This window comes from Streptomyces sp. JH34, assembly GCF_029428875.1.
Taxonomy (GTDB): Bacteria; Actinomycetota; Actinomycetes; order Streptomycetales; family Streptomycetaceae; genus Streptomyces.
The window spans coordinates 3932304-4047646 of the sequence record NZ_JAJSOO010000001.1 but is presented as its reverse complement, the minus strand read 5'-3'; the positions used below and the strand labels follow the sequence as shown (position 1 = coordinate 4047646).

The window sequence follows — 115343 nt, the reverse complement described above, 5'->3', positions numbered from 1 at the left end:
GCGGTGAAGGTGGTGCACCGCCAGCACGCGGCGGACCCGGAGTTCAGGGCCCGTTTCCGGCAGGAGGTCGCGGCCGCCCGACGGGTCAGCGGGGCCTTCACGGCGCCGGTCGTGGACGCCGATCCGGAAGCCGCACTGCCCTGGATGGCCACCCTGTACGTGCCCGGCCCGACGCTGTCCGCGCAGGTGAAGCGGAGCGGGCCGATGAGCCCCGCCGAACTGCGCAGGCTCACGGCCGGGCTCGCCGAGGCACTGCGCGACATCCACCGGGCCGGTGTCATCCACCGGGACCTCAAGCCGAGCAACGTGCTGCTCCCCGACTCCGGGCCCAAGGTCATCGACTTCGGGATCTCCCGGCCGTACGACAGTGATCTCCGCACGGAGACGGGCAAGCTGATCGGCTCACCCCCCTACATGGCGCCGGAGCAGTTCCAGCGGCCCCGCGAGGTCGGGCCGGCCGCGGACGTGTTCGCGCTCGGGGCGGTGCTGGTGCACGCGGCCACGGGCCGGGGGCCCTTCGACTCGGACAGCCCGTACCTCGTCGCCTACCAGGTGGTGCACGACGAGGCCGATCTCGCCGGCGTGCCGGCGGATCTCGCGCCTCTGGTAGGGCGTTGCCTGGCCAAGGATCCCGCGGAGCGCCCCACCCCGGACGAGATCATGGCCGCGCTGCACCCCCCGTCGTACGAGGCGGCCGCCTTCATACCCGTCCAGCGCCGGCCGCTCGCCGTGGAGTCCGAGGCCAGGGCTGATGAGGGGGCCGAGGAGGGGGCCACCACCCATGTGCGGGCGACGGACGGCCCGCCCCCGGGACCCGGGACGGCGGAGGGGCCCGACCGGCGGCGGTGGCGCAGGCTCGCGATCGTGGCCACCGCTCTGCTGCTGGTGGCCGGAGGTCTCTGGGCCGCCGCGGCCCGGGGCGGCACAGAGGCGCCGGAGGACGGTGCGCACGAGGACCACGCGACGACCTTCACGCCCTGGCGTACGCCGCTGCCCTCACCGGGCGGCTCCACTCCGGCGTGCGCGCCGGGGCCCGCCGGTTCGGCGGGTTCCGCTCTGTACTGCGTGTCCGCCGGTTTCGGCCTGGCCCGGCTGGACGCCTCGGACGGCCGGGTGGTCTGGTCGCACCGGGACACGTCACCGACCCCGGTGTCCGGGGCCGCGGTGTCCGGCGAGACCGTCTGCGTCGTGGTGGGCGAGGAGTTCCGGGCGTACTCCCCGGGCGAGGGCACGGAGCTGTGGCACACGGACCTCTCCGCCTACTCCGACGCCCCCGTCCCGGCGGGCGGCCTCCTGCTGGCGGTGCGCCGGGACGGGGCACTCGAGGCGCTCGACGCGGCGACCGGTGAATCCCGCTGGCGGCGCACCGTACCGGGGCACGTGAATCCGGGTTACGCGCTGTACGAGGCCGGGACCGGTCTCGCCTACGTGTACGAGAGCTCCGCGCAGGGAGCCACCACGCTGGTCACGGCCGTCGACGCGGGGACCGGCGAGACGGCCTGGCAGCGCGGGCTGGACGGGATCCTCACACCGGCCGGGACGTCGGACGGGCAGCTCCTGCTGACCGCCATGAACGAGCAGTCCCAGACCACCGCCCTGATCCGCTACGACCCGAGGACGCGGAGCGCGACGCGCATCCCGCTGCCTTTGCGGATGAACGCACCGGAGACCGTGGTGGACGGGGACACCGCCCTGCTGCTGGAGCACGGCGGCACGCTGCTCGCCCTCGACGTCCGGACGGGCGCCGGGCCGGCCGAGCTGTGGCGGCTGGAGACGGCGGTCGGCACGGCGTCGGCGCCGGTGCTCGGGGCGGACGGCCGACTGTACTTCTCCGCCACCGACGGGCGGCTGCTCGCCGTCGACACGGGGCGCGGGACGCTGCTCGGCCAGACGCGCCCGCGGCTGAGGGACGGGAAGCTCAGCCACCCTTCCTCGCTGCCGGCCCCCTCCGTCGTGGGCCGGAGCGTCATCGGCACCGCGCCGGACGGTTCCGTCTTCGCCGTGGACGCGGACGACCCCGCCCGCTGGTGAACCCAGGGACGGGGCCGGACAGAAGCCGCTGAGGGTCAGCCGAGCTTCGAGACGTCGCGGACGGCGCCGCGGTCGGCGCTCGTGGCCATCGCGGCGTAGGCGCGCAGGGCGGCGGAGACCTTGCGGTCGCGGTTCTTCGGCGCGTACACGCCGTTCAGCGCCTCGCGGCGGGCGGCGAGGTCCTCGTCGGCGACGAGCAGCTCGATCGAACGGTTCGGGATGTCGATCCGGATCCGGTCGCCGTCCTCCACCAGCGCGATCGTGCCGCCGGACGCCGCCTCGGGCGAGGCGTGCCCGATGGAGAGGCCGGACGTGCCGCCGGAGAACCGGCCGTCGGTCACCAGGGCGCAGGTCTTGCCGAGGCCGCGGCCCTTCAGGAAGGAGGTGGGGTAGAGCATCTCCTGCATGCCGGGGCCGCCCTTGGGTCCCTCGTAGCGGATGACGACGACGTCGCCGTCCTTGATCTCCTTGCGGAGGATCTTGTCGACCGCGTCGTCCTGCGACTCGCAGACGACGGCCGGGCCCTCGAAGGTCCAGATCGACTCGTCGACGCCCGCCGTCTTCACGACACAGCCGTCCACGGCGAGGTTGCCCTTGAGGACCGCGAGACCGCCGTCCTTGGAGTACGCGTGCTCCAGGTCGCGGATGCAGCCGCCCGCGGCGTCCAGGTCCAGGGTGTCCCAGCGCTCGGACTGTGAGAAGGCGGTCGCGCTGCGGACGCAGCCCGGGGCGGCGTGCCAGAGTTCCACGGCCTCGGGGGACGCGGAGCCGCCGCGGACGTCCCACTCCTTCAGCCACTCGGCGAGCGTGTCGGAGTGGACCGAGTGCACGTCCTCGTTGAGCAGCCCGCCGCGGTGCAGCTCACCGAGCAGGGCGGGGATGCCGCCCGCGCGGTGGACGTCCTCCATGTAGTACGTGCCGCCGGGGGCCACGTTGGGGGCGACCTTCGACAGGCACGGGACGCGGCGCGAGACCTCGTTGATGTCGTCGAGGTCGTAGTCGAGCTCGGCCTCCTCGGCCGCCGCCAGCAGGTGGAGGATCGTGTTGGTCGAGCCGCCCATGGCGATGTCCAGCGCCATGGCGTTGTCGAACGCGGCCCGGGTGCCGATGGCGCGCGGCAGGACGGTCTCGTCGTCCTGCTCGTAGTAGCGCTTGGTGATCTCGACGACCGTGCGGCCCGCGTTCTCGTACAGCGCCCTGCGGGCGGTGTGCGTGGCGAGGACGGAGCCGTTGCCGGGGAGGGAGAGGCCGAGGACCTCGGTCAGACAGTTCATCGAGTTGGCCGTGAACATGCCCGAACAGCTGCCGCAGGTGGGGCAGGCGTTCTCCTCGATGCGGAGGATGTCCTCGTCGGAGATGCTCTCGTCGACCGCGTCGCTGATCGCGTTCACCAGGTCGAGCTTGCGGACCGTACCGTCGACGAGGGTGGCCTTGCCGGCCTCCATCGGGCCGCCGGACACGAAGACCGTGGGGATGTTGAGGCGCATCGCGGCCATCAGCATGCCGGGGGTGATCTTGTCGCAGTTGGAGATGCAGATCAGGGCGTCGGCGCAGTGGGCCTCGACCATGTACTCGACGCTGTCCGCGATGAGATCGCGCGACGGGAGGCTGTAGAGCATGCCGTTGTGCCCCATGGCGATGCCGTCGTCCACCGCGATGGTGTTGAACTCGCGGGGCACCGCGCCCGCCGCCTTGATCGCGTCGGAGACGATCCGGCCGACGGGGGCGAGGTGGGTGTGGCCCGGCACGAACTCGGTGAAGGAGTTGGCCACCGCGATGATCGGCTTGCCGATGTCCTCGCCGGCTACGCCGGACGCCCGCATAAGGGCGCGGGCGCCCGCCATGTTGCGGCCGTGGGTGACAGTGCGGGACCTCAGCTGGGGCATCGTCGCTCGCTCCTTCGACAGAAAAGACTGCCTATGAGCGTACGCCTCCGGTGCCAGGATCTGGACATCCTGTCCGGAATGCGGGACGCCGTGCTCACTGGGCGGGCAGGGGGAAGCCCCGCCCGCCCCCGTCCCGTGAGCCGGTCACACCGCCGGAAGCGCCAGCAGCCGGCGGCCGTGGAGCGCGGCCAGCCGCTTGCCGCCGGAGACCACGTACCACGGGTCGATCGCCCCCGTGCCGTCGTTGTAGGTCCAGCGGAGCTTCCCGTCGCGCGCGTCGTAGGCCTGGACGCCGCCGTTCTCGTCGAACTCCGTCGCCCCGTAGAGAGTGTCGCCCACCTTCGCGAACTGCCGCGGGACCGAGACCTCGCGAAGGTCAGGGTTGTGCCACCGCCGCTTGCCGGTGGCGGGATCGACGGCCCACAGGGCGTGGGCGCTGTCCGAGGCGTAGAGCACCCCTTCGAGGACGGCCGGTCCGTTGAACGTGTCGAACTCCTCGGTCTCCAGCGCCCAGCGCTCGGTACCGTCGTCCAGGGCGAACGCGCGCAGGTGCCTGCCGTCGGCGACGAAGACCGCCCCGTCGTGGACGGCGATCCTCTCGAAGTTGGACCTGCTGATCTTCTTCGACCACAGCTGCCGTCCGGTCGTGGTGTCGCGGACGGTCAGGTTCTCCCGGTGGTCGGTGTAGACGAGACGCTCGCCGAGCACCGCGGACGTGAGACCGGACTCCTCGGTACCGGTGTCCCGCTTCTCGTTCCAGAGGGCCTTGCCGGTACGGATGTCGATGGCGGCGATCACGTTGGTCCGGGAGCTGAGGTCCTTCTCCAGGATGCCCGCGATCACGTACACGCGTTCGGCGTCGGCGCCGATGGGCCGGGGCTGGGCGTACCGCCCGCCCAGGCGGCTCCGCCAGGTCTCCTTGCCGGTGGCCGGGTCGAGCCCCACGAGATCGCCGTCGTACTCGCCGCTGGCGAGATAGAGCGTGTCCCCGCCCATGATCAGCCGCGCGCCCGGCTGGGCGGCACCCGGCAGCGACCACAGCTTCTTGCCGGTGGCGATGTCCCGTGCCGTCAGGGGGTCGTCGGCGAGCAGCACCACGTTCCCCACGACGGCGAGCACCTGGTCGCTGCCGAGGGAGCCCACCCCTGTCGCCTCCTGCCACAGGGCGCGCGGAGCGCTCCCGGCCGGAGGAGTCGTGAACGCGTCCCCGTCACCCTTTCCGCCGGCACTGGGCTTCGACTCCCCGGCACCTCCGGAGGCGCCGTCCTCCTCGGGGCCGCACGCCGTCGTCACCGTCCCGGCGATGACGACGCCCAGCCCCGCGCCGGCCAGCCGCAGCAGCCGCCGACGGGACAGGGCGCCGTCCGCCGCGTGCCCGTCCGATGTGCGCACATTCCGAGTCGCCACGGTCCGTCTCCCCCATTTGTCGTTCACCACGTACGTCCGGCTCGCTGATCTCCGACAGCCAACCATCGAAATTCGGCCATGGCCGCAGCTGATACCGATTCGGGACACCGTTGTGCTGTCATCGGCACAGCGGTCACACAGGCAGGACGGCCCCGGTCACCCGTCGGCCAGATACCGCTGGAGCGTGGGGGCCACCATGGCGATGATCTTCTCCGGGTCGGCCGACGCCAGCGGCTCCGCCCGGACGACGTACCGCAGGATCGCGATGCCGATCATGTGTGAGGCCGCGAGTTCCGCGCGGAAGGCCGGATCCGGCACGTCGAGGTCCGCCGCGACGCGCTCCAGCAGCCGGCGCAGCACGAATTCGCGCAGCACCTTCGCCGCCGCGTCGTGCGTGAGCGCGGAACGGAGGATGGCCAGCAGCGGCGCCCGGGACGCCGGGTTCTCCCAGACACCGACGAAGTACCGGGCCAGCCGCTCCCCGACGTCCTCCGACGCGCCGTCCAGGACCGAGGGGAGGAGGAGCGCGGGCTCGAAGGAGACCTCGACGGCCGCGGCGAACACCTCGTCCTTCGTCCCGAAGTAGTGGTGGACCAGGGCCGGGTCCACACCCGCCGCCTTCGCGACACCGCGGATCGACGTCTTGTCGTAGCCGCGTTCGGCGAACTCCGCCCGGGCCGCCTCCAGGATCCGGGTCCGGGCGTCGGGGCCCTCCGCGTGCGCCGTGCGGGAGGGACGGCCCCTGCGCCGGGGGGCCGGCCCGTCGGCGCCGGGAGTCACGGCCGGGGTGCCCGCGCCGACGACGCGAGATGGAGCCGGGTGAAGGCGAGCGCCTCCGCGAGATCGGCCTCGCGTTCGGCCGACGACATGGCGCGGCGGGTGTTGACCTCGATGACCACGTGGCCGTCGAAGCCGGCCCCGGCCAGCCGCTCCAGCAGTTCCGCGCACGGCTGGTCCCCCCGGCCGGGCACCAGGTGCTCGTCCTTGCCGGAGCCCTTGCCGTCGGCGAGGTGGACATGGGCGAGCCGGTCGCCCATCCGGTCCACCATGGCCATGCTGTCGGTGCGCGCGGTCGACGTGTGCGAGAGGTCCACGGTGAAGTGCCGGTAGTCGTCGTTGCTGACGTCCCAGGCAGGGGCGTACGCGAGCATCTCGCGGTCGCGGTAGCGCCACGGATACATGTTCTCCACCGCGAAGCGCACGTCGGTCTCGTCCGCCATGCGCCAGATTCCGGTGACGAAGTCACGGGCGTAGTTGCGCTGCCACCGGAACGGCGGGTGGACGACCACCGTCGAGGCGCCGAGCTTCTCCGCCGCCGCCCTGGCCCGCTGGAGCTTCACCCAGGGGTCCGTCGACCAGACCCGCTGGGTGATCAGCAGACAGGGCGCGTGCACGGCCAGGATCGGCACCTGGTGGTAGTCCGACAGCCGCTTCAGCGCCTCGATGTCCTGGCTTACGGGGTCGGTCCACACCATGACCTCGACGCCGTCGTAACCGAGGCGCGCGGCGATCTCGAAGGCCGTCGCCGTCGACTCCGGATAGACCGAGGCCGTGGACAGGGCGACCTTCGCATCCGGGATGCGCACCACTGGTTCTGCCACGTGGACAGGGTACGGGCAGCGGTGTGCGAGGCCGAGTGGGCCCGGCTGAAAGTGAGAAGGGCCATGAAGGGCGGCGGGTCAGGCCAGGACCGCCGCCTGCTGGGCCGGCAGGTGGTCGAGGCGGCGCAGGATGACTCCCTCGCGCAGCGCCCAGGGGCAGATCTCCAGCTCCTCGACCCCGAACAAATCCATCGCCCCCTCGGCGACCAGTGCCCCGGCCAGCAGCTGGGCGGCGCGCCCCTCGGTGACCCCCGGCAGGCCTCCCCGCTGCGCGACGGTCATCGCGGACAGCTTCGGCACCCACTCCTCCAGCGCCTTGCGGGTGAGGACGCGCTGCACGTAGAGCCCCTCGGCGGAGCGGGCGGCCCCGGTGATCCTGGCGAGCTGCCGGAACGTCTTGGAGGTCCCGACGACGTGGTCGGGCGGCCCCAGCCGGGTGAACTCACCGACCGTACGGGCGATGCCCGCGCGGACATGGCGGCGCAGCGCGCGCACGTCCGTCGGGTCCGGCGGATCGCCCGGGAGCCAGGCGGCGGTGAGGCGGCCGGCGCCGAACGGCAGCGAGACCGCGGCGTCGGGCTCCTCGTCCATGCCGTAGCCCACCTCCAGTGAACCGCCGCCGATGTCCAGGACCAGCAGCTTCCCCGCGGACCAGCCGAACCAGCGGCGGGCGGCCAGGAAGGTCAGCCGCGCCTCCTCCTCGCCGCTGAGGACGGCGAGGGTGACACCGGTCTCGTCGCGCACCCGGGCCAGCACCTCGTCCGCGTTGCCCGCCTCGCGGACCGCGGAGGTGGCGAACGCCAGCACGTCCTCGCAGCCCTTGTCCTCGGCCGCCTGGAGGGCGTCACCGACCGTGGTGACGAGCCGGTCCACGCCCTCGGGGCCGATCGCGCCCTCCGGATCGAGGAGTTCGGCGAGCCGCAATTCCGCCTTGTGCGAGTGGGCGGGCTGCGGGCGGGCGCCGGGGTGCGCGTCGACGACCAGCAGATGCACCGTGTTCGACCCCACGTCGAGGACTCCGAGTCTCATACGGGAACGCTACTGCGGCTTACTCTGGGCAGGTGCCAAAGACGAAAAAGGCGAAGCCGGACAAAGCCACGAAGAAGCAGCCGAAATCGAAGCAGGAGATCCAGCAGCCGAAAGCAGCGGGGCCGGACGGGCCCGACGAGAAGGGGCTCGACTTCGCGCGGGCCTGGGTCGAGTTCCCCGACCCCTCCGACGACGAGCAGGTCTTCCGCTGCGATCTGACCTGGCTGACGTCGAGGTGGAACTGCATCTTCGGCAGCGGCTGCCAGGGCATCCAGGCGGGCCGCGCGGACGACGGCTGCTGCACGCTGGGCGCGCACTTCTCCGACAAGGACGACGAGAAGCGGGTGGCCGGGCACGTGGCGCGGCTCACGCCGGAGATCTGGCAGTTCCACGACGTCGGCACGAAGACCGGCTGGGTCGGTGTCGACGAGGACGGCGAGCGCCAGACGCGGCGCTGGGAGGGCTCCTGCATCTTCCAGAACCGTCCCGGGTTCGCGGGCGGCATGGGCTGCTCGCTTCACATCCTGGCCCTCAAGGAGGGTAAGGAGCCGCTGGAGACCAAGCCCGACGTGTGCTGGCAGCTGCCGGTCCGCCGTACGTACGACTGGATCGAACGGCCCGACGACACGCGCGTGCTGCAGATCTCGATCGGTGAGTACGACCGCCGCGGCTGGGGGCCGGGCGGTCACGACCTGCACTGGTGGTGCACCTCGGCGACATCCGCGCACGGGGCCGGTGACCCGGTCTACGTGTCCTACCGGCCCGAACTCACCGAGCTGATGGGCAAGGAGGCCTACGACCAGCTGGCCGGGCTGTGCGAGCAGCGGCTGGCCTCCCTGCTGCCGATGGCGCCGCACCCGGCGGATCCGGCCTGACCCGAGCCCGGCCCGGGGCGGATCCTCGGTCCGGGGCCTGCCTCCTCGACGGCGGCCCGGTGTACGGCGCACGAACGTTCCGCCGCACACCGGGCCGCCGTCGCCCGTCACCCCGCCGGTCCGGACGGCTCGTCCGGCGGCGTCGAGGGGCCGGACGAGGGGCCGGGCGAGGTGGATCCGTCCGACGGTGACGGCGTCGGGCCGGGCGGGTCCGTGGGTGTCGGCGTCGGGTCCGGCGGACCGGTGGGACCCGTCGGGGTCGGATCGGTCGACGGGGGCGGGGAGGACGGCGTGGGGCTCGGGGATCCGGACGACGGGTCCGGCGAGGGACCCGGGCTCCCGGGACGCGGGGCCGGGGCACCGTGGCCGTTGATCGCGACCGCGGAGCCCGACGGGGCGAGCAGCACGCGGGCGCTCCAAGGGCCCCGCGGCTCGGCCGAGCGGTCCACGAACACGTAGAAGGTGGTGCTCCGGCCGGGGGCGAGGGTGCCGGACGTACGGGTGAGGCGCAGCCAGGGGGCGCCGGTCCGGGCCGACCAGGCGACGGCTTCGTCGCCTGTCGCGGTGAGGGTGATCGTCGTGCGGCCGCCGGACGAGCGTGCCGAGACCCCGATCGAGCCCGCTCCGTCCGGGTCGGCTCCGACACTGACGACCTCGGCCGAGACGTCCGGGCTCCGGGCGCCGTCCGTGAAGCCGCCGTCCCCGTCGGGACGGGCGTTCCCGGCGTTCTCGTAGTGGTCGTACGGATCGGCTCCGGTGCCGGACTCCCCCTCCACGTCGGTCGCGGTGACCGCGGTGTCGCGCCCCTCGCCGGTCAGGGGCGCACCCCGGTAGGCCGCCCACAGGGCGATCACCGGGGCGGCGACGACCGTCGCCACGACCGTCGTCGTCACCACCCTGGCCCGCAGCCGGTCCCGCCGCGCGGCGTGGTCCTTGGGGTCCAGCGGAAAGCCCGTCCGTGCGAAGCGCGGGGCTCCGGTCCGGTTCCGCCGGGCGTGCGCCAGGGCGACGTGCACCGAGGGGCGGGGTGCCTCGACGACCGGCAGCGTCGCCGCCGGGGTGACGGCCGCACCGGGCCAGGGGCCGGAGGCGCCGGCCCGCTCGGCGGCCCGGCGGCAGCGGGGACAGTCGTCGACGTGCCGGACGAGCTCCCGCCGCAGGGCAGCCGAGAGCAGCACCTGGTGGCTGCCGGTGAGCCGGGCGACCGCCGGGCAGTTCCCGGTCTCCACGACGGCGAGGGCGGCGCGGGTGCGCTCCACCTCGCAGGCGGCGCCGGCCAGGAGTTCCCGGGCGCTGCCCAGGTCGAGGCCGAGGACGGCCGCGACGGCGCGCGGGGGCAGACCGTGCCGCACGGCGAGTTCCAGCGCCTCCCTCTGCTCGGGGCTGGTACCCGCGGCCTCGGGCCAGGCCAGCCTGGCGAGTTCGCGTCGGCGCGCTTCGGCCGCCGGGGACTCGCCGGAAGGGCCGGGGGCTGCCTGCTGGGCGCCGTGGGCTGCCGGGGCGCCGACACCGCCGCGCGGCGCGGCGCGGCGCCGGACCGGCCGCCGCCGGTGCGCCTGGCGGCCCCTCCGCTGCTCGGTGAGCGCCCGCAGGCACGCCCACCTGGCCAGGGCGTACAGCCAGGATTTACGTTCCTCCTCTGCCGCGGGGCACCGGCCGTCCTGCCGTTCGGCGATCGCCAGGACGGAGCCGAGCGCCTCGGTGGCGGCCTCGTGGTCGCAGAGCACGGAGAGGCAGTAGGTGAACAGGCCGTCGAGGTACGGCTCGTCACGTGCGGGTGACCGCCGTACCGAAGGGCGGGCCTCGCGACGGTGCGCCCGGTGTGCGCCGGTGGTGTGCGTGGGGGGCTCCAGTCTGCTGCTCGTCACCTTGCGACCGTAGGCAGACGCGGAAGGATCCCTGACAGCGTTTTCCGACATTTAACCCTTACGGGTGACAGCCTCCCTCGAAAGGGGACAGGAGTCCCGGATTCCCCCGGAAGTACCGCATCGGGCACATGTTCGACCCCCGTGCCCACGACCGGCACTGTCGGACCACCCCTATACGGTGACGCCATGGCTGCCCGTACGAAATCCGCGAAGGACCGGCCGTCCTACCGCTGCACCGAATGCGGCTGGACGACCGCCAAATGGCTCGGCCGCTGCCCGGAGTGCCAGGCCTGGGGGACGGTCGAGGAGTTCGGCGGCGCCCCCGCGATCCGCACCACGGCGGCGGGCCGGGTCTCCTCCGCCGCCCTGCCGATCGGCCAGGTGGACAGCCGGCAGGCGACCGCGCGCTCGACCGGGGTCGGCGAGCTGGACCGCGTGCTCGGCGGAGGCCTCGTGCCCGGCGCCGTCGTGCTGCTCGCCGGCGAGCCGGGCGTCGGCAAGTCGACGCTGCTGCTGGACGTGGCCGCCAAGGCGGCGAGCGACGACCACCGCACGCTCTACGTCACGGCCGAGGAGTCCGCCAGCCAGGTGCGGATGCGGGCCGACCGGATCCGGGCGATCAACGACCACCTGTACCTGGCCGCCGAGACAGACCTCTCGGCGGTCCTGGGACACCTGGACGCGGTCAAGCCGTCCCTCCTCGTCCTCGACTCGGTGCAGACCGTGGCCTCCCCGGAGATCGACGGCGCGCCCGGCGGCATGGCACAGGTGCGCGAGGTCGCGGGCGCGCTCATCAGGGCCTCGAAGGAGCGCGGCATGTCGACGCTCCTGGTCGGCCATGTGACCAAGGACGGCGCGATCGCGGGGCCGCGGCTCCTGGAGCACCTCGTCGACGTGGTGCTGTCCTTCGAAGGCGACCGGCACGCCCGCCTCCGGCTGGTGCGCGGCGTGAAGAACAGGTACGGCGCCACCGACGAGGTCGGCTGCTTCGAGCTGCACGACGAGGGCATCACCGGCCTGGCAGACCCCTCCGGGCTCTTCCTCACCCGCCGTGACGAGCCGGTCCCCGGCACCTGTCTGACGGTCACCCTCGAGGGCAAGCGTCCGCTCGTCGCCGAGGTGCAGGCCCTGACGGTCGATTCACAGATCCCCTCGCCCCGGCGCACGACCTCGGGCCTGGAGACCTCCCGGGTCTCGATGATGCTGGCCGTCCTGGAGCAGCGGGGCCGGATCAGCGCGCTCGGCAAGCGGGACATCTACAGCGCGACGGTGGGCGGCGTGAAGCTCACGGAACCGGCCGCGGACCTCGCGATCGCCCTGGCACTGGCCAGTGCGGCCAGCGACACACCGCTCCCGAAGAACCTGGTCGCGATCGGTGAGGTGGGCCTCGCCGGGGAGGTCAGAAGGGTCACGGGGGTCCAGCGCAGGCTCGCGGAGGCGTACCGTCTCGGGTTCAAGCACGCCCTGGTCCCGAGGGACCCGGGGCAGGTCCCGGCCGGCATGAAGGTCACGGAAGTGGCCGACATGGGTGACGCCCTGAGAGTCCTCCCCCGCCGGTCTCGGCCGGACGGACCACAGGACGACGGCGCACGCCGGTAGACTTTGCCCTGGTCTCGCCCGCCCGTACGAACGGTACGAGGGACGCAAGGGCACCGCCGACCTGTGACCGGAGGAGTGCAGTGGCAGCCAACGACCGGGCAGCACCGCCCGGAAAGTCCGGCCAAGGCACGGGCAACGAGGCGCTGATGCGCGCCTCGTTGAGCGCGGTCGCGCCCGGAACGGCCCTCCGCGACGGCCTGGAGCGCATCCTCCGCGGCAACACCGGCGGACTGATCGTCCTCGGCATGGACAAGACCGTCGAATCCATGTGCACCGGCGGATTCGTGCTCGACGTGGAGTTCGCCGCGACGCGCCTGCGCGAACTGTGCAAGCTCGACGGCGCGATGATCCTCGACAAGGACATGACGAAGATCCTCCGGGCCGGCGTGCAGCTGGTCCCGGACGCCTCCATCCCCACCGAGGAGACGGGCACGCGCCACCGCACGGCCGACCGGGTCTCCAAGGCGTGCGGCTTCCCGGTGGTGTCGGTCTCGCAGTCGATGCGCCTGATCGCGCTGTACGTGGACGGGGAGCGGCGGGTCCTGGAGGAGTCCTCCGCGATCCTGTCCCGCGCCAACCAGGCGCTCGCCACCCTGGAGCGCTACAAGCTCAGGCTGGACGAGGTCGCCGGGACGCTCTCCGCCCTGGAGATCGAGGACCTGGTGACGGTCCGGGACGTGACGGCGGTCTCCCAGCGCCTGGAGATGGTGCGCCGGATCGCGACCGAGATCGCCGAGTACGTGGTGGAGCTGGGCACCGACGGCCGTCTCCTGGCCCTCCAGCTGGACGAGTTGATCGCCGGCGTGGAGCCGGAGCGCGAGCTGGTCGTACGCGACTACGTCCCCGAGCCGACGGCGAAGCGGTCCCGCACGGTCACCGAGGCGCTGGCCGAGCTGGACACGCTCACCCACACCGAGCTGCTCGAACTGCCGGTCGTAGCACGGGCGCTGGGGTACAGCGGGTCTCCGGAGACGCTGGACTCCGCGGTCTCCCCGCGCGGCTACCGGCTGCTGGCGAAGGTGCCGCGGCTGCCCGGCGCGATCATCGAGCGGCTGGTGGAGCACTTCGGCGGCCTGCAGAAACTCCTCGCCGCGAGCGTGGACGACCTCCAGGCCGTGGACGGGGTCGGCGAGGCGCGGGCCCGGAGCGTGCGGGAGGGACTCTCGCGGCTGGCGGAGTCCTCGATCCTGGAGCGGTACGTCTAGAACAGTCCCGATCACGTCCTGTCCCGGCCCCGCTCCCCAGGAGCGGGGCCGGTTCCGTGCCCCCTCCGACCCACGCCGCGGGCCACGGCCTCACGCACCCGAGCCCCGCCGGTCCTGACCGGTGGGGCTCGGGCGGGCTTCCGGGAAGCGGTGGGCCTGTTCGTGGAGTCGAGCCACGCCAGGACGACCTGGTTGACGGTCGCCCTGGCCTCCTCCGCCACCTCGGCCACGGCCTTGAGGCGGGCCCGGGTGGCGGCGTGCTCGAAACCGGGGCCCAGGGGCTTGTCGTCACGGACGTACGCGCCGGAGAGCAGCGGGGTGTAGGCGACCTGGGTGAGCGAGGGAGTGGCCCGCACGTAGCTGAGCAGGTCACCGCTGACCCGGCCCTGGTTGCCGTCGGGGGGGGGGTGCCCGCGACCTGCCGTCCCTGCCCCTGCCCCTGCCCCTGCCCCTGCCCCTGCCCCTGCGCGACCTCTACCGCACGCCGACGATCCGTGCCCTGACCGAGGGCGTGTGACGGCGGGCGGTCACGGGCCGCCCTCTCCGGACGGCGAGCAGCGCTGGGAGAGGGCGGCCCGGGGCTCCACCGGACACCCGTGCCCGGTGGGGCCCGCAGCGGTGCGTCAGTCCTTGGCCAGGACGAACGACGCCCGCTGGACGGTCCCGCCCGGGACCTCGGCCTCCAGCAGATACGTCCCCGGGCCCGCCGCCTTGACGGGCGGCGTCGCGCACCGGGGCGCGCTCCCCCTGCGGTCCCACTCCACGGTGTGGACGACCGTCGCACCCGCCGGGACCCTCAGGAAGAAGGCGCCGCTCTTCGGGCAGTCCTCGGAGGACCACACCTGCGCGTCTTCCTCGCCGGCCTCGGTGATCGTGAACACCGCGCTCTTCGGGCCGAAGTCGGCCTTGCAGTCGGCGGCCGAGGTGTTCCTGGCGCTCAGCCGGAACTCCGGCTCGTCACCCGGCGCGTAGCTGATGTCCGTCTTCAGGCTCAACCGGAGGACGGAGGCGGTGCAGTCGGGGAGCGAAGACCCTGCCGGGACCTGCTGGCCGCCACTACCGCCGCCCGTGCCCGCGCTCGCACCCGCCGATGCGGAACCGCCCGCTCCACCGGCGGCCGATCCTGCCGCGCCGCCCGTCCCGGTGGCCCCGCCGTCCCCACCGGATCCCGCGCCACCGCCGGATCCCGAGCCACCCCCGGACTCGGAGTCGCCCGACTCGTCGCGCCCGCCGGGGGGTTGACCGACGACGGGGCCGGAACTCGAAGGGCCCGGGGTGATGGACGGAGCGGGGTCGGAGCCTCCCGGCTTCCCGTCGTCCTTCGCGCCGCCACCGCCGCCACCCGAGGTGACGGCCCACGCGACCAGCGCCGCGAGCAGCGCGATCACCAGCACCGCTACTGCTCTCCTACGCCAGTAGATGCTGGAGGGAAGCGGCCCGACCGGATTGCGCATAGAACCCACGGACCGAACTGTACGAGAGATCACGCCCAACTCCGGCCCCCAACCGCCGCTCTGATCGACAATTCTCCGGATCATCATCACGGAGCCGCGGTTCCCGGGCGCTTCCGTCCGCTTTGCACCGGATCGAAGATCGTCCGACCCGTACGAAGGGACAGAACGGGTGGCTTTATCACCCCGTGAGCCCCGAGCCGGACGCGACACCCCTCGGAGCCGTGCACATCGTGTGGTCTTCCGTGCCAGGATCGAGAGTGCGATGACTGCCACGACTGCGACACAGACGCCCCCCGCCTCCCTCCATACCCCCGTCATCGGGTGGTTCGAGCAGCACGCCCGCGATCTGCCCTGGCGCCGCCCCGAAGCAGGTGCCTGGGGTGTGATGGTGAGCGAGTTCATGCTGCAGCAGACCCCGGTGAACCGGGTCCTCCCGGTCTACGAACAGTGGATGGCCCGCTGGCCGCGCCCCGCGGACCTCGCCGCCGACGCACCCGGGGAAGCCGTCCGCGTCTGGGGCCGGCTCGGCTACCCCCGGCGCGCGCTACGGCTCCACGGAGCGGCGCAGGCAATAACGGAACGGCACGGCGGGGATGTGCCGAGCGAGCACGGCCAGTTGCTCGCACTGCCCGGGATCGGGGAGTACACGGCCGCGGCCGTGGCCTCGTTCGCGTACGGGCAGCGCCACGCCGTGCTGGACACGAACGTCCGCAGGGTGTTCGCCAGGGCCGCCACCGGCATCCAGTACCCGCCGAACGCGACCACCGCGGCCGAGCGCAAGCTCGCCCGTACCCTGCTCCCGGAGGAGGAGGGCCGCGCGGCGAGCTGGGCGGCGGCCACGATGGAGCTCGGCGCGCTCGTGTGCACCGCGAAGAGCGAGGACTGCACGCGGTGCCCGATCGCCGAGCAGTGCGCCTGGCGGCTGGCGGGCAAGCCCGCCCACCAGGGCCCGCCCCGACGTGGCCAGACCTACGCCGGCACGGACCGGCAGGTGCGGGGGCGGTTGCTCGCGGTGCTGCGCGACGCCGTCACCCCGGTGCCGCAGTCCGCGCTGGACGCGGTGTGGGAGGAGCCCGTGCAGCGGGCGCGTGCCCTGGACGGGCTCGTCGCCGACGGCCTGGTCGAACCCCTCGCGAACGGCCGCTACCGGCTTCCCCTGACCTGACCCACGCCCCACGCGCCGGGCGCACGGCTGTCCATCGGCTGTTACACAACCGATGGGCAGCCGTGCGCCCGTGTACGGCTGCTCCGCACACCCTCGTGACAACGCCTCCGTAACGTCACCGGACGTCGGCGACGGGACCACCCGGCCGACGGCGGTACACGGGGATTCACGGGGACGGAGGCGGTTGTCATGGCGCAGAGCGAGGTGCTCGGCTTCGAGGAGTACGTACGGACCCGGCAGGACGCGCTGCTGCGCAGCGCCCGCCGGCTGGTCCCCGATCCCGTGGACGCGCAGGACCTGCTGCAGACCGCGCTGGTCCGCACCTTCGGCCGCTGGGACGGCATCGCCGACAAGTCGCTCGCCGACGCGTATCTGCGTCGCGTCATGATCAACACGCGTACGGAGTGGTGGCGGGCCCGCAAGCTCGACGAGGTACCCACCGAGCAGCTCCCCGACGCGAGCGTCGACGACGGTGCCGAGCAGCGCGCGGACCGCGCCCTGCTCATCGACGTCCTCGGCGTACTGGCTCCGAAGCAGCGCAGCGTCGTCGTGCTGCGACACTGGGAGCAGATGAGCACGGAGGAGACGGCCGCTGCGCTCGGGATGTCCGCCGGCACGGTGAAGAGCACGCTGCACCGTGCCCTCGCACGCCTGCGCCAGGAGCTGGAGGACCGTGCCGCCCGGAGCCGTGAGGCCGAGGACACACCGGCGCGGATCCCCGCGCAGCGGAACAGGCGTCATGACGAGCGGGGGCGGGAGCGGTGCGCGGCCTGACGGGAAGCACGACGAAGGGGCCCGGCCGCAGGAGATCCGGGGCCGGTCCGGCGGCGGGGAGTGCGGCGGCGGCCGGGCTCGCCGCCTTCGGGCTGTTGTGCTCCGGCTGTTCCACCGGAGGAACGGGTACACGGGACGAGGGCCCTGCGAGCACCCAGCAGGTCGCCCGGGCGACGCCGTCGAGCACCGTTCCCGCGGGAACCGCGACGCCCGCCCCGCGGGTGAACGCCGTGAAGCTCGTCATGGGCGACCCGAAGATCAGCCGGCGGTTCAAGGACGACCTGAAGCCGTGCACCGGTGACGAGTACCCGGTCGACACCTCGTACGGCACACTCACCGGCGGCTCGGCAGCCGATGTCGTGGTCAACGTGATGACCTGCGGCGATTCGGTGGGGGTCGGCACGTACGTCTACCAGCGGCACGCCGACGGTTCCTACGGGAACGTCTTCGCCACCGAGGTGCCCGCGGTCTACGGCACCATCGACCGGGGAGACCTGGTGGTGACGACCCAGGTGTACGGGTCGAAGGACTCCGTCACGTATCCCTCCGGCGAGGACGTCGTCACCTACCGGTGGACCGCCGGCCGCTTCGCCGAGACCGACCGGGTTCACAACGACTTCAACCGGGCCGTCGGCGGCGGTGAGGGCGCCCTTCCCGCCGCACCGCAGACGGCGCAGAACTGAGAGCCCCCCGCATGGCCGAGACCCATGTCCTCTTCGTCGAGGACGACGACGTCATCCGTGAGGCCACCCAGCTCGCGCTGGAGCGGGTGGGCTTCACCGTCACCGCGGTACCCGACGGCCTGCAGGGCCTGGAGGCTTTCCGGGCGGACCGTCCCGACATCGCGCTGCTGGACGTGATGGTCCCCGGCCTGGACGGTGTCAGCCTGTGCCGGCGCATCCGCGACGAGTCGACGGTGCCCGTGATCATGCTGTCGGCCCGGGCCGACGCGATCGACGTGGTGCTGGGGCTGGAGGCCGGGGCCGACGACTACGTCACCAAGCCGTTCGACGGGGCGGTGCTCGTCGCCCGCATCCGCGCCGTACTGCGCCGCTTCGGCCATGCCGCCGGTGCGGGGGCCGGCGCCCCCGCACCGGCGGGCGGGGCGCAGGACAAGGCGAGCGGGATGCTGGTCTTCGGCGACGTGGAGATCGACACCGAGGGCATGGAGGTCCGCCGGGAGGGCGCGCACGTGAGTCTGACGCCCACGGAGATGCGCCTGCTGCTGGAGTTCTCGACGGCGCCGGGCACGGTCCTCTCCCGCGACAAGCTCCTGGAGCGGGTCTGGGACTACGGCTGGGGCGGGGACACCCGCGTCGTCGACGTCCATGTGCAGCGGCTGCGTACCAAGATCGGGCAGGACCGGATCGAGACGGTCCGCGGCTTCGGCTACAAGCTGCGCGCATGAGGAGACTGGCCTTGCGGACCGGGGTCCGCTGGAAGATCAGCATCGCGATCGCCGCCGTCGGCGCTCTCATCGCGCTGACGCTGAGCCTCGTCGTGCACAACGCGGCCCGCGTCTCGATGCTCGAGAACGCCCGTGAGGTGCAGCTGGAACGGCTGCTGTTCGCGCAGCGGCTGTACGAGGCGGGGAACACGCAGAAGCCGTCCCCGAAATTCGGCGCCAAGATCAACGACCCGGCCCTGCCGGACAGCCTGCGCGGGCAGACCCGGGAGAACCGGCGCGCCACCCACGTCGACGATTACGGGGACGGGGTTCCCGACGTCTGGGCGGCCGTGCCGCTCGCCAACGGCGACGTCCTGTCGCTGCACACCCGGTTCGCCGACCGCAGCTCCATGATCATGGGCGACCTCGACCGGGCCCTGGTCATCGGCTCGGTCTCGGTCGTCTTCGGCGGCTGCGCACTGGGCGTCCTGATCGGCGGCCAGCTGTCCCGGAGGCTGCGCAAGGCAGCCGCGGCGGCGGGCAAGGTCGCCCAGGGCAACACGGAGGTACGCGTACGGGAGGCCGTCGGCGGGGTCGTGCGGGACGAGACCGACGAACTGGCCCGGGCCGTGGACGCGCTCACGGACGCGTTGAACGAGCGCATCGAGGCGGAGCGCCGGGTGACCGCCGACATCGCCCATGAGCTGCGCACCCCGGTGACCGGGCTGCTCACCGCGGCCGAGCTGCTGCCCCCGGGGCGGCCGACGGAGCTCGTACGGGACCGGGCCCAGGCCATGCGGACCCTGGTCGAGGACGTCCTGGAGGTGGCCAGGCTGGACAGCGCCTCGGAGCGGGCCGAGCTGCAGGAGCTGCCGCTCGGTGAATTCGTCAGCCGGCGCATCCGGCTGCTGGACCCGGAGATCACGGTGCGCGTGCTGCACGAGTCCTGGGTGTCCACCGATCCGCGGCGGCTGGAACGCATCCTGGGCAACCTGCTGGGCAACGCCGCCAAGCACGGCGCCGGCCCGGTCGAGGTCACGGTGGAGGGCCGGGTGGTCCGGGTCCGCGACCACGGGCCCGGCTTCCCCGAGGCGCTGCTGCGGGAAGGGCCGAGCCGGTTCCGTACCGGCAGCAGCGACAGGGCCGGGCGCGGCCACGGTCTCGGCCTGACCATCGCCGCCGGGCAGGCGCGGGTCCTAGGGGCCAGGCTGACCTTCCGCAACGCGGGCCCCGCCGGCGGCACGGGCGGGGCGGTCGCCGTGCTGTGGCTGCCCGAGCACGCGCCGACGAACACCGGAAGCTTCCCGGTGCTGCAGCCGGGAACGGGCTGAGAACCGGGTTCGGCCCCGGGGACATCCCGTCCCCGGGGCCGAACCGTCGGATCCGGGCCGCACCGCGGCCCCGATCCGCTCAGACGGCCTGCGACTCCATCGCCGCGGGCCTGCCCGGCGCCGCGGCGCCGTCCTCGGGTGTCTCCGGCTTCGCCGTGCCGCGCAGCGGGACCTCCTTGACGAACAGCGCCGCCACCAGGGCCACCACCGCCACCGAGCCGCCCACCAGGAACGCGATGTGCGTCCCCGAGGCCACGGCGTACTCGTACGCCTCACGCACGGCGTCGGGCAGTTTCGCCAGGCTGGAGGCGTCCAGCTGCGCGGACTTCCCCGTCACCCCGCCGCCACCGTGCCCCGCCATCTCGTCCTGCACGCGACCGGTGAACAGCGCGCCCATGATCGCGACCCCGAAGGAGCTGCCGAGTGTGCGGAAGAGGGTGGTCGCGGACGAGGCGACGCCCATGTCCTTGAGCTCGACGCTGTTCTGCGCGACGAGCATCGTGATCTGCATCAGGAAGCCCATCCCCGCACCGAGCACAGCCATGTAGACGCCCGAGGTGAAGCGCGTGGTGCCGGTGTCCATGGTGGCGAGGAGGAACAGGCCCGCGACCATGAGGATGCTGCCCAGGATCGGGAAGATCTTGTACTTGCCGGTACTCGTGGTGACCCGGCCCGCCACGAGCGAGACGACCATCATCGAGAGCAGCATCGGCAGGAGCAGCAGTCCGGAGTTGGTGGCGGACGCGCCCTGGACCGTCTGCTGGTAGAGCGGAAGGAAGAGCACCGCTCCGAACATCACGAAGCCGGCCATGAAGCCGACCACCGACATCAGGGTGAAGTTGCGGCTGCGGAAGATGTGCAGCGGCATGATCGGTTCGGCTGCCCTGGTCTCGACTAGGACGAAGCCGACGAGGGAGGCCACGCCGAGCGCGATGAGCTCCATGATCACGGCCGAGCTCCAGGCGTACTCCGAACCGCCCCAGGTGGTGACCAGCACGATCGCGGTGATGCCTACGGTGAGGAGCGCGGCGCCCAGGTAGTCGATCTTCGCCTTCGAGCGCTCCTTGTGGGGCAGGTGCAGCACCACGGTGACCATCGCCAGCGCGACCACGCCCAGCGGGAGGTTGATGTAGAAGCTCCAGCGCCAGCCCAGGTGGTCGGTGATCGCGCCGCCGACCAGCGGTCCGCCGATCATGGCGACCGCCATCACTCCGGCCATCATGCCCTGGTACTTGCCGCGCTCCCGGGGAGGCACGAGGTCACCGAGGATGGCCATGACACCGACCATCAGACCGCCGGCTCCGAGACCCTGGACCGCGCGGAATCCGATCAGCTGGCCCATGTCCTGGGCCATTCCGCTCAGCACCGAGCCGATCAGGAAGACCACGATGGACGTGAGGAAGATGCCCTTGCGTCCGTACAGGTCGCCGAGCTTTCCCCAGATGGGGGTGGAGGCCGCGGTGGCCAGGGTGTAGGCCGTGACCACCCAGGACAGATGCTCCAGGCCGCCCAGGTCGCCGACGATCGTCGGCATCGCGGTGCCGACGATGAGGTTGTCGAGCATGGCCAGCAGCATCGTGATCATCAGGGCGAGCACCACCACCCTGATGCTTCGTGTGCGCGGCTCGGCCGGGCCGGCCGCCGCCTTCTTCGGTTCCGCCATGTCGTCTTCCCCTGATCCCCTGGTGCCCGGTCCACCGACCCGACGCTTACTTGTCGCCCGGCTAGTTGGTTATGCTGAGGAAAGTAGACCCGTAACTAGCCGGGCGTCAAGTAAGTTCTTGGGAGAGTCGCATGGGCAGCACGCCGCAGCCGCGCCGGGGCAACACCCGGCAGCGCATTCAGGACGTCGCCCTGGAACTCTTCGCGGAACAGGGGTACGAGAAGACGTCGCTCCGCGAGATCGCCGAGCGGCTGCAGGTCACCAAGGCGGCGCTCTACTACCACTTCAAGACCAAGGAAGACATCCTCAGCAGCATCTTCGAGGACCTGAACCGGCCGGTCGAGGAGCTCCTGGAATGGGGCAAGGAACAGCCCCGCACGCTGGAGACCAAGAAGGAGATCCTGGTCCGCTACAGCGAGGCGCTCAAGGCGGCCGCGCCGCTCTTCGTCTTCATGCAGGAGAACCAGGCGGCGGTGCGCGAGCTGAGCATCGGCCCCACCATGAAGGAGCGGGCCATCGCCCTGGTCGGCCTGATCAAGGATCCCGACGCCCAGCTGACGGACCAGGTGCGATGCTTCACCGCGCTCTTCGCGATGCACGCCGGAATGATGGCCCTCAGGGACGCCGAAGGCGACCCCGAGGAGAAGCGCAAGGCTGCTCTCGAGGTCGCCTTCGAGCTGGTGACCAAGGCCCATGACCCGGGGCCCACCGCCTGACCCGGCGGCTGCGGGACGCGCGTCAGACGGTGACGTGCACGGACTTCAGGTACGAGACCGGGTCGAGCGCCGAGCCGTAGTTCGGCGAATTCCGGATCTCGAAGTGCAGGTGCGGACCGCTGGAGTTACCGGTGTTGCCGGACTTGGCGATCTCGTCACCCGTCTTCACGCGGTCACCGACGTTGACCTCGATCTTCGACAGGTGCGCGTACTGCGAGTACTTGCCGTTGGCGTGCTTGATCACGATGGCATTGCCGTACGCGGGACCGTCGCCGCCGCCGTTCGGGCCGGCCTTGACGACCCGGCCGGTGTGCGCGGCCTCGACCTTGGTGCCGATCGGGACCGCGAAGTCCTGACCGGAGTGCTTGTGGGCCCAGCGGTCGCCGCCGGTGCCGTAGGTGGCACTCAGCTCGTAGTGGTTGACCGGGGCCTCCCACGAGGCGGCCTTCTTCTTGGCCGCGGCCTTCTTCTTCGCGGCCGCCTTCTTCTTGGCGTCGGCCTTCTCGGCCTTGTCGGCCTTCGCCTGGGCGGCAGCCTTGCTCTGGGCGGTCGCCTGCTGGGCGACGGAGTCGGCGGTGGCCGCGCCGGCGAGGGCCGCGGTGTCCGCGGTGCCCGTCGTGCCGGACGCGAACGCCGCGCCCGCACCGAACACCATCGACGCACCCAGGCCGGCGGCCACGACGGCGCCACTGACGCGGGACATGGACGGGCGGCGGGAGTGCTGGAACGTAACGCGCTTCGACATGCGGGGAGAACCTCCGGGGTGACTGGACCCGATGCTCGACCGGGCTTGCTCCACCTTGGTAACCCGCACCCCCCACAACACTCAAACACCCCATCTACGAACAAAAGCCGTAGTGGAGGGGCCGGGAATTCGCGGTGGGCATGAAGCCCTGGGGCGCCCGACGATCTTCCGGACAATTTTCGCGAAGCGGGTTTAACCGCAGCTCCAATGCCATTCTTCCTGGACATGGGCCCACAAGGGGGTCATATCGTCCCAAACGGCGAAAGTCTCCTCAGGGGCGGGCCGAAGGTCCCTCGACCGGACACGGCTGTTCCTCCTAAGGCACCTAGTAGGCCTCTTGGGGCCTGTGCGCCTTGTCACCGCCGGTGGGTCCGAAGCCTGTCCGTTTCGGGACCTTCGGCCCTGCGGACCGTCCGCGCCCGCGAACAGCCTCCCGACCCACCGGGGTAGGACGCCGAACGGCCGGCCAGGGCAGGGGCGCTGCCTGACTGTCCGGCCGCTCGACTGCCTGACTGCCTGACCGGCTGTGCGGCTGTGCGGCCCGCCCGGCTGCCCGGCTGCCCGGCTGCCCGGCTGCCCGGCTGCCCGGCTGCCTGAGCGTGCAGCCTGACCGCTTGCCTGGACCTGACCTGACCTGACCTGACCTGACCTGGACCTGATGCCTGCCCACCCGCCCACCTGAACCCTGCAGCCCCGCCGTTCACCCGGCCCGGCTCCATGCCTGGGGAGGCAGCTTCCCCGCGGGCACCGGCCGCCCGCCCGCCCGGCCCGGCAAGCACGGCTCACCGGCGCCAGGCTTCACCCCCAGGGAGCCCAGGGACCTCGTACGGGCGACCTCGTACGGGCGTCCCTGGGTCCCTCCGGTGCCCCGGGGCCTCGCCGCACCTGTTTCGGAGCAGGAAACGGGACACAAAAAAGGGGTTGCCCCGGACCGAAACCGGTCCGGGGCAACCCCTTCAACGCTCAGGCGTCAGGCGCCCTACGCTTCCTTCGTCAGGTTCGGGCCGCCGCCCGCTGCCTGCTCGATCGGCGGGACGTCCGGCAGTGCGGACTTCTCCTCGCCGCGGAACGAGAACTTCTTCTCGTCCCCTTCACCCTCGGTGCCCACGACCACGATGTGACCGGGACGCAGCTCGCCGAAGAGGATCTTCTCGGAGAGGATGTCCTCGATCTCGCGCTGGATCGTCCGGCGCAGCGGCCGGGCGCCCATCACGGGGTCGTAGCCCTTCTTCGCCAGGAGCGACTTGGCCTCGGCGCTGAGCTCGATGCCCATGTCGCGGTCCTTGAGACGCTCGTCCACCTTGTCGACCATCAGGTCGACGATCTGGATGATGTCTTCCTCGGTGAGCTGGTGGAAGACGACCGTGTCGTCGACACGGTTGAGGAACTCGGGCCGGAAGTGCTGCTTGAGCTCTTCGTTGACCTTGACCTTCATCCGCTCGTAGTTCGTCTTGACGTCGCCCTGGGCGGCGAAGCCCAGGTTGAAGCCCTTCGAGATGTCCCGGGTCCCGAGGTTGGTCGTCATGATGATGACCGTGTTCTTGAAGTCCACGACCCGGCCCTGGGAGTCGGTCAGACGACCGTCCTCCAGAATCTGGAGCAGGGAATTGAAGATATCGGGGTGGGCCTTCTCGACCTCGTCGAAGAGGACGACGGAGAACGGCTTGCGGCGCACCTTCTCGGTGAGCTGACCGCCCTCTTCGTAACCCACGTAACCGGGGGGCGAACCGAAGAGACGGGAAACCGTGTGCTTCTCGCTGAACTCCGACATGTCGAGGGAGATCAGCGCGTCCTCGTCACCGAAGAGGAATTCGGCGAGCGTCTTGGAGAGCTCCGTCTTACCGACACCGGACGGGCCGGCGAAGATGAACGAGCCACCGGGGCGCTTCGGGTCCTTCAGGCCGGCCCGCGTACGGCGGATCGCCTGCGAGAGGGCCTTGATGGCGTCCTTCTGGCCGATGACGCGCTTGTGGAGCTCGTCCTCCATCCGCAGCAGACGTGAGGACTCCTCCTCGGTCAGCTTGAAGACCGGGATGCCGGTCGCGGTGGCCAGGACCTCGGCGATGAGCTCGCCGTCGACCTCGGCCACGACGTCCATGTCGCCGGCCTTCCACTCCTTCTCCCGCTTGGCCTTCGCCGCCAGCAGCTGCTTCTCCTTGTCGCGGAGCGAAGCTGCCTTCTCGAAGTCCTGGGAGTCGATCGCCGACTCCTTGTCGCGGCGGACGCCCGCGATCTTCTCGTCGAACTCGCGGAGGTCCGGCGGCGCGGTCATCCGGCGGATGCGCATCCGGGAGCCGGCCTCGTCGATCAGGTCGATCGCCTTGTCCGGCAGGAAGCGGTCCGAGATGTAGCGGTCGGCCAGAGTGGCGGCCTGGACCAGCGCCTCGTCCGTGATGGAGACCCTGTGGTGGGCCTCGTAACGGTCGCGCAGACCCTTGAGGATCTCGATGGTGTGCGGCAGCGACGGCTCCGCGACCTGGATGGGCTGGAAGCGGCGCTCGAGCGCCGCGTCCTTCTCCAGGTGCTTGCGGTACTCGTCGAGCGTCGTGGCACCGATGGTCTGCAGCTCGCCCCGCGCCAGCATCGGCTTGAGGATGCTCGCGGCGTCGATCGCGCCCTCGGCGGCACCCGCACCCACCAGGGTGTGGAGCTCGTCGATGAACAGGATGATGTCGCCGCGGGTGCGGATCTCCTTGAGGACCTTCTTCAGGCGCTCCTCGAAGTCACCGCGGTAGCGGGAGCCGGCGACCAGTGCACCGAGGTCGAGGGTGTAGAGGTGCTTGTCCTTGAGGGTCTCGGGCACCTCGCCCTTGACGATGGCCTGGGCCAGGCCCTCGACCACAGCCGTCTTGCCGACGCCGGGCTCACCGATGAGCACCGGGTTGTTCTTGGTACGGCGGGACAGCACCTGCATGACCCGCTCGATCTCCTTCTCGCGCCCGATGACCGGGTCGAGCTTGGACTCACGAGCGGCCTGGGTGAGATTCCGGCCGAACTGGTCGAGCACGAGGGATGTGGAGGGCGTGCCCTCCGCGGGGCCGCCGGCGGTGGCCGCCTCCTTGCCTCCCGAGTACCCGGAGAGCAGCTGGATGACCTGCTGCCGCACCCGGTTCAGGTCGGCGCCCAGCTTCACGAGGACCTGGGCGGCGACGCCCTCGCCCTCGCGGATGAGGCCGAGCAGGATGTGCTCCGTGCCGATGTAGTTGTGGCCGAGCTGAAGGGCCTCACGGAGCGACAGCTCCAGGACCTTCTTGGCCCGGGGGGTGAAGGGGATGTGCCCGGACGGGGCCTGCTGGCCCTGACCGATGATCTCCTCCACCTGCTGGCGGACCGCCTCGAGCGAAATCCCGAGGCTCTCCAGGGCCTTAGCGGCGACACCCTCACCCTCATGGATCAGGCCCAGGAGGATGTGCTCGGTGCCGATGTAGTTGTGGTTGAGCATCCGGGCTTCTTCCTGAGCCAGGACGACAACCCGCCGCGCGCGGTCGGTGAACCTCTCGAACATCGTTAATCGCTCCTCAGAGCGGTCAGGCAGTAAGGGGTCGGTCCCCTCCCTGTCCTTCCGCAGCTTAGTCCCGCAAGCGGGGACCGCTCATTTCAACTGCCGACACCCGGCCCTGCTTCCCGGGGGTTCTCCCGCCCCGAACGCCGACAACTGCTCCAACCCGATGGTGCGAGACGATGTTCCCGCAGGCCAGGCAGATAGCCCTTTCGCCAGTACGCCGATGGCGAACGTGAGACGCTTTTGCCCGCGTGTCGCCCCTTCCCACTAGGGATGTCTTACCCGCACCCACTGACAGTCCATGCGGCGCACCCCCGTTTCCTCCGCTACGGGCGAACAACTTCGCGCCGGCCGATGCTTCCGCACGCCCCTTCGGTGGGCACGCACAGCAGTCACTCGCGGACGGCGCGTAACTCCGGGCCGGGTTCCACGGTTCATCGGACATGGCTTCCCTCGTCCCGCCTCCCCGCCCGTCGCCGGAATCCGACGGCCGCGCGGAGTGGTACGCCCGCGAACTCGGCTGGGCCACGGCGGGCACGGCGCCGGTGCGGCTGCTGACAGGGCTGCGCTTCGACGTGCTGGAGCTTCCGGCCGTGGCAGGTCACGCGGCGCTGCGCCGGGTCGGACGCACCGGTCCGGTGGCGGTGGCGGGGCAGCGGATGGGGCTGCTGATGGCCGCGGGCAGCGCCGACGAGGTGCCCGGTCTGCTCGACTGGCTGGAGTGGGGCGGAATCGACCTCGACCTGTCCGCCGTGGGCACCGGCGGGCAGATCACGGCCCCGGCGCCGCCGGGCTGGGCGACGGGCTCGCCGGGGGCCGCCGGCTGGCTGCGGCCCCCCGGACCACGCCAGGGGACGGAACGGTCCCTCCCTGCCCTCCGAGGCCTCGGGAGCAGCGGTGGGGATGCTCCCGATCTCGTACGGCTCGTGGACGCGGCGGCTACCGAATGCCACCGGGCCAGACTCGTACGCGCCCGGACACACCTGCGGTCGCATCGGCCGACAGGTCAGCCGTTGGCCTTCTCGTAGGCCTCACGGATCTCGGCGGGAACGCGGCCGCGGTCATTCACGTTGTGGCCGTTCTCGCGCGCCCACCGGCGGATCTCGGCGGTGTCCTTGTTGCCACCGGTAACGGCGCGGCCCTTGCCACGGCCGGTCGCGGCGCGGCCACCGGTGCGACGCCCACTCTTGGTGTACGGCTCAAGAAGACCACGCAGCTTGTCCGCGTTGGCCGTGGTGAGGTCGATCTCGTACGTCTTGCCATCCAGAGCGAACGTCACGGTCTCGTCCGCCTCGCCACCGTCGAGGTCATCAACTAGAAGGACCTGAACCTTCTGTGCCACCGGATTTTCCTTTCATCGAAAATGCAGTACGCGGAAAGGAAACCGCTTTTCCCCGGAAAACACAAACCCTTGGGAGAGGTTCAGGAGCGCAAGAACACGGGAAACATGCGCGATTCGGACATAGGGTTCCGCCGCCTTGTGCCGTTCACAGGTGCAGAAGCATCCGGCTGTTGCCCAAGGTGTTCGGCTTCACTCGTTCGAGACCAAGGAACTCGGCGACACCCTCGTCATAGGAACGCAGCAGCTCGCTGTAGACATCTCCGTCGACCGGAGTCTCTCCGATCTCGGTGAAGCCGTGTGCGGCGAAGAAGTCGACTTCGAACGTGAGACAGAAAACCCGGCGGACACCGAGCCAGCGCGCGGTCTGCAAGAGCTTGTCCAGGACCTGGTGTCCGACTCCGGCGCCCTTGATGCCGCGGTCGACCGCGAGCGTGCGGACTTCGGCCAGGTCTTCCCACATCACGTGGAGTGCGCCGCAGCCGATGACGCGGGCGTCCTCGTCGCGTTCGGCGACCCAGAACTCCTGGATGTCCTCATAAAGGGTCACCGTCGCTTTGTCGAGCAGGATGCCCTGGGAGACGTAGCCGTCAAGGAGTCCGCGGACGGACGCCACATCGCTCGTCCTGGCGCGGCGTACGGTGATGGCCGGCTTATTTACCGACGGGCCGGTATGAACATCTGCGCGAGATCCGGTTTCCGGCGCGCCGTGCGCTCCTGTTCGCGACGCGGCGTGGTGCTCGGTATGCGACTGCTCTGGGGACATCCCCCGACGCTATCGCCCGCTCTCCGACGGCGCTTCATCGGCCGCGGTCGTCCCGTCGGGCGGACTCCCGGCCGGTTCGGGGAAGATGGGCGCCACGACACGGATCGCGTCCCGGAGGGCTTCACGCTGCTCCGCGGACATCATGCCGAAGAAGGCGACCAGTGCGGCGGCCGGGTTGTCGCTCTGCGCCCAGGCTTCGTTCATCAGTGCGGCCGAGTATGCGGCGCGGGTGGAGACCGCCGTATATCGATATGCCCGGCCGTCCACTTCCCGGCGGACCCAGCCCTTCTGATGAAGATTGTCCATAACCGTCATCACGGTCGTGTACGCGATGGACCGTTCCTGTTGAAGATCCTCGAGAACTTCCCGCACGGTGACCGGACGGTTCCATTGCCAGACCCGTGTCATCACGGCGTCTTCCAGCTCTCCCATTTGGCGAGGCACAGCGTCACCTTAGTGCTAGATGTCTGGAATGGGGTAATTAATGAACGGCAAAAGGGCGCACGACTCCGGTGGAGCCGTGCGCCCTTCGTGCTCGGTCCGGGTCAGACGCCCTCGGGCCGCGGAGCCTGCTTGGCCAGTTCTGCACGGGCGAGCGCCGCGTCCACCGCGGCGTCCTCCTTGGCCTTGTTCGGGCCGCCCTGGCTCTTGATGATGGTCCTGACGAGGCCGATGAAGAAGACAGCCATCACCACGGGGGGAACGAGCGCGGATACGTAGTCCATGCCGTCCAGGGTAGCGAGCCCGGCATTCCGGCCACTCCCGGGCACCCCTCAGGCGCGTCGCCCGCTTCAGGAGACGGCGCGCTCCTCAGGCGGAGGCGCCGGCGCGGGACGGCGGCGGGGCGGGAAGACCTCGGACGGCTTGGGCATGGGCCGCTCCCCCGGAGTCGCCGGACGAGCCGGCGCGGGGGGCCGCGACGGGGTGCGGGGCCGCTCAGGCTCCTTGGCCGCCGCCAGCCCGCCGGGGAGGGCCAGCAGCCTGCTGCGCGGCGCGGGCGCCGTCGCCGGCCTCGTGCGCCCGGCGAGACGCGCCCGCACCGAACGCTCCGCCAGCACCTGGCAGCGCTCCAGCAGGGCCGCCGCGACCGGCCCGGCACGCAGGGCGCGCAGGGCCGCGAGGTCGTCGGGGCGAGGGTCGTAGCCCGCGGCGAGGGCGTCCTGGAGGAGTTCGAGATAGCCGGTGAGTGAGCCGGGAAGCGCGTCGCGGTAACGGGCGAGATCGGCGAGGAGGAAGGCGCGCAGCCGTCCCGCCTCGCTCACCACCTCGTCCACCGCGCCCGCCAGGCGCAGGCAGTCCTGGACATCCTCTTCCGGCAGGGGCGTGGGGTGGAGGGCGTTGGCGAGAGCACGTCGGAGCACCCGGAGCTCGTCCGCGCTGAACGCCATGCCGCCACGTGATCCGTAGGGCGTGGGCATGACGCGACAATACGTGCTAAATGGACAAAATCCGCTTAACCAACCGCTCGGCGGCGCGCCGTCGGACGGCGCGCCACCGAGCCGTTCCCGCAGGTGGTCGCGGGCGCGCTCTACATCCGGGCGATGTTGCGCTCGTACACGAGGCGCAGGCCGATGAGCGTCAGCCAGGGCTCGTGCTCGTCGATGACGGAGGACTCGCCCAACACCATCGGAGCAAGACCCCCGGTCGCGATGACGGTGACCTCGTCGGGGTCGGCGGCCAGCTCCTTCTTCATGCGCTCGACCACCCCGTCGATCTGACCGGCGAAGCCGTACACGATGCCGGACTGCATGGCCTCGACGGTGTTCTTGCCGATCACGCTGCGGGGCCGCGCCAGCTCGATCTTGCGGAGCTGGGCGCCCTTCACTCCGAGGGCCTCCACGGAGATCTCGATGCCCGGGGCGATCACCCCGCCCGTGTACTCACCCCGCGCGGAGACCGCGTCGAAGGTCGTGGCCGTGCCGAGGTCGACGACGATCGCCGGGCCGCCGTAGAGCTCGACGGCTGCCACCGCGTTGATGATGCGGTCCGCGCCGACCTCCTTCGGGTTGTCCGTCAGAACCGGCACACCGGTCTTGACGCCCGGCTCCACGAGGACCGCGGGGACGTCGCCGTAGTAGCGGCGGGTGACTTCCCGCAGCTCGTGGAGCACGGCGGGGACGGTCGAGCAGATCGCGATGCCCTCGATGCCGTCGCCGAGTTCGACACCGAGCAGCGGGTGCATGCCCATCAGGCCCTGGAGGAGGACGGCCAGCTCGTCGGCTGTGCGCCGGGCGTCCGTGGAGATCCGCCAGTGCTCGACGATCTCCTCGCCGTCGAACAGGCCGAGGACGGTGTGGGAGTTGCCGACGTCGATGGTGAGCAGCATCAGGCGCCGGCCCCGTAGGTCTCCGCCGCGGTGTCACGGAAGTCCAGGCCGATGTCGAGGATCGGCGAGGAGTGCGTCAGGGCGCCGACGGCCAGGTAGTCCACGCCGGCCTCGGCGTAGGCGCGGGCGGAGCCGAGGGTGAGCCGGCCCGAGGACTCCAGCACCGCACGGCCACCGACGAGGGCGACCGCCTCGGCGGTCTCGGACGGGGTGAAGTTGTCCAGCAGGATCAGGTCGGCACCCGCGTCGAGCACCTCGCGGACCTGCTCCAGGGTGTCGACCTCGACCTCGATCGCGAGTTCCGGGAACGTCGTCCTGACCCGCTTGAACGCCTCGGCCACGCCGCCCGCGGCGATCACGTGGTTGTCCTTGACCAGCGCGGCGTCCACGAGGGACATGCGGTGGTTGACCCCGCCGCCGCAGCGCACCGCGTACTTCTCCAGCGCGCGCAGCCCCGGAGTGGTCTTGCGGGTGTCGCGGACCTTCGCCTTCGTGCCTTCGAGCACGTCGGCCCAGGCGCGGGTCGCGGTGGCGATCCCGGAGAGCCTGCAGAGCAGGTTGAGCGCGCTGCGCTCGCCGGTGAGCAGGTCCCGGGTGCGGGTGGTGACCGTGAGCAGCTTCTGGCCTGCCACGACGCGGTCGCCGTCCTCGACGTGGCGCTCGACCTCGAACTCGTCGGTGCAGACGATGGACAGGACGGCCTCGGCGACGCGCAGCCCCGCGACGACGCCCGCCTCGCGCGCCGTGAAGTCACCGGTGGCGACGGAGTCCTCCGGGACGGTCGCCACGGTGGTGACGTCCTCGCCCCCGTCGAGGTCCTCCTCGATCGCCACGTGCGCGATGTCCTCGACCTGGACGGGGTCCAGACCGGCGTCGGCCAGGAGCTGGGCCAGTGCGGGATCGAGGCCGCACTCCAGGCCGTCGGGGTCGTACCCGTCACCGCAGCCGCAGCCGTCGCCGCAGCCGCCCCCGGACTCGGCGGGTACGCCGATGTGGATCAGCGGTACGTCCACGGGGGTGGGGCGCGGATTCTCTTCGGGCGTGCTCACGGTTACGGCTCCTCGGGGGCGTCGGCGGGATGGTTGCGAATTCTGTCGGACGCTGCCGCGTCCATGGGGCCCGCGGGGGCTCCGGGGCGTACGGGCGGGAACCCGGCACCGTCCGTCGTGGTGACGACGGGCTGCCGGTCCGGGGCGATGCGGACGACGATGTGGCGGCGCCAGGCGGCGTCGTCGCGGTCGGGCAGGTCCTCGCGCCAGTGGCAGCCGCGGGTCTCCTCGCGCTCCCGCGCGGCGGCGACCAGGACCCGTGAGACGAGGAGCAGATTCGTGGCCTCCCACGCCTCGACCCCGGGCACGGCGTCCTTCGGTCCGTCCTCCTCTGCGGCGGCCGCGGCGCGCTGGAGCGCCTCCAGCTCCTCGGCCGCGGCGGCGAGGCTCCCGGCGGAACGGATGACCCCGGCACCCCTGGTCATGATGCGCTGGATCGCGGTCCGGGACTCTGCGGTCAGCAGCGTGACGGTGCCGGCCCCGGCGGGACCCGCCACGGGGGTGCGCCGGACGGGGGCCCCGGAATCCGCCGGGGGCCCGTCCGCGGCGCCGGTGATGTCGGCCGCGATGCGCTCGGCGAAGACCAGGCCCTCCAGCAGGGAGTTGGACGCCAGCCGGTTCGCCCCGTGCACGCCCGTGCAGGCGACCTCGCCGCAGGCGTACAGGCCGGGCACCGTCGTACGGCCCCGGAGGTCCGTACGCACGCCGCCGGAGGCGTAGTGCGCGGCGGGGGCCACCGGGATGGGCCGGGTGACGGGATCGATGCCGTGGGCGCGGCAGGCGGCGAGGATCGTCGGGAACCGCTGCTCCCACATCTCGGCGCCGAAGTGACGGGCGTCGAGATACATGTGCCCGGTGCCCTGGAGGTGCATCTGCTGGGTGATCGCCTTGGCGACGACGTCACGGGGCGCCAGCTCGGCCAGCTCGTGCTGCCCGAGCATGAAACGGGTACCGGAGGCGTCCACGAGATGGGCGCCCTCGCCCCGCACCGCTTCGGACACCAGCGGCTGCTGTCCCTCGGAGTCGGCACCCAGGAACAGGACGGTCGGGTGGAACTGGACGAATTCGAGGTCGGAGACCTCGGCGCCCGCCCGCAGTGCGAGCGCCACCCCGTCGCCCGTGGAGACCGGCGGGTTGGTGGTGGCGGAGAAGACCTGCCCCATGCCGCCGGTCGCGAGCACCACGGCCGGGGCGTGGACGGCGCCGACGCCGTCGTGCTGCCCCTCTCCCATGACGTGCAGGGTGACACCCTCGGCACAGCCTTCGGCGTCCGTGAGCAGGTCCAGGACCAGGGCGTTCTCGATGATGCGCAGGGCGGCCGAGCGGACCGCCTCGACGAGGGCACGGGAGATCTCGGCACCCGTCGCGTCACCCCCCGCGTGCGCGATGCGGCGGCGGTGGTGGCCGCCCTCACGGGTCAGCGCGATGGCCCCCGTGTCGGTGGTGTCGAAGTGCGCGCCGGTGTCGATCAGCCGGCGTACGGCGCCGGGCCCCTCGGTGACCAGGGCGCGCACCGCCGTCTCGTCGCACAGACCCACTCCGGCGACCAGGGTGTCGTCGAGGTGCTGCTCGGGGGTGTCCCCCTCTCCGAGCGCGGCGGCGATGCCGCCCTGGGCCCACCGGGTGGAGCCGTCGTCGAGGCGGGCCTTGGTGACGACGACGGTCCTGAGGCCCGCCGCGGAGCAGCGCAGAGCGGTGGTGAGACCGGCCACGCCGGAGCCGACCACGACGACGTCCGCGTCGATGGCCCAGCCGGGGGCGGGGGCGGTCAGCCGTATTCCGGTCATGTGAGCGCTCCGAGGGTCAGCGGGATGTTGTCGATCAGGCGGGTGGCTCCCACCCGTGCCGCGACGGCGAGGACCGCCTCGCCGCTGACGCGGTCGTCGGGTACCTCGGTGAAGTCCGCCGGGTCGACGAGCGCCACGTAGTCCAGGGTGAGGGGCACGTCCGCCTCGGCCGCCTCGTCCAGGACCGCCCGTGCCGCGGCCAGCACCGCGGACGGCGCGACGGTGGGCCGGGCGAGCGCCACGGCCTGCGTGTCGGCGGCCGCCCGTGCCTCTCCGAGGCGGGTGAGGGCGGCGGCCCGCCCCTCGCGCTCCGGTGTCGTCCGCGCGCGGGCGTGCAGCGTCTGCTGGGCGGCGAGCCGGTCGCGGGCGGCGAACAGGGCCCTGGGCAGGGCCAGCGCCGTACTGCGCTCCTCGGCGGAGAGGAAGCGGTTGCGGCTGGAGAGCGCGAGACCGTCCGGGTCGCGGACGGTCGGCACCGCGACGATGTCGATGCCGAAGTTCAGGTCGCGGACCATGCGGCGGACCAGCGCCAACTGCTGGGCGTCCTTCTGTCCGAAGAACGCGGCGTCGGGCCGGGTGAGGTGGAGGAGCTTGGCGACGACGGTGAGCATGCCGTCGAAGTGCCCGGGACGGGCGGCGCCCTCCAGCCGCTCGCCCATGGGGCCCGCGGTGATCCTGACCTGGGGCTCGCCGCCGGGGTAGACCTCGTCGACGGACGGGGCGAACACCGCGTCGGCGCCGGCCTCCGTGGCGACGGCGAGGTCGGCGTCCAGGGTGCGGGGGTAGCGGTCGAGGTCGGCGGCCTCGCCGAACTGGAGCGGGTTGACGAAGACGGTGACCACGACCTGGCCCCCGGGGCCCGCCGCGGCCCGTGCCGCGCGGATGAGGGTGGCGTGGCCGTCGTGGAGCGCGCCCATCGTCATGACGACGGCGCGGCGGGCCCCGGCGGCCCGGCCCAGGGCTTCCAGCTCGGCGGCGGAGCGCAGCAGGGTGGCGGGTGCGGTGTTCATCGCTTCTCCCCCGGCCCGGACTCGCCGGGACCGTTCGTTCCGTTCGTTCCGTGGGCGGCGCCGTTGTCCGACAGGACGCCGAGCAGTGCCTCCGCGGACTCCGGCTTGAGCAGGCCGTGGTCGAGCGCCCGGTCGGCCGTGGCCCTCGCCATGGCGAGGTATCCGGCCACCGTCTGCGGTGCGTGCGCGCGCAGCTCCCGGATGTGCGCGGACACCGTGCCCGCGTCACCCCGGGCGACGGGGCCGGTCAGCGCCGCGTCGCCGGAGCGCAGGGCGTTGTCGAGCGCGGCTCCCAGGAGGGGGCCGAGCATCCGGTCGGGCGCGCCCACGCCGGCCTGCCGGAGCAGGTCCATCGACTGCGCGACGAGGGTGACCAGGTGGTTCGAGCCGAGCGCCAGAGCCGCGTGGTAGAGCGGCCGGGACTCCTCGGCAACCCACTCGGGCTCGCCGCCCATCTCGATGACGAGCGCCTCGGCCGCGAGCCTGAGCTCCTCCGGGGCGGTGACCCCGAAGGAGCAGCCCGCCAGCCGCTGGACGTCCACGGAGGTGCCGGTGAAGGTCATCGCCGGATGCAGGGCCAGCGGGAGGGCGCCGGCCCGCAGCGCGGGGTCGAGCACCTGGGTCCCGTACCGCCCGGAGGTGTGGACGAGCAGCTGCCCGGGTCGTACGGCGCCGGTCTCGGCGAGGCCTTCGACCAGGCCGGGCAGCGTGTCGTCGGGGACGGTCAGCAGCACGAGCTCGGCGCGCGCGAGGACCTCCGCGGGGGTCACGAGGGGGACGTCGGGCAGCAGGGCGGCGGCCCGGCGCACAGATGCGTCGGAGACACCGGACACGGCGACCGGGCGGTGCCCGGCGAGCTGCAGCGCGGCGGCGAGGGCGGGGCCGACCCGGCCCGCGCCGACGACTCCGACGGTGAGGCGGGCAGGGCGGTCCCTCGCGTCGAGGGCTTCTCTGGAAACTGATGCGTTCACGCGGCGACGGCCTTCCGTTCCAGTCCGCGGCGGGTACCGGACGATTCATCTGCATGCTACGCCAGCGTTTCGTCACACACTCCGGCCGTCCACAGCCTGTGGATAACTTTCGCGCACCGCGAGCTTCCCGGGCGGACAGCGCCGGCCGTCCGGGCCGGTGATCGTCCCACGCGGGTCACCGGCGGGCAGGAGGACCGGAACCGAAGGAAGCAGGGCCGGGGCCGGTATGTCCGGGCTCAGGCCAGGGGCGGCCTGTGCGTGGCGACCCAGGCGCGGATCCGGCCGCGGATTCCACGCAGCACCTCCCGGTCGTGGGAGCCGGGCGGCGGGGGTGGCGCCTCACCGTGCCGCGCGGCCCGGTAGCTGTCGAGCATGTGCTGCTGAACGATGTCCATGAGTCCAGCCTGGCTCCGGCCCGGCGGGGCCGCGCGTGGATTGACGACCGCAGTCAAGTGGCGTCCGGATCCGCCCGGGCACCCCGCACCATGGAGGGGTGAGCGTGCACATCGACATCGCGGGCCTGCCTCCCGGGCGCATAGTCTTCGAGACCTCCCCCCTCGCCGAGCTGGGGCTCGCCCTCCATGCCCTCTCCGAGCCCGGACACCACCCCGGGCTGCACGGCTGGACGACCGCCACCTCCGCGGCCCTGGAGCCGGACCTCGCCGACCGGCTGCACGAGGCGGAGTTCCTGTGGCGGAACACCTTCTCCGACATCTTCATGCCCTTCGCCGGTGTCCTCGGCGGGGACGGCAGGACCGGCTCGACGCTCGCCGAGGACCTGGACATCCTGGACCAGCTCGACGACGAACGGTTCGTCTCGGCCGCCCTGGAATTCACCTGTTCGAGTCTGTACGACACCGGGGCGCCCTCTCCGCTCACCGACGCGCGCACGCGGGCCCGCGCGGTCGAGATGGCGACCGCCAGGGGACCGAAGCAACTGGACTTCACCCGGCAGCTGCTGGCCGACCCCGCCTCCGTACGCGTCTGGGTCCGGCGCCTCCTCGAGGACTGCGACCAGGCCTTCTTCGCCGACACCTGGCGGCGCGTCCAGGTCCAGCTGGCCGCCGACGCACGGCACAAGACCGAGCTGTTGCGGCGCAAGGGCGTCGGCGCGGCCCTGGAAGCCGTCTCCGCGGCGCTGTCCCTGGACGAGGAGGCCGGCAGGATCAGCGCCGACAAGCTGTCCACGGGCCGGACCGACGCAACGGGATCGGCCGCGGGCACCGGCCTCACCCTCGTCCCGACCAGCTTCGGCTGGCCTCATCTGATGGTGCTGCACGCCCCCGGCTGGCGTCCGGTGATCCACTACCCGGTCCACCGCCCGGAACTGCCCTCCCCCGCCTCCGTCGAGCTGCTCCAGCTCCGGCTGGAGGCGCTGGCCCACCCCCTGCGGATGCGGATCTGCCGCAATCTGGCCCGCTCCCCGTACACCACCGGTGAGCTCGCCGACTCGCTCGGCATCACGCCCCCCGAGGTCTCCCGCCACCTGGGGGTGCTCAAGAAGGCCGGCCTGGCCGGCACCCGGCGACGCGGCCGGTACGTCCTGCACTCGCTGGACCTGACGGTGGTCGCCCGCCTGGGCAGCGACTTCCTGGAGGGCGTGCTGCGGTGAGCGGCCCGTCGACCCGGATCAGCATCAGCGGGACGACCGGTCAGCCCGCGCCGCCACCGGCCCTGACCAGGCCCGTCTCGTAGGCGAGGACGACCACCTGGACGCGGTCGCGCAGGCCCAGTTTGGTGAGGATGCGGCCCACGTGGGTCTTCACGGTGGCCTCGGACAGCACCAGACGGGCCGCGATCTCGCCGTTCGACAGGCCCTGCGCGACCAGCATCATCACCTCGCGCTCGCGCCCGGTCAGCTTCTCGACGTGCTTGTCCTGCGGCTCGGTCCTGCCGCTCGGCAGCATCGGCGAGAACCGGTCGAGCAGCCTGCGGGTCGTGGACGGTGCCACGACGGCGTCCCCGCTGTGCACCGAGCGGATGGCGGAGAGCAGTTCGCCGGGCGGGACGTCCTTGAGCATGAAACCGCTGGCGCCCGCCTTGAGGCCGGAGAACGCGTACTCGTCCAGGTCGAACGTGGTCAGGATCAGCACCTTGGGCGGGTCGGTCCGCGCGCGGATGCGCCGGGTCGCCTCGACACCGTCCAGCCTCGGCATGCGTACGTCCATCAACACCACGTCGACGGCCGTGGACCGCAGGATCTCGACCGCCTCGGCCCCGTCGCCCGCCTCCGCGACCACCTCCATGTCCGGCTGGGCGGCGAGCACCATCCGGAAGCCGGTGCGCAGCAGCACCTGGTCGTCGACGAGCATCACGCGGATCGCCATGGGGGTCTGGTCTCCTGTCCTCACGGTCACTGTTCGGCCGGCTTGAGCGGAAGCAGGGCGCTGATCCGGAAGCCGCCGCCCTGACGCGGACCCGCGTCCAGCGTGCCGCCGACCATGCCGACCCGCTCACGCATCCCGATCATCCCCTGTCCCGCGCCGTCGGCCCCACCGTCCGCGTAGAGTTCGTGGGGGGCGCCGCGGCCGTCGTCCTCGACCAACAGGCCCAGCCCGTCGTCGAAGTAGACCAGCCGCACACTCGCCCCGGCGTCGGGGCCGCCGTGCTTGCGGGTGTTGGTGAGCGCCTCCTGGACGATGCGGTACGCGGTCAGCTCGACCCCGCTCGGCAGCGGACGCGGAGTGCCCTCGATCTTGAAGTCCACCGCGAGGCCGGTCTCCCTGACCTTGCCGACGAGTTCCTCGATCTGTTCGACGTCGGGCTGGGGGACGTACTCCCCGCTCTCCTGGGAATCGCCGGTCCTGAGGACCCCGAGCAGCCGGCGCATCTCGGCGAGCGCCTTGCGGCCGGTGCCGGAGATGGTCTCCAGGGCCTGCCGGGCCTGATCCGGCGACGAGTCCATGACATACGCGGCACCGTCCGCCTGCACCACCATCACCGAGACGTTGTGCGCGACGACGTCGTGCAGTTCACGGGCGATACGGGCACGTTCGGCGGCCACGGCGACCTTCGACTGCGCCTCGCGCTCCCGTTCCAGCCGGGCGGCCCGCTCCTCCAGCTGGCTGAAGTAGGCCCGCCGGGTGCGTATGGAGTCGCCCAGCACCCAGGCCAGGACGAAGGGCACGGTCATGATCACGACGTACCCGAGCGTCTGCGCCCAGCCGCCGTACGGCGCGTCGTCGGGCCAGCGCAGACGCGAGAAACCCGCCGCGACGAGGCTGCACCCGAGGGCCAGCCGGGACGCCCAGCGCTCCCCCACCGTGGCCACGGTGTACGTGATCACCAGCATGGCGAAGTCCGCCACGTCCGGCCGCACCCCGAGCACCAGCTGGGCGAGCCCCATCAGGATGGCGAGCAGCAGCATCTTCTCCGGCACGCGGCGGCGCAGCGCGACCACGACGGACAGGCCGACGGCGATCGGCACCCCGGCGACGCGCTCCCCGCCGGCACCGGTCTGGTCGGTCACGATGGACACGCCGGAGAACCCGAGGAGGAGGACAGCCCAGAGGATGTCGACGCCCGTCGGGTGTCTGCGGATGAAATCGTAGAAGCGCTGCACGTCACCCAGCGTAGGGACAGCTGATCGGTGCCCGGGTCAGCCGGAGGGCCGATCCGGGTCCTGGGACCGTACTCCCCAAGGTGGAGACTTGCCTACGTGACGTATGACTGGTGCCGCTGGCGGGAGGCCGCCGAGACCGCTTTGTACGGGGAAGAGGGGTTCTACCGGCGCCCGGAGGGCCCGGCGGGGCATTTCCGCACCTCGGTGCACGCCTCCCCGCTGTTCGCCACCGCCGTCGCCCGGCTGCTGGCCGGCACGGCGCGCGAGCTGGGGACGGACTCGGTCGACCTGGTCGATGTGGGAGCGGGGCGCGGCGAGCTGCTGACCGGGGTGCTTGCGGCGCTGCGGGACGGAGCCCCGGCCCCCGGCCTCACCGTGCGGGCGTACGCCGTCGAAATCGCCCCGCGCCCGCCGGGCCTGGACCCGGCCGTCGAGTGGTGCGCCGAACCCCCGAAAGGTGCGCGGGGGCTGCTCTTCGCCAACGAATGGCTGGACAACGTGCCCACGGACGTCGCCGAGGCCGACGCGGACGGGGTGCCCCGTTACGTCCTCGTGCGCCGGGCCGACGGCACCGAGCGGCTCGGCGACCCGGTGACCGGGGCGGACGCCCGCTGGCTGAGCCGCTGGTGGCCGCTGTCCCGGCCCGGCGACCGGGCGGAGATCGGCCGGCCCCGCGACGAGGCCTGGGCACGGGCCGTCGCGTCGCTGGCCGGCGGCACCGCGGTGGCGGTGGACTACGCGCACGTACGGGCGTCGAGGCCGCCCTTCGGCACGCTCACCGGATTCCGCGAGGGCCGCGAGGTACCACCGGTGCCCGACGGGAGCTGTGACCTGACCTCGCACGTGGCACTGGACGCCTGCGCGGCGGCAGCGGACGGCGCGGCCGAGATCCTGGACCAGCGGACGGCGCTGCGGGAACTGGGCGTCAGCGGTGGACGTCCGCCACTGGCACAGGCGTCGGCGGACCCCGCCGGCTATGTGCGGGCGCTCGCCTCGGCGGGGGAGGCGGCGGAGCTCACGGCGCGCGGCGGGCTGGGTGACTTCGGCTGGCTGCGGCATCGGGTCCCGGAACGTGAGGGGGGATACTGTCCCGCATGACGGAGACGACGATCGGCATCGGCGGCGCGGCGGAGAGCACCGACATGGTGCTGAACATCGGTCCGCAGCACCCCTCCACCCACGGTGTGCTCCGGCTGCGGCTCGTCCTGGACGGCGAGCGGATCCAGCAGGCCGAACCCGTCATCGGCTACATGCACCGGGGCGCCGAGAAGCTCTTCGAGGCAAGGGACTACCGGCAGATCATCATGCTCGCCAACCGCCACGACTGGCTGTCGGCGTTCTCCAACGAGCTCGGGGTCGTGATGGCCGTCGAGCGGATGCTCGGCATGGAGGTGCCCGAGCGGGCCGTCTGGACGAGGACGCTGCTCGCGGAGCTGAACCGGGTCCTCAACCACCTGATGTTCCTCGGCTCCTACCCCCTCGAACTCGGCGGGATCACCCCGATGTTCCACGCGTTCCGGGAACGCGAGGAGCTCCAGGCCGCGATGGAGGAGGTCTCCGGCGGCCGCATGCACTACATGTTCAACCGGGTCGGCGGCCTCAAGGAGGACCTGCCCGCGGGCTGGCTCGGCCGGGCCAGGGACGCCGTGGCGTCGGTGCGTTCACGCATGGACGTCTACGACCGGCTGGTGCTCGGCAACGAGATCTTCCGGGGCCGCACCCGCGGGGTGGGCGTCCTGTCCGCCGAGGCCGTGCACGCCTACGGGGTGTCCGGGCCGATCGCCAGGGCCTCCGGCGTCGACTTCGACCTGCGGCGCGACGAGCCGTACCTCGCGTACGGGGAACTGCGGGACACCCTCAGGGTCGTCACCCGGACCGAGGGCGACTGCCTGGCCCGCTTCGAGTGCCTGCTGGAACAGACCCACAACGCCCTGGACCTCGCCGACGCCTGCCTCGACCGGATGGCGGACCTGCCTCCCGGGCCCATCAACCAGCGGCTGCCCAAGGTGCTCAAGGCCCCGGAGGGCCACACCTACGCCTGGACCGAGAACCCGCTGGGCGTCAACGGCTACTACCTGGTGTCCACGGGAGAGAAGACCCCGTACCGGCTGAAGCTGCGCTCCGCCTCGTTCAACAACATCCAGGCCCTCACCGAGCTCCTGCCGGGCACGCTCGTCGCCGACATGGTGGCGATCCTGGGCTCGCTCTTCTTCGTCGTAGGAGACATCGACAAGTGACCCGGGCCGCCGGCCCGGGGAGACCGGTCCGGCCAGGACGCCCGCCGCGCGAGGCCGGTGCCGCCCGCTGCCACGCCTGGCCGACGGGTGCCCGCGGCTAGGAGGAGACGGCGCTGCGCAGCTCGACGACCGCCAGCTGCTCGGTGTCGTCGTGGGCCGTGAGGTCGATGACCTTGCCGACGGCGCGGTTCTCGGCCGTGCCGGTGCGGTGCGCCGCCAGTGCCTCCTCGCCCACCACGTCCGCGAGGTCCTCGTTCTGCACGGACTCGATCGCGGCGTTCGCCTTCTGCGTGCCGAAGAAGTCGAAGCTCCCCTGCGGGACGAGGTGACGGCGCGCGGCGGCGTACGGGACGACGGCGGATGCCGCGGGTACGGAGCGCGGCGGGCGCACCGCCGCGGCGGGCGACAGCCGCGGTGCGGGCAGGGCGGACTCGGGACGGCGGTGCTGGAGGTCACCCGCTCCGGCGACCGCCGCGTGCTTCCCCTTCGGGCCGTCGCCCTCCGGGGCCCGTTCCTCGGACCGCTCGGCGATGTCGCGCAGGCGGGCCAGTTCGGCCGTGCGGCGCGCCTCCTGGAGTGCGGCGTTGCGGCTCAGGTCCCGCAGGGCCTGAGCGGCACGCACGTACGCGCCCGGCGTCGGCGTGGAACGCGCGGGAAGGAGCTCATGCGGTGAGGACGCCTCGATGGCCAGCTGCCTGCGGCCCTCCAGCGCGCTGGCGCGCTCCGTCTCGGCGTTGGCGTACCGGCGCAGCAGCCCCGCGTGCTCGCCGCGCAGACCGGCGAGTTCCACGCGCTTGCGGCGCAGCTTGGTCTCCAGCCGGGTGCGCAGTTCCCTTGACTCCTCGAGGTCCGCCTCGAGCTCGGCTATGCGCTCCTCGGTCTTCCACTCGTCGCTGGCGCGCGCACGGGCGAGCTCCGCGACCCGCAGCCCGGCGGCCCGGTCCCAGCTGCGCATCAGACAGGCACCGGTGACCGCCGCGGCCGCTGTCACGGCCACCAGGGTGCGCAGCGCCAGGGGCTCCGCGAGGAGCCAGGCTCCGGCGGCACACACGGCCGGCACTCCGGCCACCACGGCGGGAGGCAGGATTCTGTGGAGGGGCGGCGAATGGCGGTGGCGTCCTCGTGGCATGGCCCGAAATTTACCGTGCGTACGGGCCACTTGGGAGACCACCCGGCAATCTGTTCCCCGCCGGTTACCTGGCGGCCTCTCAAGTACCCCTCGGACGCGCCTTTCTACTTCTTGATCAGCCCCTTCGACCGGAGATAGTCACCTGCCGCATCGGCGGGCTTGGCGCGCTCCGCGTCGACCTTGCGGTTCAGTTCCGCGAGGTCCTGGGTACTCAGTACCTCGGTGAGCTTCCCGAGCGCCTCGGCGATCTCCGGCGCGCCCGCGTCCTTGGCATTGAGAACCGGAAGAACGTTGTCCGCGTTCTGGAGCTTCTTGTCGTCGTCGAGGAACACCAGCCCGTAGGAGTCGAGCACCGCGTCCGTCGTGGTCGTGAGGACCAACTGGTCCTTGCCGTCCTTGACGGCCTGCTTCGACTGCGGCGTACCGACGCCCTTGGGGTCGATTCCGGTGACGTCGATGCCGTACGTCTTCTTCAGCCCGGGCGCGCAGAACGGGCGCACCTCGCACTCGTCGCCCGCGGCGATCTTCACCTTGATCTTCGACTCGCCGAGATCGGAAAGCGTCGTGAGGCTGTTCTTGTCGGCGAATTCCTTCGACACCGCGAAGGCGTTCTGGTCGACCGCCTCGCCCGCCGGAAGGACCTTCAGCCCGAGCGGGCCGGCGAGCTTCTCCAGAGCGGTGACGGTGGCCGCCACGTCACCCGAGGCGACCGGCTTCTTCGCCGCCCCGTCCGCACCGTTGACCTTGGCGTTGAGGAATTCCGCGAGGGTCGCGGCGTATTCGGGGACTACGTCGATCTCGCCCTTCTCCAGCGAGGGCTCGTACAGTTCGCGGTTCTTCACCGTGGTGATCGAGGTGTCGTACCCGGCGTCGCCCAGAACCTGGGCGTACAGCTCGGCGAGCACCTTGGACTCGGTGAAGCCGGCGGCGCCCACGACGAGCGCGCCCTTGCCGGAGCCTGCGGCATCGTCCGAGCCGCCCTTCTCCTTCTCCAGGCTGTCGCCGCCGCACGCCGCGAGCGAGCCCGCCAGCACGACCGCTCCGATGACCGCACCCGCTATGCGCGAGGTCCTGCTCATGTTGTTCTCCGTCCGCGAAAAAATGGTGTGCACAGTCCGAGGGTTCGCGCGCTCATACGGCCCCGCGCCGGCGCAGGGGTGACAGCAGCCGGTCCAGCGCCACCAGGACGCCCTCCACCACCAGGGCCAGGAGGGCGACCAGCACGGCGCCGGCGAAGACCTGGGCGGTGTCGTAGGTGTTGAAGCCCGCGGTGATGATCCGGCCCAGGCCGCCGAGGCCGACCATCGCCGCGATCGAGGCGGTGGCGATCACCTGCACGGCGGCGGACCGGAGGCCGGTCATGATCATCGGGTAGGCGAGGGGGAGTTCGACCCGCACGAAGAGCTGCGAGCCCGACATCCCCATGCCGCGCGCGGCCTCCAGCACCGACCGGTCCACCTCCGTCATGCCGACGTAGGCGTTGGTCAGCAGCGGGGGCACGGCGAAGAGCACGAGCGCGACGACCGTGGGCAGATAACCGGCGTTGCGCAGCGGCGTCATCATGAAGAGGGCCAGCACCGCGAACACCGGGACCGCCCGGCCCACGTTGGAGATGTTGACGGCGAGGCCGCCCCCCTTGCCCACGTGCCCGAGGTACAGCGCGACGGGCAGGGCGATGACACACGCCACCGCGAGTGCGATCCCGCTGACGTACAGGTGCTCGGCCAGCCGGTGTGCCGCCCCGCCGTCCCCCGACCAGTTGGCGCCGGTGGTGAGCCAGGTCCAGGCCTCCCCTATGACTCCCATGGATCAGCCGGCCTCCGTCTTCGCGATGCCCGGACCGCCGGGCGCCCCTGCGGGCGTCCGTATGCGGGTCCAGGGGGTGAGCATGCGTTGCACCCCGAGCAGCAGCAGGTCCGCCCCCACCGCGAGCAGCACGCAGAGCACGGCCGCGGTGAGCACCTGGGCCTTGAAGAAGCTCGGCAGCGCGTCCTCGATGAGATTGCCGAGCCCGCCCTTGCCGACGAGGGAGCCGACCGTCGTCAGCGCCACCGTCGACACGGTGGCGATCCGAAGGCCGGCCATCAGCGCGGGCAGCGCGAGGGGGAGTTCGACCTCCCAGAGGAGGCGGACCGGCCCGTACCCCATGCCCGTCGCGGCCTCCCTGGCCTCCTGCGGAACCGCTTCGAGGCCCGCCAGGATGTTGCGTACGAGGATGGTCAGCGAGTAGAGCACCAGGCCGGTGACCACGAGCGCGGCGGACAGCCCGAAGAGCGGCAGCAGCAGTGAGAACATCGCCAGGGACGGCACGGTGTAGAGCACGGTGGTCAGGCCCAGCACCGGACCCGCGAAATGCCGGCCGCGGCGGGCGAGCAGCGCGAGCGGGAATGCCACCGCGAGCCCTATCAGTACGGAAACCGCCGTGATCCAGATGTGCTGGACGGTCGCCTCGGTCAACTCATGGCTGCGGGAGCGCAGATACTCCCCGCAGATCCAGTCGTTCGCCACCAGGCAGTTCTGTCCGGCCATCCGCCCCCACCTCCTGTTTCCGTCGCGATGCCGTCCCGGGTCCGGTCCTGGGAGACCCTATCCCCGACCACCGACAATCGCCGAGGCTGTCGTATTCCGGCAACATGGCCTTCACAGGACCCGCGTCACAATGGGGAATCATGATCCGTTTCGAGCACGTCACCAAGCGGTACGAGGACGGCACCACCGCCGTCGACGACCTTTCCTTCGAGGTCGCCGAGGGTGAACTGGTCACGCTCGTCGGGCCTTCCGGCTGCGGCAAGACGACCACCATGAAAATGGTGAACCGTCTGACCGAACCGACCGACGGCAGGATATTTCTCGACGGGGACGACATATCGGCCATCGACCCCGTCCGGCTCCGCCGCCGTATCGGCTATGTGATCCAGCAGGTGGGTCTCTTCCCGCACAAGACGGTCCTGGAGAACACGGCGACCGTCCCCCATCTCCTGGGCTGGGGAAGGGAAAAGGGCAGGAAGCGTGCGGCCGAACTGCTCGATCTGGTCGGACTCGATCCTTCCGTATATGGCGGCCGCTATCCCGAGCAGCTTTCCGGCGGTCAGCGCCAGCGCGTGGGTGTGGCACGGGCCCTGGCAGCCGACCCGCCGGTGCTGCTGATGGACGAGCCTTTCGGCGCGGTCGATCCGGTCGTACGGGAAAGGCTGCAGAACGAATTCCTGAAACTGCAGGCGCAGGTCCGCAAGACCGTCCTCTTCGTCACCCATGACATCGAGGAGGCCGTACGTCTCGGCGACCGGATCGCCGTGTACGGGCATGGACGCATCGAGCAGTTCGACACCCCGGCCACGGTGCTCGGGGCTCCCGCGACGCCGTACGTCGCCGACTTCGTCGGGGCGGACCGCGGGCTGAAGCGGCTCTCGGTCACGCCCATCGAGGAGAGCGACCTGGACCAGCCGCCGGTCGTCCATCTCGACGACCCGCTGGCGAAGGCGACCGCACGGCTCAGGGCCGACGGCGCACGCTGGGCGGTCGTCCTGGACGGCCAGGACAACCTGCACGGCTGGATCCCGGCGGGCGACGGAAGGACGGGCGACGGGACGTCGGCCGGGGGCACGGTCCGTGAGCACGCCCGGCGCATGGAGGCCTGGCTCCCGCTCGGCGCGCCGCTCAAGCAGGCCTTCGCCACGATGCTGCAGCACGACGCGGGCTGGATCGCCGTCATCGACGAGGAGGGCGCGGGCCGGTTCCTGGGCGTACTCACCCCGGCCCGCCTCCACGAGGCACTGCGCCGCTCGATCGACGCGGACGCGCAGGACGTGCCGCGTGCCGACGTCGCCGTGGAGACCGTCGCGGGCGTCGCCTCCCGCTGATCGTGGTCCGCCGGCACCGCCATCCGGCCGAACGGACGCGAGCGGATCCCGGGGGCTCCGGCGGCCCTACGGGGTCCGCCCGCGGGCGTGGTGCCCGGCCGGCCCGTCGCCGCGACCGCTGACGGTCACCACGCGGGGCGGCCCGACCTCCCCCTCACCGGGCCTAGGCTGGTCGCATGAGTACGTTGCGAGGGCGGGGCACGGTGAGGGGTCTGCCGGAATGGGACCGCTGCGCGGTCATGGGAGTCGTCAATGTGACGCCCGACTCCTTCTCCGACGGAGGTCACTGGTTCGACACCACGGCAGCGATCAAGCACGGCCTCGAACTGGTGGCCGAAGGTGCGGACCTGATCGATGTCGGCGGCGAGTCGACCCGCCCGGGCGCGAGCAGGGTGGACGAGACCGAGGAACTGCGACGCGTGATCCCCGTCGTGCGGGGGCTGGCCTCCGAGGGCGTCACCGTCTCCGTGGACACCATGCGCGCCGTCGTCGCCGAACAGTCCGTCGCCGCCGGTGCGGCCCTGGTCAACGACGTGAGCGGCGGCCTCGCCGACCCGGGCATGATCCCGGTCGTCGCCGACGCCGCAGTGCCGTTCGTCGTCATGCACTGGCGCGGTTTCAGCGAGTCGATGAACAGCCGGGCGGTCTACGGCGACGTCGTCGGAGAGGTCGTCGCCGAACTCCGCGCACGCATGGAGGCGGTGATCGAGGGCGGGGTCGCCCCCGAGCGGCTGGTGATCGATCCCGGGCTCGGCTTCGCCAAGGACGCCTCTCAGGACCTCGCGCTCGTCGCCCACCTCGACCGGCTGCGCGATCTGGGCAGGCCCCTGCTCGTCGCCGCCTCCCGCAAGAGGTTCCTCGGCCACGTCCTGGCCGCCGAGGGCGCGGCACCCCCGCCGGCCCGTGAGCGGGACGCCGCGACGGCCGCGGTCTCCGCCCTCTCCGCCGCCGCCGGCGCCTGGGCGGTCCGGGTGCACGCGGTACGGCCGACGGCGGACGCGGTCCGGGTCGCCCGGGCCGTCGAGGGAGCCGCATGAGCGCCGCGCGCGACGAGCACGAGGAGGCGGCGGCGGACATCGCCGCGGTCGAGCAGGCGAACACCGCCTTCTACGAGGCGATGGAGCGCGGCGACCTCGACGGGCTCTCGGGCCTGTGGCTGCCCGGCGAGGACCTCACCGTCTCCTGCGTCCACCCGGGCTGGCCCGTGCTCACGGGCCGCGGCGAGGTGCTGCGGAGCTACGCGCTGATCATGGCGAACACCGAGTACATCCAGTTCTTCCTGACCGATGTCGGGGTCTCGATGACCGGGGACACCGCCCTGGTGACCTGTACCGAGAACATCCTCAGCGGGGGTCCCGCGGAAGAGGGCAGCTCCCTGGGGCCGCTCGTGGGCCAGCTGGTCGTCGCCACCAACGTGTTCCGGCGCACACCGGACGGCTGGAAACTCTGGTCCCACCACGGATCACCCGTCCTGGCGGAAACCGGTGAGGACGAGGACGAGGAACCGACCGTCTGAGCGGACGGGACGGATCGCGGGGATTGGGCTCCCCGGTCACGGGGTATACGCGGCTTCCAACCCCCTGCCGGGCCGGTCCTCGCCCCCGCGGGCGGGTGCTGTCGGTGCTCGCGGGTAGATTCGAAAGACGGCACCCTCACCGCCCGCACGCGGCCGGGTGCCTCAGGAGACGACGAACAGCAGGAGTGATTCGCGTGGATCGTGTCGCGCTGCGCGGCCTCAAGGCCCGTGGGCACCACGGTGTCTTCCCCAGGGAACGGGAAGAGGGCCAGACCTTCATCGTCGACCTGGTGCTCGGTCTCGACACCCGCCCCGCGGCAGCCGCCGACGACCTGTCGAAGACCGTTCACTACGGCGTGGTCGCGGAAGAGGTCGTCGACGTCATCAAGGGTGAGCCGGTCGATCTGATCGAGACGCTCGCGGAACGCATCGCGCAGCAGTGCCTCAAGCACGAAGGGGTCCAGGAGATCGAGGTCGTCGTCCACAAGCCGGACGCCCCCATCACCGTCCCGTTCGACGACGTGACCATCACCATCATCCGGAGCCGAGCATGACTGCATTTTCCACCGAGGGGCAGAGCGACCCGACCGTACAGCCGGTTCCCGCAGCCGTGGTCGAGCAGGTCGACGCGGCGGACGTCACCCTCTCCAACCCCAAACGGGCCGTGATCTCCCTCGGCTCCAACCTGGGCAACCGCCTCGAGACGATCCAGGGGGCCGTCGACGCCCTGGAGGACACCCCCGGCCTCCGGGTCAAAGCGGTCTCCCCGGTCTACGAGACGGAGCCCTGGGGCGTCGACCCCGGCTCCCAGCCCTCGTACTTCAACGCGGTGGTCGTCGTGAAGACGACCCTGCCCCCCTCGTCCCTGCTGGAGCGCGGCCAGGCCATCGAGGAGGCCTTCGACCGGGTCCGCGAGGAGCGCTGGGGACCGCGCACGATCGACGTCGACATCGTGTCGTACGCCGACGTGGTCTCCGACGACCCGCTGCTGACCCTTCCGCACCCGCGCGCCCGCGAGCGCGCCTTCGTGCTCGCACCCTGGCACGACGTGGACCCGGACGCCCTGCTGCCCGGCGTCGGCCCGGTCGCCGACCTGCTGGCCGCTGTCGGCCGCGACGGGGTGCTTCCCCGGCCCGACCTGGAACTCCGTCTCCCCGAGTAGTCGTTAGGCTCAAGGACGACCGCCCGCGGGCGGCGACACGGGCAACGGCGACGAAGGGCGGCACTCTCGGTGAAGCAACTACGGCTCGGCCTCCTGGCCGGACTCTTCGCCGGAGCCGGCGTCCTGTCCTGGGGCGCGGCCCGCCTCTGGGACGCTCTGGGGACGCTGCCGAGCGTGCCGCTCGCCGCACCCATCGTGCTGGCCGTGATCGCCGTCGTCCTGCTCGCGACGGCGCTGTCCGTCCGGGCGCGGCTGCGCGCCCAGCGGGAGCGGCGCCCCGGGGCGAAGGGCGTGGAGCCGATGATGGCCGCGCGCGCAGTGGTCTTCGGCCAGGCCAGCGCACTGGTCGCCGCGCTGGTCGCCGGGATGTACGGCGGCACCTGTGTCTTCCTGCTCAGCCTCCTGGATGTCCCGCCCCGCAGGGATCAGGCCATCTACGCGGGCAGCGCCGTCCTGGCCGGCGTCGCGGTCGTGGCCGCCGCCGTCTTCCTCGAGCGGGTCTGCAAGCTTCCGGACGACGGGGACGACGAGCGGAACACGGCACAGGCCGCCTGAGAGGCAATCCGAGCGGCCGGCCCATGAGATCCACCGACGCGCCCGCCACACGAACGCGGCGCTGCCGCCACCGGGCCCGGACCGCTCGGGCGCCAGAGGCCCCGGCTGTCCGGTCCCGCCAGGTCAGCGCGCCATGATGAGGCTCATGGCCTCCGCACGCGTGGCCGAATCACGTAGCTGCCCGCGGACCGCGGACGTGAGCGTCTTCGCTCCGGGCTTGCGGATGCCCCTCATGGACATGCACATGTGCTCGCACTCGACGACCACGATGACCCCGCGCGGCTCCAGGATCGCCATCAGGGACTCGGCGATCTGCGTGGTGAGCCGCTCCTGGACCTGCGGCCGCCTGGCATAGACGTCGACCAGCCGCGCAAGCTTCGAGAGGCCGGTGATCTTGCCGCTGGTCGCCGGGATGTAGCCCACGTGCGCGACCCCGCGGAACGGGACCAGGTGGTGCTCACACGTACTGAACACCTCGATGTCCTTGACCAGCACCATCTCGTCGTGACCGAGGTCGAACGTCGTCGTCAGGACGTCCTCGGGCTCCTGGTGGAGGCCCGCGAATATCTCCTTGTACGCACGTGCCACTCGGCCCGGCGTCTCGCGCAGGCCCTCGCGGTCGGGGTCCTCACCGACGGCGATGAGGAGTTCCCGAACGGCGGACTCGGCCCGCTTCTCGTCGAAAACGCCGATCGAAGCCTGCCCGTCGAGCGTCACCGGGTCGGTCATTCTGTGCCTCGTTCCTCTGTGCAGTCACATGCGCGGACCCGCCCGGCCCTCACGGAATTACGGCAGGCACAGCGCAGGCATACGAAAAAGCCGCGCCCCCACAGGCTAGAACCTGGGGGGCGCGGCATCCATTCCGGGCCTGGTGGAGCCCCCGTGACAGGGGCCACACCGGGTCGGGCAGGGGTCAGCTCTCGGGCCGGTCCTCGGGGAGTGCCTCCGTGGACGTGCCGTTGTTCTTCGTCATGTCCGTCGGCGCGATCTCCGGGGTGCCCGAACCGTTGGCGGAGCCGTTGGTGAGAGCGAGCTCCTTGGGAGAGAGCACGGGCGGACGCGTGGACGGAGTGCGCCGGGCTGATCCGGTCCACGCCGGGCGAGCCGGGCGCTTCACGATCGGGGCGAAGATCTCGGCGATCTGCTCCTTGCCGAGCGTCTCCTTCTCGAGGAGCTCCAGGACCAGGGCGTCGAGGATGTCGCGGTTCTCGACGAGAATCTCCCACGCGTCGTTGTGCGCGGTCTCGATGAGCTTCTTGACCTCCTCGTCGACGAGCGCCGCGACCTCTTCCGAGTAGTCGCGCTGATGGCCCATCTCCCGGCCCACGAACGGCTCGGTGTTGTCCCCGCCGAACTTGATCGCGCCGAGACGCTCGGTCATGCCGTACTGCGTGACCATCGCGCGGGCCGTGGCAGTGGCCTTCTCGATGTCGTTCGCAGCACCGGTCGTCGGGTCGTGGAAGACCAGCTCCTCGGCCGCGCGCCCGCCCAGCATGTACGCCAGCTGGTCGAGCATCTCGTTGCGCGTCGTGGAGTACTTGTCCTCCTCCGGGAGCACCATCGTGTAACCGAGGGCGCGTCCGCGGGAGAGGATCGTGATCTTGTGGACCGGGTCCGACTGGGGTGAGGCCGCCGCGACCAGGGCGTGTCCGCCCTCGTGGTACGCGGTGATCTTCTTTTCCTTCTCGGACATGATCCGGGTCCGCTTCTGCGGTCCCGCCACGACGCGGTCGATGGCCTCGTCGAGCATGTGGTTGTCGATCAGCTTCTTGTTGCTGCGCGCCGTGAGGAGCGCCGCTTCGTTCAGCACGTTCGACAGGTCGGCACCGGTGAAGCCGGGCGTACGACGGGCGACGGCGTTGAGGTCGACGTCCTCCGCGACCGGCTTGCCCTTCTGGTGCACCTTGAGGATCTCGAGGCGGCCCTGCATGTCCGGCCGGTCGACGGCGATCTGCCGGTCGAAGCGCCCCGGACGCAGCAGCGCCGGGTCCAGGATGTCCGGCCGGTTCGTGGCGGCGATCAGGATGACGCCGCCCTTCACGTCGAAGCCGTCCATCTCGACGAGCAACTGGTTGAGCGTCTGCTCACGCTCGTCGTGACCGCCGCCCATGCCCGCACCGCGGTGCCGTCCGACGGCGTCGATCTCGTCGACGAAGACGATCGCCGGAGCGTTCGCCTTGGCCTGCTCGAAGAGGTCACGGACACGGGAGGCGCCGACACCGACGAACATCTCGACGAAGTCGGAACCGGAGATCGAGTAGAACGGGACGCCCGCCTCGCCCGCGACCGCGCGAGCGAGCAGCGTCTTACCCGTGCCGGGCGGCCCGTACAGCAGGACGCCCTTCGGGATCTTGGCGCCGACGGCCTGGAACTTCGCCGGCTCCTGGAGGAATTCCTTGATCTCGTACAGTTCCTCGACGGCCTCGTCCGACCCCGCCACATCGGCGAACGTCGTCTTCGGCGTGTCCTTGGTGATCAGCTTGGCCTTGGACTTGCCGAACTGCATGACCTTGGAGCCGCCGCCCTGCATCTGATTCATCAGAAACAGGAACACGACCACGATCAGGACGAAGGGCAGCAGCGAGAGAAGGATCGAGACGAACGGGGACTGCTTCGACGGCGAGACGGTGTAACCCTTCTCGATGTCACCGCTCTCGAACTTCTTCTGCAGTGTGTCGGCGAGCTCGACACCCTGGTTGCCGATGTAGCTCGCCTGGAACTTGCTGCCGGACTCGCCGTCGAGCTTCTGCTTGTCCTTCAGCTCGATCTTAAGGATCTGTTCGTCACCGGTGGTCAGCTTGGCCTGCTCCACCTGGTTCTTGCTGATCGCCTGGATCACCTTGCCGGTGTCCACCGTCTTGTAGCCGCCGGACGAGCCGACGACCTGCATCAACACGACCACGGCGAGGACGGCCAGCACGATCCACATGACCGGCCCACGGAAGTATCGCTTCACGTCCATCCATACGGAGCGAAGTCGCCCCGTCCCTCCTGCCCGTAGGTAAATGCTGCTGTGAGAAAAGACTGTGCTTCGGACGGTACCCCAGCATTGTCACCCGTGACCGCAGGGGACGTCTGGCAAACCCGCCCTCGAAGGCTCCAACGGCGGGAACACCACGAGGGTTCCCGGGAGTCCGGCCGGGTTCGGCCGGTCCTGCCGGGGCTGTTACCTCAACCGCCGTAGACGTGAGGCGCGAGCGTACCGACGAAGGGGAGGTTGCGGTACTTCTCGGCGTAGTCGAGTCCGTAGCCGACGACGAATTCGTTGGGGATGTCGAAGCCGACCCACTTCACGTCGATCGCGACCTTCGCCGCGTCCGGCTTGCGGAGCAGCGTGCAGACCTCCAGGCTCGCGGGTTCACGCGAGCCCAGGTTGGTCAGCAGCCAGGACAGCGTCAGACCGGAGTCGATGATGTCCTCGACGATCAGGACGTGCTTGCCCTTGATGTCGGTGTCGAGGTCCTTGAGGATCCGGACGACGCCCGAGGACTGGGTGCCTGCGCCGTACGACGAGACGGCCATCCAGTCCATGGTGACGGGGGTGGACAGGGCCCGGGCCAGGTCCGCCATGACCATCACCGCGCCCTTGAGCACGCCGACGATGAGCAGGTCCTTGCCCGCGTACTCCGCGTCGATCTTCGCTGCGAGCTCGGCGAGCTTCGCGTCGATCTCTTCCTTGGTGAGGAGCACCGACTGAAGGTCGGTGCCCATGTCCTTCTCGTTCACCCGCGTCTCTTTCTCTGCCCTGCCGGACCGGACTCTTCCCCGGGCCGGACCGGCGTTTCGCCTGCATGTCAGCCGCTTGCGCTTCAGCTCTGCCGAATCACCAGTCTGCCACCCTGCCGCCGGACCTCGACGCGGCCGGGCAGGTTGATGGCCCCCTGGCCCCGCCAGCCGGTGATGAGCCGGTCGACTTCCTCGATGTGGCGGGCGAAGAGCGAACCCGCGGGGGACCCGGCGTCGATCACGGCCCGGCGCAGCACCCGGCGGCGAACCGCGGGCGGCAGCACGGAGAGCTTGACGCATTCCAGGTGCCCGGCGTCGTCCAGGACCGAGCGGGCGGCCTCGGCGGCCCAGGTGTCGAGGGCGTCGGCGTCGTCGCGGGAGAGCTGGGCCGTACGGGCGAGTGCCTCCACCACGCCTTTACCGAGGGCCTTCTCCAGGGCGGGCAGGCCTTCGTGGCGGAGCCGGGAGCGGGTGTAGGCGGGATCGATGTTGTGGGGGTCGTCCCAGACGGGGATCGACTGGACCAGACAGGCCTTGCGGGCGGTCTGCCGGTCGAGCTGGAGCAACGGGCGGCGGTAGCGGCCGGCGGGGCCTGAGGCGGCTGCCATCCCGGAGAGCGAGCGGATGCCGGAGCCGCGTGCGAGGCCCAGCAGAACCGTCTCGGCCTGGTCGTCGCGGGTGTGACCGAGGAGCACGGCGGCGGCGCCGTGGCGCTCCGCCGCGTCGTCCAGGGCCGCGTAGCGGGCGTCACGGGCGGCGGCCTCGGGCCCGCCGTCGCGGCCGACCCGTACAGCGACGGCCTCGACCGGGTCGAGTCGCATCTCGGCGAGGCGCGCCACGACCTCGTCGGCACGGAGTCCGGAGCCGGGCTGGAGGTTGTGGTCGACGGTGATGCCGCCGGCGCGGACGGGCAGCTTGCGCGACTCGAAGGCGAGGGCGGAGGCGAGAGCCATGGAGTCGGCGCCCCCGGAGCAGGCGACGAGCACCAGCGGGGTGTCCGGCCGCTCGGGGAGCGCGGACCGCCGGGCGCCCGCGCCGGCTTCGGCGAACGCGGCGTGTCCCGCCTGTTCGGTGTGACGGTTGTGTTCGGTGACGACGTCGTGGAGTACGCGGCGGACCGCCAGGCGTATCGCCGCGACCGCAGGATGGGGACCCATGTCCGGTGCCCTTCGGGTGAAGTTTTGGGGGGTGCCTCCGAGCGGATGGGACGGAGTCCCATCACTCAGAGTGCGTCGATGGTGACAGAGCCAAGCCGTCCATCGAGCATTGCACGCCTTCCCATGCCCCTACGGTCCCTCGGATGGGTGATTGGCGGGGCAATCCTCTGCCACCGGACCGGCCAGGATCACGAATCCGACTTACGGTGCACCCGCGCCACCCAGTCCGCCGGTGCGGCGATCTCAGCCTTGGTGGGAAGGGTGTTGGGGGAGGTCCACACCCGGTTGAAACCGTCCATACCCACCTCGTCCACCACGGCCCGGACGAACTTCTCGCCGTCGCGGTACTGCCGCAGCTTGGCGTCGAGCCCCAGGAGCCTGCGCAGCGCCAGGTCCAGCCGGCTCGCGCCGCGCGCCCTGCGCCGCTGGAACTTCTCCCGGATCTCGGCGACGGAGGCCACCACGTCGGGGCCCACACCGTCCATCACGAAATCGGCGTGCCCTTCGAGCAGGGACATCACGGCGGTGAGCCGGCCCAGGATCTCGCGCTGGGCGGGCGTCTGGACGATCTCGACGAGGCTGCGCCCCCCGTCGTCGCCCTCCTCACCCCGTTCACCCTCGGGACGACTGCCGCCCGAGAAGGCCTGCGCCGCCTCGCGGAGGCGTTCGAGCACGGTCATCGGGTCGACGTCGGTCTCGTCGAGGAACGACTGGATTTCGCCCCGCAGATGGTCGCGGAGCCAGGGAACCCCGGTGAACTGGGTGCGGTGCGTCTCCTCGTGGAGCGCCACCCAGAGCCTGAAGTCGTGCGGGTCGACCTCGAGTTCCCGCTCGACGTGGACGATGTTGGGGGCGACCAGCAGCAGCCTGCCCCCTCCCTTCGAGGACGCGGGCAGCTCACGGGTGGCGGGGGCGAAGGTCTCGTACTGTCCGAGGACCCTGGACGCCAGGAACGACAGCAGCATGCCCAGTTCGACGCCGGTCACCTTGCCGCCGACCGCGCCCAGCACGGCGTTTCCGGGGCCGCTGCCGCGGCGGTCCTGCATCTTCCCGAGCAGGGGGCCCAGCAGTTCACGGAAGCCCGCGACGTTGGCCCTGATCCAGCCGGCCCGGTCGACGACCAGGACCGGGGTGTCCTCGGGTTCGTGCCCGTCCGGGATCATTCGGGTGAACGAACGGACGTGCTCCTCGGATGCCTTGGCATGCCGCCGGAGTTCCGCGACGACGGCACGGGCCTCCTCACGGCTGATCTCGGGACCCGGCCGCACGAACCGGGTCGCGGTCGCGACCGCGAGATTCCAGTCGACCATCTCGGCACCACCGATGCTCGTCATGCGTCAACCGTACGTGAGGTGGTCGCCCCATGGTGGGGTGTCAGCCGGTCACCGTGTGCCTTTGGTGAGAGTGGTGGCCAGGGTGTCCAGCGACGCCTCCGCCTCGGCAGGGGAAGTGGTGCCCGAGGCCAGGAACGCGAAGGCCAGGAGCCGGCCCTGTGCGTCGACCGTGGTCCCGGCGAGGCTGTTCACCCCGGTGAGGGTGCCGGTCTTGGCCCTGATCAGGCCGGTCGCCGGCGAGGTCGCGGTGTAGCGGTCACCGAGCGTGCCGCTGAATCCGGCGACCGGGAGGCCGGTGAGCACGGGGCGCAGCTCGGGGTGGTCCGGTCCGGCGGCGAGCGCGAGCAGCCGGGCGAGGAGGCCCGCGCTCACCTTGTCCGCACGGTCGAGTCCACTGCCGTCCGCGAGCCAGGCCCCGGCCAGCGGCATGCCGAGCGTCTGCAGCTGAGCGGTGACCGCGCGGCGGCTGCCGGCGAAGGACGCGGGCTCCCCGGCCTTCAGCGCGGTCTGCCGGGCCAGGGCCTCGGCGATGTCGTTGTCACTGTTGGTCAGGGCCCGTTCGACCAGCGCGGAGAGCGGCTTCGACCAGTGCGTCGCCACCGTCCTCGATCCCTTGGCGGCCTTCCCGGACACGGGGGCGTGGGTGGCCGCACCGGCGTCGCCGAGCAGCTCCGCGAAGCTGCGCGCGGCGTCACCCGCGGGATCGCCGCTACGGAGGGCCGGCCCCCGGTCGCTCCCGTCCAGGCGGCCCTCGTCGGCCATGAGCGCGCTCATCGGCGCGATGTTCTCGTTGGGGCCGATGGGGTGGCGGGCGGGCCCCGAGTAGCGCGAGGTGTCGTACGCCAGCCGTACGCGTCCGGTGCCGCCGTCCCGCAGCGAGCGCGCCGTGTCGGCGGCCAGGGAGCGCAGGGCGGCCTCGTCGAGCGTGGGGTCTCCGCCGCCCACGAGGGTGAGCGTCCTGGAGTCCGGTGAGAGCACGACCGTCGTCGCGATGCGGTGGGCGGGGCCGAGCGCGGAGAGCGCGGCGGCGGTCGTGGCGATCTTCACCGTGGACGCGGGGGTCATGGGAGTGGTGGCGCCCCGCGCGTACAACTGCTTCCCTGTGGCCGCGTCGACGACGACGGCGGTGCGCACGGAGCCGAGTGCGGGTGTGTCCAGCAGGGGGTCGAGGACGCCCTTCAGCCCGCTCGCGCCTGCCGGGGTGAGGCCCGCGGTGGCGCCGAGGGCACTCAGGACGGCGGGCGCGCTGGGGGCGGGTTCCGGCCCGTCGGGCGCGTTCCCTTCGTGATGTGCGCCACCTGCGCGCTGCTGGACGGCCGCCCGGTCGCGCTCGGCCTTACGCTGACCGGAGTCCCAGGGACCGGCGGCCAGGACGGCGCCGGCGGCGACCACCAGGCCGAGCACCGCGGAGCCTGCGACGAGCCGGCGGTTCCCCGAACCGCTCCCGAGCTTCAGGTACTCCGGGGCTTTCCACCCGCCCCATCTGCTCAGCGGTTCCTCCGTCGGTCTCTGCACCGGCTCGGCCACCGTTGACCAGCCCCTTTCGCGAGCACTCGTCTGCGTGAGGGACACTTAACCATCAGTCGTATGTGTTGATCATGGAGGAGCCACCCGTGGAGTTCGACGTCGTTATCGAGATCCCGAAGGGTTCGCGGAACAAGTACGAGGTGGACCACGAGACCGGTCGGATCCGTCTGGACCGTCGACTCTTCACCTCGACCAGCTACCCGGCGGACTACGGTTTCGTCGAGAACACCCTCGGCGAGGACGGCGACCCGCTGGACGCGCTGGTCATCCTCGAGGAGCCGACGTTCCCCGGCTGCCTCATCAAGTGCCGCGCCATCGGCATGTTCCGGATGACCGACGAGGCCGGCGGCGACGACAAGCTGCTGTGCGTCCCGGCGTCCGACCCCCGGGTGGAGCACCTGCGCGACATCCACCACGTGTCGGAGTTCGACCGCCTGGAGATCCAGCACTTCTTCGAGGTCTACAAGGACCTCGAGCCCGGCAAGTCCGTCGAGGGCGCCGACTGGGTCGGCCGCACCGAGGCCGAGGCAGAGATCGAGGCCTCCTACAAGCGCCTCGAGGCGCAGGGCGACAAGCACTGACGCAGTTCCTCCGGCTTCCGCTTGTGAGCGGGACGACGTGGATCGCGGCGCACGGGGCCGACCGGCTCAGCTGACCGTACGGACGACGGGCGGCGCACCTTCACCGGTGCGCCGCCCGTTGCGTGTGGTGCCCATGTCCGTGCTCATACTGGGCAGAAGCGCTCCCGTGACGGGCGGTCGAGGAGGAACGAGGTCGAGTGGTGGCGGAACAGGGCGGTCCCGAGGACCAGAAGCCCCAGTCCGACGAGGCGCACAGCGCGTTCGTCCCGCCTGCCGGAGTCGAGCAGCCGACGGCTCCGCAGGAGGACGACCACCCCACATCGGAGTTCGCGCTTCCGGCCGGCCTGCACAGCGACCCGTCGGCGTCCTCGGACACGGGTCAGGGTTCCGCTTCCGGATCGGGGTACGGCCCGGGGTCCGACACGCTGTCGTCCGCGTTCGTTCCACCGAGCGGGTACAACGCGCAGCACCAGCCACCCGCGTTCACCCCCGCGCACGGCATTCCGATGGTCCGGCTGACCAAGGAGGCCCCCTGGCAGGACCGGATGCGCACGATGCTCCGGATGCCGGTGTTCGAACGGCCGGCACCCGAGATGGTGCAGAAGACCGACGACTCCGGGCCCGCCGTACCGCGTGTGCTCGACCTGACGCTCCGTATCGGTGAGCTGCTGCTCGCGGGCGGCGAGGGCGCCGAGGACGTCGAGGCGGCCATGTTCGCCGTGTCGCGTTCGTACGGGCTGGACCGCTGCGAGCCGACGGTCACGTTCACGCTGCTGTCCATCTCGCACCAGCCGTCCCTGGTCGACGACCCCATCACCGCCAGCCGTACCGTGCGCCGCCGGGGCACCGACTACACCCGGCTGGCCGCCGTGTTCCGGCTCATCGACGACATCACCTCGGCGGAGCACGTCGAGGTCTCGCTGGAGGAGGCCTACCGGCGCCTGGCCGAGATCCGGCGTAACCGGCACCCGTACCCCGGCTGGGTGCTGACGGCCGCGGCCGGCCTGCTCGCGGGTTCGGCATCGGTGCTGGTCGGTGGTGGTGCGCTGGTCTTCATCGTGGCGGCGGCGGGTGCGATGCTCGGCGACCGGCTGGCCTGGCTCTGCGCCGGCCGCGGACTGCCCGAGTTCTACCAGTTCACGGTCGCGGCCATGCCGCCGGCCGCGATGGGCATCGCGCTGACCCTCACCCACTCGACGGATGTGCGGCCCTCCGCGGTGATCACCGGTGGTCTGTTCGCGCTGCTTCCCGGGCGGGCCCTCGTCGCCGGGGTGCAGGACGGTCTGACCGGCTACTACATCACCGCGGGAGCCCGGCTCCTGGAAGTCATGTACTTCTTCATCGGCATCGTCGCGGGTGTGCTGCTGATGCTCTACCTGGGGGTCCAGCTCGGCGCACAGCTGAACCCGGAGGCGCGGTTCGTACCCAACGACCGGCCGGTACTCCAGATCCTGGCCTCGATGGCCCTCACCCTGGCCTTCGCCATCCTGCTCCAGCAGGAACGTTCCACGGTCCTCGCGGTGACACTCAACGGCGGGGTGGCCTGGATCATCTACGGCGCGATGGCCCGCACCGGCGGCATCTCCCCCGTGGCGGCCACGGCCGTCGCCGCGGGTCTGGTCGGGCTGTTCGGCCAGTTGTTCTCGCGGTACCGCTACACGTCGTCGCTGCCGTACATCACGGCCGCGATCGGCCCGCTGCTGCCCGGTTCGGCGACCTACTTCGGACTGCTGGGCGTGGCGCAGAACGAGGTGGACGCCGGGCTCACGTCGCTCTTCACCGCTGTCGCCACGGCGCTGGCGATCGCCATCGGGGTCAACCTGGGGAGCGAGATCTCGCGCCTCTTCATGCGGGTGCCGGGCGCGGTCGAGGGCCCGTCCCGCCGTGCCGCCAAGCGGACCCGCGGCTTCTGACGGACGAACGGCGCCCCGGTCCCCACACGGGAACCGGGGCGCCGTCGGCGCGTGCGCGGTGGATCAGCGCCTGTCCTGCCAGCCGTACTGACCCGGGTCGTCCTCCTGGCCGTCGCCCGGGCGGGCCGCGGGCCGGTCGTCGTAGGAGCCGCCGTCCGTGTACTGAGAGGGCTGAGGGGGCTGCTGAGCGGGCCGGGCGCCGCCGTACTGACCCTGAGCGGCGCCGTACTGTCCGCCCTGGTCCGCGGCGCCGTACTGGCCCGCGCCGTACTGACCCTGAGCCGCGCCGTACTGTCCGCCCTGGTCCGAGGCGCCGTACTGGCCCGCGCCGTACTGACCCTGAGCCGCGCCGTACTGTCCGCCCTGGTCCGAGGCGCCGTGCTGCCCTGCGCCGTACTGACCCGCGGGGTACTGGGCGCCCTGGTCACCGCCGTACTGACCGCCCTGCCCGGCCCCGTACTGGCCCTGGCCCGCGCCGTACCGACCATCCTGGTCCGCCGCGCCGTACTGCCCGCCTCCCTGGGGTGCGGTGTACCTGGTGTCCTGGCCACCGGCGTACCGGCCGCCGTACGGAGTGTCCTGGCCGCCGTACCCGGCGCCGCCCTGCTGCTGACCGCCCTGACCGTACTGACCTGCCTGGCCGCCGTACGGCCCCGCCTGAGCACCGCCGTACTGACCTGCCTGGCCGCCGTACGGGCCCACCTGAGCACCGCCGTACGGGCCGTCACCGTACTGGGCGCCCTGGCCGCCGGCGTACTGGCCGCCCTGATCGGTGCCGTACCGGCTGTCGTAGGGGGCGCCGCCGTACGGGGCCGCCCGGTCACCGGTGTGCTGGTGGGCGGCGGGGCCCTGGCCGTCCTCGCCCGCTCCGCCGTGCGGGCCCGCCGAGGGGCCGCCGTCCGAGGGGCCGTGGTCGTCGCCCTGCCGCGCGGCGCGTTCCTTCTTCGACTTGCTGCGGGCCCTCAGGAACTCGATCAGGATCGGCACCACGGAGATCAGCACGATCAGGATGAGGATCATCTCGATGTTCTCGTGCACGAAGGCGATCTTGCCGAGGGCCGCCCCGAGCAGCGTCACGCCGACACCCCAGAGGATGCCGCCGATGATGTTGAACGTGATGAAGGAGCGGTAGTCCATCCGGCTCACACCGGCGATGATCGGCGTGAACGTGCGGACGATGGGGACGAAGCGGGCCAGCACCAGGGACTTCGGTCCGTACTTCTCGAAGAACTCGTGGGCCTTCTCGACGTTCTCCTGCTTGAAGAGACGGGAGTCCGGGCGTTTGAAGAGCGCCGGTCCCACCTTGCGGCCGAAGAGATAGCCGACCTGGTCGCCGATGATCGCCGCCAGGGCGACCAGGACGCAGACCAGCCACAGGGGGTACTTGAGGTCGCCGGTCGTCACCAGGAGGCCCGTGGTGAACAACAGGGAGTCGCCGGGCAGGAAGAACCCGATCAGCAGTCCGGACTCGGCGAACACGATGAGCAGGAGGCCGGGCAGCCCGAAGGTGTTGAGCAGATAATCCGGGTCCAGCCAGCTCGGGCCGAGCGCAAGCGTATTCAAGGGTCCGGGCTCCAGGGTTGGTCGGTGTGCGCGGCTGCGTGGCCGCCCCAAGCTATCAACGCCGCGGCGGACGCCTGGGTTCCACTGGCGTAAGCGAGGATGCGCACGGAACGAACCGGGGCAAAGCTTTCCGCAGGAGGTGCCACATCATGGGCATTGAGGACTACGGGGGCGGACAGACACCCCGGGCGGACGTCCTGGTCGTCACCACGAACGACGTTCCCGGCTACCAGGTGACCGAGGTCATCGGCGAGGTGTTCGGACTCACGGTCCGCTCCCGCCACCTCGGCAGCCAGATCGGCGCCGGTCTGAAGTCGATGATCGGCGGTGAGCTCAAAGGACTCACCAAGACGCTGGTCGAGACCCGCAACCAGGCGATGGAGCGGCTGGTCGACCAGGCCAGGGCCCGCGGCGCGAACGCGGTGCTGATGATGCGCTTCGACGTGAGCGAGGCGGCGGACGTGGGCACCGAGGTCTGCGCGTACGGAACGGCCGCCGTGATCAGCAATTCCTGATCCGCGCGCCCCCGCTCTCCCGTCCCCCGCCTGCTCCCCGACGGCCCGCCCTCGTCCACGCCCCCGGAGGTTCCCGCATGCCCACGTCCGTCAACGTCGCCGTCATCTACTACTCCTCCACCGGCACGATCTCCACGATCGCCAAGGCCATGGCCGGATACGTCGAGAGCGCCGGAGCGCACATGCGGCTGCGCAAGGCCGCCGAGCTCGCCCCCCAGGCGGCGATCGACTCCAATCCGGCCTGGGCCGAGCACGCACGGGCGACCGCCGACATCCCCGAGGTCTCGCCGGACGACATGGTCTGGGCGGACGCGGTGATCTTCGGTACGCCGACCCGGTACGGCAACGTCACGGCCCAGCTCAAGCAGTTCCTCGACACGCTGGGCGGGCTCTGGCAGGCGGGACAGCTCGCCGACAAGGTCTACAGCGGCTTCACCGCCAGCAGCACGACCCACGGCGGACAGGAGTCCACCCTGCTGGCGCTGTACAACACGATCTACCACTTCGGCGGAATCCTGGTGCCGCCCGGCTACACGGACCCCTCGAAGTTCGTCGACGGCAACCCGTACGGCACCTCCCATGTCTCGGGCCAGGGCGACATCCCTGTCGCCGAGCAGACCCTGACCGCCGCACGTGTCCAGGCCGAACGCGTCGTGAAGTTCACCCGGGCCGTCAAGGCCGGACTCGCGGCAGAGGACTGAGGGGACAGCTCACGATGGCACTCCACCAGGGACGGCACGGCAAGGCCGCCCCGTCCGAGGAACACCGCAGACTCGCCCTGAACCCGTTCTTCGGGGAGGCCGACCCGACCGCGCCCATGATCGCGGCACCGCCGACGCACCGGCTCCCGGACGACCCGCTGCCGCCGTCGACCGCCTACCGGCTCGTCCACGACGAGCTGATGCTCGACGGGAACTCCCGGCTCAACCTCGCCACCTTCGTCACCACCTGGATGGAGCCCCAGGCCGGTGTGCTGATGGCCGAGTGCCGGGACAAGAACATGATCGACAAGGACGAGTACCCCCGCACCGCCGAGCTGGAACGGCGCTGCGTGGCGATGCTCGCCGACCTCTGGAACGCACCCGACCCGGCATCCACGGTGGGCTGTTCGACGACGGGCTCCAGCGAGGCCTGCATGCTGGCGGGGATGGCACTGAAGCGGCGCTGGTCGGCGAGGAACACCGACCGTTATCCGGCGACCGCGCGGCCCAACCTGGTGATGGGCGTCAACGTGCAGGTCTGCTGGGAGAAGTTCTGCACGTTCTGGGAGGTGGAGCCGCGCCAGGTCCCGATGGACGGTGAGCGCTTCCACCTGGACCCGCAGGCGGCGGCCGAGCTGTGCGACGAGAACACCATCGGTGTGGTCGGGATCCTCGGGTCCACCTTCGACGGTTCCTACGAGCCGGTCGCCGACCTCTGCGCGGCGCTGGACGACCTCCAGGAGCGCACCGGGCTCGACATCCCCGTCCATGTGGACGGCGCGTCCGGGGCGATGATCGCCCCGTTCCTCGACCCGGACCTGGTCTGGGACTTCCGGCTGCCCCGGGTGTCCTCGATCAACACGTCCGGGCACAAGTACGGCCTGGTCTACCCGGGTGTGGGCTGGGCGCTGTGGCGTTCCCCGGCCGAGCTGCCGGAGGAGCTGGTGTTCCGGGTCAACTACCTGGGTGGCGACATGCCGACCTTCGCGTTGAACTTCTCCCGGCCCGGCGCACAGGTGGTCGCGCAGTACTACACGTTCCTGCGGCTGGGCCGGGAGGGCTACCGGGCCGTGCAGCAGGCCTCCCGGGACATCGCGCGCCGGCTCGCCGTGGAGTTCGAGGCCCTGGAGGACTTCAGGCTCCTGACCCGCGGCGACGAACTCCCGGTGTTCGCGGTGACGACGAAGCCCGAGGTGCGGGCGTACGACGTCTTCGACGTGTCGAGGCGGCTGCGGGAGCGAGGCTGGCTGGTGCCCGCGTACACCTTCCCCGCCAACCGCCAGGACCTCTCGGTGCTGCGGGTCGTCTGCCGCAACGGCTTCTCGTCGGACCTCGCGGAGCTGCTGCTGGACGACCTGCGCGGGCTGCTGCCCGAACTGCGCGCCCAGCAGCACCCGCTGCACCGGGAGCCCGGGGTCCAGACGGCGTTCCACCACTGAACCCCGGGGGCGGTGTCACCTGCTGAGCCGCGCGAACCTCCGTACCGCCAGAGGGAAGAACACCGCGATCAGCGCCACCGGCCAGAGCACGGCGAGGAGTCCGGCGTGTTCGGCGGCCCAGGAGCCTGAGGCTCCGCCCGGGTTGCCGAAAAGGCCGCGTACCGCCGTCGCCGTGGCCGACATCGGGTTCCACTCGACGACGGCGCCCAGCGGGCCCGGCATCGACTCGGGTGAAGCGAAGACGTTGGAGAGGAAGCCCACCGGCCAGACCAGGATCTGCACGGCCTGCACCATCTCCGGCCTGCCCGCCACCATCGCGAGCTGGATGCCGATCCACAGCATCGCGAACCGCAGCAGGAGCAGCAGTCCCAGCGCTCCCAGAGCGGCGGCCGTGCCGTTGTGCCAGCGCCAGCCGAGGGCGTACCCGACTCCGGTCATCACGGCGAGCGCCGCCACCGACTGGAGCATGTCGGCGACGCTACGCCCGACCAGGACGGCTCCCGAGACCATCGGCATGGAGCGGAACCGGTCGACGACCCCCTTGTTCAGGTCCTGGGTGACGGCCAGCATCGTGCCCTCGAGCCCGAAGGCCATGGTGAGCGCGAGCATGCCGGGCACCAGGAACTCGGTGTTGTCCCCGTCGACCCCCCGCCCGCCGCCGACCAGGTAGTTGAACATCAGGAGCAGCATCACCGGGAAGACCAGGCCGACGACCACCTGGACCGGCTGCCGCGCCCAGTGCGCCAGTTCGCGCCGGGTCATCGTCCAGGAGTCGGTCAGCGCCCAGCCGACGCGTCCCGGTCCCGCCGTCGCCGTACTCATGCCGCCACCTCCGTTCCCGCGGGTGCGCGGGTCCCGCCGTCGCGCGTGGATCCGCCCGCGCCGGACCCGGTGAGGGACAGGAACACCTCGTCCAGCGTGGGCCGGCGCACCGCGATGTCCTCCGCCTCGATGCCCGCCTCCTCCAGTGCCCGTACGGTCCGGGTCAGGGCCCGCATGCGGTCCGGGGCGGGTGCGCCGAGCAGCCGCCGGTCCACGTCCACGGTCACCCCCTCGCCGAGCAGTACGGCCGCCTCGCCGAGCCGGTCCGCGTCGCGCAGCACCACGTCGACGCGGTCGCCGCCGACCATCTCCTTGAGCCGGTCGGCCGTGCCCTCGGCGATGACACGGCCGCCGTCGACGACCGAGATCCGGTCGGCCAGCTGGTCCGCCTCCTCCAGGTACTGCGTGGTCAGCAGGACCGTGGTGCCGCCCGCCGTCAGTGACCGCACCGCGTTCCACACCTCGGCGCGCCCCCGCGGGTCGAGGCCGGTCGTGGGTTCGTCCAGGAAGAGGACCTCCGGGTCGGTGATCAGGGACGCGGCCAGATCGAGACGGCGCCGCATGCCCCCGCTGTACCGCTCGACCGCCTTGCGCCCGGTGTCCACGAGCCCGAAACGCTCCAGCAGTTCGTCGGCCCGCAGGCCCGCCCTGCGGGCCCCCAGGTGGTACAGCCGGCCGAACATCTCCAGGTTCTGCCGGCCGCCGAGCTTCTCGTCCACCGCCGCGTGCTGGCCGAGCAGTCCGATCCGCCGCCTGACCTCGGCGGCCTGGGACCGTACGTCGAAGCCCGCCACTTCCGCCCGGCCGCCGTCGTGCCGCAGCAGGGTCGTCAGCACCCGGACGGCTGTGGTCTTGCCCGCCCCGTTGGGGCCGAGCACGCCGTGCACCGTCCCCCTGCGGACGGCGAAGCCGAGGCCGTCCAGGGCTCGCTTCTCTCCGTACCGCTTGTGCACACCCTCGACGACGATTGCGTCGTTCACGTGCTCACCAGCCTCTCAGGCACTTAGTCAAACTTGACTAGCGAGCCGAAGGTAAACCCGCCGAGCTCTTTAGTCAAACTTGATTAGCGGGCATCCCCAGGATCGGGCACACCGGTGGCGTAGGGGTTCTCCTGACCCTCGGCGAGCACCCCGACGAAGGGGTCGCCCTCACCGGCGAAGGTGTACGCCCCCGCTTCGAGACGGGCGATCAGACCGCGCGTCCACTCGGCACCCGCGTCGGCCGAGTGGACCCACATGTTCATGATCTCGCCGATGTGCCCGAGGGACTCCGGGCCCTCCGACGGCGTGTAGTGCTCCGTGACCGAGGCGCGCCAGCCCTCGATGGCCGCGACGCGCTCCCTCAGGAGCGCCACCGCCTCGCCCCGCTCCAGGTCGACGATGAAGCCGATGCCGGCCGAGAGCACGTCCACGCTCTGGTCGTACGACGTCAGCGACGCCCGGAGCAGGGTGAAGAACTCCTGTTCACCGAGGTCCGTCATCTCGTACTCCGTGCGGGGCGGCCCGCCGGCCGTGGACGGGGCGACCTCATGCGCGAGGAGCAGTCCCTGCTTCGCCATCTGCTTGAGCGCGTGGTAGACCGATCCGGGCTTGGCGTTGGACCACTCGTGAGCGCCCCAGTACTCCAGGTCGTTGCGCACCTGGTAGCCGTGCGCGCGGCGATGCTGACGCACGGCCCCCAGGACGAGGAGACGGATCGCCGACATACCACCCACCCTTTGTACTCAACTTTGACCAGAGTAGCCCGCCTCCTCGGCCACGAGCTGGAGGGCCGTCCTGCCGTCCAGCGTCTCGCGGAGGATGTCGGCATGGCCCGCGTGACGGCCGAACTCCTCGACGAGGTGGATCAGCAGCCAGCGCATCGAGCAGTGCCCGTTCTCGGGGAACCAGGGCGCCGGGGGCAGCGGGAAGGTGTCGTCCATGCTGTCGACGTCATGACGGATGAACGCCTCCGTCTCCGAGGCGACCTCGGCCCAGAACTCCAGCATCTGCGGCATCGTCTCGCCGCCCGTGAGCCGGAAGCCGTCCGCCCAGGTGTCGGCGTTCCGCTCCTTGTCGTTCGGACGCCGCTGGGCCATCCGCAGCCAGTTCAGCTCGCCCTCGGCGACGTGCTTGACCAGCCCGGAGAGCGAGAGCTCGCTCACTCCGGGGCGGCTCGCGGCCTGCTCCTCGGTGAGCCCGAGGACGGAGCGCCGGATCGCACCGCGCTGCGCCTCGACGAAGGCGAGGAGCGCGCCCCGCTCGTTGCCGGGAGCCTCGGCGGGAACGTGAGTGACCATGATGTCTTCCTTCGGCCTGACGTGACGACTGCCTGCGTTCTTGCACCGTCAACGTACGGACCCATCAGGTCAGGTCCTGGCCTCGATCCGGCCCGTCAGAAGGGAAACACCGTTCGCCCGTGCTGCACCGAGATCCACTTACGGGTCGTGAAGGCCGCCACCGCGGCCTCTCCGTTCAGCCGTCCCATGCCGGAGCTCTTCTCGCCCCCGGAAGCGACCTCCGGACCGTCCTGCACGGTCGGACCGTTCACATGGAACATCCCGCCGGTGACACGCCGGGCGAACCGCACGCCCCGCTCGGCGTCCGCCGTGTGCACCGCGCCGCTCAGTCCGTGGGGGCCGGCGTTGACGATGCGCAGGGCCTCGTCCTCACCGTCGAAGGGCACGAGCAGCGCCACGGGACCGAAGATCTCCTCCTCCAGCAGCGGTGACCCCTCCGGCAGCCCGGTGAGCACCGTCGGCTCGACGACGTTGCCGCGGGTGCGCCCCCGCACGAGCGCGGTAGCACCCGCCTCGATCGCACCGTCGACCAGCGCGGTGAGCGCCTCCGCCTGGAAGGCGCTGACGACAGGACCGATACGGGTGTCCGGGTCACGGGGGTCCCCCGACGGGAGGGCGGACACCGCTGCGGTGAACCGCTCGGTGAACTCCTTCTCCACGGAGCGGTCCACCAGGATGCGGTTGGCGGCCATGCCGACCTGCCCCTGGAACAGGAACCGGCTGTAGACGGCCGCCTGGACCGCGTGGCCGAGGTCGGCGTCCTCCAGCACGACCAGGGCACTGTTGCCGCCCAGTTCGAGGATGGTCCGCTTGAACAGCCCGGCGGCGACGGCGCCGACGTGACGGCCCACCCGGTCGGAACCGGTGAACGAGATCACCTTGGGCACCGGGTGCTCGATGAAGGAGTCGCCTATCTCGGCACTGTCGGTGACGAGCACGTTGAGGAGCCCGGCCGGAAGCCCAGCGTCCTCGAAGATGCTGGCGACCAGCCCCCCGCCGGCGACCGGCGCGTTCTGGTGGGGCTTCACCACGACCGCGTTGCCGAGCGCGAGCGCGGGGGCGACGGTCTTCATCGTGACCAGGAAGGGGAGGTCGAAGGCGCTGATCACGCCGACGACCCCGACGGGCACCCGGTAGACCCGGTTCTCCTTGCCGTCGGCGGCCGAGGGCAACAGGTCCGCCGTCCGCCACATCGCCTGCCCGGCCGCCTCGCGCAGGAACTCCTGCGCGGCACGCACCTCGTATTCGGCCCTCTGCCTGGTACCGCCGAGCTCCTCGATGATCAGCTCGACGATTTCCGCGCCGCGTTCCCCGACGATCCGCACGGCGTTCTCCAGAACGGCCCGCCGTTCGTAGGAACCGGTCGTCGCCCATTTCCGCTGCGCGCGTTCGGCGGCCCGGTAGGCGAGGTCGACTTCCGCGGCCGTGGCCACGGTGACCGAGCAGAGTTTCTCACCGTTGTATGGATTGAAATCAATGATGTCCCACGCACCGTTGCCGGTCAGCCACTCGCCGTCGATGTACTGGCGGGCCAGTTCACTGGGGAAGGACATGCAATCCCTTACTGCAGGCGCAGACTCCTGTCGGTACGTCATGGTACTGGCGAATCAGGTCAGTTGAAGGAGTCCTCGGAGAAGATCCCGGCTCTCCTCGGGCCCCGGACTGTCCTCGTGGAGCCGGACCATGGCCTTTTCGTACTGGGCGACTTCTTCTGCCTTGTCCAGATAGAGCGCACTTGTCAGCTGCTCCAGATAGACGATGTCCGACAGATCGGATTCCGGGAAACGCAGCATGGTGAATGCCCCGCTCTCACCGGCGTGACCGCCGAAACTGAAGGGCATCACCTGGAGGGTGATATTCGGCTGCTCCGACATGTCGATCAGGTGCCGCAATTGGGCGCGCATCACTTCGCGGCCGCCGTAAGGACGACGGAGCGCCGCCTCGTCGAGCACGGCGTGGAAACGGGGCGCGTTCTCGGAGACGAGCGCCTTCTGCCGCGCCAGCCGCAACGCGACCCTGCGTTCGATCTCAGCCGTCGGCGCACCGGGCATCCCGCGGGTGACGACGGCATGGGCGTACGCCTCGGTCTGCAACAGACCGTGGACGAACTGGACTTCGTAGATCCGGATGAGCGATGCCGCTCCCTCCAGACCGATATACGTCTGGAACCAGCCGGGCAGCACATCGCCGTAGCTGTGCCACCAGCCCGCCACATTGGCCTCACGGGCCAGGCCGAGGAGTGACTCCCGCTCCGCCTCGTCCGTGACTCCGTACAGCGTGAGCAGGTCCTCGACGTCCCTGGCCTTGAAGCTCACCCGTCCCAACTCCATGCGGCTGATCTTCGATTCGGAGGCGCGGATGGAGTAGCCGGCCGCCTCACGGGTGATGCCGCGCGATTCACGCAGCCGCCTGAGCTGTGAGCCCAGGAGGATGCGCCGCACCACAGAACCACTCGACTCGCCTGCCGTCACCGGCTTACCGACCCTCCCCATCGCTTCCCGTACTCCGGGGCTCCCCCGAACCCCGGAGGCGGATTCTGCCACCAAAACGCTTCAGCCCGTACTCATTCGATTACAGAGACGGGAAGACTTTGGGAAAGCTTCAAAACTATGAAGCGGAAGAAATGAGTCCGAACCGGCACGGTATCGGGCAGAGCGCCCGCGTGCACGTGCATCTGCCCTTGCATCTGCCCTGCGCATTCGGAACCATGGCCCTCGCGCACCTGCGTGCTCGTTCGTGTTGTGCCGCTGTACCCCGCAGTGCCCGCCAGAAGCAGTGCCGCTACAGCCGCGAATCCCGGGAGTGCCTCGTATGGGGACGAATGGATCGACGATGCTCGAGCCGTTACGGCAGGGGCTTCCCCCCATCGACCCCTCGGCGGTCTCCGGTTCGGCCTCCTGCGCGCTGCCGGCCCGGTACGAAGCGGTGGGCGGGGCACGGAGATTCACCCGTACGACACTGACCTCGTGGGATCTGGGCGACCACTTCGACGACGTGGCCCTCGTCGTGTCCGAGCTCGTCACCAACGCGCTGCGGCACGCCCTCCCGGGCGACGCGGCCAGGGAACGCCAGGACACCTCCGTGCGCCTGCATCTGATGCGCTGGACCTCACGCCTCGTGTGCGCGGTGCGCGACCCCAGCCAGAGGGGGCCGGTCGCCGGCGAGGCGCCCGATTCCGCGGAGTCCGGCCGCGGCCTGTTCCTCGTCGAGTCGTTCAGCGACTGCTGGGGCTGGCACCCCTCCCCGGTACCGGCCGGGGACAAGTCGGCCGACGGTGGACTCGGCAAGGTGGTCTGGGCCCTGTTCCGGCTGACGGACCACCCCGTGGCGGAGTACCCGGTCACGGTGGACGCCCTACCCGACGGCCGGTGACACGGTGGACACCCGGCCGCGCGCCGCGGCGCGCGGCCGGGCCACCGGGGCACAGTCCGGTCAGCCGCCGGCGGCCAGGTGGTCGAACTCCCCGTCCTTGACGCCCAGCAGCAGCGCCTCGATCTCGGCCGGCGTGTAGACCAGCGCGGGCCCGTCGGGGTGGCGCGAGTTGCGCATCGCGACATTTCCGCCGGGCAGTTTCGCGAACTCCACACATGATCCCTGTGAGTTGCTGTGCCTGCTCTTCTGCCAGACGACCCCGCGAAGCTCTGTGGCCGCCATGCCGTTGTACACGTCGTGCACAGGACGCTCCCGAGTTGCAAGGTGCAAGTGTCAACTAGCTCGGATCATAGCTGTGTTCAATTGCCAATGCATGAGCAGATGCACGTGCACGCGGGGTGCGCGCGTGATTACAGCTTTTCCGCCCGTCCCCCCCACCTGTCGGCGCTTCGTTTCGCCACCGCTATGAGGAACAGACGCACCGCGCACCAATTCGGCTCCCGATCAACAGAGTTGTTTGTTCCCGCCTGGCCGCTCGGCGCGGTTTTTCGGCCATGAATCAACAAGGAGAAGTCCATCCGGTCTGCCGACGGCCCCGCCCGGACCCTCCGCCCCTGCCGCTCCCGGCCCTACGCCCGCCCGCTGCTGATCTCGAGCGCCTGCGAGAAGTCCTCCAGGGCGCGGAGCAGCAGGGTGGCCCCGTTGCGTACGAAGGGGTCGGGCGGCGGCCCCGGCTCGGCGTCCCGGCGCTCCAGCACCTCCCTGACCGGGGACCAGTCCGGGATGCGGCGCTCCCGCACCGATTTCGCGCCCTCCTCCGTGACCCGGCGCAGCACGTCAGCCAGGCCGGCGGCCTCGGGGACGGGGGAGGCCGACGCGGCGGGCAGGTGGGCCTCCATGAGCATCGCGACCCTGCCGAACTGGGCGAGGGCGTCCTGGGCGTCCGCGGCGGAGGTCCGGGAGATGCCCCGGTGGCGTACCGGTTCGTGCCGGGCCGTCTCCAGCGCCTCTTGCCAGGCGACGCGGGCCTCCCGGGTCGTGAGGAGGGCGGTGCGCACGTCCTCGAGGCTCCTGGACGCGGGGTCGGCGTACCGGTCGAGCACCGTCGCCGCGTAGCGCCCGTCCGTCACCACCCAGGCGGCCAGCCGGTCGCGCAGCCGCGGGGTCTCCCAGGCTGGGTAGAGGGCGTACGCCGCCATGGCGAGGAGTCCGCCGATGAGGGTCAGCACCACCCGTTCGGGCACGGTCTGCGACCAGTCGTCGCCCGCCATGCCGAGCAGGAAGACGACGTAGGCGGAGACACAGACCTGGCTGACCGCGTATCCGGTGCGCATGAGCAGGTACATCAGCCCGGCGCTGACGACGGCGAGCAGGGCGGAGAGCCCCGCGTTCGGGTGTGCCGCCTGCACGATGCCGGTGGCGACGGCGACGCCGACCACCGTGCCCATGAAGCGCGCCACGGACCGCGAGTACGTCTGGGTGAACTCCGGGCGCATCACCATCACGGCGGTCATCGGTGCCCAGTAGCCGTGGCCGAACGGCAGCACCGCCCCCAGGAGATAGCCCGCCGCGGCCACCGCCGACACCCGGACGGCATGGCGCAGGATCGTCGAGCCCCGGCGCATCTCGCGGCGCATGGAGCGGTAGACGACGGGCGCGAGCCGCAGCAGGGTGGGCCGGCGGCGGTGCGGGACGAGCGGCTCCCCCGGTGTCCGGTCGTCCGTACCGGTCCCCTCGGCGATCTCGACGACGTCGGCCAGCAGGGACACGAGCCGGTCGGCGGCCCGGCGGGGCGGGCCGGTGAGGATGACCTCGGTGTCGGGGGACTTCAGGACCGAGAGCGCCGTCTCGTCCAGCTGGACCGGGTCGCCGTGGCGCACCGCCCGGGCCGCGGAGTCGAGGAGGGACCCCGCGGCGCCGAGGATCTCCCACACCCAGTAACGCTCGGGCCCCTCGGCCGGGACCCCCAGGGCGGGATCCGCCAGCGACGCCAGGACCGGCCGCAGCCGTTCGGCGACCCCGCGCGCGCCGTGCAGGTCGGCGGGGCGCCGGCGGGCCTGGCGCGGGGTGACGGCCGCGGCGTTGCGCGCGGTCATCAGCGGTACGGGGTCGAAGGGCGCGACCGGGTCGTTCCGCAGCCTGCGGGCGTAGTCGGCCACACCGGCCAGGGCGTCGGCGAGCGCGTCGCGCTGGGCGCCCCATCTGCGGACCGGGAACAGCACGATCAGCGCCGCCTGGACGAGCCCGCCGAACGCCATCATCGCGGCGTGGGCGGCGGCGTCGAGGACGGAGGTCGGCAGGGTGATCGTGACCAGCATGATCGAGACGTTGGAGCCCGCGATGATGCCACCCGTGGGCCCCGCCGCCCAGGTCATCCCGGCGGCGAACGTCCAGAGGATCAGCAGGGCGAGGAACAGCAGGGTGTGGGACACGGTGACGTAGCCGACGAACGTCGACACCGCCAGGCTCGCCCCGGAGACCAGGGCGAGGACGGGCCTGGGGCGCCAGCTGCGCTGGAAGGTCGCGATGGCGGCCTGGAACGCGCCGAAGGCGGAACCGGCGGCGATCACCGGCCCGAACAGCGCCAGGCTGATCCCGACGACGAGGGCGAGGCCCGCGGCGCCGCGCACCGCGATGAGCGGTTCGAGACGCAGCCGCTCGATCTCCATCCCCGAGCGGGCCGTCTCCCTCAGCGCCCGGAGCCAGCTCATGGGCAGAGCCTAGCCGGATTCACCCACAACCCCGACTTGTGCGGCCATACCGCCCTAACGGCTGATTTCCGGACCTTCTCCACCCATCCTGGCCCGGTCCGCCGCCGCCGTGCCGTGCGTCCATCCTTCGAGGTCCGTCGCCCCGCGCAGCCGGGTCGTGGTGGTCCTCGGGAACATCCGCTCGGCCGTGTCGGTGACCGCCACGTCCCGTGCCGCCAGGACCGGCAGCAGCGCGCCGGTGTCCTCGGCGCGGCCGTCGGCACCGGCGTCCGACCCCGCCGCGGCGGTGACCCGCGCGGTGTCCGCCGCGAGACGGCTGCCCAGACGCTGGGCGTAGGCCATCAGGAAGGACTGCCTGAACGTCTTGGTCCGCTTGCGCCCGCCTGCCCGCTGGCCGGCCTCCGCCTTCGTCATAGCGGCGTTGCCCTGGACCAGCAGGGAGGTGAAGAGCAGCTCCACGGACTCCAGGTCCGGCTCGAAACCCACGACCGTCGTGAAGCCGAGATCGCTGTTCCACACGGCACGGCAGCGGTTCGCCGAGGCCACGGCGTCGAGCAGGACGGCCTTCGCGCTCTCGTACGGGGCGTCGACCCCGATCCGGACGGCCCCCGGCACGTCGGCGCTGTGCGTACGCGCGGCGAGGAGCGCCTCGTCGATGCTGTGCCGGGCCATCAGCTCCTGCGCCTTGGTGGTGAGCGCCTCGGCCTCCTCCGGGAAACCGGTCGCCTCCGCCTTGGCGAGCAGCGCCCGGATCCTGGTGAGCATGCGGGGCTCACCGGCGGTCGGCGGCCGGAGCGTCGTGGCGTCGGCCGATGTGCCGGGCGGCGGACCGGCCGGTTCGATGACCGGGAGCCTCAGCAACAGCCGGTACAGCTCCAGGAGCGCGGAGGCGTACGTGAAGCGGTCGGGGCGGTTGCGCGTCGCGGGGGCGGGCATCGCGGCGAGCTGGTCCGTCCAACGAGGGGGCAGCTGCCCGTACCCCGCCGTCTCCGCCGCGATCAGGGCGGCGGCGAGCGCGGCCCCGGTCTCGTCCAGCTCCCGCCGGACCGTCCGTACGACGTCGGCGGGCTGCCAGCCGCGGGCCCAGGCCCGCCGGACGAACTCCTCGCCCCTGCGGTGCAGCTCCTCGTCGGCGGAGGGGTCCGCCGCGAGGAGGGAGGCGCCGGTGTCGAGGCCCGTGTCGCCGTCCGAGTACAGGGCCGCGGCGCACGCCCGGTCGGTCACCGATTCCATCCGGCCAGCCTAGGCGGCGACCGGATGCCCGGTGCTCCCCAGGGGGGCCGCGGCGGCGGGCTCAGTGCTCGCCGGGGAGGAGCACCAGCTTGCCGCGCACGTGTCCCGCCTCGCTGAGCTCCTGGGCCCGTGCCGCCGCGCCGAGCGGGAACGTCCGCTCGACGGGGATGCGCAGGCCGCCGACCGCGGCCGACCGCGCGTACTCGCCGAGCCGCCTCCCCTCGTCCGGACTGCCGCCACCCGCCGAGAAGGCCACCCCGTGATGGGCCGCGTCCGGGTCGGCGATGGTGGAGATCCGGTCGGAGGTGCCGCCGCGCAGCTCCACCGAGTCCGCCAGGGCGCCCTTGCCCGCCACGTCGAACACCGCGTCCACACCCTGCGGCGCGGCCTCCCGCACGCGGCTCACCAGTCCTTCCCCGTATGCCACGGGGACCGCGCCGAGCACCCGCAGATAGTCGTGGTTGGCGGGGGAGGCGGTCCCGATCACGGTGGCGCCCCGGGCGGCGGCCAGCTGGACCGCGGCGGAACCGACCGCGCCGGACGCGCCGTGCACCAGCAGGGTCTCGCCCGCCGACACCGCCAGCTCGTCGAGCACCCGCGCGGCGGTCGAGGTCGCGACCGGCAGCGCGGCGGCCTCCGGCCAGCCCAGCCCCTCCGGCTTGCGCGCGACCGCGCCCACGTCGGCCAGGACGTACGCCGCGTACGCGCCGGTCGCGCTCCGGCCCAGGACCTCGTCGCCGACAGCGAACTCGGTGACGCCCTCACCGGTCTCGTCCACGACGCCGGCGAACTCGCTGCCGGGTGTGGCGGGCAGCGGGGTGGGGAACGCCGCCTCCATCCAGCCGTTGCGGATCTTGTAGTCGACCGGATTGACCCCGGCCGCCCTGACCGCCACACGGATCTGCCCGGGTCCGGCGTGGACGTCCTCGACCTGGGCCCGGCGCAGGACCTCGGGGCCGCCGAACTCCTCGTACACGATCGCTTCCATCGCCGTCTCCTCCGCGCCTGCCGGCTCCCGGTGCACACCGCGCGCACCTCACTCCGATCCTCGCGGCAGTCGGGCGCGCCCGCCCGGTGAGCCGGTCCCCTGTCAGTGGCGGGTGCAAGACTCGGCCCATGACCGAACGTTGGGCTCTGGCCACCGCGGAAGGGGGCGGCGCGCTCCTCGCGCCGCTCACCCGCGACGGCCTGCCCGCCGGTCCTGTCCTGGCCGAGCCGGATCTCGTCGAGTCGGTCCGCTCCCGCCCCGAGGTGGGCCGCTGGGTCTGGCGCTCGACCGCCGGGACGTACCCCCGGCTGCTCGCCGCAGGCGTGCGCGTCGAGCGGTGTTACGACATCGAGTGCGCCGAGCTGCTGCTGCTCGGGCACGAGGGACGCCTCGGTGAGCCCCGCTCGGCCGCGGCGGCCTTGGCCCGGCTGCGGAACGCCCCGGTGCCGCCCGACCCCCCGCCGCGCTCGGCGGAGCCGGGCTCCCAGTCCTCCCTCTTCGAGCCACGCTCCGGCACCGACCTGCCCTTCGAGGCCCTGCTCCAGGTCTACGCCGAGCAGCTGCGCCGCCACAGGGCGACGGAGCACCCCGGCAGGATGACGCTGCTCACGGCCGCCGAGTCCGCGGGCATGCTGGTCGCCGCCGAGATGAACGGATCCGGGCTGCCCTGGCGGGCCGACGTGCACCGCGAGGTGCTGCACGACCTGCTCGGCGAGCGGTACGCGGGCGGCGGTGAGCCGCGCAGACTGGCCGAGGCGGCGGACGAGGTGTCCACGGCTTTCGGCAGACGGGTTCGCCCCGATCTGCCGGCCGATGTCGTGAAGGCGTTCGCGCAGGCCGGGATCAAGGTGAGGTCGACCCGGCGGTGGGAGCTGGAGGGGCTCGACCACCCGGCGGTGGAGCCCCTGATCCGTTACAAGAAGCTGTACCGCGTCTGGACGGCGCACGGCTGGGGCTGGCTCCAGGACTGGGTGCGCGACGGCCGCTTCCGCCCCGAGTACCAGCCGGGTGGCACGGTCAGCGGACGCTGGACCACCAACGGCGGCGGGGCGCTGCAGATCCCCAAGGTGATACGCCGGGCGGTCGTCGCCGACGAGGGATGGCGGCTGGTCGTGGCGGACGCCGACCAGATGGAACCGCGCGTGCTGGCCGCGATCTCCCGCGACCGGGGGCTGATGGAGGTGGCCGGACACGAGGGCGACCTCTACAAGGCGCTGTCCGACCGGGCGTTCCACGGTGACCGCGACCACGCCAAACTGGCGCTGCTGGGCGCGGTCTACGGGCAGACCTCGGGCGACGGCCTGAAGAACCTGGCGGCGCTGCGGCGGCGCTTCCCGCAGGCCGTCGCCTACGTCGACGACGCGGCGAGGGCCGGCGAGGAGGGCCGCCTCGTCCGCACGTGGCTGGGCCGTACGAGCCCGCCCGCCGCGGGGGCGGGAGAGGACGGGGAGGCGGGGATCCCCCAGGAGAGCGAGGAGCCGCAGGCCGGCGAAGGCACGGACACCGGCACCGGCACCGGCCCGTACGGATTCACCCCGGGCTACGCGTCGTCGAACGCCCGGGCGCGGGGCCGCTTCACCCGAAACTTCGTGGTCCAGGGCAGCGCCGCGGACTGGGCGCTGCTCCTCCTGGCGGCGCTGCGGCGGACTCTGGCCGCCGGTGGGATGCGGGCGGAGTTGGTGTTCTTCCAGCACGACGAGGTGATCGTGCACTGCCCGGCCGGGGAGGCACCCGCGGTCGTGGAGGCGATCCGGGAGGCCGGGGACCTGGCCGGCCGGATCGCCTTCGGGGAGACACCGGTCCGCTTCCCCTTCACCACGGCGGTCGTCGAACGGTACTCGGACGCCAAGTAGGCGGGATCCCGCCCGCCTCTGCCGCCGCGTCACAGGGGCACCGGGCCGGTGCCCCGCCCTTCGCCGGGACGGCGCCGCGGCTCACCCCGAGCCGTACACGGGCTCGTGCCGCCGTGCCGCCGTGCCGCCGTGCCGCCGTGCCGCCGTGCCGCCGTGCCGCCGTGCCGCCGTGCCGCCGTGCCGCCGTGCCGCCGTGCCGCCGTGCCGCTACAGGCTCCGGCCATGGCGACCCCGAGCACGAGATCACCATGCCCGTCCGCCTCTGCCTTGCCGACGGAAGCCTGGATCCGGCGGCCGAGCAACTCCTGGGCTGGGCCGAGGGCGTTCACATACGCTGGTGGCTCCCCCGGGCGGCACGGCGCGGGTAGGTTTCCCCCATGCATATAGGCCCGCTCCTGGGCTCGGGACGCACCGCCGACGTGTACGCACTCGACGGCCCCTGGGTCCTGCGCCGCTACCGCCACGGCATCGACACCACCGGCGAGCTGGCCGTGATGTCGTACCTCGCGGCGTCGGGATTCCCGGTGCCGCGCATCGGTCCGCCGGCCGAGGGCGCGCTCCCCACCGACCTGGTGGTGCGGCGGCTCACCGGACCGACGCTGGCCGAGGCTCTGCTGGCGGGCACGGTCGGCGAGGACGAGGGCGCGGATCTGCTGGCACGCCTGCTGCGGGAGCTGCACGCGATACCCTCGCGGCTCTCCCAGGACCCCGAGGACCGGATCCTGCACCTGGGCCTGCACCCGGAGAACGTGATCCTGGCCTCCGAGGGCGCCACGGTGATCGACTGGCTGACCACCCGCGAGGGGCCGCCCGCGCTCGACCGGGCCATGACCTCGCTGATCCTGGCCCAGGTGTCCCTCGACCCGGCCTCCACCGCGGGCGACCGGGTCCGGGGCCTGCTGGCGGCACTGCTCACCCGGTTCGCGGACGACGGCGGTGTGCCCGCCGACGCACTGGCGCGCGCCACCGTTCTGCGCGCACAGGACCCGCAGCTCACCGGCGACGGGACGGCGGTGCTGGACGAGGCCGCGGACCTGGTCGCGTCACTGTCGGGCCGGGGCCCCGCTCACTTCCGCGGGTAGACCAGCACGGCGAGGACCCGGCGGTTCGTCGCCTCGGTCAGCGAGAGGTCCAGCTTGGTGAGGATCGAGCCGAAGTGCTTGCTGACACCGTGCGAGGCGCTGACGGTCAGCGCCTCCGCGACAGAGGCGTTCGACCGGCCCTCCGCCATCAGGGCCAGCGCCTCCCGTTCCCGTGCCGTCCGCGTCGCGGCCGTGATGCGGACCGGCACCGGGAACAACGGGGTGTACGTGACGCCCGCGAACGCGGCCGGCGCCGCCGTCGACCGCGTCGACGTCACGTTCCGCGAGGGAGCCGACCGTCCGGCCGTACGCGCCCTGCTGGAGACGGCCGGGCGCGACACGGACACCCCGGTCACGCCGAGGGCCGCGTGGGTGGAGGCGCACCATCCGCGCACCGGCGGCAACACCCGGGCGGGTCTGCTGCTCATCCTGGGCATCGCCCTGCTGTACACGGGAATCGCCCTGGCGCACACTCTGGTGACGGCGACGTCGGACCGGGTACGCGAACTGGCGGTGCTCCGCCTCACCGGGGCCACGAAACCGAAGGTGCTGCGGCTGGTGGCAGCCGAGGCGCTGATGGTGGTGGCCGTGGGCACCGTCCGTCGCCCGGTGCTCGGTGGTCATGAACGGCTCTCCTCCGACGTCGAACGGCTCCGCGCGCCGATGCGGCGTCCAGTGTCCCGCTCCCGCGACACGGGCAGTACTCCGGCCGTCACCCCCCGCCGGCGCGGAGAGGAGCGGCGCGCCTCCCCTTCGACCGGCCGCGGACGGCTCACCGCAAGGTGCTGCCCGGGGTACGGTCCGCCTCCTGTGCGACGTCGAGCAGGACCTGGCTGGTGTACCGGAACTCCTCCAGAAGCCGGGTCGCCTCGGTGACGAGGATGCCGTACGGCGTCGAGGGGTCGGCGAGGGACAAGGACAGCCGGTGGGTCTCCTCGACCACCTCGTCCCTGCGGGCCTCGGCCTCGTCGGTCAGCCGCTCCAGCCGTTTCGCCTGCGGGAGCAGGGTGGTCTCGTCCAGCGTGGTCAGCACCTCGGCCACCGCTCCGACGGACTCCAGGAACGCCGCGTACCGCTGCAGGAACGGCCGTCGGGCCTCGTCCTCCGTACGGGACCGGTCGAGGCCGCGGGTGAGCGAGGCCACCTGGTAGAGCGTGCGTTCCAGGGCGCCGAGCACGAGTTCGTAACCCTGGAAGCCCGGGTGGCCCCGGTGACGGCGCAACAGGCGCCGGGGGTTCAGCAGGGCGCTCTCCTTGGCGGTGCGGAGCCCCGACCTCGCCTGCCCGATCATCTCCCCGGTGCGTGCCGCGCGGGCCCGCCAGCCGCCGGTGGTGTCCTCGTCGGGCACGCCCTCGGCGAGCACGGGATGTATGTCGGAGAGCAGGCCGTGGAGGGCGTGGGCGAGGCTGCGGATGCCGTATTCGGCGCTGCGGTGACGCAGTGGCGGGGCCACCAGGATGTTGACGGCGGTCCCGATCGCGCTGCCGACAAGGACCAGCAGGACGATCTCCCCGAGGGCGCTCAGCCGCTGGTCGCCCCCGGACGCCGAGGCGTACGTCGAGAAGGCGAAGAAGGCGGCGGTGGCGACCTGGGGTCCCTGGACACCCAGGACGCGCCAGCGCCCGATGGTCAGGGCGATGAGGGCGACGAACACGAAGGTCAGCAGGTCGGGGCCGGCGAGGAACCCGAGGGCGGCCTGCACCAGGACCCCGGCGACGACGGCACCGACGTAGCGCAGTGACTGCACGACCGAACGGTAGACGGTCACCTGCATCATCAGCACCGCGGAGAAGGGGGCGAACGCCGGCGACCGGGCGTCGAGGACGTCGTAGGAGATCAGCCAGGCCAGGGTGGCGGCGAGGGTGCTCTTCGCGATGATCAGCAGCGTGTCGCGCTCGTCCCCCGAGGAGGACAGGGCGCTGCGCCACCACTGTGCGACGGCGGCGAACCGCCCCGTGCCCGACCGCTCGGTCGTCGTTCCTCCGGTCATCGGTCCCCGCGTCCTCCCGCTCCTGTCACACCGTCCACGCCTGGGTCCCTCTCCGGCCCCTGGCACCCCTGGCCGGGATGCCGCACGGGCCCGGTGAACCGCCGACGCTGCCGCTCGCGCTCCACTCGGGTGCCCGGCGACACCTGATTGAAGCGAATCCGCGAGGCACGCCGGTCCTCCCCCGCCGAGGGGCCGCCGTCCCGTTTCCGCCGTGTGCTCATGAACTGTTCCGCGGCGTCGAGGACGCGGCGGCAGGTGACCGCGGTCGGTCCGGGTGGTGCGGGCAGGACGCGGCGCGCGCCGGCGGTGGCGGAGGGCCCCTTCGGTCGCCGGTGTGACGGGTGAAGTCATCACACCGACGGCGAGGGTTCCCGGAACACGAGGTCGGCCTTCTCCAGGTCGTCCGTGACCGAACCTCCTGGCCGCCTTCGGACGGCACGTCATCTTCGGCAACGCCGCCGCTGAGGACGTCACCTTCGAGGGCAACCACCTCTGCTACACCAACAGTTCCCCCGCGGGCTGCAACCTGGGCGGCGTCGCCGGCCGGGCGCCTGAGAGCTGCTCCGCGCCCAACTGCGGCAGGCCCTGGCCGAGGTCGCCAAGGGCAGCGTCCGCGTGGACGTGACCGTGCTCCCGCTGGCCGACGCGGCGCGCGCGCACGAACTTCTGAAAACCCGGGCGTCCAGGGGCAAGTACGTCCCTCCTGGCCCAGCAGGAGCGCGACACCGGTACCGAACCCGCATGGATGCCGATACCGGCCCCGAGATCGCATGAACGCGTGGGTAGGCTCGTCCTCGCTCATCACAGACCGGGGGAGCGCGCATGGAACGTTTGCACGGCGACGACCCTCCATGGGCCGGGCGGCACGTCATCCTGGCCCGGCTCGCCCCGGAGCCCGATCAGGCCGTTCCCGAACGCCGCTTCATCGGCCGCAGCGCCGATGGCGACCGCACGTTCCTCTTCCGCCTTCCCCTCCCCGGCGCGGACCCGGCCCGCTGGGCCATCGAGGCGGAGGGCGCCCGCCGGCTTTCGATACCGGGGTTCCTCCCGGTCGAGGAGGTCGGCGGCACGGGAGCCCTGCCCTGGTGCACGACACCGTACGTCCCCGCACTCTCACTGCCCGCGGCCCTGCGGGCCCACGGCGGCCCGCTGCCCGAGCCTGCCGTACGGGCACTGGCCACCGCCCTCGCCGGGACGCTGGTTACCGCCCACGCCCACGGCGTGACCCACGCGGGTCTGTCCCCGGCCGCCGTCCTGCTCACCGCCGAGGGCCCCCGCCTCAGTTGCTTCGGGGCGGTACGGGCCGCCGCCCCCGATGGTGAGCGGCGCAGCGGTCTGCCAGGCCTGGACTTCGGCAGCCTCGCCCCGGAGCAGGCATCCGGCGGACGGCCGCGCCCACTGGGCGACGTGTACGCCCTGGGGGCGGTGCTCGCCCATGCGAGCACCGGCCACACCGTGCCCGAAAGCCGGGAACTTCCCACGTCGCTGCGCGCCGTGATCTCGGCATGCCTCTCGCGTGATCCCGCGAGACGTCCCCAGGCGCACGAGGTCCTCGCCCACCTGGGGCCCGGCGCGAGTGCGGCGACGTACACGCCCTCGACGGCGCATCCGCCCACCGCCCTGGATGCGACCGCTCCGGTTCCCCTGCCGGCAGCCGTGATCGCCGAGCTCGCACGCCAGTCGGCGCAGGTCCTCGCCGCCGAACACTCCTCTTCCCCTGCTGCTCTGGACTGACGGCTGATGTTCTCCCCGCTCACCCATGACGACCCGCACAGCCTCGGCCCGTACCGCCTCATCGCCCGCCTGGGCGCCGGCGGCATGGGCACCGTCTACCTCGCCCGTTCGGCCACGGGCCGTACGGCGGCGCTGAAGACGATGCATGCCCGCATCGCCACCGACCCCGCGAGCCGCACCCGCTTTCGCCTCGAGGCGGACGCGGCCCGAGTCATCGGCCCCGTCCACGGCGCCCAGGTCTTCGACGCCGACACGCAAGCCGAAACTCCCTGGCTGGCCACCGAGTACGTCCTCGGGCCGCCTCTCGACGACGCCGTCGCCCTCACGGGCCCGCTCCCCGAGTCGGCGGTCCGCACGCTGGGAGCCCTGCTGTGTGCGGCACTGGCCCAGCTCCACGACTCGGAGGTCGTCCACCGCGACCTCAAACCCTCCAACATCATGATCACGGCAGACGGTCCCAAAGTCATCGACTTCGGCATCGCTCGTGCCATCGGCGACGACCGCCTCACCCGCACCGGTACCGCCGCAGGCACGCCCGCCTTCATGTCCCCCGAACAGGCGACCGGCCAGGAACACACGTCCGCGGGCGACGTCTTCGCACTCGCCGGCGTCCTCACCTACGCGGCCACCGGCCATGGACCCTTCGGTACCGGACAGCACGCCGACCTTCTCTACCGCGTGCGCTACGCCGACCCCGACCTCACCGGAGTCCCCGCGTCCCTGGTCCCGGTCCTGCTCCACTGCCTCAGCAAGAACCCCGCCGATCGCCCCACCACCACCGACCTCGCCGCCCAACTGCAGGGCGGACAGCACGGCTTCTCCTCCCACCTCCCCGAGCCTCTGCTCCTGGACATCGCACATCGCGCCGGCAGCGTCTGGCACGCGCGGGCTCACCGTCTTCCGCCGCCTGTGGACCACGCCCTCGCCGAAACCGTTCCGGGCAGCGAACCGACGTCTCCGTCCGCCCTCTCCCGCCGCAAGCTCCTGACGCTGGCGGGGAGTTCGGCGTTCGCCGCGACAGCGGTCGGGGCCGGGGCCTGGCTGAGCCGTCGGGAGGGCGCCCCTCCTGACGGTTCGGGCTCCACGTCACCGGAAGAGCCCGCATGGGACCTCCTCTGGCAGGTGCAGACCAACTACACCGACCCTCTCGTTCCCCCCGCCCCGCTCGTCCTCGACGGACTGCTCCTCGCGGGAGAGTACGGCGTACAGGGCCTGGATCCCGCAACGGGAGAGGCCAAGTGGTCGGACCCGGAGGTCTATTTCATGCACCGGACGGCCACGGACGGCGAGAAGCTCTACGCCGTCGACTCCACTCTCGAGGAGACCGGTCCGCTCACCGTCGCCACGGTCGATCCGGCCACCGGGAAGATCGACGCCCCGTTCAGCGAACTCAAGGACCTGAGAGCGATTCTCTACGGGACCCAACTGCTCTGCGCGACGAGTGAGGCCGTCTTCCTGGCCGCAGGACGAGGGCCCCATACGAAGACCGGCTTCCACAAGGACCAGACGTGGTTCCTGCTGGCCGTCGACACCCGTACGGGCAAGACGCTCTGGAGGGTTCCGCTCCCCTCTCGACCCCACGCCTCCGAGCGCCTGCACTTTCTTTCCGCCCGGGCCGTGGGTGAGTACCTGGTCCTCGTCCAGCAGTCCGCGGACGGTGAACCGCGTCTTGCCGTCCACGACGCGCAGACGGGAAAGGCACTCTGGAACCGGCCGCTCGACGGCGAGCAGCCGGCTTTCAGCCGGGCCCACCTGGCCCTGGACGGCCGGTACGTGTATCCGTCGGCAGGTGAACTCGTCGCGCTCAGCCTGGCCGACGGCCATGAGGGGTGGCGCTTCGAGGGACGGACTCCGGGAGCGCGGTTCAGCCCCGCGACCGTCAACGACGGGGTGGTGTACGCGGTGGAGGAAGGCCACGGAATGGTCGCGCTCGACGCCGCGAGTGGCACTCAGCGGTGGGCGGAGAAGAGTCGCGCGGTCACCGCCGAGGACCTCGACACGCCACCCGTGGCCGGGATCGCGTACGTGTACAGCAAGGGGCGCTCCGGATTGATGGCCTCGGACATCCGAACCGGCACCGTGTCCCACCCCTTCAAAGCCGCCAAGGCACGGTACTTCGCCCACACGTCCGCCAAGCGGCTCATCGCTGTCGGCGAGGAGTACACCGCCGCATACCCCCTCGCCTGAGCTCACAGAAAGTCTCACCCACCATGAAGCCGCTGGAATCCGGAGACCCTGTCCGGCTGGGCCCGTACCGCATCCACTCCGTGCTGGGCGAAGGAGGCATGGGCAAGGTCTACGTCGGCCAGGACGGCGAAGGGCGCGTCGCCGCCGTGAAGGTGCTGCACCCCCACCTGACGCACGACGCGGACCTCACACGTCGGTTCGTCCGCGAGGCGCAGATGGCCAGGGCGGTCACAGCCGGGACCGTGGCCCGTGTCCTGGACGCCCGGACGGAGGGCGGACGGCCCTGGATCGCCACCGAGTTCCTGACCGGCCCCACACTCGCCGACGCCGTCCGGTCCCACGGGCCGCTCGACGAACCGACGGTACGGGCTCTGGCGGCGGCGCTCGCCCGCGCGTTGAGCGACATCCACGCCGCCGGGCTCGTCCACCGCGACCTGAAGCCCGCCAACATCGTGCTCACCGCGACGGGCCCCCGCGTCATCGACTTCGGCATCGCCCGCCCCGAGCACGGCCTCACGCTCACCACCACCGGCCAGACCCCGGTCACCCCCGGCTACGGCGCGCCCGAACAGGTCCTCGGCCGGCGGGTCGGCCCACCGGCCGACGTCTTCTCACTGGGCGCCGTCCTCGTGTACGCGGCGAGCGGGCAGCACGCGTACGAGGGTTCACACGTCGCCGCCGTGCAGTACGAGGTCGTCCACGGCGCGCCGCGCCTGGACCGCGTGCCGCCTGTGCTGCAGCCGCTGATCGGCCCGTGCCTCGCCCAGGATCCGGCGTCCCGGCCGCTCCCGGACCAGATAATTCGGTGCTTCGCCCCACCTCGAGGCGCCGAACGTGTCTGGCGGAAGGGACCGATCGCGAGAGATATCACGTCCTGCGAACACCGCCTCCATCAACTGACGACGATGCCGGGCGGGGGTGCACCACACCCCGTCTCCCGTCGCCGCCTGCTGACGGGCCTCGCCGTCGGCGGCTCCGTTCTCGCCGTCGGCAGCGGCACCGCGGCATGGTGGAGCTGGAAGGCGGACGGCGGCGGCCCCTTCGACGTCCCTCCGGCCGTTCCGACCCCCAAGGCCCGCGTCCTGGACGCGAAGAAGGGCGACTACGTCCTCGGCGAAACCCCCGAGCCGATCTGGAAGGTCTCGTCCGCACTCGCCAAGAGCCCGGCGGCGCCTCTGCCCGTACGGGATGTCCTCGTCGTCGCGGCGGCGAAGGGCGGCATCGCCGCGCACAGCGTCGTCGACGGCTCGGTGCGCTGGTCGGCGCCGGACGTGGTGGCCGCCGGCCGCTACCTGTCCCTTTCCGACCGGTCGGTGGCAGCCGTGGACGGGGACGGCACGCTCGTCACCTTCGTCGCCTCGACCGGCGAGCCCAAGTGGACGTCTTCCGCGCAGGCCGCCTCGCTGCTCGCCGCGGACGCCGAAGCGGTCTATGTGATCACCGAGGACGGCCGGGTACGCGCCATAGGCCGGTCCGATGCCAAGGTCCGCTGGACCGTGCAGGTCGACGTGGACCTCGGCGAGAAGGCCGCGTCACGGGGCCTGGCCGCGCAGCGCCGGCTGGTCATCACGGCTGCGGACGGATCCGTGGTCGCCCTCGACACCGCCGACGGCCGAAAGGTGTGGCACCACCGGCAGTTGACCGATTCAGGCCGGGCCCAGGTCGACCGGTCGGGCGGCACCCTGTGCGTGACCGGCAAGCAGCTGTTCGCCTTCGACCTCGTCGGCGGCAAGGAGCTCTGGTCGACCGACAGCCCGAAACTGCCCAATGGCAATCCGGCCTTCTGGAGTTCCCCGACGATCGACGGCGTGGCCGTGTACGCGACCGAGGTCATCTTCCCCGTACAAATCGACATCCGGACGGGAAAGACCACCGACTGGCCATACAGCGGTCTCCTCGAATGCGATGCGGGCAGCCCCCTCGTACTGCAGGGCAGTGGGCTCTGGTCAGTGGCTGCCAACGAGGAGCAGGCAGCGATCCAGGCCCTGGATCTGTCCGCCGAGCCCCGACCGACGTGGACGTTCCCCATGCTCGAGAACCGCGACCACTACTGGCTCACAGGTGACGCGAACCGTGTCTTCGTCCTGGACGGCACGTCACTCAGCGCCCTGCCCGTGTTCTGACCACGGCGGGGCGTCGCCCCCTGCGCCCACCGTCGTCTCCATATGGCTCACGCACAGGAATCACCTGGGGCAAGTGCGGTCGCGACTGTTGCGGGGGGACACACCGCCGAGACGCCCTCACTCCGGACCCGTTGGTTGACGCATAATCGCCGCGCGGTCAGGGGCCGGTTGACAGTCTTCTCGACGGGGGCGTTCCTCATCGCTCACACAAGCCCCCCAGCCCGCTGCGGCCGTACACCCCGCGGCCCCCAGGACATGAAAAAACCCCAGGTCACGGCGAGTGAGTCCTGGGGTAATTCCGAGCCGCCTTCGGGATTCGAACCCGAGACCTACGCATTACGAGTGCGTTGCTCTGGCCATCTGAGCTAAGGCGGCACGCTCTGTCACACCATGGTGCGGTCAGCAGCGAGCTCAAGTCTACACAGTTTCCCGGGGTGCTCAGCACCACCCGCCCGCTCGGCCGTATCAGCAGGTCAGGTGCACTTCTTGCCGTTCCTGGGCGGTGTGCCGTCCAGCAGGTAGGTGTTGATCGCCGTGTCGATGCAGTCGCTGCCCCGGCCGTACGCCGTGTGCCCGTCGCCCTCGTAGGTGAGCAGGGTGCCGGAGGAGAGCTGGTCCGCGAGAGCCTCGGCCCACTTGTAGGGGGTCGCCGGATCGCGGGTGGTGCCGACCACGACGATCGGGGCGGCCCCTTCGGCCTCGGTGCGGTGCGGGGTACCGGTGGGGTCCACGGGCCAGGAAGCGCAGTTCAGGGCTGCCCAGGCGAAACCCCTGCCGAAGACCGGGGACGCCTTCTCGAACTCCGGGAGGGCCTTCTCCACCGCTTCGGGGCCGGTGAAGGCCGGTGCGAGGTCGAGGCAGTTCACGGCAGCGTTGGCGAACATCAGGTTCTGGTACGTGCCACTCGGATCACGCTCGTAGTAGCTGTCGGCCAGGGCGAGGAGGCCGGAGCCGTCCCCGCGCTGCGCACCGGCGACCGCCTCGCGGAGCTGGGGCCAGGCGGACTCGTCGTACATCGCGGCGATCACCCCGGTGGTCGCGAGGGACTCGGTCAGCCGCCGGGTCTCGCCCGTCGGCACCGGCTCGGAGTCCAGCTCGGCGAAGAGCTTCTTCAGCTCGGTCGCCGCGTTCGCGGTGGACGTCGTGCCGAGCGGGCAGTCGTCCTTCTTCACACAGTCCGCGGCGAAGGACTGGAACGCCGCCTCGAAGCCCGCGGTCTGGTCGCGGTTGATGTCGATCGCGGGGAGCGAGGGGTCCATGGCCCCGTCCAGGACGAGGCGCCCGACCCGGGCCGGGAATAGGTCGGCGTAGGTCGCGCCGAGGAACGTGCCGTACGAGGCCCCGACGTAGTGCAGCTTCTCGTCGCCGAGCAGGGAGCGCAGGATGTCCATGTCACGCGCCGTCTCGACCGTGGAGACATGCGGGAGGATCTTCCCGGAGCGCTTCTCGCAACCGTCGGCGAACTTCCTGAAGGACGTGTCGAGTGCGGTGATCTCACTCCTGTCGTCCGGAGTCTGGTCCACCCGCGTGTAGGTGTCCATCTCCTTGCCCGTCAGACACCTGACCGGCTCGCTGCGCGCCACCCCGCGCGGATCGATGGCCACCGTGTCGTACCGGGCGAGCACCGGGGCCGGGTAGCCGATGGCCGCGTACCCCTGGAGATAGCCGACGGCCGAGCCGCCCGGGCCGCCGGGATTCACCAGGAGTGAGCCGATCCGCTTGCCTGGCCCGGTGGCCTCCTTCCGTGAGACGGCCAGACCGATGTCCCCGCCGTCGGGCTCGGCGTAGTCCAACGGGGCTTTCATCGTGGCGCACTGGAACCCCTCGACGCCGCAGTCACGCCAGCGCAGCTTCTGCCCGTAGTACGGCTGGAGGTCCTCGGAGGCGGCGGAGCCCGACGCCGACGCGCTCTGCGTGGAACTTCCGCTGCTGCAGCCGGAGACGAGAAGGCCGGCAGTGCCGAGCGCGGTGGCGAACGTACGGAGCAGGCGCCTGGTGTCCATCCCCGGAGCGTAGCCGCCGTGGGACGACTCAACCGATTCCCTGCTCGTACGGGTGAATTCGCTCGGCCTCACGGCCCAGCCGGACAGGTACGCCGTGCACCGGCTCCAAACGTCGGCCCGCTGGAAACCGAACGACGAACAACATCTCCCGGCGTCAGCCCGCTCGGAGGGCCACCGCCATCGACTCCACGGCCAGCAGGGGCGCCACGTTGCGGTCGAGGGCACGGCGACAGGCGAACACGGCCTCTATCCGCCGCAGGGTGTGCTCGGGGGTGGAGGACTCGGCGATCCGGTCGAGCGCGTCCCGTACGTCGGTGTTGGCGAGGGCGGTCCGGGAGCCGAGCTGGAGTGCCAGCACATCACGGTAGAAACCGGTGAGTTCACTCAGCGCGAGGTCAAGGCTGTCGCGCTGCGTACGCGTCCTGCGGCGCTTCTGCCTGTCCTCCAGCTCCTTCATCGCTCCTGCCGTCCCGCGCGGCATCCGGCCACCGGCCACGGCACCGAGCGCCGCCTTCAGGTCGTCCGTCTCCTTGACGTCGATCTCCTCGGCGACCTGCTTGGCGTCGTCCGTCGCCGTATCGATCAGCTCCTGGGCCGCCTTGAGGCAGCCGCCGACGTCGTGGACACGCAGCGGGAGCTTGAGCACCGCGGCACGCCGGGCGCGCGCCCGCTCGTCCGTGGCGAGGCGGCGTGCCCTGCCGATGTGGCCCTGGGTGGCGCGGGCCGCGGACGCCGCCCGCTCGGGATCGATGCCGTCACGCCTGACCAGCACATCGGCGACCGCGTCCACCGGAGGCGTACGCAGCGTGAGATGACGGCAGCGGGACCGGATCGTGGGCAGCACGTCCTCGAGGGACGGGGCGCAGAGCAGCCACACGGTGCGGGGCGCGGGCTCCTCCACCGCCTTCAGCAGGACGTTGCCCGCGCCCTCGGTGAGGCGGTCGGCGTCCTCCATGACGATGACCTGCCAGCGGCCCACGGCGGGCGACAGCTGGGCACGGCGGACGAGCTCACGGGTCTCCTTCACACCGATGGAGAGCAGATCCGTGCGGATCACGTCGACGTCGGCGTGGGTTCCGATCAGCGCCGTGTGGCAGCCGTCGCAGAAGCCGCAGCCGGGTGCTCCGCCCATCGCACGGTCGGGGCTGGTGCACTGGAGCGCCGCGGCGAAGGCCCGGGCGGCGGTGGCCCGGCCGGAACCGGGCGGACCGGTGAACAGCCAGGCATGGGTCATCTTCGAGCCGGGGGGCACCGGCTCCCCGGCGGACTGGGCGGTGACCAGCGCATCGGCGTCCTTTGCGGCGGCACCGAGCTGCTCCTGCACTCGGTCCTGGCCGACCAGGTCGTCCCATACGGTCATGGTCACCGCCCTTCCGGTGGTGTGGTGCGGGAACGCCGGGTGTTCCATCGCCTCCCCATTGTGCGGGAAGGGTCTGACAATCCCGGCGCTCCGCTCCCGGGCCCCGCCCGGTCACGCCCCGCGGCTCACGTCCGTCCGTCAGCGGCGCGGCTTGCGCCCGCCGCGCCCGGAACCGCCCTGATCGTCGTCGTGGCCACCGAGCAGTTCGTCGGCCAGGGACGGCAGATCGTCGAGCGGTGTCTCCTCGGCCCAGTCGGAACGCTGCCGCTTCCGGCCGCCCTGAGCCTCCCGCCCTGCCCGCGGGTCGCTGACCTGCGGCAGTTCGCGCGTGCGCTCGTTCTCGCTCTCGGCGCCGGAAGCCCGGCGCTCGTCACGGAACACGCCCGGCGGCACCCGGTCCGAGGGGTCCTCGTCCCGCACGGGCCGGAGCACGGCGGTCTCCTCCGCGTCGCGCACGGGCGGCAGCACGGCCGTCTCGTCCGCGTCACGTTCCGGACGCTCGGGCCGGGCGACCGGCACGGGCTGCGTGATCTCGTTCGGATTCACGACCGGCGTCGGCACGGTGAGCTCGTTGTCCGGAACGGACGACCCGGCCGACCTGGAATCGGACCGGCCGGACTCCTGCGCACGCCGCGCCGCGGCGTCCGCAGCGGCCTTCTCGGCGCGGGCGGCCGCCTCGGCCTCGGCGCGACGGCGGGCCTCCTCGGACCTCAGCAGCGCCTCCTCCGCCTTGCGCTGCTTCTCCAGGCGCAGTTCCTCCGCCTCCTTGCGCAGCCGCGCCTCCTCCTGGGCCTGCCTGCGCAGCCGCTCCTGCTCGGCCTCGCGCACCCGCTCCTCGGCTTCGAGGCGGGCACGCTCCTCCTCGGCACGGCGACGGGCGTCCTCGGCGCGCTGCCGGGCCTCCTCCGCCTGCCGTTCGGCCTCACGCTGTCGCGCCTCTTCCTCCTCGCGGCGCCTGCGCTCCTCCTCCTCGGCACGGAGCTTGGCGAGCTGTGCCTGCCGCTCACGCTCCAGCCGCTCCTCCTCGGCCTTGCGCGCGGCCTCTTCCTCGGCCTTGCGCCGGGCCTCCTCCTCTGCCGCCTTGCGAGCCTCCTCCTGGGCCTTGATCTCAGCCTCGGAGAGGGGCAGGAGCCGGTCGAGCCGGTGGCGCACCACAGTGGTGATCGCCTCCGCCTCCTGCCCGGCGTCCACCACCAGGTAGCGGGCCGGGTCGGCCGCCGCGAGGGTGAGGAAGCCGGAGCGCACCCGCTCGTGGAACTCGGCCGGCTCGGACTCCAGCCGGTCGGGCGCCTCGGTGAAGCGTTCCCGCGCCGTCTGCGGGTCGACGTCCAGAAGCACCGTCAGATGCGGTACGAGTCCGCTCGTCGCCCAGCGCGAGATCCTGGCGATCTCGGTCGGGGCGAGGTCCCGGCCGGCACCCTGGTAGGCGACGGACGAGTCGATGTAACGGTCCGAGATGACGATCGCGCCGCGCTCCAGCGCCGGGCGGACGACCGAGTCGACGTGCTCGGCCCGGTCGGCGGCGTACAGCAGCGCCTCAGCGCGGTTGGACAGGCCGGCCGACGAGACGTCCAGCAGGATCGAACGCAGCCGCTTGCCGATCGGGGTGGCCCCGGGCTCGCGGGTCACGACGACCTCGTGTCCCTTGGCGCGGATCCATTCGGTGAGCGCCTCGACCTGGGTGGACTTGCCGGCTCCGTCGCCGCCCTCCAGGACGAGGAAGAAACCGTCTGCCGCGGGGGCTACCGCGGGGTCGCCGCCACGCAGCGCCTCACGCAGGTCGCGGCGCAGCGGGACACCGGAACGGTCGTCCGTCTTCGCGAGGACGATCACCGCGACGGGAAGCAGCAGCGCGCCGATGAGCATCAGCGCGAAGGCGGCGCCGCCGTGTGCGAAGACGAAGTCTCCCGAGCCCAGCCGGTGCCGGCCGATGGCGGCGGCGAGCAGCGGGCCGCCCACGGCGCCGAGCGCGACCAGCACCCGGACGACCGCCTGGAGGTGCTCGGTGTTCCTGGCCTGCCGGAACGCCTCCGTCTCCTGGTCGATGACGGCGTGCCCGATGTGGGCGGCGACCCCGGCGGCATAACCGGCGAGCAGCGCGATCAGCAGCCCGGTGGCGGTGTCCGGCACCAGGCCGAGCGCCAGCAGCGAGACACCGGTGACGGCGACCGCCAGAGCCAGCAGACGGCGCCGCGACAGGGCGGGCAGTACCTTCCGCGCGGTACGGATACCGAGCGCGGTGCCGCCGGTCAGGGCCAGGATCAGCAGGGCGAAGGTGGCCGGACCGCCGCCGAGGTCGGAGGCGTGGAGCACGGAGACGGCGGCAGCGGCGGCGATCGCCCCCGCGACCGCGGAGCAGGCGGCGACGACCAGTGGGATGGTGCCGGTGCGGCCCTTGTCGGTCCCCGTTCCGGCGGTGGGCCGGCGCAGTCCCTCCAGGGGCGAGCAGGGGCGGGGCGTCCGGGTGGCCGGGAGCTCCAGGAAGTACAGGGTCGAGACGGAGGCGGAGAAGAGCCCCGCCGCGAGGTAGGAGCCGAGCGCCGCCTGGTGGAAGGAGAACCAGTCGAAGCCGGTCCCGAGCAGTTCACCGATCAGCGCGGCGACCACCAGCACGGCAGCGGCCGCGGGCACCGCGAGGAAGTTCGTCCGCAGGGAGAGCCTGCGCAGGGCGTCGAGGTGATCCGGCAGCGGGCGCACGGCGGCACCCTCCGGGGGCGGGGCGGGGAGCAGTGCCGGAGCGGCGCTCTCCTTGGCGATCGCCCACAGGCGTTCGCCGACACCCGCCACGAAGACGGTGATGAGGATCATCATGAGTGCCTTGTCCGGCATCCAGTCGATCCACAGCGGCGCGACGACCAGCAGAGCGAGCCGCAGCCCGTCCGCCCCGATCATCAGCCATCGCCGGTCGACCGGCCCGCCGGGCGCGGTGAGCGCCGTAAGAGGCCCCAGGAGTACGGCTCCGAAGAGCACGGTGGAAAGGATCCGGGCACCGAAGACGGCGGCGACGGCAAAGGCCGCCCCGCGGTATCCGGCCCCGAATGAGCCCTCGAGGACCGCCGCTTGCAGCGACAGCAGCACAAGCACGAGAAGGGCGAGTGAATCGCCGATACTGCCGACGAGCTGTGCGCTCCACAACCGCCTGAGCGGGGGAACACGCAAAAGGGCTCGTACGGCGCGCTCGCGTGAGTCTGCGGCAAGTGTGTCGGAGGTGGGGCTCACGACCGGTGGCTGCTCGGCTCGCGTCATCCGCCCAGCCTATCGGCAGCGGCGGGGTACCCGGGGGCCGCGTCCGAACATATGCCCAGTGGATGCGCGGGACCGTCCCGCTCGGATGCCGGAAGGGCCGGGGAGACCCGGCCCTTCCGGCATCCGAGCACGGCGAACGGCCGGCTCCTCACACCCCTGCGACCGGCCCCTCACACCGGGCGCCCGGCCTTCGGCGCCGCGCGTCCGGGCCCGGGGTCAGCTCTCGTCGGACGGAGCCGAAGCCGACTTCCTCGCGGTGGCGGTCGCCTTCTTCGCAGGCGCCTTCTTGGCGGCGGTCGTCTTCTTCGCGGCCGTCGTCTTGGTCGCGGCCGTCTTCTTGGCAGCCGTCTTCTTGGCCGTGGTGGCCTTCTTCGCGGTGGCCTTCTTGGCCGGGGCCTTCTTCGCCGTCTTCTTCTTCGCGGGCCCCTTGGCCCGCTTCTCGGCGAGCAGCTCGTAGCCGCGCTCCGGGGTGATGTCCTCGACGCTGTCGTCGGTCCGCAGCGTCGCGTTGGTCTCACCGTCGGTGACGTACGCGCCGAACCGGCCGTCCTTGACGACCACCGGGGCACCGCTCACGGGGTCCGTGCCCAGTTCCTTCAGCGGCGGCTTGGCGGCGGCCCGCCCGCGCTGCTTCGGCTGTGCGTAGATCGCGAGGGCCTCTTCGAGCGTGATGTCGAAGAGCTGCTCCTCGGACGTCAGCGAACGCGAGTCCGTGCCCTTCTTCAGGTAGGGCCCGTAGCGGCCGTTCTGCGCGGTGATCTCGACGCCCTCGGCGTCCTCACCGACGACACGCGGCAGCGACATCAGCCTGAGCGCGTCGGCCAGCGTCACCGTGTCGAGCGACATCGACTTGAAGAGCGACGCGGTCCGCGGCTTCACCGCGTTCTTGCCCGTCTTGGGCGTGCCCTCGGGCAGCACCTCCGTGACGTACGGGCCGTAGCGCCCGTCCTTCGCGATGATCTGGTTCCCGCTGACCGGGTCGGCGCCGAGTTCGAAGTCACCGCTCGGCTTGGCCAGCAACTCCTCCGCGAGTTCCACGGACAACTCGTCGGGCGCCAGCTCCTCCGGCACGTCGGCGCGCTGGTGGCCCTCGGAGTCCTTCTCGCCCCGCTCGATGTACGGGCCGTAACGGCCGACGCGGAGCTTGATGTCGTTGCCGACGGGGAACGAGGAGATCTCGCGGGCGTCGATCGCGCCCAGGTCGGTCACGAGCTCCTTGAGGCCGCCGAGGTGGTCCCCGTCGCCGTTGCCCGCGTCGGAGGCCGCACCGGCACCGGTCGTGTCGTCGCCGGCACCGAAGTAGAAGCGGCGCAGCCACGGCACGGACTGGGCCTCGCCCCGCGCGATGCGGTCGAGATCGTCCTCCATGCGGGCGGTGAAGTCGTAGTCGACCAGCCGGCCGAAGTGCTTCTCCAGCAGGTTCACCACGGCGAACGAGAGGAACGACGGCACCAGGGCCGTGCCCTTCTTGAACACGTAGCCGCGGTCGAGGATGGTCCCGATGATCGAGGCGTACGTCGACGGGCGGCCGATCTCGCGCTCTTCGAGCTCCTTGACCAGCGACGCCTCGGTGTACCGGGCCGGAGGCTTGGTCGCGTGACCGTCGACCGTGACCTCGTCGGCGGTCAGCGCGTCGCCCTCGGCGACCTGCGGCAGACGGCGCTCACGGTCGTCCAGCTCGGCGTTCGGGTCGTCCGCGCCTTCGACGTACGCCTTCATGAAGCCGTGGAAGGTGATCGTCTTGCCGGACGCGGAGAACTCGGCGTCCCGGCCGTCGCTCGCCCGGCCACCGATCTTCACCGTGACGGAGTTACCCGTGGCGTCCTTCATCTGGGAGGCGACGGTCCGCTTCCAGATCAGCTCGTAGAGCCGGAACTGGTCACCGGTGAGGCCGGTCTCCGCCGGAGTGCGGAAGCGGTCGCCGGAGGGGCGGATCGCCTCGTGCGCCTCCTGCGCGTTCTTGACCTTGCCGGCGTAGGTGCGGGGCTTGTCGGGCAGGTAGTTCGCCCCGTACAGCTGCGTGACCTGCGCCCGGGCCGCGGAGACCGCGGTGTCCGAGAGGGTCGTGGAGTCCGTACGCATATAGGTGATGAAGCCGTTCTCGTACAGCTTCTGCGCCACCTGCATCGTGGCCTTGGCCCCGAAGCCCAGCTTCCGGCTCGCCTCCTGCTGGAGGGTCGTGGTGCGGAAGGGCGCGTACGGCGAGCGGCGGTAGGGCTTCGACTCGACCGAGCGGACCGCGAACGTGGAGTCGGCGAGCGCCGAGGCCAGGGCGCGGGCGTTGGCCTCGTCCAGGTGCAGCGTCTGGGCCGACCCCTGCTTGAGCTGCCCGTCGGGACCGAAGTCGCGGCCCTGGGCGATACGGCGCCCGTCGACCGCGCTGAGGCGGGCGGTGAGCGTCGAGGGATCGGAGATGTCACCGGTGCGCCCGGTGGCGAAGGTGCCGGTCAGGTCCCAGTACTCGGCGGAGCGGAAGGCGATGCGCTCGCGCTCCCGCTCGACGACGAGGCGGGTCGCCACGGACTGGACACGGCCCGCGGAGAGCCGCGGCATGACCTTCTTCCACAGGACCGGCGAGACCTCGTAGCCGTAGAGACGGTCGAGGATGCGGCGGGTCTCCTGGGCGTCGACCATGCGCTGGTTGAGCTCGCGCGGGTTGGCGACGGCGGCCCTGATCGCGTCCTTGGTGATCTCGTGGAAGACCATCCGGTGGACCGGGACCTTGGGCCTGAGGACTTCCTGCAGGTGCCACGCGATGGCTTCGCCCTCGCGGTCCTCATCGGTGGCGAGGAAGAGCTCGTCGGATTCGGCGAGGAGCTGCTTGAGCTTCCTGACCTGGGACTTCTTGTCTGCGTTGACGACGTAGATCGGCTGGAAGTCATTGTCGACGTCCACGCCGAGGCGGCGTACCTCACCGGTGTACTCGTCCGGCACCTCGGCCGCGCCGCTCGGCAGGTCGCGGATGTGCCCGACGCTCGCCTCGACGACGTATCCGGGGCCGAGATAGCCCTTGATCGTCTTCGCCTTGGCAGGCGACTCGACAATGACGAGTCGGCGGCCTGCGGTCTCGCTGGTCGGGGACAACTTCGCTCTTCTCTCCGGTCGGCACTCGTGGGCATCCGGGCAGCGCTCTTACGCTGCCCGCGGTGCTGTCGCTGCGGAGTGTGACGGTACAACCCGCCCCCGTGTCAAACGGCAAAAGCCCGCAACGGCCACTCGAACGGTAACCCGACTTCCGCCATTCCTGCCGCCCGGACCACCCGGTCCGCTCCTCGCGGGGCTGTCGCCTGCGGGTTTCGGACCCCTGTCGGGGAACCAGCCGGGCGGCTGTCCGACGGCCGCCGGACGTGCCGGACAAGAGGATCAGATGCGGGTGAGGCACCACACGCCGAGGACGAGGAAGAGTACGCCGAAGAGCGTGGCCAGAACGGTGGAGGCGACGGGGCTCACACCGAGCGCCACCGGCGCGCGCTGGATGGTGCGCGCCCCGGTCCAGACGAGGAGGGCGGCGCCGAACAGCGCGAACGCCGCACCGGCGAAGACCGCGGTGACACTCTCCATGTCGTACCCCTCACGCTCTTCCCCTCGGCTGCCGCCGCGGGCCCGTACGCCGTCGCGGCCCACGTGGCCCGCCCAGCCGTCGGACCGTGCGGACGGCTCGACTGAGGGGAGGCTGCCACCCGGGGGCGGCGCCGGCACGAACCGGGGATGAACGGGGCGCGGCTGTCCGGCGTACCGGCGGGAGCGGAACCCGGCACGGCGTACCGGAGCCGTCAGCGGTCGCGACAGGAGGCGCTGGTCAGAAGGGTGTTCGGCCGAGGAGGGGGCGAATCCGGCGTGCGGGAGCGGAGGCCGCGCAGTTGTGCCGGCCGTGCGGGAGCGGAGCAGGACCGCACAGCTGTGCAGACGTGCGGGAGCGGAGCAGGAGCGCGAAGCTGTGCCGACCGTGCGTGCCGGTACGACCGGCGCCCGGAGCCGGGGTAGTCGGAGCCCCCGGGCGACCGGGGAGCGGCCGGCACCACCGGTGCCGGCCGCCTCGTCACCGCACGGGCTCCAGGAAGCCTTCCTCCACCAGCAGTCGGATCGCCTGCGGGGTGCGGTCGCGGAGCAGCACCGGGTCCTCGGCCATCAGCTGGGCGATGGCGTCCAGGATCCTGCCCGCCGGCAGCGAACCGTCGCACACACCCGCGAACCCAGCCCCGACGGCATCGACCTTGGTCGCCCGGCGCATTCCGCGGTGCTGACGCAGCACCACATGCTCGGGGTCCTCGGCGCCCGGCAGCCCCACCTGCTCCTGCACGACCTCCTCGGCAAGGGTGAAGTGCGCGGAGAGCAGGGCCGCGTCGTCGTGCTCACGCAGATAGTCCTGCCGTGCGAAATGGGCCTCCACGGCGGATCCGAGGGGCTGTTCCACCGCGTGCGGCCACTCCTCGGCAACGAGTGACGGATTCCCTGCGGCGGCCGCGGACTTCCGGAGCGTGATCCACCCGAAGCCGACGGCCCTGGTGCTGCGGGCCTCGAACTCGTCCAGCCAGGCTTCGTAACGCTCGGCGTACACGGCTGAATCGGTGCGGTGGTCGCCGCTGTCACGCAGCCACAGCTCGGCGTACTGGGTGACGTCCTGCACCTCGCGCTGCACGATCCACGCATCGCAGCCGGCGGGCACCCAGGAGCGCACCCGGTCCTGCCATTCCTCGCCGTCCACGTGCTGCCAGTTGGCGAGGAACTGGGCGTAACCGCCTTCGCGGAGACGCTCCCCGGCCTGCTGCACGAGAGTCCGGCACAGATCGTCACCACCCATGCCGCCGTCGCGGTACGTCAGCCTGGCACCCGGTGAGATGACGAAGGGCGGGTTGGACACGATCAGGTCGTACGTCTCCGTACCGACGGGTTCGAAGAGGGACCCCTCCCGCAGATCGGCGGGCGCCGCTCCGGACAGAGCGAGAGTCAGACGGGTGAATTCCAGAGCGCGCGGGTTGACGTCCGTGGCGGTGACCCGAGTGGCGTGCTGGGCGGCGTGCAAGGCCTGGATACCGGAACCCGTGCCGAGATCGAGCGCCGAGGTGACGGGCTTTCGCACCGTGATCCCGGCGAGCGTGGTGGAGGCCCCGCCGACGCCCAGGACGACGCCTTCCTCGTGCGAGCCGATGCCGCCGGCGCCGCCGACGGCGCAGCCCAGGTCGGAGACGATGAACCAGTCCTGCCCTTCGGGCCCGCCGTAGGGGCGGACATCGACGGTGGCCCTGACCAGGTCGCCCTCCTGGGCCACCCACCCGTCCTCGACGCACTCCGCCAACGGGAGGGCCGCGGCGGCCGCGGCGGCCGGCACGGGGCACTGCAGCAGGAACAGCCGCACCAGCGTGTCGAGCGGCGAGTCTCCGCGGGTGGCCCGGAGAGCTGGGACGGTCTCGCTGCGGGCGAGCGCGGCATACGCGGGCGCGCCGAGCTGCTCGAGGAGGCCATCGGCGGTGAACGCGGCGGCGATCAGGGCTTCGCGGAGCCGGGCGGCACGGGCGGATGCGGGGAGGCTGGTCGTACTCACCCGACCATTGTGGCCGCTCCCGCCGACAACGGCAGCGGCCCGGCGCCCGTGAGGGTCGGCCGGGCCGCTGTGAGCGCGTCCCGCCACTGGGACCGCGCGCTGTTCACGGCTCCTGCGGCAGCGGGGAATCCGGGGCCGCGCGGACGCCGAGGTGGCGGAGCTGACGCGCGTGTCCGCCGGAACGGGTGCCGGTACGACCACCGTCGGTGCTCCCGGCCCGGCCCGCAGGCCTTCCCGCGTCCACGAGGTCGCGTTCCTCCGGCCGTCCGCCTCTACGGGATCGCGCCGAGGGCTCCCTCCAGCACCTCGTCGCTGCTACGCCTTCTCGCTCGCCGAGGCCGACGGCGAGGCGGACTCCGACGCCGGGGCGGACGGAGCGGAGGCGGGAGGCGCAGAGGCCGTGGGCTTCTGGCACCCCTTCTGCTTCGCCATCGCGGAGCCGACCTCGCCGGACTGGAGCTTCTTCAGCGCCTGGTCGCCGTTGGTGCTGATCTTGTTCAGCTCGTCGGCGATGCCCTTGAGACCATCGGCGAACTTCGCCTGGTCCTTCGTGTCGAGCGCATCGACCTTCGTCTTCAGGCTCGCGTAGGCCACGGAGGAGGCGTTGAGCTCCTTCACGGCCTCCTTCTGCGTGGTCTCCCCGCCGTCCACGGGCGGCGCGCCCGCCGACTCCACGGCCGTGCCCAGTGCCTTGTACGCCTGCGAGATCTGCTGGAAGGCGGCCGAGTCGGTCTTCTGGACGTCGGCGGGCTTGCTGTTGTCGGCGGTCTGCTGCTGGATCGCGGCGTTGGCGTTCGCGATCTTCTGCAACTGGGGCTGAACCTGGTCACAGACCTTCTTCGCCCAGTCGTTCACCTTGTTGTCGCTGTCGTCGCTGCAGCCCGACAGCGTCAGTACGAGTACCGCACCGCCGGACAGTGCGGCTGCAAGCTTCTTGTTCACCGGATTGGGTCCCTTCCAAGGCTCTCGGCCCCGGAACTTACACGGCGAGTGGGCGACAATCAGGCGCCCGGTATCCACTTTGTATTCTTTTGCAGCCATTTGCACCAAGAGAAGTGAGGGAGATACAACTCACCTGCCCACCCGGACGCCTGTACGGATCCATCCCGACGGCCGAGAGCATCCGCGCACGAGGGCGGCGGCGGACGGCACATCAGAGTGCGTCGTCCGCCACCCCTTTGAGCAGACGTCACCTGCCGACCGTCCGGCTCGGGACCGCCGGACTCACGAAAACGCCCCGCCCGTGACCGCCGGACTCACGAGAGAGCCGCCGGGCCGGTGGCCCCGGCAGGACCGTCAGCACCACCCCCGTCACCGGTCTGACCGCCGCTGTCACCCACGGTGATTCCCCGCCGCTTGGACACGTAGACGGCGCCGATGATGACCACGACGGCGATGACGGCGACCAAGGTCCTCACGCCCGCGCTGGCATCGTCGCCGTAACTGAACTGCACCACCGCGGGGGCGATCAGCAGCGCCACGAGATTCATCACCTTGAGCAGCGGGTTGATGGCCGGGCCCGCCGTGTCCTTGAACGGGTCGCCGATCGTGTCACCGATGACTGTCGCGGCATGGGCCTCGCTCCCCTTCCCCCCGTGGTGACCGTCCTCGACGAGCTTCTTGGCGTTGTCCCACGCGCCACCGGAGTTGGCGAGGAAGACCGCCATCAGGGTTCCCGTGGCAATGGCACCCGCGAGATACGAGCCGAGCGCCCCGACCCCCAGGGTGAATCCCACCGCGATGGGGGCGAGGACAGCGAGCAGACCCGGCGTGGCCAGCTCGCGCAGCGCATCCTTGGTGCAGATGTCGACCACGCGTCCGTACTCGGGCTTCTCCGTGCGGTCCATGATCCCGGGGTGCTCCCGGAACTGCCGGCGCACCTCGTGAACCACGGCTCCCGCCGACCGGGAGACCGCGTTGATGGCCAGCCCGGAGAAGAGGAAGACGACGGCGGCTCCGAGGATCAGGCCGACCATGTTGTTCGGCTGGGAGATGTCCAGGCTCAGCCCCAGCTCCCCCGCCCTGGCACCCACGTCGTCGACGGCGGTGGCGATCGCGTCCCGGTAGGAGCCGAAGAGGGCGGCCGCCGCCAGGACCGCCGTGGCGATCGCGATGCCCTTGGTGATGGCCTTGGTGGTGTTCCCGACGGCGTCGAGGTCCGTGAGGACCTGAGCTCCCGCGCCCGTGACGTCTCCGGACATCTCGGCGATTCCCTGGGCGTTGTCGGAGACCGGACCGAAGGTGTCCATCGCGACGATGACGCCCACGGTGGTGAGCAGGCCGGTTCCCGCCAGGGCCACCGCGAAGAGCGCGAGCATGATCGACGTGCCGCCGAGCAGGAACGCGCCGTAGACGCCTAGACCGATCAGGAGAGCTGTGTAGACCGCGGACTCCAGGCCGAGGGAGATGCCCGCGAGCACGACGGTCGCCGGACCGGTCAGCGAGGACTTCCCGATGTCCCGCACGGGACGCCGGGTGGTCTCGGTGAAGTAGCCCGTGAGCTGCTGGATCAGAGCGGCGAGCACGATCCCGATGGCCACGGCGACCAGCGCGAGGACGCGCGGGTCACCGCCGTGCGAGGTGATGGCGTCGTCCGTGACACCGCGCAGCCCGGCATAGGAGGACGGCAGATGGACGAGGACGGCCACTGCCACGAGGACGAGGGAGATCACCGCGGACACGAAGAATCCGCGGTTGATGGCGCTCATCCCGCTGCGGTCGGCGCGCCTGGGAGCCACGGCGAAGATCCCGATCATCGCCGTGACCACCCCGATCGCCGGCACGATCAGCGGGAAGGCGAGCCCCGCGTCCCCGAAGGCGGCCTTGCCCAGAATGAGTGCGGCCACGAGCGTCACGGCGTACGACTCGAAGAGGTCTGCGGCCATGCCCGCGCAGTCACCGACGTTGTCACCCACGTTGTCGGCGATGGTGGCGGCGTTGCGCGGATCGTCCTCGGGGATGCCTTGCTCCACCTTGCCCACGAGGTCGGCGCCCACATCGGCGGCCTTGGTGAAGATGCCGCCGCCGACCCTCATGAACATGGCGATCAATGCGGCACCGAGACCGAAGCCCTCCAGCACCTTGGGTGCGTCCGCGGCGTAGACGAGCACCACGCAGGACGCACCGAGCAGGCCGAGGCCCACCGTGATCATGCCGACTACGCCACCCGTACGAAAAGCGATCTTCATCGCTTTGTGCGAAACAGCGGTGAGGTCTTTCTCAGGTTCGCCCTGCGCGGGAGTCGCTTCCCGCGCGGCGGCGGCCACGCGCACATTACTTCGGACGGCGAGCCTCATACCGATGTACCCGGTGGCTGCCGAGAAAAGCGCCCCCACCAGGAAGAACAGCGAGCGCCCGGCGCGCTGCGACCAGTTGTCGGCCGGAAGCAGCAGAAGCAGGAAGAACACGACCACGGCGAAAATTCCGACGGTACGCAGCTGCCGTGCCAGATAGGCGTTGGCGCCTTCCTGGACGGCGGCCGCGATCTCTTTCATTCGTGCGGTGCCTTCTCCGGCGGCCAGCACCTGGCGCGCCAGCAACCGGGCCACCACCAGCGCGGCAAGGGCGACGACCGCGATGAAGACGACGATCAGCCGGTTCCCATCGGTGAGTACTGCGGCTGCGAGTGGGGCTGACCGGCCGGAAGGTACGGACACGTGCGTCAGTTCTGCCAGTGGGGTGTTGAAGAACTCCGCCATACGTCCTCCTTGACGCTGAGCGCTCAAGACGTGGACGGATTGTAGGGAGAAGCGTCCGACCAAAACAGTGGGTGGTCAATGAAATCGCTTTTAGTCCACCCAACGGCAAATGATCTCGGACACACCTGGACCCGAATGCAGTAACGGGACTGACGCATGACGAGCATGAATTGTCGGAGATCAACTGATCAAGAGCTCACTGATCAAGAGCAAAGAAGAACTTCTGCCCACCGTAGCTTCGCCGACCACGCCGGAGGCAGACCACGCACGCCGGAGGCAGACCACGCCGGAGGCAGACCATGTCCGCAGCGGGCCGTGTCGGATGCCGGCCGTGGCCGATGTCGGCCGTCGGATGCCGGCCGTGTCGGATGCCGGCCGTGTCGGATGCCGGCCGTGGCCTATGCCTGCCCTGAAGCTGTCAGGTTCAGGAACCGGGCTTGAAGCGGGGCCGGAAGCAGGCCAGGGTTCGAAGCAGACAAGGGTTCACAGGCGACAAGGCCCGAGAACGCGACGCACCCCCTGTCAGCCGGGCGCCCCGGGGTCGAGGCAACAGGGCTGAACACGCTTGGTGGAATGACGACCGGGGTAGGCAGGTTCGCTCAGATCGGCGCATGAGCTGCGCGGAAACGAAACCGCGCGGGCGGAGCGAGCGCCCCAACGCAACAGTGAAGGCACCTTGGGGGATGGGCCGCCCCATCGGAGGCAACGCGGCATGTGATGCGGGTCCGAGCAGGGCCGGGCAGGTCGTGAATCATGCGCACCGAGCAGGGCCGGGTGCGTGAACCACGCCCGCTGAGCAAAGCCGGGCGGGCGGTGTGCATCACGCCCGGCCGGAACAGCGGCACCGGGCGGGGTGAGTCAGGGAAGCACGACAGCCGGAGTTGTCGGCCAGGTCATGCGGATCACGCCGCCGTCGGCACCCGTACGGACTTCCACGTCGTCGACCAGTCCGCTGATGACGGCGAGGCCCATCTCGTCCTCGCTGTCGGCATCCGTCTCCGGGACGCCTGGACCTCCGGCGCCGGGCACTCCCGACGCCGAGGTGCCGCTTCCAGGGGTGAGATGCCCGTCACCGACCTCGATGGAGAACGCCTTCTCGTCCTCGGTCAGAACGACCGTGACGGGGGCGGCGATGTCATGGCTCCGATGCAGCCCTACGGCACGGCTGCACGCCTCGCCGACGGCGAGTCTGACTTCGTCGAGCACCGCCTCGTCGACGCCGGCCCGGCGCGCCACCGCGGCTGCCACGAGGCGGGCCGTCCTGACGTGTTCGGGCTGAGCGCTGAAGCGGAGTTCAACGGTTGGCATGCCATCCCCCTCGAACGTATGGGCGTGCATCTCAGGGGCCCGGGCGTGGCGCCCGGTACCCCTGCTCTCATTCTCCCCCGGGAACCGACGAAGCCGGCAGCCGACCACATGGTCGACCGCCTGCTCGTGGCGGCCCATCTGCTGCCGCCTGCCGGTCCGTCACCGCCATGCCTGCCGACCTTGGAACTGCCGGCCTGCACCGACTCAGTCGGTGGCCGCGACAGCCTCGTCGACCGTGGTGTGAATCGGAAACACCTTGGTCAGGCCTGTGATCCGGAAAATCTTGAGAATGCGCTCCTGGTTGCACACCAGGCGCAGCGAGCCCTCATGGGCCCGAACACGCTTCAAGCCGCCCACGAGCACGCCGAGGCCGGTGGAGTCGAGGAAGTCGACGCCTTCCATGTCGACAACCAAGTGGTAGCTGCCGTCATTCACCAACTCGACCAACTGCTCGCGCAGCTTGGGCGCGGTATACACATCAATCTCGCCACCGACCTCGACGACCGTACGGTCGCCACCAGGCCCGGACACATTGCGAGTCGACAGGGACAGGTCCACGGATCCTCCAGCACCTTGCTATCGAGCGGTCGCCCCTCGGTCTCCCCGACGGAGGCCAGGGGACGGATCGCCAGCCGCGATGGCATTCAATCACTTACCAGCAGCCATGCACGACGCCTTGGGGCCATTGTCCGTCACGCCAGTGACACACTCGATGCCGATGGCCAAGAATCACCGCCCCAGTCGACCACCCGGGAACACAGGCTCGCGCCCCTCTCCCGCAGTGGTTCTCGACCGGCTCGCCGCAGCGGCGGGCCGGGCAGCGCGCATCACTCATACGGAGCACTTGCCCCCGCGTGCGGGAACCCATGCCACCTGGCCTGATCGCATCCGGCCAGAAGTGATTTCTGCAATCGGCCGGGCCGGAATCGACCATCCGTGGACCCACCAGGCCGCCGCGGCCGAACACGCACTGGACGGCGAGTCCGTCGTGATCGCCACCGGAACGGCGTCCGGGAAGTCGCTCGCCTACCTCGCTCCGGTACTGAGTACCCTCCTCGACGGCTCCCATGCCCCGAACGGCCGTGGCACCACCGCCCTGTACCTGGCGCCCACCAAGGCTCTCGCCGCCGACCAGCGCCGCGCGGTGAAGGCTCTCGCGACGCCCCTCGGCTCCGCGATCCGGCCGGCGGTCTACGACGGGGACACGCCGGTCGAAGAACGCGAATGGGTGCGTCAGTACGCCAATTACGTCCTGACGAACCCCGACATGCTGCACAGGGGCATCCTCCCGTCCCACCCCCGGTGGGCCTCGTTCCTGCGTGCTCTCCGCTTCGTCGTGATCGACGAGTGCCACACCTACCGGGGCGTATTCGGCTCCCACGTCGCCCAGGTGCTGCGCCGCCTTCGCCGTCTATGCGCGCGCTACGGATCCGATCCCGTCTTCCTCCTGGCCTCCGCCACCTCGGCACAGCCGTCCGTCGCCGCGGGCCGCCTCACGGGCCTGCCCGTCAAGGAGGTCGCCGACGACGCCTCGCCCAGGGGAGAGATGGTCTTCGCCCTGTGGGAGCCGCCACTGACCGACCTGCACGGCGAGAAGGGGGCTCCGGTACGCCGTACGGCCACCGCCGAGACCGCCGACCTCCTGACCGACCTGACCGTCCAGGGCGTGCGCTCGGTCGCCTTCGTACGCTCCCGGCGGGGCGCCGAACTCATCTGCGTCATCGCCAAGGAGCGGCTCGCCGAGGTGGACCGCTCACTGCCCGGGCGCGTCGCCGCCTACCGAGGCGGTTACCTGCCCGAGGAACGCCGGGCACTGGAAAGAGCACTGCACTCCGGGGACCTGCTCGGACTGGCCGCCACGTCCGCCCTGGAACTCGGCATCGACGTCTCGGGGCTGGACGCCGTCGTCATCGCCGGCTATCCGGGCACCCGCGCCTCCCTCTGGCAGCAGGCGGGGCGAGCCGGACGCTCGGGACAGGGTGCCCTCGCCGTCCTCGTGGCGCGGGACGACCCGCTCGACACCTTCCTCGTCCACCATCCCGAGGCGCTGTTCGACCAGCCCGTGGAGTCGACCGTCCTGGACCCGGACAACCCCTACGTCCTCGCCCCGCACCTGTGCGCCGCTGCCGCCGAGATCCCCCTCACGGAAGCCGACATCGCGCTCTTCGGTCCCGCTGTGCCCGAGCTTCTGCCACAGCTGGAGGCCGCGAAACTGCTGCGCAGGCGGACGACGGGCTGGCACTGGACGCGCCGTGAACGCGCAGCCGACCTCACCGACATCCGAGGCGGGGGCGGCCGTCCGGTCCAGATCGTCGAGACGGGCACCGGCCGACTGCTGGGAACCGTTGACGAAGCAGCCGCGCACACCTCAGTCCACGAGGGCGCCGTCCACCTCCACCAGGGCCGGACCTACCTGGTCCGAACCCTCGATCTGGAGGACTCGGTGGCCTTGGTGGAGGAAGCCGTCCCTCCCTACTCCACCAACGCCCGCGACACGACGGCGATCTCCGTGCTGGAAACCGACACCGAGATCCCGTGGGGTGACGGACGGCTCTGCTTCGGCTCCGTCGAGGTAACCAACCAGGTCGTCTCCTTCCTGCGCCGCAGGCTGATCACCGGAGAGGTCCTGGGCGAGACCAAACTCGACCTGCCGCCGCGCACCCTGCGTACCCGCGCCGTGTGGTGGACGGTCACCGAGGACCAGCTGGACGCCGCCCGGATCAGCCCGGAGATCCTCGGAGGCGCCCTGCACGCAGCGGAACACGCATCCATCGGGATGCTGCCGCTCTTCGCCACCTGCGACCGCTGGGACATCGGTGGTGTCTCCGTTCCCCTGCACCCCGACACGCTCCTTCCCACGGTGTTCGTCTACGACGGCCACCCCGGTGGCGCCGGTTTCGCGGAGCGCGCCTTCCACACGGCACGCACCTGGCTCGCCGCTACGCGTCAGGCCATCGCGTCCTGCGAGTGCGATGCGGGCTGCCCGTCCTGCATCCAGTCCCCCAAGTGCGGCAACGGCAACGAACCTCTGCACAAACGGGGCGCGGTACGTCTCCTGACCGAACTACTCAGGACGGCGCCGCCGGGACCCGGGGAGGTACGCCCGGCCGACGGCGCGGAGGACGCGCGACCTGGCGACGCCGACTGAGGAATGTCAGGTGCGGCCGCGTTTCCCTGGCGAACGACCGCGCCGACGACACCACCGGGGGAGGACAACGCCTGTGGGGGTCCTGCTCTCGACCTGACCTCGGGTGCGTAGGGGCCGAAGCGCGCACGAGCCGTCACGTCGGCGATCTCACCTCGAACCCCGCAGCGCACGATCTCCGCTCCTTGGGACACAGCGACCTCGGTGGCCGCCCCGCACGCCGCCTGCGCGCCCCGCAATGCCTGATCGGCCGCGGCAAGCGCCGCCAGGTCCGCCGCGCCGCCGGCCCTGTGACGGGCGGCCACGGCCTGGCCGAGCGCGAGTACGGTCGCGAACACCGCGCAGAGTGTCGCTGTCGTGACCGCCACCCAGACGGTCGCCAGCCCTCGGTCTCCAGGACCCTCTCCTCTCCCCCTCCACGTCACGGTTTCGCCCCCACGCTGTCCTCCGCCCCCACGCCGTCCTCCGCCATGGCGACCGCCTCAGCGCTCAGGGTCAGAGCCAGCGGTCCCGGCCCCGGCGTCGGCGCCTCCACCCGGACCCGCCACAGCTCCCCTGCACGCTCCACGGCGACCTGGGCCCTGTCAGGCGCCGCCTCCCGCGCCGCGGACCGCACCGCGGCGTCAGGCTCGGACCGGGCCGCCGCCCGCGCTCCGGCGCGCGCTGCATCCACACAGCGGATCTGGTCCGCCGCGGCCACCAGCGCCCAGACCAGAGCGAAAACGAACGCCACAAGCACGGTGAGGGCCATCGCGGCCTCCGCCGTCACCGCGCCCCGGTCTCCGCTCCCGCGCCCGCGCGCCCCCTCAGAACTTCGCACCGAGGGCGTCCTTGATCAGTGACTGCAGCGCGGACAGCACCGCCCCGCTGGTGACCACCTTGTAAAGCACAGCCGCGAACGCGCAGGCCGCGATGGTCCCCACCGCGTACTCGGACGTCGTCATCCCCCGGTCGGGGCCCCAGCAACGGGCACGCCTTCCGAACCGTGCCACCCATGCACGACGCAGAGCCCTAAGAGACCGTTCCATGAATTTCCCGCCCATTTCGACCGCCATTTCAACCCCCATGTCTCGGAAATCACGTTTGTTGCATCCGGAACTGTTAGTTCAGCGCTTCATTCGGGGCCTGCCCCGTCCTTTCCTCCGCTCGGAACCATTCAGCCGTCCGGTTCCGGCGCTCAGCCGACTCACGACTCGCGCGCAGAAATGACTCGGGCCCCGCCGAGATCCGCCTCTGACCCCGCCGAGAAACGGGCCCCGCCCGTCACCGCAGCGGCCCGCACCAGAGCGGGCTTGGTGCCTCATGGCGCAGCTGAGCCTCAGCCGCTTCGCGAGAGGCCGGTCGCCAGCCCGATCACCACCGGCGCCACTCCCACCGCGAGGAAGGCGGGCAGGAAGCAGAGCCCCACCGGAGCGGTGATCAGCACCCCTGCACGCTGCGCACGCGCCACAGCCGCGCTCGCCCGTTCGGCGCGTATCTCCTCGGCCAGCCTGGAGACCGGCTCCGCCGCAGGTGCCCCTGTCGACGTGGCGCGTGCCAGGCAACGGGCCAGCGGCGCCGCACCCGGCAACTCCCCGAACCGGCGCCAGGCCTCGTCCGGTTCACCACCGAGGAAAATCTCGGCCGCAGTGCGAGTCAGCCGCTCGCCGACCGGACCGGCAACCGACTCCCCGACCGCCTCCGCCGCCTCCCGCGGTCCGGCACCCGCCGAAAGGCAGGAGGCCAGGAGGTCTGCGGTGATCGGCAGTTGCCGCGCGATCAGAGCGGCCTCGGCTTCGTGGCCGGCCGGGTCACGCCCCCTCGCTGAGCGCCACCACCGGCGCACCCCGTATGCCGCCAGGAGGCCGGCCCCGCATCCGGCGACCCCGCCGACAAGGACCCAGCCGGCCGCCCAGACGGCCAGGAGCACCGCCCACAGACGCACAGAGTCCCGGCACCGCGCCCACCGGCCCAGCCGCCCCCGTATCCGCTTGCCCGCACTGGTATTGGTCAGCCGCGCCCCCCGCCTGCGTACGCACCGCTCGTGTCGTCGGCCGGTCATCACGAGGGTGAGGTAGACGGCTGTGCCCAGCGCCGCCCCCAGCCATCCGGCCGTCGTCAGCCATTCCCCCGGGGCGGGCATCAAGCTCATCCCGCCTCCCCCGCCCGCACGATCCGCGATGCCCAGAACAGACCCGCGGCCTCCAGAAGGCCGCCGGCCACCAGGCAGACGAGTCCGCCCGGGCTGTGCAGCAGAACCCTCAGCGGGTCCGCTCCGAGTGCCGCCCCCAGCCCCAGCCCCAGCACCGGCAGCAACGCCAGTACCACCACCGTCGACCACGCTCCGGCCAGCTGTGCCCGCAACTCCTCCCGCTGCCTCCTTTCACCCCGCAGCGCGCCCTCCAGGCGGGCCAGACCTGCCCCGAGTCCGGCTCCGCCGTTAACAGCGACCCGCCAACAGGCCGCCATCCCCGCGAGACCGTCGAGGCCCAGCCCGGTCGATGCCTGCAGCAGGGCAGCCGGGACATCTCCGCCGAACCGCGCGGCGGCCAGCACGGCGGGCTCGGAAGCGCCCAGCGCGTCGGCGTCCCGCGCGACAGCCAGCAAGGCCTGCCCGGGCTCACGCCCGGCACGCAACTCGCCGATCACCGCCCCACAGAGCGCCGTCACCGCCTGGGCCGCCTTCTCGCGCTCGCGCCGTCGTTTCCGACTTCTCAGCCAACGCCTCGCGAGAGGGACCGCCACAGCGCCCGCGAGCAGTGGCAGCACCGATTCGCCCAGCACGGCGAGCAGGACCGCCACAGGGGCACACAGCCATTCCCGGCGTCGGTCGAAGAGGCTGTGAAGCGTGGCCCATGCCGCCGGCCCCCACGGCTCCCTCCGCCCCCGGGCCATCAAGGCACGAGCCCGCCGAGGTCCTGGGTCCCGTGCCACGACGAGCCCGCCCGCCAGACCGGTGAGACCTGCCATGGCCCACTCCGGCACGTGCATCAGCGCGTACGAGCCCGTGACCGTCACAGCTCCTCCCCGACCAACGCGCCGAGCCGCTCCCAGCCCCGTTCCGGAAGGAACCCGCGGGCGCTCCAGCTGAGCGCCGGCACGGTGACGACCACGCCTGCGGAATCGCGCTCGAGCACGTGGACTTCGGCCAGACGCCGCTGCCCGCTCCTGTCCCGTACGAGGTGGACGACGACGGAGAGCGCGGCGGCCAGCTGACTGTGCAAAGCCGCCCGGTCCAGGCCTGCAGCCGTCCCCAGAGCCTCCAGACGCGCCGGCACATGCTCGGCGGCGTTGGCGTGGACCGTGCCGCACCCGCCTTCGTGCCCGGTGTTGAGCGCGGCCAGTAGCTCAGTCACCTCGGCGCCCCGGACCTCTCCCACCACCAGGCGGTCAGGTCGCATGCGCAACGCCTGGCGTACGAGATCCCGCAGCGTCACCCGCCCGGCGCCTTCCTGATTCGCGGGACGCGACTCCAGCCGCACGACATGCGGATGATCCGGTCGCAGTTCCGCCGAATCCTCGGCGAGCACGATCCGCTCCCTCTCGCCGACCGCTCCCAGCAGACTCGACAACAGGGTCGTCTTGCCCGCGCCGGTTCCCCCGCTGATCAGGTACGAGACCCTGGCCTCGACCAGCGCCTTCAGCAGCCGGTCACCGCCGGGCGGGACCGTGCCCGCCGCCACGAGCTCCCCCAGCGTGAAGGCCTTGGGCCGCACCACACGCAACGAGAGGCACGTCGAGCCGACGGACACCGGTGGCAGGACCGCGTGCATGCGTGTTCCGTCCGGCAGCCTGGCATCCACCCACGGCCGGGCGTCGTCCAGTCGGCGCCCGGCCACCGCGGCGAGCCTCTGAGCCAGCCTCCGGACGGCAGCCGCATCCTGGAACACGACCCGGGTCAACTCGAGTCCACCGCCGCGGTCCACCCATACCCGGTCCGGAGCCGACACCAGCACATCGGTCACCGCCGGGTCGGAGAGCAACCGCTCCAGCACGCCTGTGCCGACCAGTTCGCCACGCAGTTCCTCCGCCGCGCCGAGGACTTCCGCGTCACCGAGCAACCGGCCCTGCTCCCTCAGAGCGGCTGCCACCCCGGCCGGAGTGGGTGCCACACCGCTGCGGGCCAGTCTCTGGCGCACGGCATCGAACAACGCGTCGGTCATCGCGCACCTCCCACCCGAGGCCGGGCGGGACCGCTGTCCGGGCACGCCGGGGCATCCGCCAGTTCCCAGAAGGCCGCGCAGAAGCGCGCCAGCGCCCCGTGGGGATTCCCGCCCGGGGGCGCACCGCTGTCCTGGGCCGAAGCCAACCCGGCTTCCGTGGGCAGATCGCCGACGAGTGGCATCCCCAGAGCCTGTGCCACCCAGTGCTCGTCCAGACCTGCCGCGTAGGGGCCCCGGGCGACGACCCGCAGGTCCTTCAGCACCAGGCGGGCCGACGACGCCACTCGTTGCGCTGCCGCGACAGCTCTGAGCTCCCCGGGCACGACCAGCAGTCCGACATCCAGTTGCGCCAAGGCCTCTGCCACGCTTTCGTCGACCCTTCGCGGCAGATCGACGACCACCACACCGCCGAGTCGCCGCGCTGCGGCGAGAACCGACCGCATGGCCTGCGGTGGAACGGCCACCTCGTCGTCCCGGCCCCAGCTGAGCACCCGCAGCCCGTGCAACGCCGGCAGGGACTCCTCAAGCGCCCCTCCGCCCACTCGCCCCTTCGAACGGGCGAAATCCGGCCACCGCAACCCCTCGGACGCCTCGCCGCCCAGCAGCACGTCGATCCCGCCGCCCAGGGGGTCGCCGTCGATCAGCATGGTCCGCCGCCCCGACCTCGCCCCCGTCACGGCAAGCGCACAGGCCAGCGTGGACGCGCCCGAGCCGCCGCGTCCTCCCATCACCCCCACGGTGAGAGCGGACCTGCCCACACCTTCCACCGCGTTGGCGATCTGGTCGACGAGCCACCCTTCGGAATCGGGCAGCCGAAGCACGTATTCGGCCCCGATCTCCACCGCGCGTCGCCATACATCGGGATCGTCCTGATCCCTGCCGACGAGCATCACCCCCGGCCTGCGGGTCAGCCCGCGGCACATACGCGCCGCGTCGTCGCCCACCAGAATCATCGGGGCCCGCTCCCAGCCTCCCCTCTCTCCCGGAGGGCCTTGATGGACTTCTGGAACCGCACCGGCTGCCGCACACAACCTGAGCAGATCGTCCAGCAACTCGGCGTCCTCGGTCACGATCAGCGGTCCGGTCCGACGCTCTTCGACGCTCGTCGCGCCTTCGCCCATCAAAGATCCAGCCACGCTCTCCGCCTCTCTCACTGCCCCTTCGGTGCGGTTTCGCGGCGATCTCGAACGCTTCCGAGAGACGCGATTCCGGAACCCGCGGACTTCGCGGGTGGAATCAACATGCAGCGGCACGGAAAAACTTGTGGATCTTGCTCACAAACTGTGGACAACTCCGGCGTTGTGAATAACTCGGTAGCCCGTCCAGGGGGATTTCACAGCGAAGCACTTCCACTACGCACAGTGACGGCGGCAGAGTGGGCACGACCCCGCGAGAGGCGACCAACGGTGACCGGCAGAGGGGAGAGCACCTCGACCCTCTGCCGACAAAACGCATCCGGACATGCGACGACCCCCGCCGGGGGGGAGAGCGGGGGTCGTCCCCACGGCCGACTCGGGGGGGGAGGAGTCGGACCGGGTTAGCACGGTCGCGAACGATCCGTGACTTCAATGGTGTACCCGAGCACCTTCTCAAGCAAACCCACCGGCCGGACTTTACGCCGAATGGCGGGCCCCTATGCTCACCTTTGTGGAAAACTGCTTCTCGCCGCGTACAGCAGCCTTCTTTGACCTGGACAAGACGGTCATTGCGAAGTCATCGACACTGACCTTCAGCAAGTCCTTCTACCAAGGCGGGCTGATCAACCGACGCGCTGTACTGCGCACCGCGTACACACAGTTCGTGTTCCTTGCCGGAGGTGCCGATCACGACCAGATGGAGCGGATGCGCGAATACCTCTCCGCGCTCTGCAAGGGGTGGAACGTCCAACAGGTCAAGGACCTCGTCGCCGAAACCCTGCACGACCTGATCGACCCGATCATCTACGACGAGGCCGCGACCCTCATCGAGGAGCACCACACCGCGGGACGCGATGTAGTGATCGTTTCGACCTCGGGCGCCGAAGTCGTCGAACCTATCGGGGAACTGCTCGGCGCGGACAGAGTGGTGGCGACCCGGATGGTGGTGGGCGACGACGGCTGCTTCACGGGCGAAATCGAGTACTACGCCTACGGCCCCACCAAGGCCGAGGCGATCAAGGCCCTCGCCGAATCGGAGGGGTACGACCTCTCGCGCTGCTACGCGTACAGCGACTCCGCGACCGACGTACCGATGCTCGAGTCCGTCGGATACCCGCATGCCGTCAACCCGGACCGGCCCCTGCGGCGCGAGGCGACACTCAGGGAGTGGCCGATTCTCGTCTTCGACCGACCTGTGCGGCTCAAGCAGCGGCTGCCCGAGTTCTCGATGCCGCCCCGCCCTGCACTGGTGGCCGCAGCCGCGCTGGGTGCGGCTGCCGTGACCGCGGGACTGGTCTGGTACGCCAACCGCCGCCGAGCCTCGGCGGTCATGACCTGACAGACCCGCACCGGTGGGATCGCCTCACGCCCGGGCCCGGCAATGCGATTCACCATCCACGCAATTGACCCTCCAGGAAATGTCCGACTCGACCTCATTCGCACGCGAAAGTAAAGAAATACGGCCAAGTCTTCCGCTCGCCCTGGCCCTGGAGTACAAAGGACTCAACGGCCCGCGAGACCAAGGACATCCGCGAGGATCACCTTTCACGCGCAGAAGGCCCCACGGACCGAGCACGGAAGTCGAGCACCCACGCGACGTCGACCCGTCGATTACGGGCCAGCCGCACCAGGTGACGGGCAAAGAACCCGGCCTGATGGGCGTACATCGAGGACGCTTGGTAACTGGGCGGACGTGCCAGCGGCGGTACCGGAACCGGTACCGCCGCAACCCTGTGCCGAGCCTCTTGGCGCACGCTCGCCACCCGGCACCGACAGGCAGCGCCGGAACGGCGAATCCCTAAGCGGCGCCGCGCTGCAGCGCTTCACACACCGCCGTCGACTCCCTGACTCCCAGTTCGACCGAGCGACCGCAGTGGGCGATCCAGGCGGCCATGCCTTCGGGGCTCCCCGACAGATACCCCCCGAACGCGGCGACGTAGGCCGCACGTCCCTGTTCAGCATGACCGACCTCGGCAGGACAGATCGACTTCGGGTCGAGCCCACTGCCGATCAGCACGATGCGCTCGGCGGTCCGGGCGACCAGACCGTTGTGCGACCCGAAGGGGCGCAGCGCCAGCAGTTCACCGTGCACCACCGAGGACATGACCAGCGCAGGTGCGGAGCTACCGGAAATGATCAGCTGCGATAGCCCCTCGAGTCGCCCGGACACCTCCTCCGCGCCGGGGACGGGGGCCTCGATCAGCGGCTCGTCGACCGGCTCACCGGCCACCCGGGGCCTGCCGACCGCGTCGTCAGGAGTCGCACCGCCGGCCGCCACCAGATGCAGCCGGGCCAGGACGCGAAGGGGGGACTGCCGCCAGATCGAGAGCAGTTGCCCCGCCTCCGCGGTGAGTCTCAGAGCGGCGCCGATGGTGCGAGCCTCGTCCTCGCCCCTGAAATCGGTGCGCCGGCGAACCTCCTCGAGATTCCAGTCGGCACCTGAGAGAGCGGCCGACCCGCGGGCTCCACGCAGGGCGGCCTCGGCGGTCACCTCATTACTGCGGCGCCGCATGACCCGGTGCCCGTAGACCCGGTCGACGGCCTTGCGTACGGAGTCCACCGCGTCAGCGACCCCCGGCAGGCCCCCCAGGGCGGCAAGCGGGTCCGAGGAAGTCGTACTCATAAGTAGGGAGGCTACGCGCCCCAGGTCCCGATGCCGCCAGGGAGTGGCGTTCTTCACGAACCGCGACAGCAGTGAGCGACCATGCGGCTACCCTAGGTGAATATGAAGATCGCTTTCGTGGGGAAGGGCGGCAGCGGCAAGACAACGCTGTCCTCGCTCTTCATCCGCCACCTCGCTGCCAATGAAGCCCACGTCGTCGCGGTGGACGCCGACATCAACCAGCACCTGGGCGCCGCCCTGGGCCTGAGGGAGGACGAGGCCGCCGCGCTGCCCGCCATGGGTGCCCAGCTGCCTCTCATCAAGGAATACCTCCGCGGGAGCAACCCCCGCATCACCTCCGCCGCGACGATGATCAAGACAACGCCGCCTGGGGAGGGGTCCCGCCTCCTGCGCGTCCGGGAGGACAACCCCGTCTACGACGCCTGCGCCCGCACGGTCCGTCTGGACGACGGAGAGATCAGGCTGATGGCCACCGGCCCGTTCACCGAGACCGATCTCGGCGTTGCCTGCTACCACTCCAAGGTCGGGGCGGTGGAGTTGTGCCTCAACCACCTGGTCGACGGTCAGGACGAGTTCGTGGTGGTCGACATGACGGCGGGATCGGACTCGTTCGCGTCGGGTATGTTCACTCGCTTCGACATGACCTTCCTGGTCGCCGAGCCGACCCGGAAGGGTGTCTCCGTCTACCGCCAGTACAAGGAGTACGCGCGGGACTTCGGCGTCGCACTGAAGGTCGTGGGCAACAAGGTGCAGGGCGAGGACGACCTGGACTTCCTGCGCTCCGAGGTCGGCGACGACCTTCTT

General features: G+C 71.3%; 99 protein-coding genes, 1 tRNA gene and 2 pseudogenes (2 of these 102 cut by a window edge). 36 read left to right on the top strand and 66 right to left on the bottom strand.

Annotation, left to right across the window (positions count from 1 at the left end; genetic code table 11):
- A protein-coding gene (locus tag LWJ43_RS18020; protein ID WP_277335921.1) for a protein kinase domain-containing protein crosses the window boundary here: on the top strand, window positions 1-2031 show its 3' portion. Its footprint begins 141 nt before the window's first position; the window shows 2031 of its 2172 coding nt (coding positions 142-2172); the start codon falls outside the window, past its left edge; it ends in the stop codon at window positions 2029-2031.
- Window positions 2032-2066: 35 nt separating this feature from the next.
- Here LWJ43_RS18020 and ilvD read toward each other — a convergent pair whose 3' ends face one another.
- The 5 genes from ilvD to LWJ43_RS17995 form a co-directional block, all read right to left on the bottom strand.
- Window positions 2067-3917 carry a dihydroxy-acid dehydratase gene (gene ilvD, locus LWJ43_RS18015; RefSeq protein ID WP_277333259.1) on the bottom strand — a complete coding sequence of 617 codons (1851 nt, stop codon included), beginning with the start codon at window positions 3915-3917 and terminating at the stop codon, window positions 2067-2069.
- A 144-nt stretch (window positions 3918-4061) separates the two neighbouring features.
- Window positions 4062-5324: a PQQ-binding-like beta-propeller repeat protein gene (locus LWJ43_RS18010; RefSeq protein WP_277333258.1), complete on the bottom strand. Its 1263-nt coding sequence runs from the start codon at window positions 5322-5324 to the stop codon at window positions 4062-4064.
- A gap of 156 nt (window positions 5325-5480) precedes the next feature.
- A complete protein-coding gene (locus LWJ43_RS18005) occupies window positions 5481-6104 on the bottom strand; it encodes a TetR/AcrR family transcriptional regulator (RefSeq protein WP_277333257.1) in 624 nt (207 codons plus the stop codon).
- A complete protein-coding gene (locus LWJ43_RS18000) occupies window positions 6101-6925 on the bottom strand; it encodes a sugar phosphate isomerase/epimerase family protein (protein ID WP_277333256.1) in 825 nt (274 codons plus the stop codon). The genes LWJ43_RS18005 and LWJ43_RS18000 overlap by 4 nt, the downstream gene beginning before the upstream one ends.
- A gap of 78 nt (window positions 6926-7003) precedes the next feature.
- Window positions 7004-7954 carry a Ppx/GppA family phosphatase gene (locus tag LWJ43_RS17995; RefSeq protein ID WP_277333255.1) on the bottom strand — a complete coding sequence of 317 codons (951 nt, stop codon included), beginning with the start codon at window positions 7952-7954 and terminating at the stop codon, window positions 7004-7006.
- A gap of 32 nt (window positions 7955-7986) precedes the next feature.
- Here LWJ43_RS17995 and LWJ43_RS17990 point away from each other — a divergent pair, with 32 nt between their 5' ends.
- Window positions 7987-8829 (top strand): hypothetical protein, encoded by an 843-nt coding sequence (locus LWJ43_RS17990; RefSeq protein WP_277333254.1) that lies wholly within the window; start codon window positions 7987-7989, stop codon window positions 8827-8829.
- A 107-nt stretch (window positions 8830-8936) separates the two neighbouring features.
- Here LWJ43_RS17990 and LWJ43_RS17985 read toward each other — a convergent pair whose 3' ends face one another.
- A complete protein-coding gene (locus tag LWJ43_RS17985) occupies window positions 8937-10697 on the bottom strand; it encodes a BACON domain-containing protein (RefSeq protein WP_462100891.1) in 1761 nt (586 codons plus the stop codon).
- A gap of 186 nt (window positions 10698-10883) precedes the next feature.
- Between LWJ43_RS17985 and radA the strand changes: the two genes are divergently transcribed.
- Window positions 10884-12296, top strand: coding sequence for a DNA repair protein RadA (radA, locus tag LWJ43_RS17980; protein ID WP_277333252.1), 1413 nt, complete (start codon window positions 10884-10886; stop codon window positions 12294-12296).
- A gap of 80 nt (window positions 12297-12376) precedes the next feature.
- Window positions 12377-13501: a DNA integrity scanning diadenylate cyclase DisA gene (gene disA / locus LWJ43_RS17975; RefSeq protein ID WP_277333251.1), complete on the top strand. Its 1125-nt coding sequence runs from the start codon at window positions 12377-12379 to the stop codon at window positions 13499-13501.
- Between the two features lie 11 nt (window positions 13502-13512).
- Here the strand turns inward: disA and LWJ43_RS33085 are convergent, their stop codons facing one another.
- Window positions 13513-13857 (bottom strand): hypothetical protein, encoded by a 345-nt coding sequence (locus LWJ43_RS33085; protein ID WP_462100890.1) that lies wholly within the window; start codon window positions 13855-13857, stop codon window positions 13513-13515.
- 267 nt (window positions 13858-14124) lie between these two features.
- Window positions 14125-14955, bottom strand: a complete 831-nt coding sequence (locus tag LWJ43_RS17965) for a hypothetical protein (protein ID WP_277335920.1) — start codon at window positions 14953-14955, stop codon at window positions 14125-14127.
- A gap of 262 nt (window positions 14956-15217) precedes the next feature.
- Here LWJ43_RS17965 and LWJ43_RS17960 point away from each other — a divergent pair, with 262 nt between their 5' ends.
- The 5 genes from LWJ43_RS17960 to cseC all read left to right on the top strand — a co-directional run bounded on the left by LWJ43_RS17960 (window position 15218) and on the right by cseC (window position 19612).
- A complete protein-coding gene (locus LWJ43_RS17960) occupies window positions 15218-16120 on the top strand; it encodes an HhH-GPD family protein (protein WP_277333250.1) in 903 nt (300 codons plus the stop codon).
- A gap of 189 nt (window positions 16121-16309) precedes the next feature.
- Complete coding sequence (locus LWJ43_RS17955) at window positions 16310-16894, top strand: SigE family RNA polymerase sigma factor (protein WP_277333249.1); 585 nt, start codon at window positions 16310-16312, stop codon at window positions 16892-16894.
- Window positions 16882-17577 carry a hypothetical protein gene (locus LWJ43_RS17950; protein ID WP_385447933.1) on the top strand — a complete coding sequence of 232 codons (696 nt, stop codon included), beginning with the start codon at window positions 16882-16884 and terminating at the stop codon, window positions 17575-17577. Before LWJ43_RS17955 ends, LWJ43_RS17950 begins: the two co-directional genes overlap by 13 nt.
- An 11-nt stretch (window positions 17578-17588) precedes the next feature.
- Window positions 17589-18302, top strand: a complete 714-nt coding sequence (gene cseB / locus LWJ43_RS17945) for a two-component system response regulator CseB (RefSeq protein ID WP_277333248.1) — start codon at window positions 17589-17591, stop codon at window positions 18300-18302.
- Window positions 18299-19612, top strand: coding sequence for a two-component system sensor histidine kinase CseC (gene cseC / locus LWJ43_RS17940; protein WP_277333247.1), 1314 nt, complete (start codon window positions 18299-18301; stop codon window positions 19610-19612). The genes cseB and cseC overlap by 4 nt, the downstream gene beginning before the upstream one ends.
- 79 nt (window positions 19613-19691) lie before the next feature.
- Here cseC and LWJ43_RS17935 read toward each other — a convergent pair whose 3' ends face one another.
- Window positions 19692-21275 (bottom strand): MDR family MFS transporter, encoded by a 1584-nt coding sequence (locus tag LWJ43_RS17935; RefSeq protein ID WP_277333246.1) that lies wholly within the window; start codon window positions 21273-21275, stop codon window positions 19692-19694.
- A gap of 131 nt (window positions 21276-21406) precedes the next feature.
- Here LWJ43_RS17935 and LWJ43_RS17930 point away from each other — a divergent pair, with 131 nt between their 5' ends.
- The gene (locus tag LWJ43_RS17930; RefSeq protein WP_277333245.1) at window positions 21407-21991 is read left to right on the top strand and encodes a TetR/AcrR family transcriptional regulator; all 585 of its coding nucleotides are present in this window, start codon (window positions 21407-21409) and stop codon (window positions 21989-21991) included.
- A 22-nt stretch (window positions 21992-22013) separates the two neighbouring features.
- Here LWJ43_RS17930 and LWJ43_RS17925 read toward each other — a convergent pair whose 3' ends face one another.
- Together LWJ43_RS17925 and LWJ43_RS17920 are read right to left on the bottom strand one after the other, a co-directional pair.
- Window positions 22014-22736, bottom strand: a complete 723-nt coding sequence (locus LWJ43_RS17925) for a M23 family metallopeptidase (RefSeq protein WP_277333244.1) — start codon at window positions 22734-22736, stop codon at window positions 22014-22016.
- Between the two features lie 979 nt (window positions 22737-23715).
- Window positions 23716-26241: an ATP-dependent Clp protease ATP-binding subunit gene (locus LWJ43_RS17920; RefSeq protein WP_277333243.1), complete on the bottom strand. Its 2526-nt coding sequence runs from the start codon at window positions 26239-26241 to the stop codon at window positions 23716-23718.
- A 440-nt stretch (window positions 26242-26681) separates the two neighbouring features.
- Between LWJ43_RS17920 and LWJ43_RS17915 the strand changes: the two genes are divergently transcribed.
- Window positions 26682-27266 (top strand): SCO3374 family protein, encoded by a 585-nt coding sequence (locus LWJ43_RS17915; RefSeq protein WP_277333242.1) that lies wholly within the window; start codon window positions 26682-26684, stop codon window positions 27264-27266.
- Here LWJ43_RS17915 and LWJ43_RS17910 read toward each other — a convergent pair.
- From LWJ43_RS17910 to LWJ43_RS17860, 11 genes are all read right to left on the bottom strand, one after another.
- Window positions 27245-27580 carry a histone-like nucleoid-structuring protein Lsr2 gene (locus LWJ43_RS17910; RefSeq protein ID WP_205018798.1) on the bottom strand — a complete coding sequence of 112 codons (336 nt, stop codon included), beginning with the start codon at window positions 27578-27580 and terminating at the stop codon, window positions 27245-27247. The two genes, LWJ43_RS17915 and LWJ43_RS17910, sit on opposite strands and share 22 nt — an antisense overlap.
- 145 nt (window positions 27581-27725) lie before the next feature.
- Window positions 27726-28343: an amino-acid N-acetyltransferase gene (locus LWJ43_RS17905; RefSeq protein ID WP_277333241.1), complete on the bottom strand. Its 618-nt coding sequence runs from the start codon at window positions 28341-28343 to the stop codon at window positions 27726-27728.
- A gap of 9 nt (window positions 28344-28352) precedes the next feature.
- The gene (locus tag LWJ43_RS17900) at window positions 28353-28787 is read right to left on the bottom strand and encodes a BlaI/MecI/CopY family transcriptional regulator (protein ID WP_277333240.1); all 435 of its coding nucleotides are present in this window, start codon (window positions 28785-28787) and stop codon (window positions 28353-28355) included.
- 101 nt (window positions 28788-28888) lie between these two features.
- Complete coding sequence (locus LWJ43_RS17895; RefSeq protein ID WP_014155530.1) at window positions 28889-29068, bottom strand: hypothetical protein; 180 nt, start codon at window positions 29066-29068, stop codon at window positions 28889-28891.
- A gap of 66 nt (window positions 29069-29134) precedes the next feature.
- The gene (locus LWJ43_RS17890) at window positions 29135-29731 is read right to left on the bottom strand and encodes a hypothetical protein (RefSeq protein ID WP_277335918.1); all 597 of its coding nucleotides are present in this window, start codon (window positions 29729-29731) and stop codon (window positions 29135-29137) included.
- A gap of 140 nt (window positions 29732-29871) precedes the next feature.
- Window positions 29872-30669 carry a type III pantothenate kinase gene (locus tag LWJ43_RS17885; protein WP_031091045.1) on the bottom strand — a complete coding sequence of 266 codons (798 nt, stop codon included), beginning with the start codon at window positions 30667-30669 and terminating at the stop codon, window positions 29872-29874.
- The gene (nadC, locus tag LWJ43_RS17880; protein WP_277333239.1) at window positions 30669-31718 is read right to left on the bottom strand and encodes a carboxylating nicotinate-nucleotide diphosphorylase; all 1050 of its coding nucleotides are present in this window, start codon (window positions 31716-31718) and stop codon (window positions 30669-30671) included. Before nadC ends, LWJ43_RS17885 begins: the two co-directional genes overlap by 1 nt.
- 2 nt (window positions 31719-31720) lie before the next feature.
- Window positions 31721-33505, bottom strand: a complete 1785-nt coding sequence (locus LWJ43_RS17875; protein WP_277333238.1) for an L-aspartate oxidase — start codon at window positions 33503-33505, stop codon at window positions 31721-31723.
- A complete protein-coding gene (gene panC, locus LWJ43_RS17870) occupies window positions 33502-34515 on the bottom strand; it encodes a pantoate--beta-alanine ligase (protein WP_277333237.1) in 1014 nt (337 codons plus the stop codon). The genes LWJ43_RS17875 and panC overlap by 4 nt, the downstream gene beginning before the upstream one ends.
- The gene (locus LWJ43_RS17865) at window positions 34512-35486 is read right to left on the bottom strand and encodes a Rossmann-like and DUF2520 domain-containing protein (RefSeq protein WP_277333236.1); all 975 of its coding nucleotides are present in this window, start codon (window positions 35484-35486) and stop codon (window positions 34512-34514) included. Before LWJ43_RS17865 ends, panC begins: the two co-directional genes overlap by 4 nt.
- Before the next feature lie 236 nt (window positions 35487-35722).
- Window positions 35723-35881, bottom strand: coding sequence for a hypothetical protein (locus LWJ43_RS17860; RefSeq protein ID WP_277333235.1), 159 nt, complete (start codon window positions 35879-35881; stop codon window positions 35723-35725).
- A 104-nt stretch (window positions 35882-35985) separates the two neighbouring features.
- Between LWJ43_RS17860 and LWJ43_RS17855 the strand changes: the two genes are divergently transcribed.
- Complete coding sequence (locus tag LWJ43_RS17855) at window positions 35986-37098, top strand: DUF5937 family protein (RefSeq protein ID WP_277335917.1); 1113 nt, start codon at window positions 35986-35988, stop codon at window positions 37096-37098.
- A gap of 40 nt (window positions 37099-37138) precedes the next feature.
- On the opposite strand, the gene LWJ43_RS17850 is transcribed toward LWJ43_RS17855, so the two are convergent.
- Together LWJ43_RS17850 and LWJ43_RS17845 are read right to left on the bottom strand one after the other, a co-directional pair.
- Window positions 37139-37813: a response regulator gene (locus LWJ43_RS17850; RefSeq protein WP_277333234.1), complete on the bottom strand. Its 675-nt coding sequence runs from the start codon at window positions 37811-37813 to the stop codon at window positions 37139-37141.
- A 26-nt stretch (window positions 37814-37839) separates the two neighbouring features.
- Window positions 37840-39048 (bottom strand): sensor histidine kinase, encoded by a 1209-nt coding sequence (locus LWJ43_RS17845; protein WP_277333233.1) that lies wholly within the window; start codon window positions 39046-39048, stop codon window positions 37840-37842.
- A 96-nt stretch (window positions 39049-39144) separates the two neighbouring features.
- Between LWJ43_RS17845 and LWJ43_RS17840 the strand changes: the two genes are divergently transcribed.
- Window positions 39145-40146 carry an SAM-dependent methyltransferase gene (locus LWJ43_RS17840; RefSeq protein WP_277333232.1) on the top strand — a complete coding sequence of 334 codons (1002 nt, stop codon included), beginning with the start codon at window positions 39145-39147 and terminating at the stop codon, window positions 40144-40146.
- Complete coding sequence (locus LWJ43_RS17835) at window positions 40143-41285, top strand: NADH-quinone oxidoreductase subunit D (RefSeq protein WP_277333231.1); 1143 nt, start codon at window positions 40143-40145, stop codon at window positions 41283-41285. The genes LWJ43_RS17840 and LWJ43_RS17835 overlap by 4 nt, the downstream gene beginning before the upstream one ends.
- A 97-nt stretch (window positions 41286-41382) precedes the next feature.
- Here LWJ43_RS17835 and LWJ43_RS17830 read toward each other — a convergent pair whose 3' ends face one another.
- From LWJ43_RS17830 to LWJ43_RS17815, 4 genes are all read right to left on the bottom strand, one after another.
- Window positions 41383-42414 (bottom strand): hypothetical protein, encoded by a 1032-nt coding sequence (locus LWJ43_RS17830; protein ID WP_277333230.1) that lies wholly within the window; start codon window positions 42412-42414, stop codon window positions 41383-41385.
- Window positions 42415-42518: 104 nt separating this feature from the next.
- Window positions 42519-43493, bottom strand: a complete 975-nt coding sequence (locus tag LWJ43_RS17825) for an ABC transporter substrate-binding protein (RefSeq protein ID WP_277333229.1) — start codon at window positions 43491-43493, stop codon at window positions 42519-42521.
- Between the two features lie 52 nt (window positions 43494-43545).
- Entirely contained in the window at window positions 43546-44220 is a 675-nt protein-coding gene (locus tag LWJ43_RS17820) for an ABC transporter permease (RefSeq protein WP_277333228.1), read from the bottom strand.
- A gap of 3 nt (window positions 44221-44223) precedes the next feature.
- A complete protein-coding gene (locus LWJ43_RS17815) occupies window positions 44224-44943 on the bottom strand; it encodes an ABC transporter permease (RefSeq protein WP_277333227.1) in 720 nt (239 codons plus the stop codon).
- Between the two features lie 140 nt (window positions 44944-45083).
- Between LWJ43_RS17815 and LWJ43_RS17810 the strand changes: the two genes are divergently transcribed.
- From LWJ43_RS17810 to LWJ43_RS17785, 6 genes are all read left to right on the top strand, one after another.
- Window positions 45084-46274, top strand: coding sequence for an ABC transporter ATP-binding protein (locus tag LWJ43_RS17810; RefSeq protein WP_277333226.1), 1191 nt, complete (start codon window positions 45084-45086; stop codon window positions 46272-46274).
- Window positions 46275-46450: 176 nt separating this feature from the next.
- Window positions 46451-47311, top strand: coding sequence for a dihydropteroate synthase (folP, locus tag LWJ43_RS17805; RefSeq protein WP_277333225.1), 861 nt, complete (start codon window positions 46451-46453; stop codon window positions 47309-47311).
- Window positions 47308-47790, top strand: coding sequence for a nuclear transport factor 2 family protein (locus LWJ43_RS17800; RefSeq protein WP_277333224.1), 483 nt, complete (start codon window positions 47308-47310; stop codon window positions 47788-47790). Before folP ends, LWJ43_RS17800 begins: the two co-directional genes overlap by 4 nt.
- Window positions 47791-47984: 194 nt before the next feature.
- Entirely contained in the window at window positions 47985-48344 is a 360-nt protein-coding gene (gene folB / locus LWJ43_RS17795) for a dihydroneopterin aldolase (RefSeq protein ID WP_277333223.1), read from the top strand.
- A complete protein-coding gene (gene folK / locus LWJ43_RS17790; protein WP_277333222.1) occupies window positions 48341-48952 on the top strand; it encodes a 2-amino-4-hydroxy-6-hydroxymethyldihydropteridine diphosphokinase in 612 nt (203 codons plus the stop codon). The genes folB and folK overlap by 4 nt, the downstream gene beginning before the upstream one ends.
- 69 nt (window positions 48953-49021) lie before the next feature.
- Complete coding sequence (locus LWJ43_RS17785) at window positions 49022-49507, top strand: DUF3180 domain-containing protein (RefSeq protein WP_277333221.1); 486 nt, start codon at window positions 49022-49024, stop codon at window positions 49505-49507.
- Between the two features lie 123 nt (window positions 49508-49630).
- On the opposite strand, the gene folE is transcribed toward LWJ43_RS17785, so the two are convergent.
- The 6 genes from folE to dacB all read right to left on the bottom strand — a co-directional run bounded on the left by folE (window position 49631) and on the right by dacB (window position 57251).
- Window positions 49631-50236 (bottom strand): GTP cyclohydrolase I FolE, encoded by a 606-nt coding sequence (gene folE, locus LWJ43_RS17780; RefSeq protein ID WP_277333220.1) that lies wholly within the window; start codon window positions 50234-50236, stop codon window positions 49631-49633.
- Between the two features lie 184 nt (window positions 50237-50420).
- Entirely contained in the window at window positions 50421-52469 is a 2049-nt protein-coding gene (ftsH, locus tag LWJ43_RS17775; protein WP_277333219.1) for an ATP-dependent zinc metalloprotease FtsH, read from the bottom strand.
- A gap of 209 nt (window positions 52470-52678) precedes the next feature.
- Window positions 52679-53218 carry a hypoxanthine phosphoribosyltransferase gene (hpt, locus tag LWJ43_RS17770; protein ID WP_277335916.1) on the bottom strand — a complete coding sequence of 180 codons (540 nt, stop codon included), beginning with the start codon at window positions 53216-53218 and terminating at the stop codon, window positions 52679-52681.
- A 98-nt stretch (window positions 53219-53316) separates the two neighbouring features.
- Window positions 53317-54390, bottom strand: a complete 1074-nt coding sequence (tilS, locus tag LWJ43_RS17765) for a tRNA lysidine(34) synthetase TilS (RefSeq protein ID WP_277333218.1) — start codon at window positions 54388-54390, stop codon at window positions 53317-53319.
- A 188-nt stretch (window positions 54391-54578) separates the two neighbouring features.
- Entirely contained in the window at window positions 54579-55724 is a 1146-nt protein-coding gene (locus LWJ43_RS17760; RefSeq protein WP_277333217.1) for a zinc-dependent metalloprotease, read from the bottom strand.
- A gap of 48 nt (window positions 55725-55772) precedes the next feature.
- Complete coding sequence (gene dacB, locus LWJ43_RS17755; RefSeq protein ID WP_277333216.1) at window positions 55773-57251, bottom strand: D-alanyl-D-alanine carboxypeptidase/D-alanyl-D-alanine endopeptidase; 1479 nt, start codon at window positions 57249-57251, stop codon at window positions 55773-55775.
- 86 nt (window positions 57252-57337) lie between these two features.
- On the opposite strand from dacB, the gene LWJ43_RS17750 reads away from it, so the two are divergent.
- Both LWJ43_RS17750 and LWJ43_RS17745 read left to right on the top strand, forming a co-directional pair.
- Window positions 57338-57832 (top strand): inorganic diphosphatase, encoded by a 495-nt coding sequence (locus tag LWJ43_RS17750; RefSeq protein WP_277333215.1) that lies wholly within the window; start codon window positions 57338-57340, stop codon window positions 57830-57832.
- A gap of 197 nt (window positions 57833-58029) precedes the next feature.
- Entirely contained in the window at window positions 58030-59745 is a 1716-nt protein-coding gene (locus LWJ43_RS17745) for a threonine/serine exporter family protein (protein WP_277333214.1), read from the top strand.
- A gap of 63 nt (window positions 59746-59808) precedes the next feature.
- Here the strand turns inward: LWJ43_RS17745 and LWJ43_RS17740 are convergent, their stop codons facing one another.
- Entirely contained in the window at window positions 59809-61308 is a 1500-nt protein-coding gene (locus LWJ43_RS17740) for a DedA family protein (protein ID WP_277333213.1), read from the bottom strand.
- A gap of 149 nt (window positions 61309-61457) precedes the next feature.
- Here LWJ43_RS17740 and LWJ43_RS17735 point away from each other — a divergent pair, with 149 nt between their 5' ends.
- The 3 genes from LWJ43_RS17735 (at window position 61458) to LWJ43_RS17725 (ending at window position 63963) form a co-directional block, all read left to right on the top strand.
- Complete coding sequence (locus LWJ43_RS17735; RefSeq protein ID WP_277333212.1) at window positions 61458-61823, top strand: YbjQ family protein; 366 nt, start codon at window positions 61458-61460, stop codon at window positions 61821-61823.
- 77 nt (window positions 61824-61900) lie between these two features.
- Window positions 61901-62524 (top strand): NAD(P)H:quinone oxidoreductase type IV, encoded by a 624-nt coding sequence (gene wrbA, locus LWJ43_RS17730; RefSeq protein ID WP_277333211.1) that lies wholly within the window; start codon window positions 61901-61903, stop codon window positions 62522-62524.
- Between the two features lie 14 nt (window positions 62525-62538).
- The gene (locus LWJ43_RS17725) at window positions 62539-63963 is read left to right on the top strand and encodes a glutamate decarboxylase (protein ID WP_277333210.1); all 1425 of its coding nucleotides are present in this window, start codon (window positions 62539-62541) and stop codon (window positions 63961-63963) included.
- Window positions 63964-63978: 15 nt separating this feature from the next.
- Here the strand turns inward: LWJ43_RS17725 and LWJ43_RS17720 are convergent, their stop codons facing one another.
- The 6 genes from LWJ43_RS17720 to LWJ43_RS17695 all read right to left on the bottom strand — a co-directional run bounded on the left by LWJ43_RS17720 (window position 63979) and on the right by LWJ43_RS17695 (window position 69555).
- Window positions 63979-64785, bottom strand: a complete 807-nt coding sequence (locus tag LWJ43_RS17720) for an ABC transporter permease (protein ID WP_277333209.1) — start codon at window positions 64783-64785, stop codon at window positions 63979-63981.
- Entirely contained in the window at window positions 64782-65765 is a 984-nt protein-coding gene (locus tag LWJ43_RS17715) for an ATP-binding cassette domain-containing protein (RefSeq protein ID WP_277333208.1), read from the bottom strand. The genes LWJ43_RS17720 and LWJ43_RS17715 overlap by 4 nt, the downstream gene beginning before the upstream one ends.
- A gap of 83 nt (window positions 65766-65848) precedes the next feature.
- Entirely contained in the window at window positions 65849-66490 is a 642-nt protein-coding gene (locus LWJ43_RS17710; protein WP_277333207.1) for a PadR family transcriptional regulator, read from the bottom strand.
- An 18-nt stretch (window positions 66491-66508) separates the two neighbouring features.
- Entirely contained in the window at window positions 66509-67063 is a 555-nt protein-coding gene (locus tag LWJ43_RS17705) for a DinB family protein (RefSeq protein ID WP_277333206.1), read from the bottom strand.
- A 95-nt stretch (window positions 67064-67158) separates the two neighbouring features.
- The gene (locus LWJ43_RS17700) at window positions 67159-68616 is read right to left on the bottom strand and encodes an aldehyde dehydrogenase family protein (RefSeq protein WP_277333205.1); all 1458 of its coding nucleotides are present in this window, start codon (window positions 68614-68616) and stop codon (window positions 67159-67161) included.
- Between the two features lie 54 nt (window positions 68617-68670).
- Complete coding sequence (locus LWJ43_RS17695; protein WP_277333204.1) at window positions 68671-69555, bottom strand: helix-turn-helix domain-containing protein; 885 nt, start codon at window positions 69553-69555, stop codon at window positions 68671-68673.
- Window positions 69556-69895: 340 nt separating this feature from the next.
- Between LWJ43_RS17695 and LWJ43_RS17690 the strand changes: the two genes are divergently transcribed.
- On the top strand, window positions 69896-70435 hold the full coding sequence (locus LWJ43_RS17690; protein ID WP_277333203.1) for an ATP-binding protein: 540 nt from the start codon (window positions 69896-69898) through the stop codon (window positions 70433-70435).
- Window positions 70436-70495: 60 nt separating this feature from the next.
- Here LWJ43_RS17690 and LWJ43_RS17685 read toward each other — a convergent pair whose 3' ends face one another.
- From LWJ43_RS17685 to LWJ43_RS17670, 4 genes are all read right to left on the bottom strand, one after another.
- On the bottom strand, window positions 70496-70738 hold the full coding sequence (locus LWJ43_RS17685; RefSeq protein WP_277333202.1) for a DUF397 domain-containing protein: 243 nt from the start codon (window positions 70736-70738) through the stop codon (window positions 70496-70498).
- 326 nt (window positions 70739-71064) lie between these two features.
- Window positions 71065-73146, bottom strand: a complete 2082-nt coding sequence (locus LWJ43_RS17680) for an FUSC family protein (RefSeq protein WP_277333201.1) — start codon at window positions 73144-73146, stop codon at window positions 71065-71067.
- A gap of 54 nt (window positions 73147-73200) precedes the next feature.
- Entirely contained in the window at window positions 73201-74379 is a 1179-nt protein-coding gene (locus LWJ43_RS17675) for a DUF2786 domain-containing protein (RefSeq protein ID WP_277333200.1), read from the bottom strand.
- 61 nt (window positions 74380-74440) lie between these two features.
- Window positions 74441-75367: an NADP-dependent oxidoreductase gene (locus LWJ43_RS17670; protein WP_277333199.1), complete on the bottom strand. Its 927-nt coding sequence runs from the start codon at window positions 75365-75367 to the stop codon at window positions 74441-74443.
- Between the two features lie 128 nt (window positions 75368-75495).
- On the opposite strand from LWJ43_RS17670, the gene LWJ43_RS17665 reads away from it, so the two are divergent.
- Both LWJ43_RS17665 and LWJ43_RS17660 read left to right on the top strand, forming a co-directional pair.
- Window positions 75496-77220: a bifunctional 3'-5' exonuclease/DNA polymerase gene (locus LWJ43_RS17665; protein ID WP_277333198.1), complete on the top strand. Its 1725-nt coding sequence runs from the start codon at window positions 75496-75498 to the stop codon at window positions 77218-77220.
- Window positions 77221-77597: 377 nt separating this feature from the next.
- Window positions 77598-78302 carry a phosphotransferase gene (locus tag LWJ43_RS17660; protein WP_277333197.1) on the top strand — a complete coding sequence of 235 codons (705 nt, stop codon included), beginning with the start codon at window positions 77598-77600 and terminating at the stop codon, window positions 78300-78302.
- Here LWJ43_RS17660 and LWJ43_RS17655 read toward each other — a convergent pair.
- Window positions 78287-78490: pseudogene (locus tag LWJ43_RS17655) on the bottom strand (LuxR C-terminal-related transcriptional regulator); the annotation flags it as partial. The gene LWJ43_RS17660 and the pseudogene LWJ43_RS17655 sit on opposite strands and share 16 nt — an antisense overlap.
- A 7-nt stretch (window positions 78491-78497) precedes the next feature.
- Here LWJ43_RS17655 and LWJ43_RS32910 point away from each other — a divergent pair.
- On the top strand, window positions 78498-79178 hold the full coding sequence (locus LWJ43_RS32910) for an FtsX-like permease family protein (RefSeq protein ID WP_346772013.1): 681 nt from the start codon (window positions 78498-78500) through the stop codon (window positions 79176-79178).
- Here the strand turns inward: LWJ43_RS32910 and LWJ43_RS17645 are convergent.
- Window positions 79075-80292: an FUSC family protein gene (locus tag LWJ43_RS17645; protein WP_277333196.1), complete on the bottom strand. Its 1218-nt coding sequence runs from the start codon at window positions 80290-80292 to the stop codon at window positions 79075-79077. The genes LWJ43_RS32910 and LWJ43_RS17645 overlap by 104 nt on opposite strands.
- Window positions 80293-80850: 558 nt before the next feature.
- Here LWJ43_RS17645 and LWJ43_RS33080 point away from each other — a divergent pair.
- Genes LWJ43_RS33080 through LWJ43_RS17630 form a run of 4 tightly spaced genes read left to right on the top strand, consistent with a single transcriptional unit; the run spans window position 80851 to window position 86336 of the window.
- On the top strand, window positions 80851-81066 hold the full coding sequence (locus tag LWJ43_RS33080; protein ID WP_462100952.1) for a zinc-binding dehydrogenase: 216 nt from the start codon (window positions 80851-80853) through the stop codon (window positions 81064-81066).
- 48 nt (window positions 81067-81114) lie between these two features.
- Complete coding sequence (locus tag LWJ43_RS17640) at window positions 81115-82026, top strand: protein kinase family protein (protein ID WP_277333195.1); 912 nt, start codon at window positions 81115-81117, stop codon at window positions 82024-82026.
- A 6-nt stretch (window positions 82027-82032) separates the two neighbouring features.
- Window positions 82033-84213 carry a protein kinase domain-containing protein gene (locus LWJ43_RS17635; protein ID WP_277333194.1) on the top strand — a complete coding sequence of 727 codons (2181 nt, stop codon included), beginning with the start codon at window positions 82033-82035 and terminating at the stop codon, window positions 84211-84213.
- Between the two features lie 23 nt (window positions 84214-84236).
- The gene (locus LWJ43_RS17630; protein ID WP_277333193.1) at window positions 84237-86336 is read left to right on the top strand and encodes a protein kinase domain-containing protein; all 2100 of its coding nucleotides are present in this window, start codon (window positions 84237-84239) and stop codon (window positions 86334-86336) included.
- Between the two features lie 301 nt (window positions 86337-86637).
- Here LWJ43_RS17630 and LWJ43_RS17625 read toward each other — a convergent pair.
- From LWJ43_RS17625 to LWJ43_RS17575, 11 genes are all read right to left on the bottom strand, one after another.
- Window positions 86638-86711 (bottom strand) — tRNA-Thr (locus LWJ43_RS17625).
- A 98-nt stretch (window positions 86712-86809) separates the two neighbouring features.
- A complete protein-coding gene (locus tag LWJ43_RS17620) occupies window positions 86810-88339 on the bottom strand; it encodes an alpha/beta hydrolase (RefSeq protein ID WP_277333192.1) in 1530 nt (509 codons plus the stop codon).
- A 154-nt stretch (window positions 88340-88493) separates the two neighbouring features.
- Entirely contained in the window at window positions 88494-89699 is a 1206-nt protein-coding gene (locus tag LWJ43_RS17615) for a DNA polymerase III subunit delta' (RefSeq protein WP_277333191.1), read from the bottom strand.
- 138 nt (window positions 89700-89837) lie between these two features.
- Window positions 89838-92945, bottom strand: coding sequence for a dTMP kinase (tmk, locus tag LWJ43_RS17610; RefSeq protein ID WP_277333190.1), 3108 nt, complete (start codon window positions 92943-92945; stop codon window positions 89838-89840).
- 216 nt (window positions 92946-93161) lie between these two features.
- Window positions 93162-96029 (bottom strand): type I DNA topoisomerase, encoded by a 2868-nt coding sequence (gene topA / locus LWJ43_RS17605; RefSeq protein WP_277333189.1) that lies wholly within the window; start codon window positions 96027-96029, stop codon window positions 93162-93164.
- A 279-nt stretch (window positions 96030-96308) separates the two neighbouring features.
- Window positions 96309-96506 (bottom strand): hypothetical protein, encoded by a 198-nt coding sequence (locus tag LWJ43_RS17600; RefSeq protein ID WP_277333188.1) that lies wholly within the window; start codon window positions 96504-96506, stop codon window positions 96309-96311.
- A gap of 478 nt (window positions 96507-96984) precedes the next feature.
- A complete protein-coding gene (locus LWJ43_RS17595; RefSeq protein WP_277333187.1) occupies window positions 96985-98487 on the bottom strand; it encodes a N5-glutamine methyltransferase family protein in 1503 nt (500 codons plus the stop codon).
- A 315-nt stretch (window positions 98488-98802) separates the two neighbouring features.
- Window positions 98803-99429 (bottom strand): small secreted protein, encoded by a 627-nt coding sequence (locus LWJ43_RS17590; RefSeq protein ID WP_277333186.1) that lies wholly within the window; start codon window positions 99427-99429, stop codon window positions 98803-98805.
- Between the two features lie 314 nt (window positions 99430-99743).
- A complete protein-coding gene (locus LWJ43_RS17585) occupies window positions 99744-102185 on the bottom strand; it encodes a sodium-translocating pyrophosphatase (protein ID WP_277333185.1) in 2442 nt (813 codons plus the stop codon).
- Between the two features lie 858 nt (window positions 102186-103043).
- On the bottom strand, window positions 103044-103493 hold the full coding sequence (locus LWJ43_RS17580; protein ID WP_277333184.1) for an ATP-binding protein: 450 nt from the start codon (window positions 103491-103493) through the stop codon (window positions 103044-103046).
- Window positions 103494-103697: 204 nt separating this feature from the next.
- Window positions 103698-104051, bottom strand: coding sequence for an STAS domain-containing protein (locus LWJ43_RS17575; RefSeq protein ID WP_003967428.1), 354 nt, complete (start codon window positions 104049-104051; stop codon window positions 103698-103700).
- 79 nt (window positions 104052-104130) lie between these two features.
- On the opposite strand from LWJ43_RS17575, the gene LWJ43_RS17570 reads away from it, so the two are divergent.
- Window positions 104131-106641 (top strand): DEAD/DEAH box helicase, encoded by a 2511-nt coding sequence (locus tag LWJ43_RS17570; protein WP_277333183.1) that lies wholly within the window; start codon window positions 104131-104133, stop codon window positions 106639-106641.
- A 137-nt stretch (window positions 106642-106778) separates the two neighbouring features.
- Here the strand turns inward: LWJ43_RS17570 and LWJ43_RS33075 are convergent.
- From LWJ43_RS33075 to ssd, 7 genes and pseudogenes are all read right to left on the bottom strand, one after another.
- Window positions 106779-106976: pseudogene (locus tag LWJ43_RS33075) on the bottom strand (Rv3654c family TadE-like protein); the annotation flags it as partial.
- An 83-nt stretch (window positions 106977-107059) separates the two neighbouring features.
- Window positions 107060-107458 carry a TadE family type IV pilus minor pilin gene (locus LWJ43_RS17560; protein WP_277333182.1) on the bottom strand — a complete coding sequence of 133 codons (399 nt, stop codon included), beginning with the start codon at window positions 107456-107458 and terminating at the stop codon, window positions 107060-107062.
- Window positions 107445-107681: a DUF4244 domain-containing protein gene (locus LWJ43_RS17555; protein WP_277335915.1), complete on the bottom strand. Its 237-nt coding sequence runs from the start codon at window positions 107679-107681 to the stop codon at window positions 107445-107447. Before LWJ43_RS17555 ends, LWJ43_RS17560 begins: the two co-directional genes overlap by 14 nt.
- 275 nt (window positions 107682-107956) lie before the next feature.
- Window positions 107957-108769 (bottom strand): type II secretion system F family protein, encoded by an 813-nt coding sequence (locus LWJ43_RS17550; protein ID WP_462100889.1) that lies wholly within the window; start codon window positions 108767-108769, stop codon window positions 107957-107959.
- Window positions 108766-109608, bottom strand: a complete 843-nt coding sequence (locus tag LWJ43_RS17545) for a type II secretion system F family protein (RefSeq protein ID WP_385447981.1) — start codon at window positions 109606-109608, stop codon at window positions 108766-108768. The genes LWJ43_RS17550 and LWJ43_RS17545 overlap by 4 nt, the downstream gene beginning before the upstream one ends.
- Before the next feature lie 23 nt (window positions 109609-109631).
- Entirely contained in the window at window positions 109632-110780 is a 1149-nt protein-coding gene (locus LWJ43_RS17540; protein WP_277333181.1) for a TadA family conjugal transfer-associated ATPase, read from the bottom strand.
- Window positions 110777-111901 (bottom strand): septum site-determining protein Ssd, encoded by a 1125-nt coding sequence (gene ssd / locus LWJ43_RS17535; RefSeq protein ID WP_277333180.1) that lies wholly within the window; start codon window positions 111899-111901, stop codon window positions 110777-110779. Before ssd ends, LWJ43_RS17540 begins: the two co-directional genes overlap by 4 nt.
- 514 nt (window positions 111902-112415) lie before the next feature.
- On the opposite strand from ssd, the gene LWJ43_RS17530 reads away from it, so the two are divergent.
- Window positions 112416-113255, top strand: a complete 840-nt coding sequence (locus LWJ43_RS17530) for an HAD family hydrolase (protein ID WP_277333179.1) — start codon at window positions 112416-112418, stop codon at window positions 113253-113255.
- A 459-nt stretch (window positions 113256-113714) separates the two neighbouring features.
- Here LWJ43_RS17530 and LWJ43_RS17525 read toward each other — a convergent pair whose 3' ends face one another.
- Window positions 113715-114539: a Fic family protein gene (locus tag LWJ43_RS17525; protein ID WP_277333178.1), complete on the bottom strand. Its 825-nt coding sequence runs from the start codon at window positions 114537-114539 to the stop codon at window positions 113715-113717.
- A 102-nt stretch (window positions 114540-114641) separates the two neighbouring features.
- Here LWJ43_RS17525 and LWJ43_RS17520 point away from each other — a divergent pair, with 102 nt between their 5' ends.
- Window positions 114642-115343 carry the 5' portion of an ATP-binding protein gene (locus tag LWJ43_RS17520; protein WP_277333177.1) on the top strand. Its footprint extends 294 nt past the window's final position, so the window shows 702 of its 996 coding nt (coding positions 1-702); its start codon is at window positions 114642-114644; the stop codon falls past the right edge of the window.

Excerpts from the sequence above, each read along its gene's own strand:
- LWJ43_RS17615 (WP_277333191.1), bottom strand. The coding sequence starts at position 89,699 with ATGACCGTATGGGACGACCTGGTCGGCCAGGACCGAGTGCAGGAGCAG.
- LWJ43_RS32910 (WP_346772013.1), top strand. The coding sequence starts at position 78,498 with ATGCGGACCGGCACCGGGAACAACGGGGTGTACGTGACGCCCGCGAAC.
- LWJ43_RS17965 (WP_277335920.1), bottom strand. The coding sequence starts at position 14,955 with ATGCGCAATCCGGTCGGGCCGCTTCCCTCCAGCATCTACTGGCGTAGG.
- LWJ43_RS17735 (WP_277333212.1), top strand. The coding sequence starts at position 61,458 with ATGGGCATTGAGGACTACGGGGGCGGACAGACACCCCGGGCGGACGTC.
- LWJ43_RS17580 (WP_277333184.1), bottom strand. The coding sequence starts at position 103,493 with ATGCCAACCGTTGAACTCCGCTTCAGCGCTCAGCCCGAACACGTCAGG.
- tilS (WP_277333218.1), bottom strand. The coding sequence starts at position 54,390 with ATGGGTCCCCATCCTGCGGTCGCGGCGATACGCCTGGCGGTCCGCCGC.
- LWJ43_RS17925 (WP_277333244.1), bottom strand. The coding sequence starts at position 22,736 with ATGTCGAAGCGCGTTACGTTCCAGCACTCCCGCCGCCCGTCCATGTCC.
- panC (WP_277333237.1), bottom strand. The coding sequence starts at position 34,515 with ATGAACACCGCACCCGCCACCCTGCTGCGCTCCGCCGCCGAGCTGGAA.
- LWJ43_RS17930 (WP_277333245.1), top strand. The coding sequence starts at position 21,407 with ATGGGCAGCACGCCGCAGCCGCGCCGGGGCAACACCCGGCAGCGCATT.
- LWJ43_RS17690 (WP_277333203.1), top strand. The coding sequence starts at position 69,896 with ATGCTCGAGCCGTTACGGCAGGGGCTTCCCCCCATCGACCCCTCGGCG.
- LWJ43_RS17680 (WP_277333201.1), bottom strand. The coding sequence starts at position 73,146 with ATGAGCTGGCTCCGGGCGCTGAGGGAGACGGCCCGCTCGGGGATGGAG.
- LWJ43_RS17695 (WP_277333204.1), bottom strand. The coding sequence starts at position 69,555 with ATGGGGAGGGTCGGTAAGCCGGTGACGGCAGGCGAGTCGAGTGGTTCT.
- LWJ43_RS17675 (WP_277333200.1), bottom strand. The coding sequence starts at position 74,379 with ATGGAATCGGTGACCGACCGGGCGTGCGCCGCGGCCCTGTACTCGGAC.
- folP (WP_277333225.1), top strand. The coding sequence starts at position 46,451 with ATGAGTACGTTGCGAGGGCGGGGCACGGTGAGGGGTCTGCCGGAATGG.
- hpt (WP_277335916.1), bottom strand. The coding sequence starts at position 53,218 with ATGGGCACCGACCTTCAGTCGGTGCTCCTCACCAAGGAAGAGATCGAC.
- LWJ43_RS17920 (WP_277333243.1), bottom strand. The coding sequence starts at position 26,241 with ATGTTCGAGAGGTTCACCGACCGCGCGCGGCGGGTTGTCGTCCTGGCT.
- cseB (WP_277333248.1), top strand. The coding sequence starts at position 17,589 with ATGGCCGAGACCCATGTCCTCTTCGTCGAGGACGACGACGTCATCCGT.
- LWJ43_RS17720 (WP_277333209.1), bottom strand. The coding sequence starts at position 64,785 with ATGAGTACGGCGACGGCGGGACCGGGACGCGTCGGCTGGGCGCTGACC.
- LWJ43_RS17635 (WP_277333194.1), top strand. The coding sequence starts at position 82,033 with ATGTTCTCCCCGCTCACCCATGACGACCCGCACAGCCTCGGCCCGTAC.
- LWJ43_RS17935 (WP_277333246.1), bottom strand. The coding sequence starts at position 21,275 with ATGGCGGAACCGAAGAAGGCGGCGGCCGGCCCGGCCGAGCCGCGCACA.
- ssd (WP_277333180.1), bottom strand. The coding sequence starts at position 111,901 with ATGGGCGAAGGCGCGACGAGCGTCGAAGAGCGTCGGACCGGACCGCTG.
- LWJ43_RS17525 (WP_277333178.1), bottom strand. The coding sequence starts at position 114,539 with ATGAGTACGACTTCCTCGGACCCGCTTGCCGCCCTGGGGGGCCTGCCG.
- radA (WP_277333252.1), top strand. The coding sequence starts at position 10,884 with ATGGCTGCCCGTACGAAATCCGCGAAGGACCGGCCGTCCTACCGCTGC.
- LWJ43_RS17955 (WP_277333249.1), top strand. The coding sequence starts at position 16,310 with ATGGCGCAGAGCGAGGTGCTCGGCTTCGAGGAGTACGTACGGACCCGG.
- LWJ43_RS17905 (WP_277333241.1), bottom strand. The coding sequence starts at position 28,343 with ATGTCCCCAGAGCAGTCGCATACCGAGCACCACGCCGCGTCGCGAACA.
- LWJ43_RS17710 (WP_277333207.1), bottom strand. The coding sequence starts at position 66,490 with ATGTCGGCGATCCGTCTCCTCGTCCTGGGGGCCGTGCGTCAGCATCGC.
- LWJ43_RS17555 (WP_277335915.1), bottom strand. The coding sequence starts at position 107,681 with ATGGGCGGGAAATTCATGGAACGGTCTCTTAGGGCTCTGCGTCGTGCA.
- LWJ43_RS17760 (WP_277333217.1), bottom strand. The coding sequence starts at position 55,724 with ATGACGAGCATCGGTGGTGCCGAGATGGTCGACTGGAATCTCGCGGTC.
- folK (WP_277333222.1), top strand. The coding sequence starts at position 48,341 with ATGACTGCATTTTCCACCGAGGGGCAGAGCGACCCGACCGTACAGCCG.
- LWJ43_RS17620 (WP_277333192.1), bottom strand. The coding sequence starts at position 88,339 with ATGGACACCAGGCGCCTGCTCCGTACGTTCGCCACCGCGCTCGGCACT.
- LWJ43_RS17885 (WP_031091045.1), bottom strand. The coding sequence starts at position 30,669 with ATGCTGCTCACCATCGACGTCGGCAACTCCCACACCGTCCTCGGCCTG.
- LWJ43_RS17665 (WP_277333198.1), top strand. The coding sequence starts at position 75,496 with ATGACCGAACGTTGGGCTCTGGCCACCGCGGAAGGGGGCGGCGCGCTC.
- LWJ43_RS17670 (WP_277333199.1), bottom strand. The coding sequence starts at position 75,367 with ATGGAAGCGATCGTGTACGAGGAGTTCGGCGGCCCCGAGGTCCTGCGC.
- LWJ43_RS17825 (WP_277333229.1), bottom strand. The coding sequence starts at position 43,493 with ATGAGCAGGACCTCGCGCATAGCGGGTGCGGTCATCGGAGCGGTCGTG.
- ilvD (WP_277333259.1), bottom strand. The coding sequence starts at position 3,917 with ATGCCCCAGCTGAGGTCCCGCACTGTCACCCACGGCCGCAACATGGCG.
- LWJ43_RS17645 (WP_277333196.1), bottom strand. The coding sequence starts at position 80,292 with ATGACCGGAGGAACGACGACCGAGCGGTCGGGCACGGGGCGGTTCGCC.
- ftsH (WP_277333219.1), bottom strand. The coding sequence starts at position 52,469 with ATGGACGTGAAGCGATACTTCCGTGGGCCGGTCATGTGGATCGTGCTG.
- LWJ43_RS17700 (WP_277333205.1), bottom strand. The coding sequence starts at position 68,616 with ATGTCCTTCCCCAGTGAACTGGCCCGCCAGTACATCGACGGCGAGTGG.
- LWJ43_RS17570 (WP_277333183.1), top strand. The coding sequence starts at position 104,131 with ATGGCATTCAATCACTTACCAGCAGCCATGCACGACGCCTTGGGGCCA.
- LWJ43_RS17530 (WP_277333179.1), top strand. The coding sequence starts at position 112,416 with ATGCTCACCTTTGTGGAAAACTGCTTCTCGCCGCGTACAGCAGCCTTC.
- LWJ43_RS17915 (WP_277333242.1), top strand. The coding sequence starts at position 26,682 with ATGGCTTCCCTCGTCCCGCCTCCCCGCCCGTCGCCGGAATCCGACGGC.
- LWJ43_RS17550 (WP_462100889.1), bottom strand. The coding sequence starts at position 108,769 with ATGAGCTTGATGCCCGCCCCGGGGGAATGGCTGACGACGGCCGGATGG.
- LWJ43_RS17820 (WP_277333228.1), bottom strand. The coding sequence starts at position 44,220 with ATGGGAGTCATAGGGGAGGCCTGGACCTGGCTCACCACCGGCGCCAAC.
- LWJ43_RS17830 (WP_277333230.1), bottom strand. The coding sequence starts at position 42,414 with ATGCCACGAGGACGCCACCGCCATTCGCCGCCCCTCCACAGAATCCTG.
- LWJ43_RS17705 (WP_277333206.1), bottom strand. The coding sequence starts at position 67,063 with ATGGTCACTCACGTTCCCGCCGAGGCTCCCGGCAACGAGCGGGGCGCG.
- LWJ43_RS17800 (WP_277333224.1), top strand. The coding sequence starts at position 47,308 with ATGAGCGCCGCGCGCGACGAGCACGAGGAGGCGGCGGCGGACATCGCC.
- LWJ43_RS17660 (WP_277333197.1), top strand. The coding sequence starts at position 77,598 with ATGCATATAGGCCCGCTCCTGGGCTCGGGACGCACCGCCGACGTGTAC.
- LWJ43_RS17540 (WP_277333181.1), bottom strand. The coding sequence starts at position 110,780 with ATGACCGACGCGTTGTTCGATGCCGTGCGCCAGAGACTGGCCCGCAGC.
- cseC (WP_277333247.1), top strand. The coding sequence starts at position 18,299 with ATGAGGAGACTGGCCTTGCGGACCGGGGTCCGCTGGAAGATCAGCATC.
- LWJ43_RS17585 (WP_277333185.1), bottom strand. The coding sequence starts at position 102,185 with ATGGCGGAGTTCTTCAACACCCCACTGGCAGAACTGACGCACGTGTCC.
- LWJ43_RS17810 (WP_277333226.1), top strand. The coding sequence starts at position 45,084 with ATGATCCGTTTCGAGCACGTCACCAAGCGGTACGAGGACGGCACCACC.
- folE (WP_277333220.1), bottom strand. The coding sequence starts at position 50,236 with ATGACCGACCCGGTGACGCTCGACGGGCAGGCTTCGATCGGCGTTTTC.
- LWJ43_RS17815 (WP_277333227.1), bottom strand. The coding sequence starts at position 44,943 with ATGGCCGGACAGAACTGCCTGGTGGCGAACGACTGGATCTGCGGGGAG.
- LWJ43_RS17890 (WP_277335918.1), bottom strand. The coding sequence starts at position 29,731 with ATGGCGTTCAGCGCGGACGAGCTCCGGGTGCTCCGACGTGCTCTCGCC.
- LWJ43_RS17895 (WP_014155530.1), bottom strand. The coding sequence starts at position 29,068 with ATGGACTACGTATCCGCGCTCGTTCCCCCCGTGGTGATGGCTGTCTTC.
- LWJ43_RS17850 (WP_277333234.1), bottom strand. The coding sequence starts at position 37,813 with ATGGCGATCCGCGTGATGCTCGTCGACGACCAGGTGCTGCTGCGCACC.
- LWJ43_RS17600 (WP_277333188.1), bottom strand. The coding sequence starts at position 96,506 with ATGGAGAGTGTCACCGCGGTCTTCGCCGGTGCGGCGTTCGCGCTGTTC.
- LWJ43_RS17640 (WP_277333195.1), top strand. The coding sequence starts at position 81,115 with ATGGAACGTTTGCACGGCGACGACCCTCCATGGGCCGGGCGGCACGTC.
- LWJ43_RS17960 (WP_277333250.1), top strand. The coding sequence starts at position 15,218 with ATGACTGCCACGACTGCGACACAGACGCCCCCCGCCTCCCTCCATACC.
- LWJ43_RS17995 (WP_277333255.1), bottom strand. The coding sequence starts at position 7,954 with ATGAGACTCGGAGTCCTCGACGTGGGGTCGAACACGGTGCATCTGCTG.
- LWJ43_RS17545 (WP_385447981.1), bottom strand. The coding sequence starts at position 109,608 with ATGCACGTGCCGGAGTGGGCCATGGCAGGTCTCACCGGTCTGGCGGGC.
- LWJ43_RS17835 (WP_277333231.1), top strand. The coding sequence starts at position 40,143 with ATGACGGAGACGACGATCGGCATCGGCGGCGCGGCGGAGAGCACCGAC.
- LWJ43_RS17860 (WP_277333235.1), bottom strand. The coding sequence starts at position 35,881 with ATGGACATCGTTCAGCAGCACATGCTCGACAGCTACCGGGCCGCGCGG.
- LWJ43_RS17875 (WP_277333238.1), bottom strand. The coding sequence starts at position 33,505 with ATGACCGGAATACGGCTGACCGCCCCCGCCCCCGGCTGGGCCATCGAC.
- LWJ43_RS17725 (WP_277333210.1), top strand. The coding sequence starts at position 62,539 with ATGGCACTCCACCAGGGACGGCACGGCAAGGCCGCCCCGTCCGAGGAA.
- LWJ43_RS17630 (WP_277333193.1), top strand. The coding sequence starts at position 84,237 with ATGAAGCCGCTGGAATCCGGAGACCCTGTCCGGCTGGGCCCGTACCGC.
- tmk (WP_277333190.1), bottom strand. The coding sequence starts at position 92,945 with ATGACGCGAGCCGAGCAGCCACCGGTCGTGAGCCCCACCTCCGACACA.
- wrbA (WP_277333211.1), top strand. The coding sequence starts at position 61,901 with ATGCCCACGTCCGTCAACGTCGCCGTCATCTACTACTCCTCCACCGGC.